Consider the following 113368-nt stretch of genomic DNA (forward strand, 5'->3'; position numbering starts at 1 on the left):
CACCGAGGGTGGCATCCGGGCTGTTTATCTGAGTCTTGTCGGGGGGTAGCCAAGGCGCTGGGACTGAGTTTCAATGGATGCATGAGAGCCATTTGGACCGGATCGATTGCGTTTGGTCTCGTCAACGTGCCGGTGAAGCTCTACTCGGCCACCGAGAACCACGATGTCAGCATGCACCAGGTGCATGAGAAGGACGGCGGACGCATCCGCAATCAACACCGTTGTCAGGAGTGTGGGAAAGTCGTTGAGTTCGACGACATAGTCAAGGCCTACGACGACGGCGACAACCGCGTGATTCTCACAAAAGACGATTTCGAGGCCCTGCCCGCCGATGAGAACGACGATCTTGAGGTCCTCCAGTTCGTACCCAACGATCAGATCGACCCGATCATGCTGGAGAAATCGTACTTCCTGGAGCCGACGTCGAAGACACCGAAGGCCTATCTGCTTCTGCGGCAGACGCTCGAAGACACCGACCGCACGGCCATCGTGAAGATCACTCTGCGCACCCGCACCCGACTGGCGATCCTGCGAGTGTGCGGAAAGGTGCTCATGATCCAGACATTGCGCTGGGCCGATGAGATCCGCGACGTCGATTTCAAGGGAGTGAACTCCCAGGCGAAGATCTCCAAAAAGGAACTGGAGATGTCAGCCAAACTCGTCGAATCGTACTCGGAGGACTTCACACCGGAGGAGTTCAACGACGACTACCAGGATGAACTGCGCAAGCTCATCGACGCGAAGATCGACAAGGGAGAGACCCTCGACCTGGAGAAGGCCTTCCCTGACGAGGACGAGAATGAGGAGCCCAGCGGCGATGTCATCGATCTGATGGAGGCGCTGCGCAAATCCGTCGACACCTCACGCTCCTCGAAGAAGGGCTCGAACAGATCCGGCGCGAAGAAGACGTCCGGAAAAACGTCGTCTGGAAAGTCCTCGTCTTCGAAATCAGGCGCCAAGAAGAAGACCGGATGACGCGAAGAAAGAACCCTCAGATGAGTTCGCACGGTACTCCGTGCGTACTGACGAATCGTCAGCGCTTTGGCAGCACGACTGTGATCAGTTCGGCTGACCGATCACCAACAGGAGCTTTCCATTGGCGAGCTTCGCCTCGAGGCCATCGCACTCTTCTGAACCGAAGCCGAATCCGCTGAAAACGGTTCTGAGCTCAGAGTCTTCTTCGTTGTAGCGATCGGCAGCGAGGTCCGCGATATCGACAGGCTGGAATGTGGCATCGCCGACGATGCAGTCGATGCGTTCGTCATCGTGGGCGAACACATGGAGACATTCCTTCGGAACACCCTTCGATGCTTGCTTCTTCAGCTCGTTCAGCAGCCCGATATCGTCCTGAAATGCCTTCACCATTGCTTTCATTCCAGTTCAGCTCCTCGTTCGAACCAGTGACTACCCGCAGTATCTCATCACGGTGCCGGCGACGTCACTGCTCGGCCAGATCTCCCTGCGGCTCGTCGGCCTTGGCCAGCGCTGTGAGAAACCGGACGACGACCTCGCGATCATCACTGCTCATGGAGGCTGCGACATCAAAGCGGCGCGCGTGTTGGCGACCGATCGTCTCACGTGCCGCCTTGGCGGTCTGAGGAGTCACATTGATGCAGATCGTCCGCTGATCTTTGGGATGCGGTGCACGAATCAGGTGACCTGCTGCGACGAGGCGATCGATGAGCTTCGTCGTCGATGCGCTGGAGATCCCCACTTCATGGGCAATGTCCCTCGGGGTGATGATCTGGCCCTGCCTCTGCGCTTGCATGAGCATTCGAATGGCGCGCATATCACTCTCGTTGAGGCGCATATACCGTCTGGACGCCTCCGACAATGCCCGGTCTGCTTCCCGCCAGCGGCGCAGCGCCTCCATGACGGACATGCATTGCGTGATTTCGGACTGCGTCAGCTGCGAACGATCGGAGAACTCGGGGTCGTTCGAAAAGTACTTCAATTCTGACTCCGGGTGGATTCTCCGCTCTGTACTCGACACGATGACAGCATACCGTTGCTATGCTAGATTAAACCTCTCGCCTGGCTAACGAAAGTGGGTTCGAACTGTGGAAATGGTTGTTCTCGTCGACCGCACCGGAGACCCCATCGGCGTGGAAGACAAAGCCGCAGTCCATGGAGTCTCCACTCCACGGCACTTGGCATTCTCATGCCATGTCGTGGACCGACGCGGCCGTCTCCTCGTCACACGGCGCGCACTGTCGAAGAGGACGTGGCCGGGAGTATGGACGAATTCCTTCTGCGGCCATCCCGCACCCGGGGAATCGTTTGAGGAGGCCCTCAGCCGCCGCTCCCGGTTCGAGCTCGGGCTGAGCATTGATCGCATCACCTGCGCCGTCCCCGACTTTGCCTACGTCGCCCGTGACGCCTCCGGAATCGAAGAGAACGAACTCTGCCCCGTCTTCATCGCCCGGGCCACATCGTCGATGGCACCCAATCCCGCCGAGGTGGCCCAGACTCAGTGGACGACGGTCGCGGAGCTGACAACGGCGATCGACTCGGCTCCATGGGCGTTCAGCCCGTGGTTGGTCGAGCACTTCCCCGAACTTGCACCACATATCGCCGAGCACATTGCCGAGGCAGGATTCTATGACTGATTCCATCACCCCGCTCGATGACATCGCGTTCTCGTTCCAGGACCGGCTCGCGCAGGTGCTCGCGGAGGGACGGCAACGGTCTCGCGGCGGCTCTCCACAGTACGGGCAGCTCTGGGAGTCGCTGACGCGTATGGCCACGGGCGGTAAGTTGATCCGGCCGCGACTGCTCATGGATGCCCATCGCAGTCTGGGCGGAGGCGACCAGGCAGCCGCCGTCGATGCGGCCTGTGCAATGCAGCTGCTGCACATCGCCCTCGTCATCCATGACGATGTCATCGACAACGACACCGTCCGCCGTGGTGAGGCGAACATCTCCGGAGAGTTCGCCTCCGACGCGATGCGCCGCAGTGCCGGCCGACGTGAGGCTCAGGCGTGGGGAAACGCAACAGCACTGCTGGGCGGTGACCTGATGCTCACCCTCGCCCATTCTCTGCTGGCTCGGCTCGATGTCGACGACGCCAAGCGCCGGGCCATCCTCGACATCTTCGATGACACTGTGTTCCAGAGCGCGGCGGGAGAACACTCCGATGTATGGCTGAGCCTGCATCTGGAAGAGGCGCGTTCACAGGAAGTCCTTGAGATGGCCGGACAGAAGACCGCCGTGTACTCGTTTCAGGCGCCTCTGCTCATCGCGGCCGTTCTGGCTGGGGCCAACACCGCACTCGCTGAGGAACTGGCCGCCATCGCTGTGCAGATCGGCGTGGTCTACCAGCTGCGCGATGACGTCCTCGGCCTGTTCGGGGACGAGCAGGTGACGGGAAAGTCCAACTTCAGCGACCTCCGCGAGGGCAAAGAGACATTGCTCATCGCCTTCGCCCGGTCTGATCCCTCGTGGGCAGACGTCCAGCACCTCTTCGGGGACAGGATGCTGAGCACCGCCGATGGCCATCGGCTGCGCAAAGTCGTCGAGGAATCCGGTGCGCTCGTCTTCGTCGAGTCCATCATCTCCGAACGCTGTGAGGGCCTGTACCGATTCATTCGAGAATCGACTCTGCCACCCGCGTTGCGTCATCAGCTCATCGAACTGACCTCCGAGTGCAATCGCCGCACCGCATGAACTCGCTGCCCATGCGCAAGGCTCTCAGGGACGATGAGAGGACAGAGCCCCGAATCGACCATGAGCAAGACATGTGGAGGATCCGGTCGTTCGAGGCGGCTCGGCAGGTGCTGCGTGCCCGCCGACAGACCACGCAGGCCGGATTCACCGCGGAGAAGATTCCGCGGGGCTACTTTCGCCATCATCCGATCCTGATCTCCGATGGTGATGATCACGATGCGCAACGCAGAGAAGTCGCGCGGTTCTTCGCCCCTTCCGTGGTCTCGGCCAAGTACGGAGATTTCATCAACGACCGCGCTCAGGCCATCATCGACGATGCCGTCGCGGAGGGCACATGCCGCCTTGACGACCTCGCTCTGGACTACTCGGTCGAGGTCACCGCCACGGTAGTGGGGCTGACCGAATCGTCGGTTGCCGGAATGTCCAAGCGCCTCGTCGGATTCTTCAAACAGCCCCCGGTCGACCTCTCCGCTCCATCGATGGGACGCACACCTCGGCAGTGGATGCAGGCGGCCATCAACGGACTCGTCCCGATCGCGCGGTTCTACTCCGCCGATGTGCGACCGGCGATCCGCGCCCGTCGCGCACGGCGACGTGACGATGTCCTCTCCCATCTGCTTGACGCCGGATACGGCACTGCCGACATCCTCGTCGAATGCATGACCTATGGCACTGCGGGCATGGTCACTACTCGTGAATTCATCTCTATGGCGTGTTGGCACCTGCTGTCTGACGACGAGTTGGGCCGCACATATCGTCAGGCGCCACAACCGGCCAGGTTGGCGATGCTGGAAGAGATCATCCGCCTCGACCCGGTGGTCGGCCACCTCTACCGGCGGGCACAGACCGATATCGACATCACCGACGACGGTCGCGTCCACACCATCTCCCAAGGCGATCTGATCGACGTGTGCGTCCAGCAGACGAACGCCGATCCGCAGGTGATGGGGGCGAGCCCGGATGCTCTCTGCCCGAGACGGGAGCGGAAGCAGGGAACGCCTGCAGCGGGATTGAGCTTCAGCGACGGAGCACACAGCTGCCCCGGTCAAGCATTGGCGCTGTTCGAAACCGATGCCCTCCTGCACCCGCTGCTGGCCCGTCGACCCCGCATTCTCCGTGAACCCTCGATCAGCTGGGACAACCTCATCGAGGGGTATCGCCTGCGCGGCTTGGATCTGAGCCTGATGGACAGGTCGCGCCCAGCAGCCACGAGAGAGCCGATATGAGCTCATTCCAATATCTGGCGCTGATGGGTGCCTGCCTGCTGATCACACTTCCTCTGGAACTGGTGTTCTCCGCCAGGGTGTATCGACGCTGGAAGATCCTGGTCGGATCTCTTGTTCCGATCGTCCTCATCTTCTCACTCTGGGACATCGTCGCCATTTCCCGCGATCACTGGACCTACAACCCGAAGTACGTCACCGGCATCCACCTCGGCGACCTTCCGTTGGAAGAGATCGTCTTCTTCATCGTCATCCCGATCTGCGCTCTGCTCAGTTACGAAGCTGTGGGCACCGTGCTCGAATTCTTCGCCAAGAAGGCCAAGAGCAGAAGGGGAGGCAATGATGGTGCCTGAATACACGCTGATGACGATCCTCGGAATGGTGGTCGTCATCGGGCTCGAGGTCTTCGTCTTCCGCAGCGGGATCTTCCGACGCGCGAAGTACTGGGTCGCGCTCGCCATCTGTCTGGGATTCCAATGCCTGGTCGACGGATGGCTGACCAAACTGACCGACCCCATCGTCATCTACAACCCGTCTCAGTTCCTGAATCTGCGCTTCCCCTGGGACATCCCGATCGAAGACTTCGGATTCGGATTCGCCATGATCACCTCTGTGCTCATGATGTGGCAGTGGCAGCTCAACCGTCTGCAGAAGGGCACCGAATGACACCTGGACCACGACCCAGAGATCGACGTGCTGAGAACATCCCAGCACCGCAGGGACGTCCTCGCCCTCTCAGACCCAAACGGGTCACGGTCATCGGCGGGGGCATCGCGGGATTGTCCGCGGCCACGATCCTCGCCGAACACGGCGTCAAGGTCACTGTGATCGAGGCCGAGGACCACCTCGGCGGACGTGTGGGGGCGTGGCCGGTCGAGGCCGATCGGACCATGAGCCGAGGATTCCACGCCTTCTTTCGGCAGTACTACAACCTTCGCGATCTGCTCAGTCGGGCAGATCCCGAGCTCCACCGGCTGGAGCCCGTCGACGACTACCCTCTCACCCATCGCCGAGGCCTCACGGACACCTTCGCCTCGATCCCCCGAACTCCACCGTTCAATCTCCTCGGCTTCGTCTGGCGGAGTCCGACGTTCCCTCTGCATCGGCTCCTCGACGTCGACATCCCGGCTGCGGTGGAACTCATCGACGTCGAGTTTCCCGCCACCTACCGACAATACGACGGTGAGTCCGCGGCAGACTTCCTCGACCGGCTGCGCTTCCCCGAGGAGGCCCGCCATCTGGCTCTTGAGGTGTTCGCACGCTCATTCTTCGCCGATCCGGCCGATTTCTCCGCCGGAGAGCTCATCGCCATGTTCCACACCTACTTCGCGGGATCGGCCGAGGGGCTGCTCTTCGACGTCCCCGTCGATGACTACGACACCGCGCTCTGGGCTCCGCTGGCCGACTATCTCACCGAGCTGGGGGTGCAGATCCGCACCGGTGAGATGGTGACCTCCCTTGAAGCCACGTCCTCCGGCTGGATGGTGTCGACCGGTGACCACGAGGTCCACGGGGACGCTGTGGTTCTCGCCGCCGACCCCGCGCGAGCCCGCGAGCTGCTGAGAGCCAGCCACGACTCGATCGTGCCCACCGCTGTCACCGCACAGGAGTGGCTTGAAAACATCGATTCACTGACCAACGCACCCGCCTTCGCGGTGCTTCGTCTCTGGCTCGGTGCACCCGTGGCTGACCACCGATCGGCGTTCCTCGGCACCAGCGGATACGACGTCCTCGACAATGTCTCGGTGCTCGAACGCTTCGAGGACGGTGCCAGCCGGTGGGCGCAATCTCACCACGGCTCGGTCCTGGAACTCCACGCCTACGCGCTCGACATCGACGCCGATCCATCCGAGCAGGACAGGGCGAGCATCGTGGCCCGCCTGCTCTCCGACCTGCATCAGGTCTACCCCGAAACCGCCCATCTGCCCATCGTCGACCAGGAGCTGCTCATCACAGCAGACTGCCCGTTGACGGACACGCGCCCCTGGGATGAGCGCCCCGAAGCCGTCACCCCGGTTCCGGGACTGGTCGTCGCCGGTGACTATGTGCGATGCAATCTCCCGGTGGCGCTGATGGAACGCGCTGCGACGACCGGTTATATGGCGGCCAACCACCTGCTCTCCTCGTGGAGGGTCGAGGGGACCCCGCTGTGGTCACCACCGACTCGCGGACTGCTGAGACGCGGGGTGCTCGGGCGCCTGGGGCGCGGGGTGTTGGGGCGCCTGGGGCGTGGGGTGTTGGGGCAGGCTAGGTAGATGAGACGCCGCCTGCCAGAGTTCACGCGACGACACCGCCGACCGCCTGCTTCCGAACGAGCATCACTGCAAATCACAGAGAGGAACTCATGAGCACTGACTGGAAACGCTTCATCCTTCCGTCGGCTCTGTGTGCCGGAGCAGCCACACTCGGTGCACTCGGCACGAAGGTCGATACTGCTTGGTACTCGAATCTGAAGAAGCCTGCATGGCAACCACCGGGCCAGGTCTTCGGTCCCGCGTGGACAACCTTGTATTCGTTGACAGCATTCGCATCGGGCCGCGTTCTGAATCGCTTGCCGAACAAGCGGGACCGACGAGCGTACCTGGAAGAGTTGGGCGCGAACATGGCAGTCAATGTGGCATGGAGTTGGCTGTTCTTCTCCGCTCGGCGACCGGATGCTTCTCTCCTCACCTCGGCCGTGTTGGAAGCATCGACGCTGAGACTGCTGACGAAGGCCGCAAAGGTCGATCGGGTGTCGGCTGCAGCACTCGCACCGTACGCGGCGTGGGTGGGATTCGCGACCGTTCTCAACGCGGAGATCCTGCGTCTCAATCCGAGCGGTCGCTGATGGGCACGACCGAGGAGGACCTCACTCTGGTGTGGTTTCGTGATGACCTGCGCGTGAGTGACCACGCAGCACTCACGGCGGCGCGTGCCGATGGCCGCGTCATCGCCGTGTGGATTCGTGAGACTCGCGACGGTCAGGGGCTGGGGCCAAGACCATTGGGCGGGGCCAGCCGATGGTGGGCGCACGAATCGTTGGCAGTTCTCCACCAAGAACTCTCTGATCTGGGAATTCCTCTGCTCTTCGCCGCAGGAGAGGCGGCTGCGATCGTTCCGCGGCTGGCCAACAGCCTCGGCGTCGGTGCGGTCCGGTGGTCACGCCGCTATGCCCCTGCCTCCCGGGCGCTCGACAGCCAGATCAAGTCCGTACTCCGCGAGCGGGGCTTCGCTGTCCATTCCCACATCGGGTCTCTCCTCGTCGAACCGTGGACGGTCGCACCTCAGGGTGGTGACCACTACAAGGTCTTCACCCCGTTCTGGAAGGCCGTGTCAGGACGCGAGGTCGGTGACGTGCTGCCCACTCCCGAACCACAGTCACCAATCGACCCGTCTCTGGTGGAATCCACGCGAGACTGCGCAGCCGTGACCGACCTCGACGGACTGGGGCTCCTCGACGGCACAGGGACCGGTTCAGGACATTTCGCAGCAGTCCGCGGTCCCCGATGGTGGCAGGACACCATCGCCTGCCACTGGCTGCCGGGAACCCGGGCCGCTGCCGACCAGCTCGACGATCTGGCGGTGGGCATCGACGGCTACAGCTCCACCAGGGATGTTCCCTCGGATGCCAACAGCACCTCTCGACTCTCGCCGAGGCTGCGGTTCGGAGAACTGTCACCGCGGCAGCTCCTCCACGCCGCCCAGACGACGAGGTCCGTCACCTCAGACGACCGCGCAGCATGGGTTCGTCAGCTCTACTGGCGCGAATTCTCCTGGCATCTGACTTATCACTACCCCGACATCGACTACACACCGATCAGGAGCGAGTTCAGGAACTTCCCCTACGAAGACGACGATGAGGCTCTGGCGCACTGGAGGTCGGGGGCCACAGGCTATCCACTCGTCGACGCTGGCATGGCACAGCTGTGGGAGACCGGGTGGATGCACAACAGAGTTCGGATGGTCACGGCGAGCTTTCTCACCAAGAACCTCCTCCAACATTGGTGGTGCGGTGAGCAGTGGTTCTGGGACACCCTCGTCGACGCAGATGAAGCCAACAACCCGGTCTCCTGGCAGTGGGTCGCGGGAAGCGGAGCCGATGCCGCTCCCTATTTCCGAGTCTTCAATCCCGAACGCCAACGCGAACGCTTCGATCCCGACGGCACCTACGTCGACGGCTGGCTTCCATATCCCCCAGCTGCGGCGCCTGCTCCCATCGTCGACCTCGCGGATTCGCGACAGGCCGCATTGAGTGCCTACGATCGGATGAAGAATTTCTCCGCAGGCGATGCGTCCGCAGGCGATGTGTCCGCGGGCGATGACGATACGAAAGCGGTCCGATCATGAAGGTGCTTCTAGCAGGATGTGGTGGTCTCGGAACCCGTCTGGGCCTGCGGCTGGTGCGAAGCGGCCATGAAGTCGTCGGTGCACGCCGGCGTCCCGAGCAGCTTCCCGACTCGTTCGAGACGCTTGCTGTGGACCTCGGCAACCCCGGTGACACCACCATCGACGGCATCGATGCAGTGGTCATCACGCTGACTCCCGATGACTATTCCGATGCGAGTTATGAGCAGACGTATCGCCGTGGAGTCGAGGGCCTGATCAGCATCCTGAGATCCCGACCCAAACGGGTGATCCTCGTGTCCTCGACTCGGGTCCTCGGCAGTGCGTCGCCTGGCGAGACTGCAGATGAGGACACTGAGCCCCTGCCTGAGTCGGCTCCTGCACGCACTCTCTGGGAGACCGAGAATCTGATTCGCAGTGCGTTCCCTTCCGCCTCGATCGTTCGGGCCGCCGGGATCTATGGTCGCGAGGATTCTCGTCTCGTCGACGGAGTTCTCTCCGGCCGAGCAGTGAACTACCGACGGTGGACGAATCGCATTCACTACAGAGATCTCATTCGTACCGTGGAAGCTCTCCTGTTCACTTCTGACCCGCCGCAGCTGTTGCATGCCGCGGACTCGTGTCCAGTTCAGTTGGGCGAGGTCGTCGAGTTCCTGGCTTCCGCGCTGAACGTCTCGCCTCCGCCAGACCTGAGGAAAGAGCCCGAGGCGGGAAGACGAATCGAGAACACTCGGCTCCATGACTTCATCGGAGCATTGGAGTTTCCAACGTTCAGAGACGGATACCGGCACCAGTTGCGCGATCTTGCGCCGGCAGCGGACCCGGGCTTGAGTCCCCACGGATGTGTTTGAGAACCAGTTCAGCGCTGATCAGGCACATCGGCACACCGACACCGGGTGCCGTCGTTGCACCGGCGTAGAAGAGTCCCTCTACCTTCTTGGAGGCATTCTGCTGGCGGAACATAGCGCTCTGCCGCAGCGTATGGGCAGGCCCGAGCATCCCGCCCAGCCACGAATTGAAGTTGCTGGAGAAATCCGTCGGACCCTGTGTCTGCCGAAATCTGATCCGAGCTCTCAGGTCAGGAACGCCCGCCCATTGCGCAATCTGATCGATGGCTCGATCCGCCGCACGCTCGATGCGCGGATCTCCCTGCCCATCGCTGCCGCCTGCACCCAGGCCTGCATCAGCAGGCACGGGTATGAGGATGAAGAGATTCTCGTGATCGGGTGGTGCCACGCTGGGATCGGTGTGGCTGGGTTTGCACACATAGGCCGATGCTGGGGAGGAGATCTTCGGTCGAGGGCCGAAGATGTCGTCGAAGTTGGTCGACCAGTCGTCGGTGAAGAACAGTGAGTGATGGGGAAGCTGCGGGACTTCTCCCTCAATTCCGAGGAAGACCAGAATGGCACCCGGCCCGCTCGTCACCCTCTCCCACCAGCTTTCAGGGAAGCTCCGATCGACAGGATCGAGGAGTCGAGTCTCCGTGTGGTGGAGATCAGCGGCGGAGACCACGATGTCACAGCGGTGTTCGTGCTTTCGGCCCTCGTGATCCGTCCAGACGAGACCGGTGGCTTTCCGGCGTCGACGGCTGTGCGTGACGGCAGATATGTGCTCCACCGCAGCGTTGGTGTGCACGCGGACTCCGGATTCTTCGACGATGCGGGTCACCGCGTCGACGATGGATCTGAATCCTCCCATCGGGTATCGGACCCCGTCGTCGAGATCCAAGGCACTCATCAGGTGGTAGATCGCAGGTGCCGTTCGCGGGTCCGTGCCGAGGAAGATTGCCGGATATTGGAGGATCTGTCTCAGCACGGGATGTCTCACCGCGGCGGAGGAGAAGCGTTCAAGAGATGTGCCGAGCAGACGAATCAAGGTGGGGAGCGCGGTCATGATCTCTGTCCGAAGCATCGATATCGGTGAAGTGAAGGGATTGTAGAGGAAGTAGTCGATCGCCATGTTCTTGGCGCGGTCGGCCGATGCCAGGTATCGGCTCAGAGAACGGCCGCTGCCCCTCTCGACGCGTTCGAATACCTCGAGCACTCGAGCTCTGCCCTGCGGAATCGTGATCGTCTGCCCTGGCGCGGATGTCGAGCCGGGACTGAATACGGCGTAGGCCGGGTCAAGACTGCGCAGATCCAATTCGGCACTCGCAGAGGTCCCGACGAGGTTGAAGAAGTGTTCGTAGACGTCTGGCATGAGGTACCAGGAAGGCCCGGTGTCGAATCGATAGCCGTCCCGCTCGATCGAACCGATACGACCGCCGAGCGTGGAATTCTGTTCGAAGAGGTCGACGGTATGTCCTTCGCGTGCCAACAGTGCTGCGGTGGCGAGGCCCGCCGCACCTCCACCGATGACACCGATGCGCTGCGTCATGGCCGTCCTTCCCTCGCTGTCGACAGGATGGCTCGCGATGCAAGACCCGCCTTCACCACGTTGGGGATGCGCACACGCTCCAGATAGAGGCGATCTACGGGAGTGAGAGCGATCCTGTCGTTGAGAGCGGCGAAGAGTGCAGCAGCACTTCGCACGGCTGCTCTGGCGTCCTTCGGCAGCAGGGAGAACGTGGCCTGAGCATGCGCGAGCTGCTGTCGGATGATGATCACCCACGCGGTCTTGTCAGAATCTGAGAGTCGAGTCTCAGTGGTGAGGTAGCTGCGATGAAGGCGCGCACTGTCGTCGGCCAGATCGCGGAGGAAGTTGATGTTCTGAAACGCCGCCCCGAGCTGCCGCGCACCGAATTCCAGCGTCTCGACCTCGGCGGGGGTGCGGATCTGATCGCTGAGGAAGACCTTGAGGCACATCAGGCCGACCACCTCGGCGGAACCGTAGACGTAATCCCGATGCTCGTCCGCAGGGAGACTGCGGACGGGCGCACTCGGGGCGCTCAGATCTGCCCGCATTGAGGCGAAGAACGGCTCGATGAGATCAAACGTGATTCCGGTGGTCCTGGCCGTCTGCGCAAACGCGTGGATGATGAGGTTGTCACTGATGCCGAAGTGCAGTGCACTGCGGGTTGCGGCAGAGAAGTTGTCCAGCAGCTGCCGCTGCTCGCCTGCATCGAGTCCAGCATCAGCGGCAAGACCATCAACGATCTCATCGGCGATCCGGACAAGGGCGTAGATATTGCGGATGTGGTGCCGATAGGTGGGCCCGAGGAATCTGGTGGCCAGACCGAAGGACGTCGAATAGTTCGAGATGACGGCCGCGGCCGCCTGCTGGGCCGTGTGGCTGAACACTTCGTGCGTCTGCGGGAACATATTCGCTAGCTTAGCTAACGAATATGTTCCTGGCGTCGCCCGGGGTGAGATTTCTTCGCAGCTGCGGCAATGTTCTTCGCCATGGCAGGAAAGATGAGTCGGTGAAAGGGAGAGACGAAGGCCCAGTAGATCCGACCGGGAACTCCCTTGGGGATGAAGATCGCCCGCTGCCTGAAGTCGCAGCCTTGACCGGCATCGGTCGTGGTGAATTCGAGCCAGGCGCCGCCTGATACCCGCATCTCCGCCCGCAGGAGCAGCCGACGCTCGGGCTCGAGCTCTTCGACTCGCCACCAGTCGACCGGGTCACCGACCCGAAGCCGATCGGGAAGTCTCCGCCCGCGGTTGAGGCCCGCGCCGCCGACGATCTTGTCCCACACTCCCCGAACCCGCCACGCCAACGGCCACGAATACCAGCCGTTCTTCCCACCGATGCCTTCGATGACCGGCCAGAGCTGCCTGGGAGTCAGATCAGGGAAGTGCAGTGTTCGATCATCGGTGAAGACGCGCTCTCCTGCCCATTCGGGGTCATTGGGCAGCGGCTTCGCCGCCTGGGCAAGCCCTCCGGCGTCAGCATCCCAATTGGTGTCGACGGCTCCTTCGGCTTCGCGCAGCAGAGCCAGACGCACGGACTGCTCGAAGTCGAGCAGCTCCTCGGGCGGTGGAGGGATGACCTCATCGACGTCGCGGTCCTTGGTCACCGCGTCTTCCTGCAGCGACTGAACGAGCGGCAGCGTCAGTGCGAATGGCAGCGGGGTGACGAGTCCGACCCAGATGCCGGACAGCGTGGGCGCAGGCAGCGGAAGCGTGATGACTCGCCGGGGTTTGAGTCCGGCGATCGCAGCGAATCTTCTCATGATCTCGGCGTACTTGAGAACATCGTGGGATCCGATGTCGAAGGCACGATTGACGTCACCGTCGATATCGACGGCCTTGAGGAGGTAGTAGAGCACATCACGGACCGCCAGCGGTTCGACGTGATTGCCGACCCACCTCGGCGCCGGCATCAGCCTCAATGTCAGGGCGAGGTGACGAACCATCTCAAACGAAGCCGAGCCTGATCCGATGATGATGCCTGCCTGGAACGCAACGGTGGGCACAGGCGAATCGATGAGAATCCGGCCGACCTCTGCTCGCGAGCGCATGTGCATAGACAGGTCCGTCTTGTCGGGGTGGAGTCCGCCGAGGTAGACGATACGTCGAACACCGGCGGCTTCTGCCGCTTCGGCTACCCGCCTGGCCGTTGCGGCCTCCTTTTCTTCAAAGTCACGCCCCGATCCCATCGAGTGGACGAGATGATGGATGACCTGCGCTCCGGCTGCGGCCTCGATGAGGCCGTCTCCATCGTCGAGATCGACGCGATGGATGTCGACCTCATCGGCCCAGGGCACCTGTTCGAGCTTGTGCGGCGATCTCACGGCGACACGAACGTGGTGGCCGGCCTGCAGAAGGCGAGGAACGAGCCTCCCCCCGATATAGCCGGTGGCCCCGAGCACAAGAACGGTTCGCGGGAGAGGTGAGGGGTCGATGGTTTCGAGTCGAGATTGCGCCATTTAGTCACCATAGGCAATATTCACTAGCTTGGCTAGTAATAGCCGGAACTGCCTTGGCTGGCAATGGACAGAAGCGGCTTCACGACCACGCGACGCCTCAGCATGCGTGCACCGAGAAATCAGATCGCCTCACCGGCTCACCAGGGATTCGCCAGCTGCCACTGCTCGAACCAATACCTGTCGCCCTGATAGTGGGACTTGGAAGGCTTGCAGCCCTTGAGATCCGTATGCTCTCGCAGCCAGATGCGCACCAGGCCAGGCACCTCTTCCATCCGGTGGCGCCAGTCCTCGAGCGGCAGCAGCAGCACCCTACCGTCCTCTGCCGTGAGACGGCACGAGTAGTTCGGCAGCCCCTCGGTGTTCTGGGAATGTGTATAGCTGATCTGCTCACAACCTGTGGTGAGGTAGAAGCGGATGTACTCCCCCGAAACGTCTGAGCACAGCGACTTGAAGTCCTGGTACCGACTGAGCCATTCCGGTCGCTGATATTCGTTCATACGTTCTATTATGCCTCAGCGATGAGTGGCTTCTCCTGCGGGCCACCGTCCTCGCCAATTCAGCCGGGACGATTCAGCGTGCTCAATACGGAGTGCCGGTGAGCATACCGGCGATCAATCCGAGCACCGCAATGACGGCCAGGACGATGATGAGCACACGTTTACGCATAGTCCTGATTCTACGCAGGACGCCTGGACAGCAGCTCCGCGAGGAACGAATCATTCGCTTCTCCTCGACGCACGCATGAGCAGAACTGCCAGCAGAACGCAGAGCAGGTAGACCAATCCGACAACGGCCCAGCCCAGCGAGAAGCCACCGGGTGAGCTGACCAACAGCCCCATGGCCACCGGCCCCAGGGCGAACCCGGTGAACATCCCGGCGGTGACCATTCCACTTGCCGACGCCATCGCGGTCGCGGGGATCGATCGAATGAGAGCGCTCATGAGAACCACAGAGACGCCGAGTGCCGAGGTGCCGTGCAGGGCCGCCGCGAGCCACAGCAGCCACGGCCAGCCGGTCACACCAGCGGCAGAGAACATGGCGGCACCGGTGACGGCGATGAGCGCAAGAAGCAGCAGCACGCGGGGCCCAGAAGCACCGCGAGCCATCTGCCTGGCCCAACCGACTCGGGCAGCCACACCGATCGCACCGGCCACTGCGGCGGTGGCACCGCCGAGCACGAGCGGAAAGTCCAACTCGCGCACTGAGAACAGCGGCATGTAGACGTTGGTTGCTTGGACTCCGATGCCGTTGAGCAGGCCGAAGGCCGCCAGTGCCCACATCATGCCCGGATACTGCTGCGAGGCGGCTGGCGTGGGTGTCACCGGCGCAACAGGATCAGCGGCAGCGTCGACGCCTCCCTCGAGATCGGGTTCACCGGGATCAGGTTCGACAACCGAGGCCGAAGTCTCGGTCAACAGTGGTGCGGCGCCCAGCGAACGCCAGGCCATCACCATCAGGACGAGCGGGACGAGTGCGATGACCAGTGCCGCGCCCCGCCACCCTGCAGCCGCTGCCAGAAGAGGGAAGACCGCGCTGGCGACCAGCTGGCTGACCTGCACCCCCGACTGCTTGATCCCCACCCAGCCGATCCGCTTCTGCACCGGAACACGTTCGAGGAGGATCCGATTGGTGACCCCGTTGGGGAAAGACTGAGCAAGGCCCGACAGTGCTGCGGCGATGATCAGCATCACGAATCCGGCAGGGACTGCCACCAGTGCCAATGCCGCGGCGGCGAGTGCGAACACAATGATCATGAGGGACATGTCCGAATGCCTGTCGGCGACACGTGCCAGTGTGGCGTTGCCGATGGCCGCACACGCGAAGCAGGCGGTGGCCAGGAGACCGAATTGTGCCTCCGAGATGCCGAGGTCGACGATGATCGAGTCGCTGACAGCACTGAGTCCGTAGAGCAGCAGCGGTCCGGCACCGACAGCGCCCAGCAGGACCGTCAGCAGACTTCGGCTCGGTGCCTGCTGCTCTCGTCTCACCAAACCCCGCTCCCTTCATGCTCCCTTTCCGCATGGTAGGCAAACTGAGGGGCCGCAGTGGTTTGAGTCCGAGTGGTGACCACTTCACTGAGGTCGATCAGGGGATGACGCATCCGCTAGCCAGCACCGTGGCGTAGGAGTAGAAGACTGAAGAGAACACGGTGACGAATGCCGCGAGCACACTGACCAGAGCCAACACCGGCAGTATCCCGGACGTCATCGTGGCCGGTGAGACCAACTGCCGAATGCGATCAGCTCCGGCGATGTTGAGGGCATGGAGACCGCCGAGGTGGTCGCCCTGGCTCGTCGGCTGCCCGATCTTGAGGAGAGCGCTGGCCAGAGCCGCCGTGCCGGCGACCTGCCTCGCTCGGTTATCGGCAGCGATCTCGAGATAGCGGGGAATGGAAGCGGCCACCTCGGCGAACAAGGGAATGAACGACAGCGGTCGCACGAACGTGTCGACGATTGCCATCACCCGATGATGCCCGCCCTCGATGTGGGCTCGTTCATGCTCGAGCACGGCGGTGAGCTCATTCTTCTCCAAGCTCGCGCACAGCGCTTCGGAAACGATCACACCACCGTATTTCTGTGGCAGTGAGAACGCGAACGGGGCCCGGCCCTCGAGGACGTTCAGTGAATGCCCGTTGACATCAGCGACTGCCGAGTCCCGGCGCAGACGCCGGGCTGCAGCCGAGTTCGCCTGTTTGCGACGAGTCCGCTGATGCAGCGCCCAGACGACGGAGACCACCGAGAGCACAAGCGGGAAGATGAGGAAGAGGACCACCGGGACCAATGTGTCGACCTGCGCCAGCCCGGGGAACGGGCTGGCTGCGATGAGGCACCGCTGGCACACATCGGCAAGGGGAACGGGGAGAACATCCGGCCCCTTGAACAGCGTGGCGGCCATGAGGCTCAACGCTGCCACGACGGCCCACCACATCAGGGACACCAACAGGAGCCCATACACAGCCAGTTGCGGTACTCGCATGAGAACCGGCGCGGCCGTTCTCACGAGAAAGGGACCGATGAAGGTGATGAGGGCGAACAGAGCGATTGCGCCGGCGCCGATGAGCAGCAGACTCATCCGCGTTCGTCCTTGGAACTGAGATAGCCACGAAGGAGCTCGACGTCCTCGGCTCCGATGCCATCGACGAAGTGCAGGATCGATGCCGCCCGGTCTCCCCCGTTGAGAAGCGCGTTCTGCATGAGCGTCGCCGCATGCTCTTCGCGGCTGATGATCGGACGGTGCAGCACCGATCTGCCCTGTCGCTCACGCCGTACGAGGCCCTTCCGTTCAAGGTTCGTCAGCACAGTCGCGATCGTCGTGTAGGCGGGAACATTGTCTAAGTCTTCGATGATCTGCCTGACAGTCAACGACCCGTCGTCCCACAACAGGTCCATGACCTGCTGCTCGAGAGCCCCGAGGCGAATCGGCGATGACTTCTCAGTCGAACCCGACTTTGATGTCATGGCAGACGGCTCCTTTCACGAGTGGGCACCGGACAGGAGAACTGCCCCTTGAGGCGGACGACCACCGCGACCAGCAGGAGGAGGACCGACAACACCGCCAGCACAGGCTGCAGCGGCGCAAAGTATGTGAGAGCCCCAGTGTAGCCGAGCACCAGAAGTGCGATCTTGTTACAGACAGGGCACCCGACCGCGAACCACCCGAGCATGCCGCCCACGGTGCCGAAGGTACCGCCGTTGGTCCTCATCACGCCAGCCCCGGACTCCCCGACATAGGTGGCGATGAGCAGGCCGATGAGAACGGACATGAGGATCCAGATCGGATAGTCCCACCACACGGGTGGAATGTCTCTGGAGAACAGGGAGTTGGGGATGAGCACCGTCGACACACCGATGACGAGCACAGAGACACAGGCCGCCGCGATGGCGACGAGGATTCGGCGGGCGCCCCACATTCGAAGCGCCTGGGTCGCGTCTGAGAGATACGAGATCAATACATAACCCCTTCTTTGCACAGTGCCAGGCAATCTGATTACTATGGTCGTTAGTATACTATGTGCCATAGTAAAGTGCCATGGCACGCCGTCTCGGGCGCTCGGCGGCCCGGCGTTCCCGACTCGACCCCCTCAGCTCTCGACCCGACTTCCTCAGGAGGATTCCATGTTCCGTTCGGATCGCGGCCCCATGGTGTGGCTCGTCCCCTTGGCCGTAATCGTCCTCGCTGCGGTTCTCATCGGCGTGGTCATCGTCAATCAGGGCTCGCCCGAGGGCGGCACGAGCGTTCAGGGCACAGATTCGCAGAGCGAGTCGGGAGCCCGCGGCGAGTCCGATTCCGGCGGGGAAGAAGTCGACCTGTCATTCGTTGAGCACAGGGTCGACGGCGACAGCCGTGCAGCTGGCGATGTGGATGCCCCCGTGACCCTCGTCATGTTCTCCGACTACCAGTGCCCATACTGTGCGTCCTGGAACGAGGAGACATTGCCGACCATGATGGAATACGTCGCCGAGGGCGATCTGCGAATAGAGATGCGTGACCTCGCGGTCTTCGGTGAAGAGTCGGAAAGGGCGGCCCGCGCAGCCTATGCCGCCGGACTCCAGGACAAGTACTGGGAGTTCCACGATGCCATGTTCGAGGGCGGCGAGCATCCTGCGAAATCCGAACTCGATGACGACTCGCTGGTGGCTGCGGCAAAGGATCTCGGGCTCGATCCCGTGAAGTTCAAGGGAGACTTGAATTCGGTCGATGCCCACGAAGAGTTCGAGGCCAACGCCCAAGAGGGCTCTTCCCTGGGTGTGGCCAGCACCCCGACGTTCGTCATCGGCGGCAAACCCCTCGTGGGCGCCCAACCGACCAAGGAATTCGTCAGCGCCGTCGACGACGCCCTCGCCGAGGCGGAAGGGTAAGGAATCGTGCGACCATGGTCCACCACCTCGGCGGCACTGCCACTCGTTCTTGCCATCGTCCTGCCGCTCAGCGCCTGTTCTGTCCTCGACCAGGAATCCCCGTCCTCCGAGCCGAGCACGGCTGGCTCACGAGCCCCGAGCTTCGGACCTTCGGGGGCCGGGGGCCGACTTCGAGACGCAGGGCGCGGGGAACGATTCCGCAGCGGCGCGGACCGTCGACCCCGGCTGGGATGCCCCGGCCCAGGAAGCGAAGGGTACGTTCCTGTCTATGCATGAAAAGGATGCCCGCCTGGAATACCGCGCCGTCGACTCAAACGGCGTGATTCTGTGGACGGCGCAGCGTCCACGCGTCTGCTCCGCCTACCTCGTCACGACCACCGATTCCGGCCCCATCGCAGTACTCATGGACCAAGGCCCCACGACAGGGGGCTCACTCACATCGACGGCGAGCGGCTATGACCTCGAGACCGGTCAGAAGCGGTGGGGGCCAGTCGAAACGCCCGGGGCCATGCTGGGCAATGGACTCGTCTTCGCGAGCGCACCGAAGGACTTCATCGGAACCGGCGGTCCCCGCACCGCACTCGACCCGGCCACCGGCGATGTGGTCGCCGCCGAGAACGACGACACCTCAACTCGGGTGGTCGCACTGTTCAGCGAGCATCTCGTTCGCAGCCGGGACGATAACCTCATCGGGGAGAATCTCGATGGGGACAGGCTCTGGACTCGGACCGCTGGAGACTTCGACGTGTCCGCAGCCGAGGCCAGGGAGATTCCCTGGGAGCCGATCGGCGCAACTCACGCACTGCTGGGCGACGCCGGCAGCGAGGAACGAACCCTCATCGATTTGAACTCGGGGGCGAGCGTCGACTCTGATATCTCTGGGGCCTGGTTCGATTCATCGACCGACACCCTGGTCACGGCAGGTGCTGATCTGCAGGGTTTCGATAGTGACGGCAGCGAACGCTGGGAGTCACCCCTGCCCGAGAACGCCGAGGTAGCCGCCGTAGGTGCCGGCCTCATCGCCTTCGATACGGAGAGCACGGGCGGCCCCGATCAGACAGATCGGTCAGTCGCGGCCCGATCGGCTCGGAACGGGAGCCTTGCCGAAGGTGACACTCCCCTGCTGAGGACGCTCAAGAGTCTGGGATCGCCCCACCACATCGCCGAGTCTGGGGCCGCACTCGTCGGCGATCCGCAATCGCCGCTGCTGATCACAGGTCGGAGATGAACTTTGGCGAGGACGAACAGTCATGTCCAAAACTTTTCTCAGCAGGGAAGAAATGCAGGAGTGGTGATATGCCGAGACACGAAGCAGCCAGGCCCCGATATCGTTGGTGGGTGCCCCTCGTGGTCATCGCCGTGGCGGTTGCCCTCGTGCTCATGATCCTCTTCATGGATCGAGAGCACGGCGACAATTCCGCCCAGAAGGCGACCGGCGAGCACACGGAGCCGGATGTCGTCGTCACCGAGGTCGAGGATCCTCAGCAGAAGGATGTCAGCGACTTCGACACCGACGATGAGAACCCACTGGCCGAGGGTCCAGTCGATGCTCCGGTCACACTCGTCGTCTTCTCCGACTATCAATGTCCGTACTGTGCGGCCTGGTCCCAGGACACCCTGCCGGAGATGCTCGACTACGTCGACTCCGGTGATCTGCGCATCGAATGGCGCGAGGTCAATGTCTTCGGCTCCGCGTCCGAACAGGCGGCCAAGGCAGCCTATGCAGCGGCTCTGCAGGACAAGCACTGGGAGTTTCACGACAAGCTGTTCGCCGGAGGCACACCACGGCCGCCGGCGGATCTCTCTCCCGAGGCGCTGACTTCCGTGGCCTCCGACATCGGCCTCGACATGGACCGGTTCACCAAGGACATGAATTCGCCTGAGACGGCCAAGGCCGTAGACAAGAACGCCAAGATGGGCACCGAGCTCGGCGCATTCTCGACGCCGACGTTCATCCTTGACGACGAACCCTATGTCGGGGCTCAGCCCACCATCGTCTTCGTCGACGCCATAGAACAGAGACTGGAAGAAGGATACTGATGGACATCGGATTGCTCAGTGCCTTCATCGGCGGAGTGCTCGCACTGCTCAGCCCATGTGCGGCACTGCTGCTGCCCGCCTTCTTCGGCTCCACCGTCGGCGTCGGCTCACGGCTGGTGCTCCACGCAGCCATCTTCTACGTGGGCATGCTGCTCGTGCTCATTCCGCTGGGAATGGGAGCCGGAACACTCGGTGCACTCTTCACCGCATATCGTGGCACGATCGTCCTCGTCGCCTCGGTCATCCTCATCATCCTCGGCATCGTCCAGTTCTTCGGATTCGGATTCGACCCCGCTAAGGCACTGCCCGGCGCCGAGGCCATGAGATCCAAATCCGCGACTGCGACGGGAGCGACGAAGACATTCCTCCTCGGCGCCACGAGTGGGATCGCCGGTGTCTGCTCCGGCCCCATCCTCGGCGCGGTCCTCACTCTGGCGGCGACCCGAGGCAGCGTGTTCCTCGGCGGCGTGATGCTCGCGATCTACGGTGCCGGCATGGTCGTGCCGCTGTTCATCATCGCGGCTCTATGGTCGCGAATGGGTCCGCGAGCCCGATCGGTCATGCGCGGGGGCTCGGTGAAGCTGTTCGGCCTTCGCCTGCCCGTCATCTCGATGCTCACCGGGGCGCTGATGATCATCATCGGCATCGTCTTCTGGATGACGAACGGCCTGGTCTCGGCGCCGTCCCTGGTCTCGACATCCACCCTTGCCCATGCTCAGGAATGGACGAGCAACTGGACGTCGACGACGATCGACATCCTCGTCATCTGCCTGCTGGCGGTCGTCGCGATCATCCTGTGGTTCCGTCATGAACGCCGACGCGCTCAGGACATGCGCGGCACGGACACGAGAGGGAAGAGCAATGAGAGCTCGGCCAGAGACGAGCCGAGGCACTGATGGCCCGACGAAAACTCTTCGCATTGGCCGCCACCCTGCCCATGGCACTGGCGCTTATCGGCTGCACTCCGGTCGAGGAGCCGCCCGAGTTCGAACGCGGAACAAGTCCGGTCGACACGAAGCTCGATGCAGTCGATGCCTCCGACCTGCAGATGCCACTGATCGTCGAACCGCTCGAACTCGTGGAACCGGACTGGGACCTCGACGTCAAGCACCTCGACGATGTGTTCCTGTCCGCAGGCAGCAGCGAGGATCGGCTGGACTTCAGTGCCGTCGACAGCAGCGGCACCACCCTGTGGCAGGCCAATCGGCCCGTGGGGTGCACCGGGTTCGCCGTGACCGCTGACAGTGAGGGGACACCACTGGCGGTGCTCACCGACTCGGCTACTGACGAAAGCTGCAGCACCGAGGTGACGGCAAGCGCCTATGACCTCGAATCGGGTGAGCAGCGGTGGGGCCCGACAGACGTTCCCGGTCCGCTGCAAGGCCCGGGAACGGTCTTCTCGCCCGCCGACGATGGCGGCGACACAGATGACGGAGAAGCTGTGGCACTCGACTCTGACACCGGTGAAGTCGCAGATGAGGATTCCTCGACCTCGCGAGTCCTCGGCGAATTTCAGGGGACGTTCCTCAGCGTTGGTCAGGACACTCTCTCCGCCTCGGACGGAGGAGACACCAGTTGGGAGATTTCGCTGGCGGATCACGGCTGGAGCGTCGAGGGGCTTACAGCCTTCCCCGAACAGGTCGACGGTCTCATTCATCTCGATGCCGACGATGGGTCCGGGCCCGTCATCGATGCAGAGACTGGTGATGTCCTCGACGAGTCCGCCAGCGAGATCGCTCAAGATGCGAACTCGGAGACGATCATCACGAGGGACGAGCAGGGCCTGACGGTCATCGATGCGACGGGCACGAACGAACTGCCGGTCTCTCTGCCCGAGCCTGTGATGTTAGAGGCTGCCGTCGGCGGGCTCATCTACCTGCGCGAGGGCGCGAGTCTGCGGGTCCACAACGCAGCCACCGGCAGCGTCGCCAGGGGCTACCCGGCCGAGGGCTCGGGCATCGTCGCAGTTCCTGACCTCTTCACGTCACAAGGTCTGGGAACCTTGCGGGCCGGTGATCGAACCCTGCTGGCCACGGACAGGGTGGTCAAGAAATCCGCGGAAGGTTAGGGCTGCCGCCGACCGCGGACGAGCAAGGTCAGTCCTGAAGCGCTGCGTTCACCTCGTCGGCGTTCGGAGTGGAGATGAGCAGTTCATCGAATCCCCAGCCATTGGAGCCGTCGGTCAGGCGGATGCGCAGCACCGGTTCACCGGCCTTCATCGCCACGAGACGACGTGTGCCGTTCGGGTGCCGATAGGTGCCGAGCTTTCGGTAGCCGGAGATGTTCAGACCAGATCGCAGACCCAGAAACTCCGACGGCCACCCGGTGACTTCGGAGGTGCGGATCGCATCAAGTGGTACGGAATGGAAACGACGCCCGGCCATCAGTCGCTCCCACCCGGGAAAGACGATCGTCAGATGATTGTTGTTGACGGTGACCTCGGTCATGGCGAGTCCTTTACCTCAGTTGGGCGGGGTAGCCCATGAAGTCAGCGTATGCACCCACCTGCCGGGCCACTTCCCCCTGAAGACTGAATCGCCGCTCCTTCCCGCGGTGGATTCAGGCCCGACGCACCCTCCACAGAGCTGACAAAAGCCCCGCGCCGCGCCCACCATATCGATGACGTCTCGTGACTAAGAGATGACCGCTGATGCCTGTCCCCCGTCGCCCGGGCGGCGTATTCTGATGGTGAGTCTCTGACCATCCGTCGGGTATGGCTGACCCACGAGGCGCTCGCCCACGGTCTGACTCACAGCATCTAGGACGATGCCCTGCAACGGTGCAGCGGCCTCACCCTGGCAGTCGGACAGGAGAAGCGTCATGTTACTCGAACGAATCTACGATGAGGACCTCTCTCACGCGAGCTACTTCATCGGCTGTCAGGCCACCGGCGACGCCATCGTCATCGACCCCAGTCGGGACATCAGCGCCTACCTGGAGTTGGCCGAAGCCAAGGGACTGCGCATCACCCACGTCACCGAGACGCACATTCACGCCGATTTCCTCTCCGGCACCAGAGAATTGGCCGATTCCACCGGCGCCATTGCCCATCTGTCCGGTGAGGGCGGAGCTGACTGGCAATACGGCTACGAGGGCGAACGCTTGGCTGACGGTGACACCATCACCGTCGGCAAGTTAATGCTGAGGGTGGTGCACACGCCGGGGCATACCCCCGAACATCTCTCCTTCCTGCTGACCGACACCGCCACAGCGGAGGAGCCCGGGTTCATGTTCACCGGCGACTTCGTCTTCGTCGGCGATCTGGGTCGACCGGATCTGCTCGACGAGGCCGCCGGCGGGGTCGACACCCGCTTTGACGGTGCCCGGCAGCTCTACGAGAGCTTGAGAGGAAAGCTGCTGCCGCTGCCCGACTACGTTCAGCTCCTCCCCGCCCACGGTGCCGGAAGCGCCTGTGGCAAGGCTTTGGGCTCCGTGCCCACCACCACAGTCGGCTACGAACGCAGCTTCTCCTGGTGGGGCCACCATCTTGCCGCCGGCGATGAGCAGGGTTTCATCGACGAGCTCTTGGACGGACAGCCGGATGCCCCCTCCTATTTCGGTCGCATGAAACGACAGAACCTGGAAGGGCCCGCGATTCTCGGTCCACAGTCGGTGCTGCCAGAACTGAGTGTCACCGCAGTCCGCGAGGGCCTGGCGAACGCCAGTGTGACCGTCATCGACACCAGGGATCAGCACGATGTCCACGCGGGAACGGTTCGGGATGCCATCAACATTCCGGCCTGGAACAAGCCTGCCGTCCATGCGGGCTGGGTACTGGATCCGGAGTCCGATCCCAGGCCTCTCGTACTACTGGCCGACGGCTCGGATACCGCTCACCACTTGCGGAATCACCTCATTCGGGTCGGCATCGACACAGCGGAAGGCTATGTCACCGCCACCGACGGACTCCCCGCAGCTGTCCCCGATCTGGTAGGGCCGGAGGACCTCGACTCGACTGATTACGAGATGCTCCTCGATGTACGCAATACATCGGAATTCGCGCAGGGCACGATCCCCGGCGCACAGCAGCTGAGTGCAGGCCGAGTCCTCTGGCATCAGGATCGACTGCCAGTTTCGGGCACGATCGTCAGCTTCTGCCAGAGCGGGGTGCGCAACTCGGTGGCGTCCAGCGCTCTGCGGCGAGCCGGGCACCGCGTCATCGAACTCGAAGGCAGCTATCTTCGCTGGCAGGCGGCTCAGCAGAAGCAGGGGCTCCAGATGCAGTGACCCGATAGGCCACATTCAGCATGCCGGGGCTCCGGCCGGAGCTCAGGCCACCCGCTCCGGATACGAATAGGCATTGAAACGACCCCTGCGATTGAAGCCGATGACACTCACGCCCACGCTCTTGCCATGATCGACGGCCAGCGCCGAGGGGGCGCTGACAGCCGACATCATAGGGATGCCTGCCATTGCCGACTTCTGCACCAATTCGAATGAGGCACGCGCTGAGACCTGCAGGACCGTTCGGCTCAGCGGCAGACCACTTCCCTGGTGTGACATCGCCCAGCCGATGACCTTGTCGACGGCGTTGTGACGACCCACATCTTCACGTCCGATAAGGAGTTCCGGCTCGTCGTTCGGATCCTCGCCGACGGCGAAGAGTGCAGCGGCATGGACTCCCCCGGTCTTGTCGAAGACGTCCTGCTGAGTACGCAGACGCTCGGGCAATTCACCGATGCGCGCTGCCGAAAGCAGGGGCGGGAACCGGTACTCCTCATCGTCATCCTCGTCGAGGTGACAGGAAGCTGGGATCAGGGGGTAAGCGGAGGTCTTCGTCACCGCGTCGATGGCCGCGGTGCCGCAGATTCCACACGAGGAGGAGGTGTAGACGGATCGGGCAGGGGCCGCCTCGGCGCTCCAGATTCCGGTTCGCAACCGCACCTGTGCCACGTTGTGATTCCGGGTCCCGTCGGGAGCAAGTCCTGTGGAGAAGTCGATCTCCTCGATGTCGGCCATGGTCGTGATGATCGCTTCGGAGAGGAGATAGCCGGCCACGAGTTCGATGTCATTGCCGGGTGTGCGCATGGTGACGGAGAACTGTTCCCCGTTGAGGCGGACCTCCAGCGGCTCCTCCCCAGCCAGGGAGTCGGGCCCGGCGGAGATCTCTCCGGTGGCGTCGAATCTGTGGACTCGGGCACGAACGGCCCTGCGTTGAGCCATGGTGATCAGACCCTTGGTCCGTGGTCGGTGGTGTCCTCGATGGAGGTTTGGATGTGCTCGAGGAGATCGTCGATGACGGTGATGCCGTCCTTGACGCCGCCCTTCGACCCGGGGAAGTTGATGACGAAGCTGCGGCCGCGAACGCCGGCGACGCCGCGACTCATCACCGCCGAGGAAGTCGTCTCCAGGCCTTTGCGCCACATTGCGTAGATGAGTCCAGGAGACTGTCGTTCAAGGAGTTCGGCGGTGTATTCCGGGGTCCGATCATCGGGTGCCAAACCGGTGCCGCCGCTGGTGACGATGATGCGCGGGCGTTCGTGTTCGGGAGTGTCGACGAGGAGCGTGCGCAGCGCCTGACCGACAGGCTCACCGTCACGGACGACGATGGCATCGGGAGTGTCATATCCGCAGGTGCGCAGCCAGTCGACGAGGATCGGCCCGGTGGTGTCGGCCGCCTCTCCCCTGGCCGCCGAGGTGGAGGCGATGATGACCGCGGCTGACCGGCCCTCACCGAGGAGGTCGTCAGTCTCTCCGACTGCTGAGTTCTGGCTATTCACGAATCAATCCTTCTTCCCAGCGCACACACAAGCTCTGCCACCCATTGTTCCACGAAGAGCTAGAGACCGAACCAGAATGTCAGTGCTTCGTTCAGCCCCTCCGTGCTGGACTGCCCGACCCATGCCACATAACCGTCAGGACGGATGAGCACGGCGGTGGGAGCGGCTACCTTACCGATCACCGGAAGGTCCCACTCACCGTAGTAACGCGCGTCGACGCGGTCGACCTGGTCCACCCATGCCGTGATGTCGATGCCGCTGGGATCGCCGAGGTTGAGCAGAACCGGGCGGCCCCCGTGGAGAAGCGTGTACGCCCGAAATGCCCCTGCCGGGCTGTGGAGATCCAAGTCGGGTACGCGGCGTCCCACCAGCGGGTGCGCCTCGTCATTGGAGATGTCCGTTCGGCTTGTGTAGTGGATGGCGAGGCCGGAGAGGTCACCGGCAAGTGATTTGCGGGGTCCGTCCATGTGAAGCCAGCCATCGATGACTTCATTGAGGGCTTTGACGCGGTCGTCCATCCGCATCAAGGACGTCTGCGCCAGGTTATGGTGAATGACCTGAGCCCCGACGGCGTGACGCTCCCGGTGATAGGTATTGAGGAGATTCTCTGACGACGTCCCCTTGACCACCCGCGCCAGCTTCCACCCTAGGTTCACCGCGTCTTGGACGCCGGTGTTGAGGCCTTGGCCACCGACCGGCGAGTGGACGTGTGCCGAGTCTCCGGCCAACAGCACCCGTCCGGAACGATAGCTCGCGGCCTGGCGAGCCATGTCGGTGAAGCGACTGATCGAGCCGGGATTGCGGACGCCGAAGTCAGTCCCCCACGCATCGATGAGCCCGGCGCGCAGATCCTCAAGGCTGGGTTCCGTGTTCTCCTGCGGTTCCCTCTCGGAGACGACGAGGCTCACCCGACCGTGCGGGAGCTGGCTGAATGCCTGCGTGCCGAATTCATGATGGTGGACACCCCATTCGGGGTCCTCGGTCAGTTCGACGTCGGCGATGAGGCTGCTCATGGTCGGCTCCCAGCCGGGGAAGTCGATTCCCGCAGTCTTTCGGATCAGACTGCGTCCGCCGTCGCAGCCGACGATGTAGTCGGTTCTCAGAGTCCGGCCATCGGAGAGCCGGACATCGACTCCGTCGCGATCCTGGTCGAATCCGGTGACTTCGACGCCGTAGTCGATTCGCACCCCGAGTTCTCCGACCCACTCGGCCAAGATGCGTTCGGTGTGCTGCTGGCCCAGCCCCAAGCCGTAGGGGTGCCGGGACGGAAAATCGATGATGCCAAGTCGAGTGTTGCCGAATCCCAGCACCTGCGAAATCTGGCCCGCGTCCAGGAACCGATCGACGATGCCTCGCTGATCGAGCATCTCAAGGGTCCGCGACTGCAGACCCATCGCACGCGTTCCGACCAGGTCCTGGTTTGCTCGTCTCTCGACAAGAACGCTGTCCACCCCTGCCAGAGCCAGCTCTGCGGCCAGCATCAACCCGGTCGGCCCGGCACCGACGATGATCACTTCAGTCACAACTGCTCCACTCTCTCAACGCGAGGTACCAGTCTGCCCCGCAGACGGGGCCTTGCCGCAAGTCCCCATCTGCACTATAAGGTAAATAGAGGCAAGGAACTTTGACTTCCCTGCCTTCGTCATCTGTCGCTATCTGCTGTCGCTTCGCCACGATGTAGATTGACCATCAGGCAGCACCGTCGACACACTCGGCCCGACAGCACAGGAGGCACCATGGAAGATCTGTCACTGAGCACGTTGATCTGGCTGCGCATGGTCCGCTTCGTCCAGAACAGCAATCAGATGTCGAATACCCACCTGCGCCGCTTCGACCTCACCATCGCCCAGTTCGAGATGCTCAGCCATATCCGCGCCTACGAACCGGTCACCCAGTCAGATCTCGCAAAGGGGCTGACTGTCACCGGCGGCGGTGTCTCCCGAATGGTCTCTCGCCTCGAAGGCGAGGGCCTGATCTCACGTGAGCAGGATTGGAAGACGAAGTTCATCTCGCTCACCGACGCCGGTCGGCAGCGGCTCGAAGCGGCATACCCCGCCCAAGTGGCCTTCCAATCCGCGCTCTTCGACGAAGCCCTCGACGAGGATGAGAAGAAGCAGCTGCATGCGCTGATGAAGAAACTCTACGAACACAGCGTCACACGTCGTGAGGCGGAGGAAGCGCTCTAGGGAATATTTCTCCAGAAACATCAGTTGACATGGCAAACGATACTTTTCGGAGTCGACGACTGCACCGACTCCCCTGTCACTGAGGAGAAGACATGACCGCACCTACCTCCCGCACGGAACCCGTCACCAGCACCGAACCCGTCGCCCACACCGAGTCGGTCAACATGATGGATCACCTGGGTTTCAGCTCCGGCCAGGGACTGCAGTTCGGGATGTACAGCCTCGGCGACCATCTGCCGAACCCGGCCGACGGATCCAGAGTCAGTGCGGGCGAGCGCATCCGCGAGTTCATCGGCTATGCACAGGCGGCCGAGGATGCCGGCCTCGACTTCATCAGCGTCGGTGAGAGTCACCAGGAGTACTTCGCCTCGCAGGCCCACGCCGTCATCCTCGGCGCGATCGCCCAGGCGACGAACACCATCCGCATCGGCAGCACCTCGACGATCCTGAGCACCTCGGACCCGGTTCGCGTGTTCGAGAACTTCTCCACGATCGACCACATCTCCGGCGGCCGCGCCGAACTCGTCGCCGGTCGCGCCTCACGCGTCGGGCTCTTCGAACTGCTTGGCTATGATCTGCGTGACTACGAGGAGCTGTTCGAAGAGAAGTTCGAGCTGCTCAACCGAATCAATCGAGAGCAGAAGCTCAGCTGGAGGGGCAAGTTCCGTGCGCCGCTGAACGACGCCGAGGTGCTCCCCCGCCCAGCACAGGATCCGCTGCCGATCTGGCGAGCCGTGGGTGGTGCCCCGACGAGCGCGATCAAGGCCGGTCTGGCAGGAGTACCCATGGTCATGGCACACCTGGGCGGCACCACCTCCTCGTTCAGACCCACGGTCAATGCCTACCGGGAGGCGGCACGCCACCAAGGGTTCGATCCAGCTGCCCTGCCGATCGCGACTGCGGGATTCTTCCATGTTGCCGAGACCTCGCAGGAGGCGCTTCGCGGTCTCTACCCTCATATCAATGAGGGGATGAAGCGCACGAACGGTCAGGGCATGCCCAAGCAGCTCTTCGCCCAGGCGGTAGACCCGCACAGCATCGTCAACCTCGGCAGCCCCCAGCAGATCGTCGAGAAGATGCTGCACCAGCATGAGGTGTTCGGCCATCAGCGATACCTGGGTCAGATGGATTTCGGCGGCATGCCCTATGACCAGGTGATGAAGCAGATCGAGATCATCGGCTCGGAGATTATCCCGGCCCTGAAGAAGTACACGGCCTCACCGACGCCCACTTCTGCCACGACTGCCCCGGCAGCGAACCGCCATGCCGCCGAGGAGGCCGCCCGATGAAGCTCGTCGCGATCTCGGGTTCGAACGTCGGCACCAAGACGCGGACCGTCATGGAGTATGTCACTCAGACCGTGATGGTCCAGGACCCGGACGTCGAGGCCACGCTCATCGACCTCGCCGAGGTCGACATGGTCTTCAGTGACGGACGGAACTTCACCGAGTACACCGGAGATACCGGTCGTGTCACCCGGGCCCTCATAGATGCCGATGCCATCATCATCGGCACGCCGATCTTCCAGGCCTCGATTCCGGCGACGCTGAAGAACATCTTCGACCTGTTGCCGGTCAATGCCTTCCGCGACAAGGTCGTGGCCATGATCGCGACCGCGGGGTCAGCCAAGCACTATCTCATCCCCCAGCAGCAGCTGCAGCCGATTCTCACGTATATGAAGGCCCAGGTTGTGCAGCCCTACGTGTTCGTCGAGGAGAAGGACCTGCTGCGCAAGCAGATCGTCAACACCGATGTCATCGCCCGCCTCGACCGGCTCGTCGAGGACACCCTTGTACTCGCACAGACCTACGCCTCGATCAGGGAAGCGAAGGACGCCGCCTACGGGTTCTGAGCATCAGACTCCGACGGCAAGCGTCGTCAGGACGGCCAGCGTCGTCAGCGAGGGTAGGCGTTGTCAGCGAGGGCCGTCCGCGATCATCTCAGATAACAAGCGAAACTGCTGTCAGCGTCTTGCCAAGCGCAGCATATACCCTAGTAGTTGCAATTTCAATCAACCCTGGAGCTCGCTGTGTACGCCACGACTGGATTCCCGACCATCGCCCGCGACATCATCACCGTCATCGCTCGGATCGCCCTCGGCGCCATCTTCATCGCCCACGGCTGGCAGAAGTTCAACGAGTGGACCGTTTCGGGAACCACGCAGTCCTTCGCACAGATGGGCGTGCCGCTGCCAGACATCGCGGCTCCGTTCGCCACGTTCGTCGAACTCATCGGCGGCGCGCTCCTCATCCTCGGCGCCCTGACTCCGATCGTCGGAGTCCTGTTGGCAGCCAACCCCATCGGGGCACTGGTCATCGTCCACCTCACCCCAGTTCCCTTCGTCGATCAGGGCGGCTGGGAACTCGTCGCAGCCCTGGCCGCCGGCGCCTTGCTGTTGGCTGCCATGGGACCAGGTCGCTTCAGTGTCGACAGGTTCCTGCTCAAAGGGAAGAAGGGGCAGAAGCAGTCGCGGAGTGCCGCAGCAACGAGCGCAGACTCTGTTCCGGCCGAATAGGCGCCGGCTATATAACCGCGGGCTGATCAGACGTCGAATCAGCTGAGGTCGGCCCCGGCTGGGGTTGGCCCAGCTGGGGTTTGCCCAGTTGAAGTGGGTCGCGCTTCGAACTGGCGACGATATTCCGAAGGAGTCGTCTTGAACGCGGCAGCGAAGTTCTGCCGCAGAGTCACCACACTGCCGAATCCGCAGTTCACGGCGATCTGATCGATCGACAGGCTCGTGGTCTCCAGCGCCCGACGGGCCTCATCGAGGCGACGCATGCGCACCCACGAAGCAGGCGTCGCCCCAGTCGATGCCCGAAAGGTGCGGATGAAGGTCCGCACACTCATGTGTGCGACCTCGGCCAACCTCTCTACCGGCAGTGATTCGTCGAGGTGATCGACTGCCCAATCGAGAACCCGAGAGATGGGGTCGTCATCGGCATGTTCCGGCAGCGGTCGCTGAATGTACTGCGCCTGCCCACCGTCGCGGTGCGGTGCGATGACGAGGGAACGTGCCACCTGGTTCGCAGCGTCGGCCCCCAATCTCGTACGCACCATGTGAAGACAGGCATCCAACGCCGAGGCTGTGCCAGCCGAGGTGATGACATCGCCGTAGTCGATGTAGAGAACTGAATCGTCGATCTCCAGATCCGGGTGTCGAGCGGTGAGTTGGTCGAATCCCTGCCAGTGCGTCACCGCCCTGCGGCCGGCGAGCAGACCGGCGTCTGCGATGGGGAACGTGCCCAGACAGAGTCCGGCAATGGAAGCACCCCGGTGATGACTGTCAACGAGCAGCTGTCGCAGGGGCTGCCCAGCCGGACGACCATCGTCGTACCAGGACGGGACAACGATCACCTCGGAGCCGTATGCCGCGTCCGGCCCACTCACCCCAGTGATCTGATACCCCTCCGCCGTCGTGATCGGCGCAACGTCGTCGGAGAACAGGACGGTTTCCCACGCTGCCAAGCCCTGGCGGGCAACCTCGTTGAAGACCATCTGCGGCACAGACAGGTGGAACATGGTGATGCCTGTGAAGGCATAGATGGCAATGCGCACGTCGGTGCCCTCCTGTTCGGCTGGTGGCAGGCTCGTGAAGTTTGGCGTGATTCCATCGTAGATGAGCATTTGTGCTACTGGTAGTGCCCGACCGGCTCTCGCACACTGGAGGTGTGCCGCAGTTGCGCGCTACGTCCTCACTGACCACAACTTTGGAGTTCGCTATGACTACCGCCCGCCGTGCCCTTGTCCTCGTCGATGTGCAGCAGCAGTACTTCGATGGCCCCTTGGAGATTCAATACCCGAGCCATGACCAGTCACTGCCGATGATCACTGCGGCCATCGACGCTGCGGTTGCCGCCGACATCCCGGTCGCCGTCATTCAGCACACGATGGGCACCGAAGCCCCGGTCTTCAATCCCAACGAGCCCGGGTTCGCACTCCACCCCGAGGTCGCTCAGCGCCAGGTCGATTCCTGGAAGTCAGTGGTCAAGGAGTACGGCTCCGTCTACGCCGACACCGATCTCGAAGCATGGCTGCGCGAGAAAGGCGTCGACACAGTCACCCTCCTGGGCTATATGACCAATAACTGCATCCTCGCTTCGGCAGCAGGCGCCGAGGTTCTCGGCTTCACCACGGAGGTGCTCTCCGATGCGACCGGCGCCATCAACATCGCCAATGATGCCGGCTTCGCCGATGCCAAGACCGTGCACACGACGCTGATGGCGCTCCTGCATTCGAACTGGGCCTCCGTCGCGACCACCGAGGCTTGGACCCAGGCACTGGCTTCTCAGGAGCCGCTGCCGAAGGGAGACCTGGGCAGTTCGGCCGTCACGGGTGCGCAGAAGGCAGGGCAGAACTGATTGTTCAGTAACCCGTGCGCAACCGCTCCAGAAGGTCGGTGACTCGGTTGCTGATGTCGTTGCGAACCAGACGCATGCGCTCGATTCCTTCGATGCCGCGCGCGGAGGGCTCGTCGGTGTCCCAGTTTTCAACCTTGGTGCCCTCGGGCGCATGCACGGTCGCCTCGCGGCCCAACGTGACGACGACATCAGCGGCTTCCAGATCCGCCGGCGTGACCGGTTTGGGAGTACCTTCGCTGATGTCGATGTTCCATTCGGCCAGCGACGCAACCGAGAGCTGGTTGAGCGAGGTGCCGGGCTTGGTCCCGCCGGAGACGACGTCGATCGAGTCTCCGGCGATGTCGCCCATGAGCCCCGCAGCCATCTGTGACTTTCCGCCGTTCTTCACACAGACGAAGAGGACGCGAGGTGGGGTGCTCACTGCGCCTCCTGGTGTGCGCTGCGGCCGTGTTCCAGCCCTGTGGGGATGCCAATCGAGACCGGCTGTCCGGCTTCGCCACAACACGACTCCGGCTCGGCAGCTTCGACAGCAGGCGCTGGCTCGCAGCACCCACTGCTGTCTGCAGTCACCGCACCAACCGATGGCGCATCGCATGACGAACCGATGTCGGCCGAGCACACTCCGGTCTCCGGGAGCACGAGCTCGACTCTCTCTGCCGCTTCCTGATCGCCGGCGATCGCGGCGACGATCGAGCGAACCTGCTCGTAGCCGGTGGCCATGAGGAACGTCGGCGCGCGACCGTAGGACTTCATACCCGCAATGTAGAAGTCCTTCTCCGGATGGGCCAGCAGGCGGGCTCCGTGTGGCGCGACGGTTCCACAGCTGTGGAATTCCGGATCGATGAGTGGGCCCAGGCCTGTGGGCGCCTCGGCGATCGGGTCGAGGTCGACTCGGATCTCGCGGAGGAAGCTGAGGTCAGGCCGGAACCCTGTGGTCGGAACGACCCGGTCAACGTCAAGAGTGACTGCGCCTGCGCGGGTGGTTCCGGTGACCGTGAGTTCGCTTGTGGACTCGGTCGCCGAGGTGGAAGTCGGGTTGGCGTTGGAGACGTTCGTGATGGTCACCGATGTGTGAACCTCGATGACTCCGGCTTCGACGAGATTGCGCAGTCGGGTGCCCAAAGCTCCGCGGGCTGGGAGTCCGTCCTGGTCGCCACCGCCGTAGACACTGGCAGGATCAGTTCCTCGTATGGCCCAGCTGATGCGGGTGCTCGGTTCGGCCTCGCGGAGCTCTCCCAGAGCCAGCAGAGTGTTGGCCGCCGAGTGACCGGCTCCGACGACCAGCGTGTGACGGCCAGCGAACTGTGCCCGGTCCCGGCCGAGGACGTCGGGCAGCGGTGAGGTCACGAGCCCGGCCGCCCGGGCCTCGGGTTCACCGATGGCCGGCAGCCCCGCCTGGCCAAGCGGGTTCGGGGTCTCCCAGGTGCCTGAGGCGTCGATGACGGCACGAACGACATGATCCTCGATTGAACCGCGCTCGTTTTGGGTGCGAACGAGGAATGGCGTGTCACCACGGCCCAGGGTGCGGGTGCGGTCTTTGCCGACACGGCTGACTGCAATGACTCGTGTCTGCGTGCGAATCGCGTTGCTCAGCTGTGGGGTCGCAGCCAATGGAGTGAGGTACTCGGCGACGAGTTCAGCCCCGGTGGGCAAGTAGTCGCCATTGGGCTCCACCCATTGTGCCTGCTCGAGCAGTGTTCGTGCAGCCTGGTCGATGTTGTACTTCCACGGCGAGAAGAGGCCGATGTGGCCCCACGCACTGACAGCGGCCGCAGGTGTCGCGCCCGCCTCAAAGACGAGCGGTTCCATGTCGCGAGCGATGACGTGGGCTGCGGCGGCAAGACCAACCGGGCCGGAACCGATGATGGCGACAGGGAGTTTGGATATTGGTGTGGACTCAGTCATGAGGCGTCCTGTCTGGGAGTGGGTCGTCTGCAGAAGCGCCGGATACTGACAGGCTGGTGAGCAGATCGTGAATGCGGGCGCGAATGTCATCGCGGATGGTGCGCACGGTCTCGATACCCTGACCTGCCGGGTCATCGAGGTCCCAATCTTCGTAACGTTTGCCGGGGAAGATGGGGCAGGCGTCGCCGCAGCCCATGGTGATCACCACATCCGAGTTCTTCACCGTGTCCAGGGTGAGAATCTTCGGGTGCTGGTCGGTGATGTCGATGCCGACCTCAGCCATCGCCTCGGCGGCGGTGGGGTTGAGCATTTTCCCCGGTTCACTGCCGGCGGAGCGGACCTCGACTCGGTCACCTCCGAGCTCGCGGAGGAATCCTGCGGCCATCTGCGATCGGCCGGCGTTGTGCACGCAGACGAAGAGGACGCTGGGCTTCTGTTCGACTGTCGTCATTTCTGTGCCTCCTGGCGCTCCGAGCGCATCTGGTGTCCGGTGTGTTCGGGGAAGAAGCGTTGACGTGACCATAGTGCTACGTAGACGAGGGCGACGAGGATGGGTACTTCGATGAGCGGACCGACAACTCCCGCCAGGGCCTGTCCGGAAGCAACTCCGTAGGTGCCGATGGCCACTGCGATGGCGAGTTCGAAATTGTTGCCCGCAGCGGTAAATGCCAGAGTGGCCGTCTTCTCATAGCCCAGCTTCAGGCCACGGCCCACAACCATGCCGAAGCCGAAGACGACGGTGAAGTAGAGGAGCAGCGGCAGCGCGATGCGCACGACATCCAAGGGGTTCGAGGTGATCTCGTCACCCTGGAACGCGAAGAGCAAGACGATGGTGAACAGCAGCCCATAGAGCGCGAAAGGGCCGATCTTCGGCAGGAACCGGTCTTCGTACCATGTCCGACCCTTGGCTTTCTCGCCGATGAGGCGGGTGAGGAACCCGGCCAACAGTGGAATACCGAGGAAGACGAGCACGCTGAGCATGATCGCCCAGAACGAGAATTCGCCACTCGTCGTCGGCAATCCGAGGAGGTTCGGCAGCCACTGCAGGTAGAACCAGCCGAGGAGACCGAAGGCGAGGACCTGGAAGACCGAGTTGATTGCAACGAGGACGGCAGCGGCTTCACGGTCCCCGCAGGCAAGGTCGTTCCAGATGAAGACCATCGCAATGCAGCGGGCGAGACCGACGATGATCAATCCCGTCCGATATTCCGGAAGGTCTGGCAGGAAGAGCCACGCGAGGGCGAACATGAAGGCGGGGGCGGCCAACCAGTTGATCAGAAGGGACGTGATCATCAGTCTTTTGTCGGTGAGCACGCGCCCGGTTTCGTTGTAGCGGACCTTGGCCAGCACCGGATACATCATCACCAGCAGCCCCAGAGCAATCGGCAGTGACACATCGGCAACCTTGACCGAATCCAGGGCCGCAGCGAGGCCGGGGACAAGCCGACCGAGCAGCAGCCCGAGGATCATCGCTGCGATGATCCACACCGGCAGGAAACGATCGAGGGTCGACAGTTTGGTCTGCGCCGGTTCACTGGTGGGGGCTGTCACTGAGGTGCTCATCGGACTCCTGGGGCGAATCTGCTCATGGCCGAGGTTCCTCAGCCACAAACATCGAAGGTTATCGATATGAATCTAAGCACTGCATATCGACAACTGTCAATGTATGGGCATAATAGAGAAGTGACCCTTGAACAGACATTGCCCGCACCCGCCTCGGCGGCGTGCTGCACGACACTGACCGGCGAACCTCTGGACGAGCATCGGGCACGCGAGTTCGCCCGGATCTTCAAAGCCTTGGCCGACCCGACACGTCTGCGCCTGGTTTCCCTGGTCGCCGCCCACGAAGGCAATGAAGCCTGCGCATGTGACCTCATCGATCCGGTCGGGCTGGGCCAACCCACGGTCTCACACCACCTGAAGATCCTCGTCGACGCGGGAGTCCTGCGCCGTGAGAAGCGAGGCATCTGGTCGTATTATTCACTGGCGGCAGAGACTCTGGAGCGCATCGCTGCATTCCTCTCCCCTGCATGAAGCTGTGACCGTACGTCGGGAGGACGCTGTGACCGGACGTCGGGCGACCTCGCCGCGCCGGACTGGATCGGGGTACGCTCCGAAATGAGACCACCCCACTCCCCGGACGAAAGCAGAGAGGTCAATGACCAAGACTGTCCTTCAGGCAAGCCTGGATGTCTTCCGCGCCCACGGAATGACGACGATATTCGGCAACCCCGGATCGAACGAATTGCCATTCCTCGCGGGACTCGGCGATGATTTCCGCTTCGTCCTCGGCCTGCATGAACAGGTCGTCGTCGGCATGGCCGAAGGCTTCTCACGCGCCACCGGGCGTCCGGTCCTGGTGAACCTGCATGCCGCATCCGGCTCCGGCAACGGTATGGGAGCGCTGACCAACGCTCATTACGGACACGTTCCGCTGGTCATCCTCGCCGGCCAGCAGGTCCGCCGGACAGTCGGTCAGGAAGCGATGCTGGCCAGCGCGGATGCCGCCGCACTGCCGACGCCGCTGGTCAAGTACTCCCACGAGCCGTTGTCTGCCACCGACGTCCCCCGGACCCTGTCCCAGGCCGCCTTCGAGGCAACCACTCAGCCAAATGGTCCTGTCTATGTGTCGGTGCCCTTGGACGATTGGGACGAACCGGCACTCGACGATGATGATCTGCTGCCGGCACGATCAGTGTCGACCGGTCGTGGCCTCGATCCGGAACTCGAACAGGAGCTGCTCGCCTCCCTCAATGGTGCGAAGCGTCCGGCTCTCGTCGTCGGGCCCCAGGTGGATGCCGCCGCTGTTGCTGACCCGAGCGTCACGGAAGCAGTGACGTCGCTGGCGGAGAGGCTCGATGCCTCCGTCTATGTCGCCCCATCTCCCACCCGCTGTCCTTTTCCGACGACCCATCCGAACTTCGAGGGCGTCTTGGTCCCCGGGATCCAGTCCGTGCGAGACCAGCTGGCCGACCATGACCTCGTGCTGGTGCTGGGTGCGGCCGTGTTCAGATATCACCGCTGGGAGCCCTCGAATTATCTGACTCCCGGCACCGAGGTCATCCAGATCACCCAGGACCCGCGCGAAGCCACCCGTGCACCGTTCGGCAAAGCCGTCATCACCGATGTCGCCAGCACCGCTGAGACTCTCGCCGCAGGGGTCACCGATCGCGGTGCCCGGCGCGGCGATCGCGGTTCACGGATCATGAGCCCAGCGGCCACCTCGGCGGAGGGAATGACTGGTGGGGAGATACTCGAAGTGCTCAACGAGCACGTCAACGACTCAGTGTCCTACGTCAACGAGACCACCACCTTGGACCTCGACTACCTCGAACGGGTCGCCATCGACAGACCAGGAATGTACAGCTTCCCAGCCTCCGGCGGTCTGGGCTTCGGGCTTCCTGTTGCCGTCGGAATGTCGATCGGAGCACCGGAGAAGACGATCGTCGCGACCGTCGGTGACGGCTCCGCGAACTACGGCATCACCGCGCTGTACACGGCCGCCCAACTGCAGACGCGAACCGTGTTCGTCATCATCAACAACTCCGGCTACGGCGCCTTGGCCGGCTTTGCCCAGCGCATGGGCGTGCCCAAGGTTCCCGGGCTAGCCTTGGGCGGCATCGACTTCGTCTCCCTGGCCCAGGGCTACGGGGTCCCGGCCAAGCAGACGTCGACCCGCGCCGAGTTCGCCGCTGCCTATCGGGAGGCGCTCGAAGCTTCGGGCCCGGTGCTCATCGACGCCTCGATCGTCTCGTAACTAAGGGGTGAGCGGCTTCAGTCCGAGACGCGTAGCTTCCAATCGTTGAAGTACGTGCGGAGTGGGCCAGAGAGTCAGCACGATGTAGCCGCTGATCCCTCCGAGGCCAGACAGTCCCTGCACCGACCGGAATTCCGCCGCCGTCCACGAGCAGAGATGTCTTGAGACCAGATTTGTTGCGGTCGACAGGGCTGCGTCCAGTGTTTTCTCCGCCGCACGGTGCTTTGACGATTCATCCGTCGACCACGAGGTTGTGCAGGTCGAGGCCGACGGCCTGGTCGTAGGCTTCGAGGGCCAGGCGGTGGAGTTGTTCGAAGGCGCCGGTGCGGCGGCCTGCTCTGCTACCCGGCCTGCGGCTGCCCCACGGCGGTGTCCGGCGAGCGGGAAATGACCACGACTCCGACGATCAGCCCGATGATGGCGAGCACCGCCGCGATCACGAACGGGTCTCCGGCGTGCAGGGCGGGGGCGAACCCGAGCCCTACATAGATGGCCACGCCGGTTGCCCCGCCGAGCTGGTCTGCTGCTCGCTGGACGCCGGAGGCGATCCCTGCGTCCTCGTCAGTGGCCCCGCTGACCGCGATGTACTGCAGACCCACGAGTCCGAAGCCCATGCCCGCTGCGATTAACAGCATCGCCGGGAGAAGCCATGCCACCCCGCCGCCCAGGACGGCCACGAGTGCGACGACGCCCATTGCGCCCGCAGCGGCCGCGAGCCCGACCACCACGCACACGCGTGCACCCCAGCGTCCCAGCAACCGGGGAACGAGCACCGATGCCGCAATCAGCGCCGCGGCCAAGGGCAGCATCGTGAAGCCTGCCCCCAGAGGCCCGACACCGAGCCTTTCCTGCAGGTAGAAGGTGAATAGCAGGAACGAGGTCGAGAGTGCACCGCTGAGCAGCATCGTCGTCAAGTTCGCCCGCAGTCGAGTGCGGTCAGCGAAGAAGGTCAGTGGGACCAGCGGGTTCGGCGACCTCGACTCGACGCGCACGAACCCGGCACCGGCCAGCACCGCACCAACCAGCGCGGCCACGCTCACCCAGAGGCTGGTGGCAGGCTCACCCGCCTCCACAGCGGCGTAGACGAAAAGCAACGGGCATGCGGTCAGCAAGAACGAGCCCGGGAGGTCCAGGCGGACCCGCTCACGAGACACGGACCGGTCCGCAGGGACCAGGAGGAGCGCGGCCACGATCACGACCAGGATGAACGGCACCGAGACCAGGAAGATCCAGCGCCAGCCCAGATGTGCGGTGAGGATCCCCGACAGAGCGAACCCAAGAACGAGGCCGCAGCTGGCCACGGCGGCCCACACGCTCAGGGCGCGCGACCGGCGCGGGCCTTCGGGGAAGAGCAGCACGATAGTGGCCATTGCCGCGGGCAGCGCTACGGCCTCGCCGGTTCCCTGGAGCAGGCGTGCGGCGACCAGGACTGGGAAGGACGGGGCCAGACCGGCCAGCAGAGAAGCCGCGCCGAAGAGAGTCGTACCGACCAGGAGAGTGCGACGACGGCCGAGAAGGTCACCGACCCGGCCGCCGAGCATCAGCAGCCCACCGCCGGTGATAGTGTAGCCGACCACGACCCAGGTCAAGGAGTGGCCCTCGACGCCGAAGTCCGCGCCGATCGAGGGCAGCGCGATATTGACCACGGTCACATCGACCGCGATGAAGAACTGCAACATGGACATCGCGCACAGCACGAGCCATGCGCGCACACGTGCGGGACTGTGCACGCGGGTAGAAGAGAAAAAAATTGAACGCATCTGTTGCTCCGTCGCTCTGAAGAGTTAAGAGCGGCACAAAGTGCCGCTCCGGATCGATCTCGAAGCGACTGGACGTTCCAGGTGAAATGTTGCTGAGAACCAGACGTCCCGCCGCTAGCGGGACGCCCTGTTCACTGCCGCGCAAGCGGCCGAGCATGAAGAGGCAGACATGCTGCAAATTCTAACAGCGGAACCCTGTGACTCCTGGCCTGTTTTCCCATCCGCGCAAGCTCTAAGCTGATCCGCATGGGATTCAGTGCTTTGGAACACTACGCGCAAACAATGGGCCTGACCCCGACAGAGGTGGTCGCTGAGGAGCAGAACAGCGAATATGAGTCTGGCCGTGCCATGCTCGACGCAACCTGGTGGCGGATCCGGACTGCCCGCGTCACTCCTGCCAAACCGGGCGCTTTCGTTGCCGTTTGGGGTCGCACATCGGAGGGAGTCACCGCACCGTTCTCCGGCGGGGAGGACAGCGTCGATGACTGCGCAGGCCTTCTCGTGTTCGTCTCCGAGGAAGAACACTTCGGAGTCTTCACTTTCACCGCCGCCAGCCTGGTCGAACTGGGAATCTACTCTTCCCGACGCTCACCAGGGAAACGAGGTTTCCGCCTCTACCCACCGTGGTCCGCCTCGCTGAATCCCCAAGCGACTCGAACTCAACGCAGACAAGCTCCATTCTTCGAACGGATCTGTTGATTCGTTCAGATGACCCGACTGACTCATTCATCGACGGACAGATTGATCGGCTGCAATATTGATCGACTGACTTGTCACTCGACAGTCTTTCGAAGAACGGTGTTGCAGTTTGTCCCCCATAGACTCGACTGGATATCCTGGGCATCAGCACCATGGGAAAGAAGCGGTCGGGACGACCCGAACGCAATCAGTCACGATGAGGACGGCCTCGAAGAACAGGAATGCCCGTCATGACTGCCGCCATTCGCAGCATCCTCACTCCCTCTGCCATCGTTCGACTGATCCTCGGCTGGGGCGCCTTCGCCGCTCTCCTCTTCGCAGGCCCACTGCTGGCTCCGCCCGTTGCAGGCCCGCTCCTCGTCAGTGCCCTGATCGTCATCGTCGGCGTCATCCTCATCTGCGCCTTCGGCGTCGTCCACGAGGCCGAACATCTGGCCCGCCTCCTCGGCGATCCCTATGGTTCGCTGGTGCTCACGCTCTCGATCGTGCTCATCGAGGTGGTGCTCATCGCCGCCGTCCTCCTCGGCCCCGGAGACCACGCCACGATCGCTCGTGACTCAGTCATGGCTGTGTCCATGATCATTCTCAATGCCGTCATCGGCCTGTGTCTGCTCGTCGCGGGGCTGCGCCACGGCAGTCTCGCCCATAACCGCACGGGCGTCTCGACGTATCTGTCACTCATCATCGTCCTCGCCGCTCTCGCCTTCGCCCTGCCGGCGCTCATCGGCGCAAACGGCAGCTACGAGGAATGGCAGGAGGTCCCGATCATCGTACTCACGATCGGCATCTATGCCTTCTTCCTCTACCGTCAGATGGGTGCCCAGGCCGCGGACTTCCACGAGGTCGATCCGCGACTGCCCCAGATCCCCGCCGAGGTGGGTACGGGCGACTCCGTGCCACCGAAACTGAGCATCCGCGAGATCATCTCCACCCACCGCATCGAGATCATCGTGCGTCTGGCGCTGCTCGTCGCCACGGTCACTCCGATCGTGCTGCTCTCCCACGATATGGCGTCGCTGCTCGATGACGGCTTGGGCCGCCTCGGCGCTCCTGTGGCTCTGTCGGGTGTCGTCATCGCGCTCATCGTCTTCCTCCCGGAGACGATCACATCGATCAGGGCCGCATGGCAGGGCGAGATCCAGCGGGTGAGCAACCTGTGCCATGGGGCGCAGGTGTCGACCGTGGGGCTGACGATTCCGACGGTGCTGCTCATCGGGCTGCTCACCGATCAGCCGATCGTGCTTGCGGAGTCCCCGGCGAACCTGCTTCTGCTCGCGGTCACGCTGCTGCTGTCGGTGACGACCTTTGCGGCGAAGAAGGTCACAGCCATCCACGGTGCGGCCCACCTCGTCGTGTTCGCGATCTTCGGGATCACGCTCTTCTCCTGAGCCACCCCGCCGCCGGCAATGCGCTCGACTTCAGCTCGCGCGGGGCCGTTCGGCGTCGCGCATGCGGGTCACGGACTCCCGGGGTGAGGATATGGGATGACCCGCGGCGCACTCGACGACAGCTTTCACTGGTTCGCCGCAGTCGCGATGCAGCACTTCGAGCGGCGGACCGCCCGATCCGTCATCCTGGCCACCACCGTGCCTATCTCCCCAGCGCAGCAGAGAGATCATCACCGGATAGAGGTCGAGGCCCTTGTCCGTCAGCCGGTATTCCTTGCGGGCGCGCTGACCTACTTCGCGATAGGGCTTCGCCGTCAGGACTCCCGCAGTGACAAGCTTGCGCAGCCGGTCGGAGAGCACCGGGTCCGAGACGCCGACATGGTCACGGATCTGGTCGAACCGGCGCACTCCATTGAATGCTTCGCGGAGGATGAGCACGGTCCATTTCTCCCCGATGACGTCCAAGGTCTTCTGGATCGAGCAGTCTGCAGTATCGAAATCCAGCCAGTCCACATGCCCTCCTTCGTTTGACCGCCTGATCCATTGTAGGCTAACTTCAAATTATTCAGCCAGCTCGAAGGGGATCTCATGAATCCGCAGTCAGACTCACTTCCAGACGTCTCACTTGAGACAGCCAGCAACTTCGTCGCCGCCTCGGGACTCATCATCGACAAGGTCACGAATACAACTGTCCGCGGCCATGCCGACCTGGGCTCCGACCATCACACACCCTGGGGCGTCGTCCACGGCGGCGTGTACACAACGCTCGTGGAGAGCACGGGAAGCATCGGCGCCAGCCACGCCGTGGGCGAGCGCGGCGAGTTCGCCGTCGGCATCCACAACGCCACCGACTTCCTGCGCCCGACCACCGGCGCCAGTGTCGCAGTCGAGGGCACTGCCCTGCACCAGGGCCGGACCCAACAGCTGTGGGAGGTCATCATCACCGACACCTCCTCCGACAAGGTTCTTGCCCGCGGCCAGCTGCGCCTGCAGAACGTCCCCATGCCGAAGGAAGCCAACTGAGATGAGCAGGGAATCACGCACTCGCGAAGCCAAGGTGACGTGGAGCGACCCCTCTGAGGGGCTGGCACTTCTGCCGACGCTGGACGGCATCGACTACCTGCGCAAGATGGCTGCCGGTGAAATCCCCGGGGCACCCATCGGCTCCCATATGGGCATGGAGATCGCCGAGGTGGGCGAAGGCAAGGTCACATTCCACTGCCGTCCCGATCAGTCCCATTACAATCCGATCGGCATGGTTCACGGAGGATTGGTCTGCACCCTGCTCGACTCGGTACTCGGGTGCGCGGCGCACACCACTTTGCCGAAGGGCACCGGATACACCTCGATCGAGATCAAGGTCAACTACCTGCGCCCGGTCACAGCCAGCAGCGGGCCGCTTGTCGCCACAGGTCGAGTCGTCAAGCCCGGTCGCCGAGTGATCTTCTCAGAAGGCGAAGTCGTCGACAACAAGGGCAAGACCGTCGCCACAGCTTCCGGCAGTCTGCTCGTCTTCCCGATGGAAGCCTAGCAGCGCGCGGCTCTGCAGCCGTGGTCGACTAAGCGGCCGGTGCCCGCCTGACAACAGCCTCGGCGGCCAATCGCGGTCTACTCCTCCGGTGAGGCGGTCTCTGTTTCATCGGTCGAGCCATCCGCGCGGCCGTCGGTCGAGTCTGAGTCGCCGTCATTCGGGTTCGTGTTGTCACCGGTCGGACTCGTTGAGGATTCTGTTGAGTTCGCCTCCGAAGACTCCTCCGGGGTCTCCTCAGCGGCTGATTCGGCACTGACGCTCTCACCTTCGCCCGGTTCCGGCCAGGCCACTTCTTTGTTGAAGGCGGGCTGATCCGCACACGTGTCGAGCACGGCCTCCATCGCGTCCTTCTCAGCAGAGGCCACCCACAGTCCGTACTTGTGCTTGATCGCGATCTGCCGGGATACATATTCGCATTGGAAATCCTCGTTCGGCGGCAGCCATGCGGCTGCGTCGCCGCCGCCCTTCTGCCGGATGACATTCGCGCTCACGGTCAGCAGGTTGAGCGGGTCGTTTCCGAACTCCCGCAGTTCGTCGACGGACATGCCCGAAGCCCCGGTCTGCCAGGCGTTGGAGCCGGAGACGATGTAGTCGACGTCGACATTGGCAGATCCGCGCTCGAAGGCGTATGACTCACCAAGGTATTTGTCATCGAGATCACCGGCGATGGCAACACAGCCGCTGGTCTCCGCCTCGATCTTAAGATCCTTGAGGTCGCGCCTGAGCGCATCGTTGCGTGTATCGCAGCCGTTGTCATCGACATCCGCAGTCCAGTCGAAGAGTTCCGGGTCGTAACCGGTCCTGCGCTCTTTGACCTTCACCTCAAGCTCGTCGAGCATCGAACGTGCCGGGCTCAACCCGGCGGTGCCTGCGCTGTCCTGTGGAGAACCGCTGCCGTCCTCACCGTCGGCTGCAGGCTTCGACTCGGTCTGCGCGGAGACATCGGGACCTGAATTGGCGGGCACTTCCTGGTCATTGTGCGGTCGAATTCCCTGGGCGGGTGCCGCCGAGGCTGAAGGTCGTGAGGGAACCGGGTCTGAATCCGCTGTGCCGCCTCCGCCGGTCGACCAGGCAACTTCGCTTCCGTTGACCTGGCTTGAGCCGCTGCCGCCGCACCCGGAGAGCAAGGCAAGAACAGATACGGCAAGAAGGGACATTGCCCGAATCCGAGCGCTGCGAGTCGCGACTGCGGAGTTCATCGAATTGGACACGCTTGAAATGTTAGGGCAGGTTGTCACTATAGGGAACGACCCTGAGCATTCGGTAACCGATTCGTTATCTGTTGAAATCGAAACTGTCATAAAACTGTCACGCTCGGCCGCCTCGACAACTATTCGCAGCCGATTCCATCACCGTCACGGTCAAGGTGAGAGGCATACCCCGGGTCACCTCGGCGAACGGGTGCGGCACCGGCGTCACGAACCGCGGTGCAGTTCTTGTAGAAGACCGAGCCCGACGATCCCGAGCCGGATGACGTCGAGCTCTCACCCGATTCTCTCTTCGAACCGGAGCTCGACTTCGAACCGGACGATGCTGGCTTCTTCGTCATCGGGGTGTCTTGTACGGTCTTCACATTGTCACCCGCGCCGGGTTCTGGCCATGCGACATCCTTCGTGAACGCGGGCTGATCATCACACGCGCTGAGGACTCGTTCCATCGCGGACTTCTCGGCCTTGACGACCCACAGCTCGTACTTGTGTTTGATCGCGATCTGGCGGGAGACGTATTCGCAGCGGTAGCTCTTGGCCGGCGGCAGCCAGGTCGCTGCATCCCCGTCGCCCTTCTGCCTGTTGAGGCTCGAGTCCACGGCCAGCAGGTTGAGCGGGTCATTGCCGAATTCCTTGAGTGTGCCCTCGTCGAACTTCGCGGCACCGGTCTGCCACGCGTTGGAGCGGGCAACGATGTGGTCGATGTCGATGTTGTTCGGGTCCCGGTCGAAGGCGTAGGTCTCACCCTTGTACTTGTCGTTCAGATCGCCGGCGATGACGACACAGCCCTTCGTCCCGGCCTTGAGGGTGATGTCGTTCAGGTCCCGGCGCAGCACGTCATTGCGGGTGTCGCAGCCATTGTGGTCGGCATCCGATCGCCACTTGAACAGGTCCCCGTCGTAGCCGGTCTTCGGAGCCCGGCCCTTGACCTCCAGTTCCTGAAGCACCGCTAGAGCTGCACCGGCAGTCGTTCCGCCGGCTCGGCCCTGTTCCGTCTCCTCTGGCTTGTCCTGACCTTCGCTGTCCGCGGCGTCTTCGTTCGGCGCCGTGGCCTCGGGCTCGGTTTCCTGCCCGGTGGCCTCTTCAGTCGCGGGGCCAGCTTCCGAGGTCCAGGATGCATCATCGGCGCTGGTCTCGACGTCGCCGCCATCGGCACAGGCGGAGAGGAGGACGAGGCTGAGAATTGTGATGAAGGAGAAGACCATGCCAGCGCGCAGACGTGTCGAGGCATGGTTGAGGAAGGCGGAAAAGGGCATGGGTGTCCAGTCGTACACAAGGGTGGGGAACGTGGTCGTGGACCGTGATCGGCGATGCCGCCGACCCCCGATCCACTACAGATATGATATGACTGAACCGTGTCCGCTGCACGACCTGCGGACACATAGAGACGCATTCGTTATCGACGTCACGCAGGTCACTCCCCCAACCCCTTCAGTCGCTGAGGTGGATGGCAAGGTCCGTGCGTCCGGGATTCACGCCGTCAACCAAGGCCCGGGTCCGGCGGTCATAATCTCCGCCCAGCATCTTCCGATACGGGCGGACCCGCTCGCAGGGAAGGCCCGATAGCCGATCGGCCAGTCGCTGTCGCTCTTCCTCGCGCCCGGCTTCGCCGATAGCTTCCACGTCATAGACCACGTGGAGGTCAAGCGCTTCGATCCCCACATACCACAAGGCACCATGCGTCAAAGGGAAGAGCAGGGATTCCAGGTCGCCGCTGATGCCGCGCGGACTCAGCGTGCGCTGATCGTCCCCAGCGGTGACAATGATCAGAGCCTTCCTCCCCATCAGCCGACCGTCGCCATACCGGCGCGGCAGCCCCGTGTCCTCGTCGAGGTCTCCCTGTGCGAATCCGGTCTGCAGCACCCGGTCAAGCCACCCCTTCAGCATCGCGGGAGGCCCGTACCACCAGAGGGGAAACTGCAGCACCAGCAGCTCGGAGGCTGCCAGGGCCTCCTGCTCTCGCCTGACCTCGGGTTCAACTTCGCCACGTGCATACGCCTCACCTGCCAGGTCCGAGACGTTGCCGGGAACCGTGGACAGGCTTCCCAGATCACGCTCACTCAGTGCCGGGTCGAATCCGTCGGCGTAGAGGTCGGACACAGTCACGTCATAATGTTCGGATAGTGCAGAGCAACCTGTCCGGAACAGGTGCTGGTTGAAGGAATCCGCCCGTGGGTGCGTGTAGACCCAGTGGGCGCGGCCTGGCGTAGGTTCATGAAATGAGTTCATATGCCAATCTCACCGCACATGAGTGAGACGTAGAATCGCCCACAGTCTCATAAAGATCATTCAGCGTCTAAACTGGGGGTGTGGACACGCTTTCCGATGTACTCACATACATCCGTTCCTCCGGCGCGCTGGTGGGCCGGACTCTCGCGAACCCGCCCTGGTGCGCCACCTTTGCAGAGGACGCTTCTCTGTCCCTGGTCACAATGCTGCGCGGGGAAGCATGGATCGTCGACGGCGAAGAATCCCATCAGCTCTTCGCCCACGACATCGCCATTGTCGTCGGACCAGCACCCTTCGACGTGACCAGCGACCCCGCAGCGAACCCCATCCCCATGTACGTTCAGACCCAGACCGGAGTCTGCTTCGCTGAGGGCGGCGCGCAGTCCGAGAACATCGCGCTGGGCGCTCGAACGTGCGGGGTGCAGTTGGATGCAGATGACGCCATGCTGACCGGCTCATTCACCGTCACGGGGCGCATCGCCGATCGCCTGCTGAATACTCTGCCACGGGTCCTCGTCGTGCCGCGGGCCGTGCAGCGCACAGCGGCGCTGCAGCTGATGGAGGCAGAGATCCTGCGTGAAGAACCGGGCCAGCAGGCCATCCTCGACCGATTGCTCGATCTGGTTCTCGCAGGTGCCCTGCGTGACTGGTTCGCCCTGCCTGAGGCGAAGGCACCGGGCTGGTATCGGGCGAGTTCAGATCCGATCGTGGGCACCGCGTTGACAGCCATGCACGAGGCCCCACACCGAGGTTGGACCGTCGAGACGTTGGCGCGTCAGGCACTCGTCTCGCGTGCCACCTTGGCGCGCCGCTTCACCGATCTGCTGGGCGAGCCTCCGATGTCGTATCTGAACGGGTGGCGACTGTGCCTGGCCGCCGACCTCCTCGAGCGCACCGATGCCACGGTCGAGTCCGTGGCCCACGAGGTCGGCTATTCCAGCGGCTACTCTCTGAGCACCGCCTTCCACCGCGAATACGGCGTCCGGCCCAGTCAGCACCGTCAAGCGACAGGGAAACAGGCAACGAGGTGAGGCAGGCCACCGATTCGTGCCATGGTGGAGGAGAACGCATTCGTCGGTGTCGAAGGAGAAGGGAGGCGATCATGCGAGACGATGCACAACGACCGCAGACCACTGGCCTGATCACTGACGCCCCGGTTCCTGACCACTGGATGCAGGTGCTCGCGACGATGCGCGCGAACCCCTTCACCCACTTGCGCCGAGAGGAGATCGCCTCTGAGGCGCCCCACATTCTCATCGTCTCCCCCACCGCTGAGGTGGCCCGCACCTGCTTCGCTGAACTTCTGGGCAGCGCTGGTTCAGACACCGACACCCGCGCCACGGACGAGTTCATCGCGGTCATGACCGCGAAGGAGGTTGTGCCCGCCGACGTCCCCGCTGGGACGTGGATCTTCCTTCCCCACCGACAGGACGGGTGGACGGAGCTCGAAACCACCTCGGCGAGGGTGCGTGCGGCACTGGCCAAAGAGAACACCGTCCGGGACCAGGAAGAGAAGCTCACCTTCATCGAGTACGGGATCAACCTGTGGCATTGGGCCGAACCGCCCTACGGCGGAGGCGATCCCGTCTGCCACGCCGGCGAGCTCATCAGCTGGGAGAGCGCGTGGGCACTGGGCGGGGCAAGCGACACAGGACCTGCTGGCGCAGGATCCGGCGGCACCGGACCCAATAGCACGGGAACTGCTGGCACCGGATTCTCCGCCCGTGCGCCGGGAGTCTCCTTGCGGCCGCCCATCTGTTTCGGCCTGCCCACCGTGCTGCGTGAGCGCCGCCGGAACGGGTAGCGCGAGGCCGGCCAGCTGGGGACAGACTGTCTCACAGTCTCTTGGTCCAGGCCTCACACAACGACGCTGCGGCCCAGATTTCAGGCGGCGTCGGGACGGATAGGACGAGGTCCGATCACGACACAGCAACGACGACTCCGGCTGTGATCAGCAGGATGACGTAACCCCAGGCATGGACGATCTCCGGGATCTCGGGCACGCGACGGCGCAGCAGAATTATCAGCGGAATCGCACCGATGAGGAGAGCAAGTGCCGAGCGCAGATCCACAGAGCCGACCATTCCCGGGACCTCGGTGGAGGCATGAGTGGTGATTGTGACGAGGACCGCTGGAAGCATGATCACCAGCGTCAGCGGATTGGCCAGCGTGGTCGCCACAGTCATCGTCGCCCCGGACCGGCGCATCATCGGCACCGTCATCACACTGCCGCCGACGCCAAGGAAAGACGCCAAGCCGCCGATCGGGAAACCGAACAGGGCGGCGATGCCTCGACCACCGTCACCCAGATCATCAGCGTCGCTGACTGCTCCGGCTCCACCATTCCGACCATCGCCGCCATTCCCATCTTTCCTGCGAGCCTTCGCACCACCTCGGCGGAAGAAGCCGGGGCGGACCAGCAGGTCGATGGCGGTCACGGCGATGTAGATGACGAAGCCCCACTTCAGGAGCGTTTCGGGGGCGAATTCGGCACAAAATGCACCGAATGCTCCGCCGGCAGCGAGGAGGATGAACAACCGCCACTCCCCTTTGAGGTGGGCCAGGGCCTCGCGTTTGGTCGAGATCGTGGAGATCACGGCGTTGACCAGCATCACCAGCGCCGAGGTGGCTGCGGCCACCCGTGCCGTGTCACTGCCGAGGTCGGCGTGGATGAGGGTGATGATCGGGACGGTGACGAAGCCGCCGCCGAATCCGAACAGCACAGTGGTCAGTCCGACCAGAGCGCCGACCAATACCAAAACCAGAAAGTCCACTCGCCCATCTCACCCCACAGTCACCTCGGCGGGCAAACCGTGACAGCTTCGTCGGTCAGTCGTTCTTCCGTGCGAACGCGAGCGCGAACTCTTTCCGGCTGTCGGCCAGCGCCTCGCGTTCGAAGCTGTTCTTCCACGTGCGGTGCAGTCGTTTCTGTTGAGCGATGACTTCGCGCGAGGCCTTCATCGTGTCGTAGAGGTAGCTCAGCGCCCGGTCCTCGACCGTGGAATCATCGACGACCGTGTTGAGGAAGCCGCATCTGTCCATATCAGCTGCGGTGAAACGGCTGCCGGTGAGGATGAGTTCTGTGGCCTTCGTCCACCCCATGAGGCGGTGCAGGTTGACGGATTCGAGGACCGATGGGATGCCGATGCGCACCTCGGGCATCGAGTACCAGGAGTTGGTGCCGCCGACCCGGAAGTCGGCGGCCGCAGCGATCTCCGCCGCTCCCCCGATGCAGTAGCCTCGAACGGCGACGGCCACAGGCAGGTCGCAGTTCTTGATCGCTTCGCACACCTGCCCCAATCGAGTGATCGTGACGTGGGCAAGTGATGCATTCGCATGCTTGAACTGCGAGGTGTCCATTCCTGCGGAGAAGCCTTTGTCACCCGCCGAGGTGAGCAGGATACCGCGCAGCTCGTGATTGTCCGATGCCGCTTCGAAGGCGTAGATGAGAGCGTCGAGCATGCCCGGGCGCAGCGCGTTGGCACTGGTGGTGTTGTCGATCGTGATCGTGAGGATCCCATCGTCGCTGCTGGTGCGTCGGATCATCACGGTCTCACTTTCGGTGGGTGCGCAACGGCTGATTGCGGGTGCGAGTCGGCCCCACTATCGTCCCACGCCGAGGTGACGCGAAGGACATCACGAGCGGTATGCAGCCAACTCGGCAGTCCTGAGATCATCTTGTATCCAAGATGGATCCAAGATACGTTGTGTGGGTATCTTTCAGGAAGAAGGAAGGCGTCGATGAAGACCCGCACGCGCGCACAGGCCAAACTGATCTCCGCACAGCTGCTCTCCGGAGCCGGAATCGCCTCCGGCTACGCCGTCGGCGGGCTGCTGGCCGAGGAGATCACGGGCAAGACGTCGATGGCGGGCATCGCGCAGATGAGCGTCATCCTCGGCGCCGGCCTCATCGCCTATCCTCTTGCCGTGTTGGCAGGCAAGACCGGACGTCGGACCGCCCTGACCCTGGGATTCGGCATCGGCGCGCTGGGCGCGACGGTCGTCCTGCTCGGTGTCGCCTTCCAGTTCCTTCCGCTGTTCATGCTGGGCATGATGTTGTGCAGGTCCGCGACGGCCTCTGGCCTGCAGGCCCGCTACGCCGCGGTCGACCTCGTCGATCCCGCGAATGCCGGGCGGGCCATGTCACTGGTCGTGTGGGCGACGACGGTCGGCTCCGTGCTCGGACCCAGCTTCACTGCACCGGGCGCGCACCTCGGCGCGGCACTGGGAATGAACGAACTCGCCGGACCGTACCTGATCTCGATGACCGCCTTCGGATTGGCGACCCTGGTCGCGTCGACGCTGACCAAGAAGATCGAGCCGGGTGCCTCCGAGGCGGTCCCCGAATCTACCGAACACAGCGACCCCACCGACCAGCCGCCGACGATGAAGCTGGGTCCGGCATTGCGCTTCGCACTTGCCCGCCCGGTGCCGCTGTTTGCCATGGTCACGATCATCGCCGGTCAGATGATGATGACCAACGTCATGGTCATGACGCCCGTGCACATGGACCACCAGGAGTTCTCCCTCGGGGCGATCGGCATTGTCGTCAGCGTACACATCGCCGGCATGTACGCCCTTTCCCCCGTCTTCGGGTGGATGGCCGACCGATGGGGGCCTGGAACCGTGATCGCCGGTGGCGTCCTCGTCTTCGCCACGGCGATCACCCTCGGCGTGATCGATGCCACGGCCGAGGTCTCTTCCATGATCCTGCTCAGCACCGCGCTGATCTTCCTCGGAATCGGCTGGTCGATGTTCCTCATCGGAGGATCGGCGCTGCTGACGGCCTCGGTTCCACGACATGCGAAGGTCACTCTGCAGGGAGCATCGGATGCGGCGATGAACCTCGGCGGTGCGCTCATGGCCGCGATGGCCGGACCTGTGCTCGAGGCCGGAGGGTTCCTGTGGATCAATATGATGGCCACCGTCGTCCTCCTCATCACCCTGAGCTTCTCGATCCGGGCGGTGCCGTTCATGCGCTGGCCGGGCCGACACCGCGCACCATCGGCCGCCGAGGATGACGCTTCGGAGACCTCCCATGCGCATTGAGTGAGATGATCGACGTGGCAGATCATGAGTCCGCCAATCGACCAGGAGAGGAGCGTGCGATCGTGACGAGCAGTGGCGAGACCCGCAGCGCAGCCGAGCGCGCCTATCAGCTCATCCGCACTCAGATCCTCAACGGCACCCATCAGCCGGGAACCATGCTGGGCGAAGCGGGCCTGGCATCTGATCTCGCGGTCAGCCGCACTCCGGTGCGAGTGGCTCTTGCCAGACTGCAGGACGAGGGGTGGATCGTCATCTACCCTAAGCGCGGAGCCATCGTCCAAGGAGTCGATGAGCGCACCGTCGCCGAGCTCGCCGACGCCCGCTTCGTGCTGGAGACCACGGCGGTCGACCGGGCCCCGGATCCGCTGCGGCAGAAGCTGGCCGACGCCCTCGACGCCTCGATTCGAGCTCAGCGCGAGGCTTTCGACGCCGGTGACATCGCCGCATTCATCGACCTGACACTCGAGTTCCATCGTGGTTTCGTCGAGGCCGGGGACAACGCCGTGATGCTGGAACTGTACTCACGGCTCTCCGACCGGCACCGCTTCATCCTCTTCGCCTCCGGAGACCGCCTCCTCGACCGGTGCGAGGAGATCATCGCCGAGCACGTCTCCCTCGTCGAACACCTGCGCGAGGGCGACTCCACCGGGTTCGCGAACATCCTGCGCGGACACCTCGCGGAGAACGCACCGCCCACGGCCACCTCGGCGAGGACGTCAGCGGCATTCGAATCGACGATGCTCCGAGGGCACTGACAAGCTTGCCTTCCAGCAGTAGGCTGAGTCCATGGAGCACAGATATCTTGGAAACAGCGGCCTGAAGATCTCGGAAATCACCTACGGAAACTGGCTCACCCACGGCTCCCAAGTGGAGAACGACACGGCAACGAAGTGTGTCCATGCAGCCCTCGACGCAGGCATCTCCACCTTCGACACCGCGGACGTGTATGCGAACACCGTGGCCGAACAGGTCCTCGGCGATGCACTCAAGGGCCAGCGTCGCGAATCCCTGGAGATCTTCACCAAGGTGTACTTTCCCACCGGCCCCAAGGGCCACAATGACACCGGACTCTCCCGCAAACACATCATGGAGTCGATCAACGGTTCTCTGTCCCGCCTGGGCACCGACTACGTCGACCTCTATCAGGCACACCGGTATGACTACGAGACCCCCCTGGAAGAGACCATGCAGGCGTTCGCAGATCTCGTCCGCGCGGGCAAGGCCCTCTACATCGGCGTGAGCGAGTGGAACGCCGATCAGCTGCGTGCCGCGCACTATCTGGCCCGAGACCTGGGCATCCAGCTCGTGTCGAACCAGCCGCAGTACAACATGCTCTGGCGCGTCATCGAGTCCGAGGTGATCCCAGCCTCGAAGGAGCTCGGGATCTCTCAGGTCGTGTGGTCACCGATCGCCCAGGGTGTGCTCACCGGCAAATACAAGGCTGGCCAGCCTGCCCCTGCCGGGTCACGTGCCACCGATGAGAAGGGCGGCAAGGACATGATCACCAACCGCTATCTCAACGATGAGACGCTCAATGCGGTAGCCAAGCTTGAGCCGATCGCGGCCGACCTCGAGTTGACCATGGCACAGCTCGCCATCGCCTGGGTGCTCGCCAACGATAATGTTGCAACCGCGCTTGTCGGCGCATCACGTCCCGAGCAGGTGGAGTCGAACGTCGCCGCAGCTGGTGTGAAGCTCGACGCCGAGGCGCTCTCCCGCATCGATGACGCCCTCGGTGATCTGCCCGAAACGGATCCGTCGAAGACCAAGTCTCCGCCGACCCGGATCGTGTGAGCAGGTAGTCGCCTGCCGATCGTGCCCCTGTCGCCCCTCAGCCGGGTGGCTGGGGCGGCGATCAGCTCGAACACATGTTTCCTGATCCGGTGTCATCTGTGCCTTGACCTCCGCCGAAACCCTGTCCCCAAAGTCTGATCCGACGGGGAGTAGACTCGCACGGCGCGGTTGAGCACCGACGCGGTGCGGATGGTCGGATCTGCACTGCTGCCGACTGCGCGGGCAAAGTCAGACGTTGAGGGGAAAGAGGGAATTTCGGTGACAAAAGAGGACGACGGGCAGTACACAGCAGCCGATGGCAAGCCGATCAATCGGAATGTGGTCCTGGCAGTCCTCGTCTCCGGTGCCTTCGTCATCATCCTCAACCAGACGCTGCTCAACACCGCACTTCCCGCGTTCATGCAGTCCTTCGACATCACGGCCAGCGCTGCGCAGTGGGTGACGACGAGCTTCATGCTGGTCAACGGCATCATGATTCCGATCACGGCCTTCCTGATCCAGAAATTCACCACCCGCGGGCTCTTCCTCACCGCAATGCTCCTCTTCATCGTCGGCACACTCGTCTGTGCGCTGGCGCCCACCTATCCCGTCCTTCTCCTCGGACGTGTCATTCAGGCCTCGAGCGGCGGCATCATCATGCCGCTGATGCAGACCATCCTGTTCGCAATCTTCCCGGTGGAGAAGCGCGGTACCGCCATGGGCACGTTCGGCCTCGTCATCGCCTTCGCTCCGGCAATCGGGCCCAGCCTCTCGGGCTGGATCGTTGATCACCTGCCCTGGGAAGTTCTCTTCTACATGATGCTGCCGATTGCGATCATCGACATCATCGTCGCCTATTTCATCCTCAAGAACGTCACCGAACGCACCTACCCCAGGCTCGACGTCGCCTCGGTCATCCTCTCGACCTTCGGCTTCGGCGGGCTGCTCTTCGGCTTCGGAACCGCCGGTGACGCAGGCTGGCTGAGCCTCGAGGTCATCATCCCCCTCGCCATAGGCGTGATCTCCTTGGCCATCTTCATCCCACGCCAGCTCAAGCTGGACCAGCCGATGCTCGAGTTCCGAGTGCTCCGCTACCGTATGTTCACCCTCAACACCGCACTGGGCATGTGCGTCTTCATCGTCATGATCGGCGGCATGATGATCCTGCCGCTCTACATGCAGAACATGAACGACTTCTCCGCCATGGAATCAGGCCTGGTGCTTCTGCCGGGTGCGGCAGTTATGGGGCTGATGTCGCCGGTCACCGGGCGCATCTTCGACGCCATCGGCGCCAGGTGGTTAGCCGTGGCCGGGTTCACCCTGCTCACCGTCACAACATTCCTGTTCGCCGACCTCGAGGCAGACACCTCGTTCGCCTTCCTTGCCGTGGTCAACACGATCCGTATGCTCGGCGTCGCCATGGTGATGATGCCGGTGACCACGGCAGCACTCAACCAGCTGCCGCAGAGCCTCATCCCACACGGGACGGCGCTGAACAACACCTTCCGCCAGATTGCCGCCTCGGTGGGTACCGCTGTTCTGGTCACCATCATGGTCTCCACAACACGCGACCCCGAAGTCTACGGAGTCGAGGGGCTGGTTCACGGCGCGGACGTCGCCTTCTTCGTTGCCGCGGTCATCGGCATATTCGGTATCATCGGGTCCCTCTTCATCAAGAACTCGCACGGGCAGAATACGCCTGGCTGACTACTTGTAGAAGCCTTCGCGCAGGTCGATACCGTATTCGACCCAGGCCTTCAAAGCGGCGAGCATGCCGGTCCAGCCCATGCAGTTGCCGAAGGCACCCTCTGCGCCCCCGACGGTCATCTTCCACGACTTCTCGGTCACCGTGACAAGAGTCCGAGCTCCGTCATCGACAGGAGAGAACTCGAAGGTCGTCGTCGTGGACTTCTCCGTGGCATGCTCCGTACCTTCCCACGCGATGACGATCTTCTCGTCCTGAACGGACTCGAGGACCTCAACCGGGAACCGACCGGGGAAATCCGCGAAGTCCCAGGTCACCTCGGCGCCGGACTCCAAACGTCCGCGTGCACCGCCTGTGGTGAAGTACTTCGAGAGCTGCGCTGGGTCGGCCACGGCTTCGAAGGTCTCATGCGGGGTCTTCGAGATGTAGCCCATGACTGTGAAAGAGAGTTCTTCCAGTTGTGCATCTTTGGTGCTCTGTTCATCATTCATGTGATATTTTTATCACATGTCGTCTGCAAATGGAATGGCTTCGCCCGTCGACGAAGACGAACGCGACGATACCGTGTTCAAAGCGCTGGCGAATTCCACCCGTCGCCGGATCCTCGACATGCTGCGAGACGAGCCCCGAACAACAGGAGAGGTGTGCGCTGCCTTCTCCGATCTCGATCGCACGACGGTCCTCCAGCACATCCGTGTCCTGGAGAGAGCGGAGCTGATCGGAGGGCGTCGCGTCGGCAGGACCCGCCAGTTGGCACTGGCTCCTTTGCCGATCAAGCGCATCCACGACCGCTGGATCGGCGAATACACGCGGGCCGCTGTGGGACTGCTGGCTGATCTGGATGTCCAAGCTGGCTCCACAATGAAGTCATAGTGAGTGGCGCAGGCAACTAGTCTGAGCGGCGCAGCGTTCGCAGGATCCAGGACACCACGCCGCTGAGAAGCAGCAGCAATGCGCAGAGAAGGAACGTCGCTGCATCGCCGAGGTAGGTGAAACCGAGCCCTCCGAGAACTCCGGCAATGGCCAATCCGATATCGAAATTCATGTTCCAGGCGACGCTGGCCTTCGCCGGGGTGCTGACGTTGGAAAACGCCATCACCAGGCTCGCCGATTGCAGTGTGCCCAAACCCAGGCCGATGATCATCATCGCTAGGAAAAGCATCCCGCCGAACACGATGACGGCGACGACCAGTCCGATGACAGCCATGGCAAGGCCCAGCAGATTGAGCGCGAACGGGGAGAAGCGGTCTGCGATGGCACCGGCGGCGAACCGTCCGACCACGGCCGACACCTGCATTGCGCCGATGTACAGAGCAGCTCCAGCGACGTCCTCGCCCGGGCCGAACCCGATGATCAGACCGAAGACGACCATACCGACGAGGAACGGAGAGAGCATGATGACCAGGTACAGGATTTCACCGAGGCTTCGACCTGCCCTGTGCGAAGACGTGCGGCCTCTCATTGCGCTGCGAGCCGTGGCCGCGGAATCGTTCATCGAAGCCTTCGCGGGTCTGGGTTCTCGGCCCGGCAGGAATTTCACGACGGTCGGCACCGCCAGGAGCAGCGACAAGCACACAATCATTCTGAAGGTCCAGACGGGGACCGAGCCGACCAGCCACAGTCCGAATGGAGCTCCGACGGCAGAGGCCAATGAAGTGATTCCGCCGAAGAAGCCAAGCGCCTTGCCGATGCGGCCAGGAGACGTCGTGGACGGCACCGCGGCATTGGCCAGAACCACGAAGAGTCCGAAGCCCACTCCCCCGCACAGCCCGGCCAGCACCAAACCGAGCAGAGGTGCGGGCACGGTCAGACCGAGGACCTGTCCCAGCAGCTGCAGACCCAGCGCGAAGAACAATGCGCCCTTGAGACCAAGCACTCTGCCTGCCCACGGCGCGAAGGGCTGAGCGACGATGACGCCGACCATCATCGTCGTCAGAACCGAACCGCCGGTGACTGTCGAGAGTCCGTTGACGGCCGCGATCGAGACCATCGTCGAATAGCTGAAGAAGAACGCCGAGAATCCGAACATCGCAGTCCATACAAGGCCCAGCAGTGCTGGGGTGAACGTCGAACCGTCAGACTTCTCGGAGCTCATGATTTGACCATACGGCACCGGGTGGCCGGGGCCGAAGTCCGGGCATCTCCGGCCCATCTCCGGCCCAAGCCCAAGCCCGGGCGCCGCGGTCCGGAGTCAGGTGTCTCAATCCGAAGAGTGCGTCCTTTCGATCTCAGCATCGAGTTCCGCGCCGAAGATCAAAGCCAGATTCACCATCCATAGCCACACGAACCCGACGATCACACCACCGATGGCCCCGTAGGCGGCGTTGTAGTTGTCGAAATTATTGATATAGAGGACGAATCCCAGTGAGACGACGGTCAGGGTGATGAGCGCGATGAATGCCCCGATGCTCGACCAGCGGAACTTCGACTTCTTCACATTCGGAGTCGCAAAGTAGAGAAGAGCAATTGCGAGCATGACGAAGAAGATCACCACCGGCCACCTGACGATGCTCCAGATCATCACCGCCACCGGGCCCAAACCGACAAGCTTGCCGATGGATTCCGCGATGGGTCCCGACACCACTAGCAGCAGGCCGAGTCCGGCCATGAGCAGCAACAGAAGCAGGGTGATGAACAGCATCATCGGTTTGAGCTTCCAGAGCGGCCGGGTCTCCTCAACCGCATAGGCTCTGTTCGCCGCGCGGCCGAAGGCACCGACGTATTTCGATGATGACCAGATCGCGACGGCGACACTGACGATAAGAGTGAGACCGGCAGCCGGTGTCGACACCAGTTCGGTGACGATCGGACGGATCGCCTCGGCTGCCTCGGTCGACAGATCAGAGGCCAGGCCCAGAACCGCCTCGGTGGTGGACTTCGCCTCCCCGACGACGCCGAGCATCGACACGAGCGCCAGGGTGGCCGGGGCCATCGACAGCAGCGCGTAGAACGCCAAGCCCGCCGCCAGATCAAGTCCCTGATCACTGAACATGTGCCGGATCGTGTTAGTGAAGACGCCCTTCCTGCCTCGCTCCAGCGTCTGCGCTCGACCTCGCACTCGATCTCTCAATGCTCGATCGTCGCCGGCGGAGGCATCCGTTTCAGTCAACGGCTGCCTCGCCTTGGGTGCCGCGACGCGAGTTGCGGGTGGCTCGGAAAGAGGGGGAGTCTTTTCGGCCATGACTTTCTCCTGCCGCCGGGACGGACTACTGGATACTCTGCGATACGTTGACATCGTAGTCGTACTCAGCGTCTGCTCAGTCCCGCCATGCCGTTCCAGATCCCCCCCTCCCCACTGACAACCCACGCCAGGTCGATGACTTCAGAACCGTGGACAAGGTCGCCGCGAGGTCCGCGAATTCGGGTGAAGATACACCGTCAGAAGTTCATCTTCCGGCCAGTGCCCCTCTGTACAATCACGGAATGGACTCCTCTACCGAAACCCATTCCAGCGGCGTCATTGACACAGCATTCGTACTGCGGTTCGAACCTCAGTACATCGTCACGGATGCCGAGGCCGAGATCTTCGATTCCATTGGACCCAAGGTCGTCAAGCGCGAGTCGTACAAGCGCAAGCATTTCCTCAAGGTCGCCGAGTGGAAGGCCGTCGCCGCTCAGGCGACATTTGAGGGCCTCGACTCCGATGACATCGAGTATGTGACCGCAGTGGCCCTCGACGAGGACACACCCAACCACCTTCGGCTGCCGTTCCTCAAGGTTCTGCCCGGTGTCGGCGGACCGCTCGCGAGCACTCTGCTCACCGCGTATGACCCGAAGAAATTCACCATCATGGACTCGCGCGCCACGGGTGTCCTCCACGAATACGGTCTGCTCGAATCGCCCAACCCGAATCACACTGACTACCAGACCTATCGGAAACTGGTGAAGTCACTGGCCAAGGGCGCCAACTGCGCACCGCTCGATCTGTATCGGGCACTCATCGCTTACTCGCGACAGCCCAACGACTGAGTCGAAGCAACGACTGAGCCCAAGCACAGACTGGCACAAGGTGGGCTGCAGTGCGCTTGCCCATCTGATCATGTGAACATCCGACGTCAGCGTGACCGAAGTCAGCACCCTGATGTCAGTCACGCTGTTGTCAGCGCCCCCGACAATCGGAGGCACCATCGTCAGCGCGCCTGACCCCAATCGGCCATGTGCCACATGCGCGATACCGCGCGGTAGATCAGGTATGCCACCAACAGCGGCCAGACAGGGACGAAGAACCCCATCCGCGCCGCATCTCTGCGATCGCGCCACGATCGTCCATAATCGGCTTTAGACAACAGCAAGATGATGATGAACACGGCCACTCCCGCATAGGCGATCATGGCGATGGCGACGGCTTGGATCATGAGTTCTCCCGTATGCTGCGCCGTGCCAGGCTCCCGCTCGCCCTCACCAGTCGTCCTCTTCCATCAGTGCACGCAACTCCATAGCCATCTCCCAAGACGCTCTTCTGACAACCGGTTCGCCCGGTGCTCGAGGATGGCCGGGCTGCACACCGACATCCTCAGCGAAGGTGGTCCGTCTCCACCCTCGGTCAGCCCCTGCTGAAAGACCGCATCCCGGTCATACGGGTGCGATTCAAACTCGGGTTGGCACGTAACCTTGTGCCGAGTTTCGAAGGTTCGTCAGATCACAATCGATCTTTACTGTACCCGGAAGTTACGCGATTGTAATCCCCCAATAACGACTTGTCTCAAAGTCGCCCTAGGGGTGGTTTCCTGGCAGGGTCGCCTGCTAAGATTGAAGTTTTTATTATCGGAGCGCCCGACACCTGCGACAGCCCACTCACCCCGCCAGCTCGGTGATCTCACTGAGTTCGTTCTGCCACCGCCTGATATCTGCAGCGAGCTTCGCAGGGTTGAGACTATTGCGGTAGGTGATCAGCTCGGCCTCCTGAACAGGCGACATGATGCCCGCTGCGCTCAAACGGTGCAGCGGCGTCGCAGGATCGTCGTAGATCCGTTTGCGGTGACCGTTCGAGTCCTTCACCCAGACGACTGGCTTCCGGATCGGTGTAAAGAAATTCAGCCGATCGTTGACCGCCCTCCACAGATGGTTGAGCGCCCATCTGGCCTCCTCGGTGTCATAGCGATTGACGAACCCGTACTCGTGGACCAGGTGCTGATGCTTCGAAGCCTCCGGCAGCCGATCTCGCCGATGATCCTTCTGCACTGGGCTGTAGTGGATATCCAGTGCCTGCGCCCACGAGGCGACCGCTTCGTGGACCCTCTCACATGCGTTGCTCAATTCGACGGCGTTGACCCAGAAGGGAATGCCCGTGATCTCGTCGAGCGACCACTGCAGAGTATCGGCGACGAGGTCTGGAGCGTTGTCTGCAAGGCTGCGAGTGAACACCCACCCGGTGTGCAGGCACGTAGCGTTGAGGGTGAATACGGAGCCCTCACTGAGGGCTGAACCCGTGTGGGCAACGGTATCGGCCATGAAGAAGCCAGGCTCATTCTCATTCTCCCCGCCGGCGAAGTCGAGGAATTCGGCACTAGGAGCGTGAGAGCGCCTCGTTGACACATTGCGAGTCGCAAAGTCACAGGTTCGGGCACACTGCAGGTAACGGTCGATCGAGGCCGGGCTGACGGACAGCAGCTCCTCCCGCACTCCCCGGCTGTATCCATCCTCACCGTCTGTCAGGGAACCGTGACGCTCCAAAGCATCGAGGAGCACAGGCATGGCGGCGGCCAGATACTTTCCACTCTGCCGACCGGACCAATCCCAGACTTGCTCCAATGCAGCCCTGGCCTCGTCGGAATATTTGCCCTCCCTGCGACGCGGCTGATCAGCTTCGCCCAGCAGCGGCTTCCGCCCTCGTGCCACCTGGCCCAAAAGCCTGCGGACATGGTCCCGAGACCACCCAGTCATGACGACGATCTCATCGAGAATCCAGCCTTTGTCCTGCTTCCGAGCTGATCTGTAGCGATCCAGATAATCGTTGATAATCATCCCGCGCTGTCTCCTCGAACCAGAATGAGGAGCTAATTGCGTATGCATGAATCCCTCTGTTCCTCCATTTTCGTCACGGCTTCGATGCCGCATGCAGCTCATTACGAATTCAGAACTCTGATGCTATTGTTTGATTAGGCAGGAGGTCTTCCTAAATCGAGGGAGACAACAGGAAATGTCACAAACTGCAGCTCGGCTACTCGGATTACTGTCATTGCTGATGGTTCCTCGCACTTGGTCCGGCACGGAGTTGGCGGAGCGCCTCAACGTCAGCTCACGCACGGTACGCAACGACATCGGCACATTGCGCGACCTCGGCTACCCTGTCGAGGGAACCCGCGGCGGGGAGGGCGGTTACCGTCTGGGGTCCGGCGGATCGGCTGTGCCGCCGCTGTTGCTCAACCCTGACGAAGCCGTCGCCGTTGCTGTGGGACTCCACTCCGGCCTGAGCTGCATCATCGGCGGAATGGAAGAGACTTCGGCACAGGCCCTGGCGAAGCTCGAGCAGATACTGCCTGCCAGCGTGCGCAACCGCGTGAAGAACCTAGCCCATTTCACAGTCCCGCTGGCCGGCAACCACCCGATGCCGATCGTCGACCCGAATCTGCTGACCCTGATCATCGAGTACTGCCACAGCCACGAGAGGTTCAGATTCACCTACACCTCCGAGACTGACGCCTCTTCGGATCCAGGCGGCACACCGTCGAACAGGGAGCGCAGCGGGGAGTTCGAGGTGGAGCCCTACCGGCTGGTGAACCATCAGCATCGCTGGTTTCTCCTGACCTTCGACCCTGTGGAAGAGGCTTGGACGATTTTCCGGGTCGAACACATCGTGCCCAAACTGCCTGGGGGTCGACGCTTCGAGCCCCGGGCTCTCCCGGCCGAAGACATCGGCGCCTACGTTGAGCGCAACGTCTCGGCTAGCAGGTGGAGACACTCTGCAACAGTCACCGTAGACGCTGCGGCATCCGAGGTCATGACCATGCTGATGCCGGCCGAAGGCACTGTGAAGGCCCTCGACGAACAACGCTCGACGGTGATGATCGGGGCGGAGACTGTCAGCACCATGGCGCTGACTCTGGCCAGGCTGGACGTCGAGTTCGTCGTCGAGGACTCACCGGAGCTCAATGTGGAGCTCCGCGCACTCTCGGATCGACTGCTGCGTGCGACGACGCAGGCAGGACCAGCTGCTGGGCACCGTCCCACCTCGACATAACCCGCCGCTCGCGGCTGTGTCCAACACCGAACGATCCTCACCCGACATGTCCGTGAAATCCATATTGTCACGCGGCTTTTCGCGGGCATGACTCGTGAGTCTTGTCCTTTCCTTGTCTCCTGCAATCGTCGAACTGTAGCTTTCTTAGCAATCGCCGAAGCAGCACCGCGACTATTCCGAGAAATCATTGTGGTCAAATTCCACCACGGTTCTCTTTTCCCGAGGCAATGATCCATTTCAATGCCTGCGGACGAATTCAATCAGAATCCAATCACATCTGAACAATCGCATTCGACATTCGTTTGGAGAATACACATGCGCCCACCGAAATGGCGGACCCCCTTGGCCATCACGGCCACCGGCTGCATTCTTGGAACTGCCCTGCAACCTTGCCCTGCTGCGGCCGACGAATACGCAGACGGAGAGCCGACGATCGTCGACGTCAGTCCACGGGCCCTGGCCACCACCGACTTCATCACCGACAACGAAGCGGTGACCATCACGGCCACCGGCTTCCTTCCGGGTGAGGAGGTGCGGCTCGACATCGCATCCACGCCAAGAGGCATCGAAGCCATCCACGACAGAAGACGAGCTCGAGCCGATGGAACGGTGATGTTTCCAATCGGCGGCCCACCCGGCCGACCGCTCAACACCTACGCGGGCGGCTACCAGGCTGAGATCACGTCGGAGCAGAGCATGGACGAAGAGCACTTGAGCGAATCGTTCTCGGTTCTGCCCGTCATCCCCACCAGCGATACAGACACCGGTGCCGGCAGCGCCGGGGCCACGACACCGGTGGGAAGCATCGGACCTCAGGCGAGGAACGGTCTTCAGGTCCCACCGAGTCCGGGATCCTCGGTCTTCGGCATCGGCCTGAGCATGCTCGCCCTTGTCTTCGCCTCAGCAGCGACCGCAGTCGTGGCTCGAAGGTCACCGAATTCGACGAGCGATGACTGAGGGTAAGGACAGACAGCACATGACTCTGCCCGAGCAGATGATCCGAGCCGAACTCCTCAACTCACGGATCACGCGAACCAACGCCATCTACGCCCGCTTCTACGGACCGCTGTGCCTGCTGGTCATCTCGCTGACGTTCTTCCCCTACTACGAGTCGGAACCAGGCAGCTCGATCATTTACGGAAACCTGTGGCAGGAGGTGGTGCGTCTCGGACCTGGCTACGACCTGATGGCGCTGCTCGTCCTGCTTCTGACAGCACTGCTGCTGGCCTTCGCAGCAATGGGAAAACTGTCGACGAGCGGTCTGATCGCAATCCTGGTGGGATCAACCGTCATCGGATCCACATTGCTGCAGTCCCCCGGGTATATTGACCCTCCGGCTTACACGGATTTCGGTGTCTTCGACATCGTCCTCAGCTTCCTCACCGCCGGCTTGGTGCTGGGGCACGCCGTCCACCTGTTCGTCCTCGAACTGGCGTTCCAACGCGGGGGCGTCTGAACCTCACTGCGTGAGCAGGCCTCGTGCTTCCAACGCAGGAATGACCTGCAGACGGGTCAGTGGAGCGAACTGACGCTCAACGGTGTCGACTGGCATCGGAGAGTAGGGAAACCACGCGGCCTCAGCGATTTCGGCCTGATGGTTGATGCGATCGACGTCGAGTTCAGCAGGCAGTCCCTCATAGCAGAACACGTCCCCGATCACTCTGTGGTCGGCTTCGTTGGCCGCGTCCGCGGCGAAGGTGCCCAGCGGGGAGAGGCGGCTGGCCTCCAGCGTCAGGCCCAGTTCTTCGCTGATCTCCCTGATGATCGTCGCCTCGGCACTCTCACCGGTTTCGGGTTTGCCGCCGGGGAGCATGAACGACGTCGTGCCCTCTTTGCGAACCATGAGCAGAAGAGGTTCGAGCGGGTGCAGCAGGACGAGTGCGCTGACTCGGATATCGTTCATTCCAGCCTTTCGTCAGTCATTCGTCAGACCTTCAGTCAGTCATTCCAAACTCCGGAGACACCTCGGCGATGGGATCCGAGGACGTGCGTGTCAACCATACCGACCGCTTCCATGAGCGCATACATGGTGGTCGGTCCTACGAACCGGAACCCCTTCTTCTTCAGCGCCTTCGACAGTGCCAGAGACTCGGGACTCGTGGTGGGGACCTCGCTCAGTGCGCGGGGACGCGGGGTGGTCTCCGGTTGGAAGCTCCAGATGAAATCGCCGAGGCCACCTTCCTCGCGCAACGCCAATGTTGCTTTGGCGTTGCCGATGCAGGCGTCGATCTTGCCGCGATGCCGGATGATTCCTGCATCGGCGAGCAGGGATTCGATCTCGGGCTCACCGAACTCGGCGACCACCTCGGCGTCGAAGTCCTTGAATACCTGTCGGAAGCGTTCACGCTTCTTCAGAATCGTCAGCCACGACAATCCGGCTTGGAATCCTTCGAGGCTCAATCGTTCGAACATCCCGGATTCGTCCCGAACGGGCATACCCCATTCGGTGTCGTAGTACGTACGCAGCAGCGGGTCACCATAGGCCCACGGCGTTCGGGCGAGCCCGTCCTCGCCCGCCACCGCGCCGTCGGCGGCTGTTCCATCGCCGGCATTCGTCTCTGTCATCGGTCCCTCTCCACTGCCTCGCCCGTCCACACCGTTACGGTACCCCGGCGCACTGACATTGCGTGTCCGTGGAGATGTGTACCCTGATCTCATGAGTCCAGAGCGGGAAGTGGCAACGGTGGCGATGATCGGGTTCGGGGCGATCGGGCGACATGTCGCGCGGCTGCTGCATCCGGAGATTTCGAGTGGGCGGCTGAGGCTGACAGCCCTGGTCCGCGACCTCGACAAGCACGCCGAGCATCGTGGCCTGGGAGCCGATCTCATTGAGGTCGAGCATCATGAGGAACCGCGCTGGGCCGAACTCACGGCCGATGCCGTGGTCGAATGTGCGGGAGTTCCAGCTGCCAAAGCCTATGGTCCGGCCGTGGTGGCCGCTGGCACTCCGATCGTTCTCACCAGCGTCGGAGCCCTCGCGCATCGGCCGACCAGACAGGCACTTCTGGACGGCCCAGGCGAGCTGTATGTGACGAATGGGGCGATCGGCGGGCTCGACGTCCTCGAGGCCGCTGCTCAGGCACGGGCCCTCGACGACGTGTCGATCAGGACGGCCAAGGCCCCGGCCGGTCTCATCCAACCGTGGATGGACGCCGAGGAGGTTCGCCGGCTCAATGAGCTGACCCCGGCAGATGGAGCGCAGACCATCTTCACCGGCTCCCCCGCCGAGGCGATCGAGAGGTTCCCGGCCAACGTCAACATCACCGTCGCACTTGCCTGGGCGACGCGTGGGCTCGGATTCGACGCAGCTGAGGATGATGAGCTGATGGAGGAGGCTCTGCACCGGACGCGGGTGGAGATCCGGGCTGATCCCAGCCAGGTGGACTCACACCATGAGATCACCGCGAGCGGATCGGCAGGTGACTTCGCATTCTCGATCTCATCGACGCCGAGCCCGGAGAACCCGGCAACCAGCGGTCTCACCGCGCTCTCGGTCGCTCGCACCCTGCGGACATGTGTGGAGGGCCTCGCCCGACGCTGACCGTGGTTGCCAGGTCACAGACAACTGCCCCGAGACAGACAGCTGTCCCCGGCACGGCCGTCTACCTCGAGGGCAGATGGCAGGACCGGGGACAGGGTGCAGACGATGTCAGTCGTCGGGGTGAGCGATGTTCTCCTGCATCTGCAGGAACTCCACGTGACGACCGTACTTATCGAGGATGTCGTCGATGAGCTGTTCCTTCGAGTAGCCCATGACGTCATATCCCTGACCGGCCCCACCGTCGAGGTAGACCTCCATCCGGAAGTAATCCTCGGTTCCGCGCGGGATGTGTCCGCCGAACGAAGGAACACTGACCTTGTGCGGCCAGATCTGGTAGCGGAACGGGTATTCTCCCTTGCCGTCGACTTCGAGTTGGATGAGCTCACCGTCTTCGACGAACACGCCTTCTGTGTCGACTCGACCGCAGTGGGCGTCGACACCGCGCTCGACCATCTCTGCCACGACCTCTTCGAAGGTGGGCAGCAGGACGTCGCGTTCGAAGTCGCGTGCCTTCTTCCCGCTGGGGAAAGACAGGACTCGACCGAGCTGACGCTGCCAAGGCTCATGACCGTCGACTGTGCGCGAGCGTCTTGCCAGGGAACCGGGCAGACTCTGAGACGCGCTGTCGACTCGGTGTGCCTCGACTCGCAGCGCCTTGTACAGACCGACCATCACGAGGATGACGACGAAGGCGAACGGCAGACCCATCACGACGGTTGCATTCTGCAAGGCCCCGACACCGCCCACGATGAGCATGGCAATCGTCAGCGCACCGGTGGCCAGAGCCCAGAAGATGCGCAGCCCCGGCCGGCCGTCGTCCTGCGGGGTCGGCAGGCGCGATGAGAGGTTGGCCATGACGAGTGCAGCGGAGTCGGCCGTTGTGACGTAGAACAGCAGCGCGGTGATCGTCGCGAGTGCGGCGATGACAACGAATCCCGGGTAGTTCGAGAGCAGCTCATAGAACCCGCCCTCGGGGTTGAGCATCGTCTTCTCACCGAACTCCTTGTCGCCGTTGCGGATGAGGTCGAGTGCGGAGTTTCCGTAGATCGAGATCCACATGAAGATGTAGATGAACGGGATCGTCAGGGTGCCGACGACGAACTGACGGATCGTGCGTCCCCGCGAGATGCGGGCAAGGAACAGACCGACGAAAGAGGCGAAGGCGATCCACCAAGCCCAGAAGAACAGAGTCCAGTCGGTCATCCACGTTCCGGTGTCTTCGAAGGCGAAGGTCTGTCCCGCCATGTTCGGGAACATCCGCACAAAGTCGAAGACGTTGAGGACGAAGGCGTTGAGCAGGAATTTGGTGTTGCCTGCGACCAGGACCCAGAGGCTGAGTGCCACTGCCAGGAAGACATTGAGGATCGAGAGGAACTTGATGCCTTTGTCGACACCGGAGACGGCCGAGAGCGTCGCCACGGCGACGCCGACGACGACGATGCCGATCTGAGAGCCCACACCGATGGGAAGGCCGAAGACTGTGTTGAGACCGACGTTGACCATGACCACGCCGATGCCCAGGGAGGTGGCCACACCGAAGACGGTGCCCAGAAGCGCTGCAAAGTCGACGGTGTCGCCCAGTCCGCCATTGACGCGCTTGCCGAAGAGCGGAGCGAGCGCGGAGCGGATCGCCAATGGCATATTCATCCGGTAGGCGAAATAGGCCAGGGCGATGCCCATAAGGGCATAGAGTCCCCAACCGCTGATGCCGTAGTGGAACAGGGTCCAGACGGTGGCCTCACGGGCGGCCTCGACTGTTTCGGGTTCCGTGCTCGGCGGCGCCAGATATTGGGTGACGGGTTCAGCCACGGCGAAGAACATGAGGTCGGTGCTGATGCCTGCTGCGAAGAGCATCGAGGCCCAAGCCAGCAGCCCGTATTCGGGTTTGGAATGTTCGGGGCCGAGCTTCGTGTTTCCGTATTTGGACGCGGCGAGGTAGATGACGAAGACGAGGACGGCGGCCACCAGAAGGACATAGAACCATCCGAACCAGTCCGAAGTCCAGCCGACGACGGCACCGAGAACAGCCTCGGCGTTGGATGGCGAGATCAATGCCCAAATGGTGATGGCCAGAGTGCCGAGGGCTGCAGCGATGAAGACAGGCTTGTTCACCGGTGGGAGAACCTTCTTCGCACCGCCCTTCGGCGACTTGGCGGTTTTGTCCACTGTGGCTGTCATCGACTCACTCCTTCAGCGGACGACTTCGCGTCCACATCGATTTCCCTGTTTCTGCACACCGGACTCCCGGTGAAGACCAACCATGCAGGCTACCATATCGTAACCGTCGGTAACCGGATAGAGGTCAAACTGTGACCTCACCAGGCACCTTGTGGCCATCACGGCGCGCCGGGTCGCCCCTTCGCTCATTCCCTTTCGAATCAGCCTCAGTTCACAAGGAGACGAGGATCAGAGCCAGGGCCATGACGACTCCAGATCCGAGGAAGGCCACCGAGGTGTAGCCGAGGATGTCACGCATCTTCAGTCCCGCGATGGCCAGCACCGGCAGAGCCCAGAAGGGCTGCAGCATGTTCGTCCACTGATCGCCGTAGGAGACTGCCATGATCGCGATCGACGGATCGACACCCAACTGGTTGGCCGCGTCGAGCATGATCGGCCCCTGGACTGCGAACTGTCCGCCACCCGAGGGAACGAAGAAGTTGACCAGTCCTGCCGAGAGCAGTGCAAGGACACCGAAGGTCGTCGGGTTCGCGATCGAGACGAGAGCGTCGGAGAACACGGCAATGAGGCCGGTGCCGGACATGATGCCCAGGATTCCTGCGTAGAGGGGGAACTGGAGCAGGATCTCGCCGACGTTCGAGGCGGCTTCCTTTGTCAGATGGATGAGTTCGAAAGGGTTCTTCACGAGCAGGAAGATGAGCGCGAGGAAGGACCAGTTGACGATGTCGAGCGTGAGTCCACCGCCCTGGGCGAAGTGGATGATCAGGTAGATCACGAGTGCCAGGCCGACGATGAGAGTGAGGATCCGCGAGGCGTCGATGCGGTCGGCCGGGGTCACGACCTCCTCGTCGAGGGTGGATCTCGATTCGGAGGTGATCGACTCGGGCAGTTCGTAGACCGGGGCATCCTTCTTCGGCGCGATGAGGTAGAAGAGGACGGCGCAGACGACGATGACGCCGAGGATGGCGAGCAGATTCCAGGTGGAGAAGATGGTCTCGCTGACGGGGATGACTTCACCGCCCAGCGACTTCGCCAAAAAGGAATCGGGTGTTGCTGCGGTCAGCGGGCCCGAACCGGAGTAGCCCATGTGCCAGACCACGAAGCCCGAGTACCCGGCGGCGACGAGCAGCGGGAAGTGGACCTTGAGGCCACGGCTGCGCGCCTGAACGGCGATCTCACGCGCCAGCAGGGCACCAACGACGAGGCCGAGGCCCCACGTGATGAGACTGGCGATCGCGGCGACGACGAATACGAATACGTAGGCGAAGGCCGGGCTGCCGGGAACTCGGGCCAGCCATGTCAGCAGCCTCTGCACCGGTCCGGTGTTCGCGAGAATATGGCCCAGCAGCAGGATGAGGCACATCTGGGTCATGAACTCGAGGAGTCCTGCCAGTCCCTCACCCCAGCCGGTGACAACATCGACCGGACTGGCCCCGGTGAGGATGAACGCCAGGACGGCGACGATGAGAGTGAGAACGATAGCAAACGTCAGCGCTGACGGAATCCACTGTTCGAGGAAGCGGTTGATCGGACGCATGAACCCTTTTGAGGCCGCGGCGTTGACCTGGGGCGACGGCTTCGGTGCCGACATGAGATCCTCCTGCTGAGAAAAGTATGTGTGTCCTCAGCTTACAATCAGAGCGCTGACCGACTATGCGATCAGCGCTCTGAGAGTGGCAGGCGACTCCGCCTCAGTTCTTCTTGAACACCAGCTGCTTGTTGACGAACTCGTCCATGGCCAGCGGGCCCAGCTCACGTCCGACGCCAGAGCGCTTCACACCGCCGAAGGGCAGGTATTCACGGCTCCCCTCTGGTGTGTTGAGGAAGATCATGCCGGAGTCGATCTGGGAACCGACGCGCTCTGCCCGCTCCAAGTCGTTGGAGAACACGGCGGCACCGAGTCCGAACGGAGTGTCATTGGCCATCTCGACGGCCTCTTCCTCGCTGCTGACTCGGTAGACGATGACGGCGGGACCGAAGAGCTCTTCATAATAGCCGCGCATGCCCTTCTCAACATCGGCGAGGACGACAGGTTCGACGAAGGCGCCGCCGCCGTCGTAGCGCTTGCCGCCGGCGAGCAGAGTGGCGCCGTCCTTGACCGTGTCCTGAACCTGCTCGATGAAGCGATCGGCAGCCGCAGTCGAAGACAGCGGGGACAGGCGAGAACCTTCAGCACCGGGGGTTTCGGGGGTGAACTTCTTGGCCGCCTCGGTGATCGACGACAGGAACTCGTCGTAGACGTCATCCATGACGATCATGCGCTTGGGCGAATTGCAGGCCTGCCCGGTGTTGCCCATGCGGGTCTTGAAGAAGGTGTTCGCGCTCTTCTCCACATCGGCGGTGTCGAGGAGGATGTAGGGGTCGGATCCGCCGAGCTCGAGGACGACCTTCTTGAGGTTCTTACCGGCTTCAGCGGCCACGGCCGAACCTGCGCGCTCGGAACCGGTCAGGGACACACCATGGTTGCGTGGGTCGGGCAGGATGATGTCTGCGACCTGTTCGTTGCTCGCATAGATGTTGATGTAGGCACCCTCGGGCAGTCCGGCTTCAATGAAGATCTCTTCCATGATCTGAGCCGAGCGGGGGCACTGCGGGGCGTGCTTGAGCAGAATCGTGTTGCCCAGGGCCAGGTTGGGCGCTGCGAAGCGTGCGACCTGGTAGTAGGGGAAGTTCCAGGGCATGATGCCCAGCAGGGACCCGACCGGCTTGCGGCGGATCATCGCGGTTCCGTCATCGGGTCCGCGCAGGGGCTCATCGGCCATGAAGGCTTCTGCGTTGTCGGCGAAGTAGCGGTAGATGGCGGAGCTCAGTCCGACCTCTCCCTTGCCTTCGGGGACTGCCTTGCCCATCTCCAATTGGATGACCTTCGCCAGCTCTTCGGCCCGCTCCGCGTAGATTTCGGAGACGCGGACGAGGATCGCGGCGCGGTCGGCCACGGAAGTCTGACTCCATTCGGTGAAGGTGGTCGCGGATCGATCGAGTGCGGCCAGGATCTCTGAATCGGTTGCGGTGGCGAATTCTTCGGCCACTTCGCCGGTTGCCGGGTTGGTCACGCGATACATGGTGGACATGTCGAGCCTCATTTCTGCGGGGGTTGTTGACCTCGATCCAGCGGCGTGGAACCGAGTCTCCGGCACCGATCGACGAATGGATCCATCTCCCACGCTATGGCCCAATCACCTCGGCGGCAATTCCCCGTCCCATCCTGTGAGCGCAGGCTCGAGTGTGATCGCTGTTACTGTGTTGCCATGGACAGTGTGACTGAACTCGTGAAGCGCTATTACTCCACCGTCGATGCCGGAGACGCGGGTGCCACCTCGGCGCTCTTCGCGGCCGAGGGTCACTACGATCGGCCCGGATATCCGACCATGATCGGAACACAGATCACCGAGTTCTACCACGGTGAGCGCGTCATCGAATCGGGTGCGCATTCACTGACTGAGATCCTCATCGACGGCGACCGCGCATCCAGCCGCGGGGTCTTCACCGGTCGACTCAAGGACGGCACGGAAACGTCCGTGGGCTTCGCCGACTTCTTCCTCTTCGACACCGAGGGCCTCATCGCCGAACGCACCACCTACTTCTACCAAGCCGCGGTCTGAGGTGGCCCTGCCGGCCGAGGTGTAACTTCTACCAAGCCGCGGTCAGAGCGTCCCGGCGCAGGCGGACTGACCGTCCGGCCCCAGCCGTGTCCAAACCGACTGAACCTGCGCCCTGTTCGGCGCCCGGACTTCCTGCCGACGGCCCATTACCCCTGGAAAACCTGCGGCGCAGTCAAAAACTCAGGGCAGCTGTGAACCCACGAGGAAAAGAAACGGATCGCGACATCTAATTGATGGCGAGATGACTTCTACCTGCTGGTCTCGACTCCAGCGTTAACGTCCTCCAGTGGACTCCCCTGGACTACCTCGACTCACAGGCTCGGAGAAGTGTCCTGACTTCCCACCTATGGCGTCATCTGCCCAATTGGTCAATACGCCTAGCCGCGCACTACGGCTGTGACGGCGGCATGCAACTCTTCGAAGGCGGCATCGACTCTCTCCTCGTCTCCCGTGGCGAGAAGGTCGACGAGCAGCCCGCGCAGGGACCCCAGCACCAGGGTCGCCAGCGACATCGCCCTGGACGTCGGGCATCCTGCGCGGATCAACCCCGCTGCCAAGAGGTCGATCCGATCGTCCACCGATTGACGAACAGCACGACTCACGGTTGTGCCTTCCCGGTACCCGAAGATCGTGATCTCAAGGAACGTAGCGGCGTGACGCAGGCCGCTGCTTGAACGCGCCCGTTCCCATAGGGAGCGCAGAGGGTCGGGATCGTCATTTGGGATGTCCGGGTCGGCAAGTGCGACTCCGAGGATCGTCTCGAGGACTTCGGTGACGAGCTTCTCCTTCGTCCCGAAGTGGTGCAGGAGCGTGGCGTGGCTTATGCCGGCGACTTCCGCAGCCCGTCTCAGGGACAGGTCTGCGATGCCATGGTCTAGGACGTACTTCGTGACTGCCTGCAGCACCTCGCTGCGTCGGTGCTCGAATCGTCGCTTCCGTCCATCTGTTTCTGCCATACCTCAAAGACTAGACACTGACGGGGCCAACAGCTAGATTGATCTACCGTGTGGTAGAGAAACCTGACTTGTCGTTTGCCGAAGGAGAACTCGTGAAATCATTAGCCAGTCGGACCACATCCGCCCTGCTGCTGGTGGCGCTGACCCTGAGCATCGTGCTCACGGGTGCACCCGCTGGTGCAGCAGAGACGTCCTACGAGAATGGGCCGGACCCCACTTCCAGCAGCATCGAAGCAGTGAAAGGTCCGTTCGAAGTGTCAACGCAGACTGTTTCCTCCTATTCGGTCAGGGATTTCGGCGGGGGCACGATCTACTATCCGGCCAGCAGTGTCGAGGGCGGCTACGGCGCAGTGGCGATCTCGCCCGGGTACACGGCACGGAAGTCCAGTATCGCCTGGCTCGGATCGCGATTGGCGTCCCAGGGTTTCGTGGTCTTCACGATCGACACCAAAACCACCAGCGACAGGCCCGCTTCCCGCGGAGATCAGCTGCTCGCATCCCTCGATTACCTCACCGAGAACAGCAGAATCAAGGACCAGGTGGATCCCAACCGACTCGCAGTCATGGGGCACTCCATGGGTGGCGGCGGCGTCTTCGAAGCAGCAAAAGACCGACCCGAGCTTCAGGGAGCCATCGCCATGACCCCGTGGAACACGAATAAGACCTTCTCAGAGGTCAGCACCCCGACGCTCATCTTCGGGGCACAGGACGACACCGTCGCTCCAGTTTCCAGGCATTCGATTCCTCTGTACAGCGGACTGCCCAGCACCACTCCGCGGACCTACCTCGAGCTGCGCGGCGCCAGCCATTTCGCCCCGAACAGATCCAACACCACCATCGCTGCGCAGTCGATCGCCTGGCTCAAGGCATTCCTCGACGAGGATCGGCGCTACGACCAGTTCCTCTGCCCGGGTCCGACGACCGGCATCGACCTGAGTGATGTCCGTACCAGCTGCCCGTTCTGATCGCGCAGTCGCCAGGTGACGATGCACCGGCGGCGGCGAATTTCCCCACCGCCATCGCCATCGCCGGTGCGCCGGCGCCGGCGCACCGGCGCACCGGCGGGCCGGCAGACCCAGTATCCAGTCGGCGATCAGGGCGTCTCATTCCTCTTCGCGCGTTCCGCCCTTGTCGCGAGCATCGAGCACCGCACGTTGGGTGTTGTCTCTCGCCTCGGCTGCGGCCCGGCTCGGCGTCTGACCGTAGGCCCGCTCCACCTGGGCGTAGACATCAGTCATCCCCTCATCGCTGAGGTCGAGTGGAAGCTCGCCGATCTGAGCGAACGAGGCTCCGATGTGGTGCATGAAACCGCGGATCCCAGAGTCTCCCCCGCCGAGGTGCATCGCCTCGAACTGCCCCACCGCGGACCAGCGCAGGCCCAGGGAATTCTTCATCACCGCGTCGAGCTCGGGTGCCGAGATGACACCGTTGGACACCAGTGCGATCGCTTCCTTCATCAGCGCGTTCTGCAGGCGGTTGCCGACGAATCCGCGAACCTCCCGGTTCAGTGCCACCGGTTCGCGACCGCAGCTGCGGTAGAACTCAAGGGCGGCTTCGACCGTGTCGAGACTCGTCGCCGGGGCCGGCACCACCTCGACGAGCGGCATCAGGTGAGGTGGGTTGAACGGATGACCGACGATGACGCGGGCCGCGACTTCCGCCGGCAGGTGTCGAGCGATCAAAGATGCAGGGATGGTCGATGAAGAGGTCGCAAAGATCGCGTCGCTCGGGGCCGCGGCGGCGATCTGGGCGAACAGCTTCGGCTTGGCCTGAGGATCCTCGGGCCCCGATTCCTGCACGAACGAGGCCTCAGTCACCGCGGCCTCGACGGATTCGGCGAGGCCGATGGACCCGAGTTCGGAGGCGAGAATTTCGTGGGCGGCAGCATCGGCACTGACGTCGGCCTGCAACTCGGCGACCACCTCGGCGAGGTCGGGTCTGGGGTCGAAGACCTGGACCTGGTAACCCGACCGGGCGAACAGCCAAGCGAATGAACGGCCGATCGTCCCGGCCCCTATGACAGCTACGCAGAAGCTCATATTGTCAAGGCTATACCTGCCGATTGCTCTTCGACGCCACCCGCCGACACCAGCGCAGATGCTTCAGATATCGGTGTTCGGGCGCGTCAAGACGGGCGGTTCGGTGGCACAATGTCACCATGACACCGCGCGAAGGATTGACCACAGTGGACTCGGAGATCATTGCCCTGGCCGAGGATGAGTATGCGGCCGCAGCTGACGCCGCCCGGATCGAGGTGCGCGAGATCCACACCGCCGCCGAGGCCGCCGAAGCCGCCCTCCTGCTCGACGAGGTGTGGAGCGTCGACGAGACGGGCACCAATGTGCTCGAGCCCGGACTCATCGTCGCCTTCGCCCATGCGGGAAACTATGTCTCGGCCGCCTACAGCCTCGACGAACCCGACGAGATGATCGGGGTGACGATCGGCTTCTTCGGCCAACCGCTGGGAACGCTCATGCACTCACACATCGCCGGTGTGCGGCACCAGATCATCGGCCGCGGCGCCGGATCGGCGATGAAGCTGCATCAGCGCTTATGGTGTCTCAACCTCGGCATCACGGAGATGACCTGGACCTTCGATCCACTGGTGGCACGCAACGCCTACTTCAACTTCCAGCGCCTGGGGGTAAGAATGGTCGAATACCTCGAGGACTTCTACGGGCAGATGCGCGACGGCGTCAATGCCGGTCAGGCCAGCGACCGCATGGTCGTATCGTGGCCGCTCGACAAGCCGGCCAGGGCCACGCTCGCCGAGGCGGACGATGCCTTCGAATGTCTGCGCAGTGACGACAACGGTGAGCCGCTGGTTGCCGAGGTGCCCAAGGAAGCCAGTCTGGTCTCCCTCGACATTCCCTCCGACATCGAGACGCTGCGCGGCCAGGATGCCGAGCTCGCCTCACGGTGGCGGAAGGCATTGCGCGATTCGCTGACCGCGCTCGTCGCCGACGGCTGGGTCCTCGATACCTGCCTCAAGGGCGGAACGTACCTGCTCCACCACCCGTAGAACCGCTCGTGCTTCGAGACAACGGCGGAGCGCCGCGGCACCTGCGTCCGCAAGGTAGTCTCGGCCCTCCACCGTTGTCTCGGCAGAGCCAGCTGGGGCTGGGTTGGGCTGGGACTTGCTGGGGCTGGGCTGGTTGGTTTGGGCTGGTTGGTTTGGGCTGGTTGGTTTGGGCTTGAAATGCTTCCTTGATGTCATTTGATGCGATTTGATTGCGTTTGATGGTTGAGGTGGGCATAATCGTAATATGTTCCGGATTGCGACGCGCAATGACCTCGCCGAACTCGATATGCCTCGCCCCGACCTTGCTGCGGCATTGAATTGCTGTCTGCGCAGAGTACGTCGCGGCTACTACATCCTCATATCCGATTGCCCCCGCTCGCACTTCGAGACCATCCGGGGGCTTGCGCAGGAGCCCGGAACCACGTTTCCCCAATTCCACGGCGACATCAGGGACGAAGCCGAGGAGCTGCGGATTCGCATTGCATCTCGACGAGCCTCGGTGCTGCCAGGCGATGTCTTCTCTCATGTCTCCGCGGCACTGATCCATGGTCTGGATCCTGTTCTCACCGGGACGAAAAGGGTCGAGATCTCGAGAAGCGCATACTCTCGCAACTACCCGGATCTGGCGTTCTATGCTCGTGCCATTGCCGCCGAGGATGTCGATCGAAGCCTCGGCTACACCGTGACCAGCCTGCCCAGAACACTGGCCGACATCGCGCTTGATCACCCGCTGGAAGTATCGGTGCCGCTGATCTCGGAGGCGTTGCGAGCGAAACGAATTGCCAAAGAGGAACTCAAGTCATTCTTCTCCGCGGGAGCTCGGGGCCTCAGACGAGCCAGGTTGGCGCTCTGTCTGTCCCATGCCGCCTATGAATCCAATGCGGAGGCCTTCTGCGCGGTCAAATTCCACCGTCATGGCATCACTGGAATGACCCCTCAGGTCAATACCTATTCGCCGACTGGCAAGTTCATCGGCAGGAACGACTTTCGACACGAGAGGGCATCGGTCATCGTCGAAGTCCATGGAGTGGGCAAGTACTACATGCACCCAAGTGGCCCAGACGACGCCGCCCGTGAGAACCACCAACGCAATATGAACCTCGTCAACGCCGGATTCCGCGTCTTCAACCTGACATTCGGCGATCTCTTCCGACCCAACGTCTTTGCTCAGATCAGCTGGGCCATCACCTCGGCGCTCGACAACCCCTAGAACTCTCGACGCTCCCCCCGGAGCAACCTCTCGTAACAACGGCGGAGCGCCGAGGCGCCGGTGCGTACACAGGTGCCTCGGCGCTCCGCCGTTGTATCGAGCTCTCAGCCCATAAGTTGGCCTTCATGTCACAGGTCTGAGAGCCCTACTTCTCTTCCCAGTTCTTGCGCAGCAGCTTCTTGTCGAGCTTGCCGACCGAGGTGCGAGGCATCTCCTCAACGACGTTGACTTCGTCTGGCATCTGCCACTTGGCGAAGCGCTCGCTCAGCGTTTCGATAATGGACTCACGGGTCACCTCGGCGCCGTCATCGGCCACGACATAGGCCACTGGACGCTCATCCCACTTCTCATCAGGGACGCCGATGACGGCTGCTTCCTTGACGTTGGGGCTGTCGAGGATCGCGTTTTCCATATCGATCGAGGAGATCCACTCGCCGCCGGACTTGATGACGTCTTTGAGCCGGTCGGTGATCTTGAGGTAGCCGTGGGCATCGATGACACCGACGTCTCCTGAGCGCCACCAGCCGTCGATGAACCGGTCCGCATTGTCGGGCAGCTGGTAGTAGGACTCAGTGATCCATGGGCCGCGCATGACGATCTCGCCCACGGATTTCCCGTCGCGAGGCATCTCCTGACCCGTCGGGTCGACGATCTTGAGATCGACGCCGATGATCGGCAGACCCTGGTAGCGCTTGAGGTCCCACTTCTCCTCTTCGCTGAGGTTCATGCCGGACTTGATACGCCAGTTCGTGGTGGCCAGCGGAGTGGTTTCGGTGGCACCGTACCCGTGGATCACCTCGGCGCCGGTGATCTCCTTGAACCCGCGCATCATCGACAGCGGCGGTTCGGAGGATCCGGAGACGAGGCGGACCCCGCTCAGGTCAGGCGGCTGGGGCATGTTCTTCATCATCGCCAGCATCGGGGTGAAGATCGCCGGCGCACCGTTGGCCAGGGTCACCTTCTCTTCGATGAAGGCCTGGCCGATGGCGCCGAATTCTTCGGCCGCGAACTTGCCGGGCAGGACGAGCTTGGCGCCTGCCGCCACTGCGTTCTGCGGGAAGCCCCAGGAGAGGACGTGGAACATAGGGGTGATCGGCATGACGCAGTCGTCGAAGGTCGCCTGCAGCGCTGCCAGTCCGCCCATCGTGTGCAGGTAGATCGAGCGGTGGGAGTAGTAGACGCCCTTGGGTCGACCTGTGGTTCCGGTCGTATAGCCGGCGTAAGCAGCGGTCTTCTCGTCGACGACGGGCCAGTCGTAGGTCTCAGGCTTGTCGGCGATGAGGTCTTCGTAGAAGACGACATTGTCCAGGGTAGTCTCGATCTCGGATGCCGGCTTGTCGGTCATGACGACCCAGCCCTTGACGTCGAGCTTCGGGGCGAGTGCCTCGGCGACGTGGAGGAGTGATTCGTCAACGAAGATCCAGTCGGACTTCGAGTGGCTGACCACGTAGGCGAGGTCCTCGGGGGCCAGTCGCAGATTGAGCTGGAGCATCGTTGCGGCCACGCCGGGGACCGAGAAGTACAGCTCGAGGTGACGGCGGGAGTTCCAGTCGATGACGCCGACCATGGAGCCTGCGCCCACGCCGAGTTCATCCAGACCATGTGCCAGCTGGGCCATCCGCTTGTACTCATCGGCGTAGTCGGAGCGGCCCCAGGACCCGTCCGAGCGGCGGTAGACAACCTCTGATTCGCCGAAGAAGGTCGCTGCATGGCGGATCAGTGTGGTGGTATTGAGCTGGTAACTGTCACCGAGAGTGGATGGAATGCCTGTAAGCATGAGACTCCTTTGGTCATGGTGGTCGTGCTGGGGTGGAGGTGCCGTGCAGATATCCGGACTATTTTCATCGTCAGACTATCCTGGCAAGTGATTCCGCTCACAACTTTCGCCGCAACGTTACCAATTAGAAACGTGTGGGCGTCGAGTTTCGGGCCCGTCGGCTATTCCCCGCTGAAGTTCGGCCCGCGCTTCTCAATGAATGCGGCGACACCTTCGGCGAAGTCCTTACTTGCCCGCAGGTCCGTCTGCCCCTTGAGCTCCCGATCGAATGAATCGTCGAGTTCGGTCAGTGTCGCTGCGTTGATGGCTTCTTTCGAGGCCGCGAAGGCCAGGGGTGCGCCCTGAGCCCACTGCGCCGCAATCTCCTGCGCCCGGCTCACGTGCTCGCCTGCCGGAGTGACCAGGCTGGCCAGGCCCCAATCCGCGGCCTCCTTCGCCCACACCTTCTGAGCCGTCAGGGCCATCTTCATGGCTCGATGCCGGCCCGCCGAGGCTGCCACGAGTGCTGTTGCCCCGCCGTCGGGCATGAGCCCGATTTTGGTGAAGGCCAGCATCAGATAGGACTCTTCGCTCATCACGGTGTAATCGCAGGCCAGGGCCAGGGAGCAGCCGATTCCCGCGGCCGGGCCCGAGACCGCGGCGATGGTCGGAATCGGCAGATCGATAAGCGATCGGATGATGGCATTGGCCCGATCAAGTCCGAGCCCTCCCCCTTGCACGGACCCCTGCAGGTCGGCACCTGAGCTGAAGGACCGGTCATTGCCGGTGATGATGAGCGCGCGGGCCGTGGTGGCCGCCTTGGCGACGGATTCCCCGACCCCCTCAAGGGTCTCCCTGGTCAGCGCGTTGAGGCTTTCGGGACGATTGATCGTGACAGTCACGACCCCATCTCGCAGGTCGGTGAGAACACTCGAGGTCAAAGCGACTCCTCTTGGTTGGCGCTGGATGTCTGATCTTTCACCCCAACTTTAACGCACGATAAGTTGATCTGGGTCACACGTCTCAGCCGCCGACCCCCAGCGCAATCAGACCCCTTGAGCCACGGCCCCCTCAGATCAGCGCAGCCGCCAGCTGGGTCCCGGTCAGGGGCCGGTCTGCGTAGACCAGGCGCATCGCCTGCGGATCGGGATTGCCCGCGTCGGGAGCTCGATGCTGCAGACTCAGACCGACCTTCTCGACCACTTTCCGTGAGGCCGCATTGTGCTCGAGGAGGTAGGCGATGACAGGCAGTTCAGGCTTGAGCTCCTGGGCCCGAGCAACGGCCAGACGAGAGATCTCACTGGCATAGCCGCGGCCCTGGGCCTCGGGGCGGAAGCGGTACCCCAGGTTCCAATAGGCCTCGATCCGATCCGGGTTCCACTCATCAGCCAAGGGCATGCGCCTGACGCCGCAGCCGCACATCCCCAGCACCGGGCCGTCCTCCGACTCACGGACGATCCATGATCCGAGCCCGTCGATCTCCCAATCAGCGATGCGGGTCAGCAGGTACGCCTCGGCCTCCTCCCGCTTGATCATCCGACCGCTGGGAAAATGTGCCCACACGCGGGGGTCGCTGTAGATCTCGAACACCTCGTCCAGGTCCTGAAGCCCCGGGCGGTCAAGCACGAACGGCTCTGTCATCAGGCGCCGTGGGCAGCACAGATGGCCGCGTCGAGGTCGTTCCACAAGTCGTCGGCGTGCTCAATGCCCACGCTCAGACGCAGCAGCCCCTCGGGGACCGACTCCGGTTCCGAGGCATTGCGCCGACGGCGTTCGATGAGGGATTCCACTCCACCCAGGGAGGTGGCCGGCGTCCACACCCGGACTGCCTCGGCGACGGCGGTGGCCTGCTGCGCAGTCTCCGTGCAGAAGGCGACCACCGCACCGAATCCCGACATCTGCGCTGATGCACGCTCATGCCCGGGGTCGCCGGGCAGACCCGGGTAGCGGGTCTCGACGACGTTGGGGTGCGAGCTCAGCCGTTCGGCGATCAGCGCCGCATTGGCCTGGGCTCGTTCCATGCGCACCGACAGTGTCCGCAGGCCCCGCAGCGCCAGCCAGACCTCGAATGGTCCGGCGATGGCTCCGCGCAGTGAGCGTTCACTATGAAGCCGCTTGTGGAGGTCTTCGTTACTGGTCAGCGCCGCACCGAGGACGACATCCGAGTGCCCGGCGAGGTACTTTGTGACGGAGTGGACGACGATGTCCGCGCCCAGATCAAGCGGCGTCTGCAGGAGCGGAGTCGCGAAGGTGTTGTCGACAACGGTCAGGATGCCGCGATCGCACGCAGCGGAGATGAGTGCGGGCGTGTCAGCGACTTCGAGCATCGGATTGGTCGGAGATTCGATCCACAGCACCGCCGAGGCGGCAGCAACGTCATCGAGTGCGGTGACGACGGCCGCGGTGTCGGCGATGTCGACGGTGACGAAGTCGAATCCGCTGCGCTCGGCGACCTCGCCCGCGGACTCAAGTGACCCCTGGTAGCAGTGCTGGGGCATGATCAGAGTACCGCCACGTGGGACCAGGCTGAGCGCAGCGGCGATCGCCGCCAGACCCGATCCGAAGACCAGTCCGGGCAGTTCGGCATGTTCGAGTTCGGCCAGTGCCTCTTCGAACGGGGTCCAGGCCGGAGTCGAGAATCGCCCGTAGACATGGTCGGAATGGTCGATCTCTCCGCTGCCGACGAAGGTCGAGGACAGTTCGATGGGAGGGTTCACCGACGAACCGTTCGAACGGTGCGGACGACCCGCTTCAACGAGGACGGTTTCTGGTGCGTGGGAGAAATCTCGTGAGGTCATCGTCCCAATATATGCCGAGTGCCGACCGCTCCGCACCGATGTCTCAGTCGTGGCAGTGACGCCTCAGTCTTAGCAGTGACGCCTCAGCCGTGCACGCGCATCATGTGCTCGAGCAGTGCTCTGGCTCCGGCGGAAAGTCGTCGCCTGGGTGACCACACCGCGTGCAGCTCGCGTTCGAGGGCGACTTCGGCCCGCACCGGCAGCGGCACTAGGCGTTGGGCACGGAAATCATCGCGCAGGGCCAGCTCAGAGAGCACGACCGGTGCGATGCCGGTGGCCGCTGCGATCTTCAGCGCCGAGTTCGACCCGTACTCCCCCGCCACATGTGCCCCGCCGAACTGCGCCAACGCGGCGTCGAGAACTTCTCTCGTTCCCGAACCGACCTCCCTGACCAGCAGCGGAACTTCGGCCAGCGCCTCGGCGGCGATCGGAGCAGTCCAGGCATCGGCGAAGGCGGGTGCGGCGGCGATCATGAGGCGGTCATGGCCGACCACCTCGGCGGGGAAATCCTGGGGCAGGGATACGGACTCGATGAGGCCGAGGTCGCAGCGCTGCTCTCGCACGGAGGCGATGACTGCGGAGGAGTTCTCGACCGCCAGGCCCACATCGATGTCGGGGTGAGTCGACGTGAACGTCGTCAAGTACCGGGGCAGCAGGTATTCGGCCACGGTCAGCGAGGCGGACACGCGCACAGTACCGGCCCGCGCGTCCTGGATGGCTCGAGTGCCAGCGTTGAGATCGGCATAGGCGTCGATGACCTTCGAGGCCCACTGGGCAACGGCGTGGCCTTCGGCGGTGAGCTGGGTGCCCTGTGGCGAGCGCCTCAGCAGCGGCACCTTGAGGTCCCGTTCGAGGTTGCGCAGACTGCGCGAGGCATTCGGCTGGGCAAGGCCCATCGCCGCGGCGGCCTGCCCGATGGACTGGGCGCTGGCGCTCAGCGTCACCAGCAGCCCCAGAGCCGGAAGCTCGGGCCAGTCCTGCATTCTGCTGAGGTCTCGCATGCCCCAATTCTGCCATATCAGCGCCATATGGGTCGGTCGAACAATGCCGTCTACCGAAAACCCAAACCGATTGACAGACTGAACTCATGAACCGCATCGTCCGCCTCCTCCCAGGCTTGGGAGTCGCCGCAGCAGCCACAGCCATCGCGTGGCCCGTCTCGATGGTGGCTCCCGTCCTCTCCCCGCTGCTCATCGCCATCGTCTTGGGAATCATCGTCGGAAATGTGCTCCCCGAATTGCCGCAGATCTTCCGTCCCGGTCTCGACTTCGCGGCCAAACCCCTCCTGCGTCTGGGCATTGTGGCCCTCGGTGCGCAGGTCGTGCTCGGCGATATCCTCGATCTCGGCTGGCTGGTCCTCGTCCTCGCCGCGGTCGTCGTCGCAGTCGGCATCGTCTCCGGTCTTCTGCTGGCGCGTCCGTTCCGCGTCGATTCGAATCTCGCGCTGCTCATCGGCTGCGGGTTCGGCATATGCGGAGCCGCCGCGGTCGCCGGGATCGAGTCGACGCTGAAGGCGAAGAAGGAGGATGTGGTCGCGGCGATCGGTCTCGTGGTCCTCTTCGGCACGTTGATGATCGCCGTGATCCCCTCGCTGAGTGTCGCCATCGGGTTGGCCCAGGACACCGCCGGCATGTGGGGTGGGGCGTCCACGCACGAGGTCGCGCAGGTCGTCGCGATCGGCGGCATCATCGGTCCCGCGGCCCTGCAGGTTGCGGTCCTCGTCAAGCTCTCCCGCGTCATCATGCTCGCCCCGACCGTCGCCGTGCTCAGCATGGTGATGCGCCGCAAGGAGAGTCGCGAGCGGGCAGCGATGGCTTCCCCCGCCGCGATGTCACGGAACGAGGCATCGTCTCATTCCCCCGCCGAGGTGGCCCCTCAGTCTTCGTCGACATCTTCGTCGACCGCCGGATCCTCGGCACCTGCGACGAAGCGTCCGCCCATCGTGCCGCTGTTCGTCCTCGGATTCCTCCTCATGGCTGGCCTGCGCACCTTCGGCCTGTTGCCGAACTTCGCGGTCTCCGGTCTGGGCTGGATCCAGACCGTGTGCCTGGCCATGGCGATGTTCGCCCTCGGCCGCGGGGTCCAATGGCGTTCGCTGCGCAACCTCGGCGCCGGTCCGATCGGCCTGGCAGCGACGACGACTCTCATCGTCGCCGTGATCGGGCTCGGCGGTGCCCTGCTGCTGACCTGAGCTCCGGGCTGTTCACTGAGCCGAGCCGAGCTCTTGATGCCGATCTGAACGACGAACGCCACCTTGAGTACCGGGCTCAGTGCACACATGCTGGAAGCTCCTTCTGCGGACGACCCGTTCTGGTTACGATGATTGCGAAGTCGAACCATGATTCAGGCAAAGGGTGCTGCAATGAGTGAGAACGCGATAGTCGTCGGCAGTGGCGTGATGGGAGCATCGATCGCGTTCGCCTTGGCCAGACGCGGATACGCGGTCACCGTCGTCGACAAGAAATCCGGCCCGGCGCAGGGCTCTACCGGGGCCACCAGCGCGATCGTTCGCTTCACCTATTCGCTGCGGGACTCCATTGCCATGGCCTGGGAGTCGAAGCACCTCTGGGAGAACCTGCGCGACCATGTTCAGGCACCGGAATCAGAGCCAGTCGCGGACTTCATCCGCACCGGCATGGCCGTCATCGACATACCCGGGCTGCTCCCGAGCACCATCCGCACAGACTTCGTGGATCTCTCGATCCCCTACGCAGATTGGGACGCGGCCGACCTCGCCCGGGAGCTGCCCGGCGTCGATACCTCGAATCACTATCCACCCGTGCGCCCCGATGATCCGGCGTTCCTCGACGACAGCGACGAGGCAGCGACGGCACTGTACACGCCGGATGGTGGGTACATCTCCGATCCTGTACTGGCAACGGAGAACTTCGCTCGCGCTGCGAAACGACACGGCGCCCAGTTCCTCTATAACGCCGAAGTCATCGGCGTGCACCACAGTGACTCCGGCATCCGCCCCAAAGACAGCGTCACCGGTCAGCCAAGCGCGGCGTGGACGCTCAACCTCTCCGACGGTCGGGTTCTCGACTCCGACGTCGTGGTCAATGCGGCCGGGCCCTGGTCATCGCGGTTCAACGAGCTCGCCGGTGTCGGATCCGACCACGGAGTCACACTGACTCCCCTGCGCCAAGAAGTCCATACTCTGCCGGCGGAATCGACCGTCATCCGCAGCGACGGCACTCCGATTCCTGCACTCCTCGATGCCGGCATCGGCACCTATATGCGCGCCGAGGTGGGCGGTCAGCTGCTCATCGGAGGCTCGGAACCAGAGTGCGATGAGCTGGAGTGGGTCGAGGACCCCGACACTGTTTCGATGAGTGTTCGTCCCGAGCAGTTCGAGACGCAGGCTCTGCGAGCGGCCAAACGCTTCAACGACATCACGATCCCGAACCGGGCCCGTGGAGTTGTCGGCGTCTACGATGCGTCCGCCGATTGGACTCCCATCTACGACCGTTCCGAGGCGGACGGCTTCTATCAGGCGATCGGGACCAGCGGCAACCAGTTCAAGAATGCTCCGATGGTCGGCGAGGCCATGGCAGAACTCATCGACGCCGTCGAGCGCGGTCATGACCACGACCGTGACCCGGTCCGGATTGCTCTTCAGCACACAGGAGGAGAACTGAACCTGGGTACCTTCTCTCGCCTGAGGTCTCCGGCTGGGACAAGCGGAAACGTCATGGGCTGATCTCAGCACTCCACGTTCACGTTCCGATATTTGGGAAATTGCCGCCTTCCCCCTGGTGGTAACCGCGACTGTCGCGACTGAGCTGGTAGTGTCGCTCAGCGAGTCATTCAGTTTCGCTCAGCGAAATTTCAGCCTAAATGGGGAAATCATGCTCCTTCAAATCATTGCGTTGTCGATCTTCATCGCTCTGTTCGCAATCGGCGCGATCCGCGGTGTGCAGATCGGCGTGCTCATGCTCGTCGGCGCCGCCGGAACCGGCCTGTTCCTGACAGACATGACCGTCGACGACATCATCGCCGAGTTCCCGCTCTCCATCATGATCCTGCTGGCCGGGGTCACCTACTTCTTCGCCATTGCGCAGGAGAACGGGACCGTCGACAAGATCATCGACTGGGCGCTGGAGAAGGTCGGGTCCTCTGCCGTCCTCCTCCCGATCGTCTTCTTCGTCATCACAGCCGGCATCGCTTCAATGGGTGCACCCCTGGCCGGTCTCGTGATGATGCCGGTGGGTATGCAGGTAGCCCGCAAGTACGGGGTCGACTATGCGCTGATGGGCTTGGCGATCTGCTTCGCCATCGGCGCCGGCGGATTCGCTCCGACCAGCCTCTACGGCATCGTCACCTACAGCACCGCCCACGATGCGGGAATCGATCTGTCGCCGTTCCTGCTCTTCGGTATCGCCGTCGTCGTCTACCTCGTGATGCTCGCAGTCGCCTACTTCATGTTCGGTCGCACGCTCTTCGGGCGTAAATCCGCCATGGCAGCAGCCGGCTCCGCGCACTCCGGTTCGACGATCTCCCGCGGATCTGCCTCCGCGACGAAGGTGGCCTTCGGTGAGGACGAGGAGGACGAAGCGCTCTTCGACTCATCCAGCACCTCGGCGAGTTCCGAATCGGGTCCCTTCTCCTTCGTGCAGATCCTCACCGTCGTCCTCATGGTCGGACTCATCGGTTCGGTCGTCGTCCTGGCCGCCTTCGGCAAGGAACCCGATATCGGTCTGCTGTGCTTCTTCTTCGGTGCGATCCTCTCGCTCGCCGATCCCAAGACCGGTAAGGCCGCGCTGCCCAAGATCGACTGGTCGACCGTTCTCCTCGTCGGCGGCATCATCACCTTCGTCGGCGTACTGGAGACGATGGGTGCTGTGGACCTGCTCGGTGAGGGCGCCGAGGCCATCGGTTCGCCGCTCATCGCAGCCTTCGTCCTCTGCATCGTCGGCGGTCTGGTCTCAGCGTTCGCATCGACGACCGGCATCCTCGCTGCACTCGTGCCGCTGGCGCTGCCCCTCATCGCCGCCGGCGGAGTCCCCGGCTGGGCGCTCATCGCGGCCCTGGGCGTGTGTTCGGCCGTCGTCGACGTCTCACCGTTCTCGACGCTGGGTGCCACGGTCGTGGCCACGGCTCCACAGGATCACAAGGCACGACTCACGCGCATCCTTGTGAAGTTCGGCATGTCGATGGTCATCATCGGCCCCATCGTCCTCGTCGGCGGTCTCGTCGTCCCGGCAATGTTCTTCTGAGGCTGTGGTCCGGGCCGCTGAGTCGCCCGGACCACAGTGACTGTTCTCAGCACGGTTCCCACGATGCAGATGGTGTCTCTCAGCTCAGCGGCTTGACCAGAACGACGAATTCGAGGTCGTCGACGAGCGGCACACCGAACCGGTCGTCTCCGTAGGGGAAGGGTTCGACCTCTCCGGTTCGTTCGTAGCCGCGGCGCTCGTAGTAGGCGATGAGCTCGGCGCGCTTGTTGATGACGCTCATTCGCAGGGAGTGAGCGTTCCAGCGTTCGATCACCCATGCCTCGGCGAGGTTCATCAGTGCCGATCCCACGCCTTGCCCCTGCCCCAGCGGGGAGACCGCGAGCACGCCGAGGTAGGCGATTCCGTCGACGGGTTCGCGCAGGTAGACGCTGCCGACGGCCTGCCCTTCGGCAGACCGGACGAGGATCATCGACGCATCGGGCTCGGCGAGCATCTCGCGGGCCATATCGGCGTCGAGTCGCTGACCGCTGAGCAGATCCGCCTCGGTCGTCCACCCCTGTTTCGAAGGCTCTCCACGGTAGGCGGAGGCGACGAGTTCAACGTAGTCGTCGATGTCATCGAGGCTGAGTTCGCTGACTTCGAAGCCTGTTTCGTGCAGGATCAGCTTGTGAGCATCGACCATGGTGGCGGGTGCGTAAGAGGACATAGGTCGGCTCCTTGAGGATGTCTGACCGTCGCCGTGTACGGCCGAAAGAACGGGTTGCTCAATAGGTTAGTCGCTCGGTGGGGAACCCAACTATAGTTTCATTTATCAGGACTGACTCATCCACGTGCTGGCATGGGGATGACCGACGCCTTCACCTTAAGGAGTGTTCATGGACCTCGAGATCTCGGACGAGACGTACACCTTTGCCCAGGACATCGCGGCGTCTCGCTTCACGGTGAGCCACGACGACAAGGTCATCGGACACCTCGACTACATCGACCGCGCGGCCAGTCCGGATGACTCGTCCGAATCTGGCGTGCGGACGTTCACCCACACCGAGGTGTCCCCTGCATATGGTGGCCGCGGCATCGCCGCACATCTGGTCCGCTTCGCCCTCGAGACCAGCGCCGAGGCGGACCTGAAGTTCCGTACGACATGCTCCTATGTCATGGAGTTCTTTCGCAAGAATCCCGAATTCGACGAGCTGCGTGCCTGAGCTGGCACACATTTGAGAACGTAGCCGACCCAGACCGTAGCGGCGATGACGATTGCTGCAACGGCGCCCCACAGCAGACCTGGATCGTCTACCGCCAGCTGCGGTATCTCCCTGCCCGGAATGATCGCAGCGAAGGCGCCCGCCGTCAGCGCGCCGAGCCATGATCCGACCATCATCCCGATGTGCCTGCGGATGTCTCCTCGCCGGATCGCAATGACTCCTAGGGTCGTGGTCCCGAAGGTGAAGATCGCGAGCGCGTGGAAGATCGTGAACCTTCCGCTGAGGGTGTAGATGAACATTCCGCTCACGCACACGAGGTACATGAGGATGACCCATGATCGCCCGATCCATCTGTGCCGACGGTCCTTGGTCCGCCGGATGATCTGGACAGGGGCCAAGAGCACAACGCCAGAGGCGGCAAGAGCGTGGATTGCTATGAACATCGTCGTCATAGACCTAAGATAGTTTCACTAACCAAGGGCGGCAACGTAGATAGCGGAACCCGAATTGCTATCCAAGCCAGGTGCCGCCACGCTGCCGCTTCTGCCGATTGGGGACCCGTATGAAACTCAGTGCCCTGGCCCGAGAATCCGGAGTGTCGACCGCCAGCATCAAGTACTACATCCACGTCGGCGTCCTTCTTCCCGGCCTCAAGCGCAACGCGACCACGGCCGACTACTCCCAAGCTCACGTCGACCGCCTCGGCCTCATCACCTGCCTGCGCCGGGAGCTCGGCTCCCCCATCGAGTCCATCGCCGCACTGACTCGGGCCATCGATGACGAGTCCTTGGAGAACATCGAACTGATGGGCATCTGCCAGAGGCTTGCCCTGGAGGCGAGCAATGTCCTGAAGTCCACAGCCGGCTCATCCTCGCATTCCGAGCCTGAACCTGAGCCTGAACCTCAACCTGCAACGGCAGTGGAACCGGCGCCGAAAACTATCGAGAACGATATCCGTGACATTCTGCGAGAACTTGGCTGGCCGGACATTTCGCCAACCGCCGTGGAATCGATGGCAGGCGTGCTCGAGGAATTGAGCGCCTCAGGTTATCCCGTCGGGCGCGACACGATCCTCCGCCACATTCAGGCATTGACAGAGATCGCGGCCAGGAACACCACACCGATCACCGACAGTCTGAGCAGAGATCTGATCTGCGTCGAGGTGGTTCGCGGGATCACGATGCACAACAGACTCCTGGTGGCGACCAGTGCTCTCGTCCATGCTTCGCTGTCGGCTGTGCCTCGAAGCTCGCAATCCTGAGAGTCTCTGACAACGAATTCCGTATAGCCCGCATCGAATATCACCACTACACTGATCACGACTGCTCCCTACCGTGGCTACCGGCGAGCGGCGGCCATGCTTCATCGACAACCGAAGGAGGATCTGTCGTGGACATCACGCCGATCATCGACAAGCTCAACACCGGACTGTTCATCAATGGTCAGTGGCGCGATGCCGAGGGTGGAAAGACCATCGACGTTGCGAACCCCGCGACCGGTGACCTCATCACCACGGTCGCAGACGGCTCGGCAGCCGATGCCGAAGAGGCCATCAAGGTCGCCGGTGACACCCAGGAATCATGGGCCGCCACCCCGCCGCGCGAACGCGCTGAGATCCTCCGCCGTGCCTTCGAACTCCTCATCGAACGTGCCGACGACATCGCGGCGGTCATGACCGCCGAGATGGGCAAGCCCTTCGCCGAGTCCAAGGGCGAGGTCACCTATGGAGCAGAATTCTTCCGCTGGTTCTCCGAGGAAGCCGTGCGCGTCGGCGGCCAATACACTCAGTCCACCGATGGCAAGACCCGCGTCATGGTCTCCCGCGAGCCCGTCGGGCCCTGCATCCTCATCACCCCGTGGAACTTCCCGCTGGCCATGGGCACCCGCAAGATCGGCCCAGCCATCGCCGCCGGCTGCACCATGGTGTTCAAGCCTGCGAAGCTGACCCCGCTGACCTCCCTCATGCTCGTCGACGTGCTCATCGAGGCTGGCCTGCCCGCCGGTGTACTCAACGTCGTCACCTCCGAATCCGCTCGTCGCGTGGTCACCCCGTGGATGGAGTCCGGAATCGCCCGCAAGGTCACCTTCACCGGCTCCACCGAGGTGGGCGTGGGCCTGCTCAAACAGGCCGCCGACAATGTCATGAAGACGTCGATGGAGCTCGGCGGCAACGCTCCGTTCGTCGTCTGCGAGGACGCCGACATCGATAAGGCCGTCACCGGTGCGGTCCAGGCGAAGATGCGCAACGGCGGCGAGGCCTGCACCTCGGCGAACCGTCTGTTCGTCCACTCCTCCGTCGCTGAGGAGTTCTCGACGAAGCTGACCGAGCGCATCGGTTCGATGAAGGTCGGCAACGGCCTCTCCGAAGGCACCGAGGTGGGCCCGCTTGTCGATCAGGATTCCCTGGATAAGGTCGCCGGCCTCGTCGATGATGCTGTGTCCAAGGGCGCGAAGGTCCTCACCGGCGGGTCGAAGATCGAAGGCAAGGGCTTCTTCTACAGCCCGACCGTCATGACCGAAGTGCCGCTGGACTCCGAGATCCGCACCACCGAGATCTTCGGACCCGTCGCACCCATCGTCACCTTCGAAACCGATGAGGAGGGCATCGCTCTGGCCAACGAGACCGAGTTCGGTCTTGCCGGCTACCTGTTCAGTGAGAACGTCGAGCGCGCTCTGAACCTGGCCGACAAGATGCAGGTCGGCATGGTCGGTCTCAACACCGGCTTGGTCTCCAACCCGGCCGCACCATTCGGCGGTGTGAAGAAGTCGGGCCTCGGCCGTGAGGGCGGAAGCGTGGGCATCGAGGAGTTCCTCGAGATCAAGTACGTAGCCCTGCCTCGCGCCTGATCCCGCGCAATACCCGCGCACAGACAACGCGCATGTCGTGCATCAGTGCATGGCATGCGCATTGTGTGTGCGCAGGCGCATGTCCACCCACTGCTTGACCTCGGGTCTCGAGGTGACCTCGGGCCGCGGGGTGACACCCGACTGGGGGTTCTCACCCTTGCGCGGCTCCTTCCCGGCGAACACCGCAGGCACATCGTCGAGTGCCAGCGCCGGACCCATGATCTTCTCTGCGGGTATCTCGTCGAGCAGGTCCACGGCCTCTGCCATGTCCCGAGGATGCTCGTAGATGAATGACCCTTTGATGCGCAGCTGCTTCTGCACGATGTTGAAGCTGGAGGCGCCGAGGTGGTGGTGGTCTTCTCCGACCAGTGTGATCGCTGCGAACGGTGCAAGGTGGTCTACGACGGCACCGAGGGCCTCAGGCACTCCGGCGGCGTCAATGATGACGTCTGGAGCGGGGCACTGTCCCGGTGTGAATACCCGGGCTCCGAGTTCGACCGCCAGCGCGCGACGTCCGCCGTTGGGCTCACTGACGAATGGGCGATACCCCTGCGCGACGAGGGTGAAGATCGAGAGCAGCCCCTGGGCGCCGGCACCGAGCACGAGGACGCTCTCTGTCCCGTCGAGTCCCGTTCGTCGGATCGCCGAGGCAGCGACGGCGAGAGGCTCGACGCACACTGCTCGTTCGAGCGCCATCTCCGGGGGCAGTCGATGACAGAACTCGCTGGGGTGGTCGACCACCTCGGCGAGGAAGCCCGGCTGGGTGAGGACTCCCGCGCTCAGCCGCGAGGTGCAGGCGGAGGTGATACCGAGTTTGCAGTACGCGCACCGGCCGCAAGTGATGTTCGGCTCGAGAGCCACCCGATCCCCGACGGCGAATCCGTGGGTACCAGAGCCAACCTCGGCAACTTCACCGATGCCTTCGTGGCCCAGCCGCCACGGAAGCTCGGGTGGTGTGCGCAGGCCGGTGGCCAGGCCCTGGTCGGTTCCACAGATTCCAACGGCGAGCATCCGGACTCGGAGATCACTGCTGCCCACAGGCCCCTTGGGCAGTGGACGGTCGAGGATCTCGACGCGGTCCGGTGCTGTGATCTCCGCTGTGCGCATCAGAGCTGGATTGCCTTTGCGTCAGTCTTCGAAGCGCGCTCATCGTTGCGTTCGACTCGCCACTGGTGGACGAGGTACATAGCGATGGCGATCGAGATAAGGCATCCGCCTGCCAGGTACGCGGCGACGAGATACCACGAGCCGTTGCCGACGCCGACGAGGAAGGTCGCGATGAACGGGGTGAAGCCACCGGCGATGGCACTGGCCAGCTGGTAGCCGACGCCGGCTCCGCTGTAGCGGAATTCCGGGCTGAACATTTCGGCGAACAGGGGCTGCTGGACGCTGACGACGGCGTCGTGGGCAAAGTTGATCAGCAGCACGGCGAAGATGACGATCGCAACGATGTTGCCGCTCTCGAGGGCGAAGAAGAATGGGATCGCGCAGACGAGGCCGACGGTGCCGCCTGTGAGGTAGACACGGAGTCGCCCGTACTTGTCGGAGAGGTAGGCGAATGCGGGGATCGTGATGATACCGAGTCCGCCGACCAGCAGGGTGATGTTGAGCATCACAGCCCTGTCGAGTCCGAGTTCATCCGTCGAGTACGACAGTGCGAATGTGGTCACGATGTACATGGTCAGCAGCTCGATGAAGCGCAGGCCGATGATCTGGAAGATCTGGGCCGGGTAGCGTTTGAAGGCCTCGAAGATCGGCAGCTTCGCGACCTTGTCCTCTTTGGCGTTCTTCACACGCTCGACGTATTCTTCGGACTCCTGGACGCCGGAGCGGATCCAGAGGCCGATGAGGACGAGCACGGCACTGAAGAAGAAGGGAATGCGCCAGCCCCAGGCGAGGAAGGCTTCCTGCGAGAAGTTGGCACTCAAGAGCGCGACAAGGCCAGTGGCCATCAGGAGCCCGAAGGAGTATCCGATCTGGACGCCGCTGGAGAAGAAGGCGCGCAACTTCGAGGGAGCGCTTTCGACGGCCATGAGTGCCGCGCCGCCCCACTCTCCGCCGACCGCGACGCCCTGGACGCAGCGCAGCAGAACGAGCAGCGCCGGTGCCAACCAGCCGACGGCGTCGTAGGTGGGGAGAAATCCGATGAGAGCCGTGGCGATGCCCATGATCGTCATCGTCCAGATGAGCATGGATTTGCGGCCGAGCTTGTCACCGAAGTGGCCGAAGATGATGCCGCCGAGAGGACGGAAGATGAAGCCGACGCCGAAGGTCGCAAATGCTGCCAAGGTTCCCGCATGGGCACTGTAGCCGGGGAAGAAGAGTTCACCGAAGACCAGTGCTGCAACGATGCCGTAGAGGAGGAAGTCGTACCACTCGACCACTGCGCCGATGAAGGAGCCGACGGCCGCGCGTCTGGCGCGCTTGAGTTCCTCGGTGTTCGCAGCAGTCTGATTCTGTGCTGTGGACATGGCATTCTCCTTCGAATGGTGGAGCCGTAGGACGATGGCAGTACTGTCGGTTCGAGTTAACGCAGATCACATTATCACGATGTACGCTTTACGTACATATGTGCACTATACGCACACTCGTAAGTTCGTGTGACCATAGTCCAGGTCGTTGCTTCCGTCAACCGCGGAGGACGTGCGTCGCTGCGACAGATACCCTGGAGAGGTGAAGTCAGAGTTGAGTCCCACCGAGGAACCGTCGCAGAGCCCTCACTACGTCAAGTCCGCCGAGAAGACCTTGGCCGTGCTCCTCGCCTTCAACGCCGATACCCCCTATCGCACCGTCACCGAGGTGGCCGCCGCCACCAATCTGACGCGGGCCGCAGCCCGGCGCTTCCTCCTCACTCTCGTCGACCTCGGCTACCTGTCGACGGAGGGCTCGCACTTCGCGCTGACTCCTCGAGTCCTCGACGTCGGAGCCGGCTTCCTCGCCGGCTTGGATCTGCCGAAGATCGCCCAACCGCATCTCAATGAGCTGGCCCTCGACCTCGACGAGTCCGCGACGTTGAGCATCCTCGATGCAGATGACGTCGTCTACATCGCCCGGGCTGCAGCCCCGCGACTCCATGCAGTCACCGTCAACCTGGGGAACAGGCTTCCCGCCTGGGCCACATCCATGGGCCGGATGCTCATCGCGGAACTGCCAGAGTCGTTCCAGGAGCAGTTCCTCGAACGAGTTGAGATCTCACCGTTCACCGACCACACCGTGTCATCGGCCGCCGAGCTCGGTGACGAACTCAGCCGGATTCGCAGGCAGGGCTGGTGCCTTGTGTCGCAGGAGCTCGATGACGGTCTCCGCGGGCTGGCTGTTCCGATTCGCCGAGGCGACAACACTCTCGCCGCGCTCAACGTGTCCCTGCATACGTCTCATCTGCGCGGGCTCTCCATCGAAGACGACCTCGTACCCCGCCTGCAGCAGGTGGCGGCATCGATTGCAGCGGACTTCGGTGGACGCTCAGCCTGAGGCGGCCCCGGTGACGGGGTCCACCTCGTTCAGGACAGCCATCCGCATGACGGAGCATCCATGATTCTGCCCGAGGTCCGCGACCCGACGATGGTGACGATTCGACGCGGCGGCACATTGACCGATGCTGATCATCGACTTCTGGCTCTGTGGGCAGCCGACTGCGCCGAACATGTCCTGCACCTCTTCGAGCGCGAGGCTCCGGAGGACACACGAGTCCGTGATGCCGTGGCTGCGGCCCGCGCTTGGGCTGACGGCACCGTGAAGATGATGCAGGCGCGCGCCTCAGGAGGACACGCCATGGGAGCTGCCCGTCCCCTGCGCGGCGCAGCTCGGTTCGCAGCCTATTCGGCAGGACAGGAAGCCTGCGTCGGTCATGTCGCCGAACACGATCTTGGTGCTGCCGCCTATGCCATCAAAGCCGCACGCAGCGCGAATCCCGAGGATCCAGGCGCGGGACAGGCTGAACGCGACTGGCAGAGGGAACGACTGCCCAGGCAGATACGCCAACTCGTCCTTGCAGATCAGAGGCGACGCAACTCCATCTGCTGGTTCCTTTTCGACACCGACTGAATCTGCGAAGTACGGTTATCTGCGCAGCGCAGTTGCCTGCGAAGTCAGGCGCAGTTGCCTGCGAAGTCAGGCGCGGCGTCGGGCGAGCACGTCGTCGACGGCGCCCATCTCGGGAGCTTTGTTCGTCCTGATCGCCTTGCGACCGTGCTCCAGCGGACTGTCGTCACGAGCCGAGTCGCTGAGCTCGGGACGGTAGCCGAGTTCGGCGGCGAACTGAGCCGCGATGTCCTCACGGCTGCGGGCCTTGGTCTCATACGACGAGTAGGACGACGCATCCGCTGCCTTCGCTTCGGGGACCGGATGCTCAATCTGTGGGGCATCGACGTAGCTGGGGACCGGCAGCGGCGTCGGTGACCATGCAGCACGTGCCTGCAGTCGCTGCATGAACGGATCGCTGACCTCGACGGTGTCGACGCTCGACGCGGTCGCGACGACTTCGGATTCCTGGGCGGAATCGCTCTCGGCAACAGACTCATTGTGCGGCGAGGACTCAGCTTCTGCAGCCGATTCCGCTTCGCGGGTCGAGGCCGCGGTCGGTACGGAATCGTCTGCCTTGATCACGGATGCCGACTCGGGTGCAGCCGGCTTCGACACAGAGTCAGAACCTGCGGCAGCTGCCCCTTCACCCTGTGCTTCTGCGGCGTCGGGCGCTGCTTCTTCGACGATTGGGATCGGTCCGGTGAGCAGCACCTGACGGGTGGTGTGTCCTTCTGCAGCTTCGTTGCGAATGCGCACGAGCGGAATCTCGCCGGTGTCGGCCTCTTCTTTGCTCTGCTTTGCGCTCACGTTGCGCTGCATGACGGCACGCGCCTGAGCAGCCTTCGTCGATCCTGCCGACCGGGCCTCACTTGGCTTGGTGTTCGGTGCCTTCGATGCGGCTGAATTCGGTGCCTTCGATGCGGCTGAGTTCGGGGCAGCAGGCGTTGAGGTGGCGGCTGGTTTCGCAGCCGCGCTTGTCGACTGCGTCGTGCTCTTCTTCGGGGCGGTGCGCTTGGTCTTGGGATTCCGGCTTTCGAGCTCCCGGAGGCGAGTCTTGATCTCCCGTTTGCGCAGGTTGAGTGTGCGCACGATGGCCAGGGAGACGATCACGAGTCCGAGGAACACTCCGGTCAGTGCGACATGGACGACCGAGAACATCGCAAGCACGCCCGTCACCAGAATCCCCAGGGTGGAGGCGAGGAAGAGCAGTCCGAATCCCCGCGTCATGGTGCCCAGCGATTTCATCGACTCGCGCAGTGTCGTTGCTTTCTCAGTCATCGAATGGTCCTCATCGGCTCCGAAAGTCGGATTGGGAATCTGTGTACCTCGTCTGCTTGTCTCTGTTCTGTCTGTGGTGACAGCTTCATCGGATCGGCTCTGCGGCGATCGCGGCTGGATCCGCCCCGGCCGGATCGGAACCGTCCCGGAACGCTCGCCGAGGTGGCTGGCGGTTTCGGAGCCTCTGCTCGCCGTCGAAGCCTGCCCGTTCGTGCTGGGGCCGTTCGAACCCTGCTGCGACTGATTGAACACGGCGTGCACTGCCGGGTGCAACATCCGAACGTTATCGGTCGTCGCCGAGGCGGATGCCTCGTAGCCGCGGTGGCTGTCGAGGTAGGTGGAGCTGGTTTCACCGACGGCCACGGGAAGGAGGCTGCGCTGGTGCTGCTCGTCCGCCTCGGCGGTGGTGGATTCTGTGTCTATGGTCGAACTCGAGTCTGCGTGTCCGTCGATGACGGCGAACTCCGGCGCCTGTGCGGAGAGGCTGAGCTTCGGTGTGCCCGCCAGCTCGTCGACGTCGGGTCGTGGGACGGTTGGTTCGATGGTGGCCGAGGAGTGGAAGACTCTTGCGCGTTCGGTGTGGTCGTGGCCAGGGATCTGGGGGTCGGCGTCGATGACCTGGGCCTGATCAGGGACGGTGTCGATCTCGACGCGGGACAGCTCCGTCGCTGACTTGCGGATCATTGTGGGCACGACAACGACGAATACCACGATGATGGCGATAACGACGATGATGCTGGTGTCCACACTGCAACCCTAGAGTGCCCGGTTCGGCAACGACGTGAAGGGATGTGGTGTGTCGGTCAAACAGGTGCTAAGTTCACAGCTTTCTCAGGCTGTGACGGTAGGCGGCGAGAATTCCCTGCGGAACCTCCTCGGCGACCAGGGCGAACGTCCGGTGGTCACACCATCGGCCGTCGATGTGCATGTACTTCTCACGCAGCCCCTCATCGCGGAAGCCGAGCTTCTCGACCACACGCAGGCTGGCCGTATTCTCGGGTCGGATGTTGATCTCAATCCGGTGCAGCCCCAACGCGAAGAGGCAGTGGTCGGCAGCCATGGCAACGGCGATGGGAGTGATGCCGCGGCCGGCAACTCTCGAATCGATCCAGTAGCCGATCTGGCCGCTGAGGATGGATCCCCAGCTGATGCTCGACACGGTGAGTTGGCCGCGGAATTCACCGCCGACTTCGATCGCCAGCGGCACCGACTGTCCCCGTTTGGCCTGCTTGTCGTACATGCGGACCATGCTTCGAAACCCCGGAAGCTGCTGGCCGGGGATCGGCAGCGTCGCATCCCAGGGACGCAGCCAATTCCGGTTGTGCCGACGGACCTCTCGCCACTGACTTTCGTCGCGCCGATTCAACGGGCGCAGCACGATGTCGGACTGCTGATCAGTCAGGATGACTGGCCACAAACGGCTGCCTCCGCTCTCGGGTGCTCAATCAGTAATGTCCGCTGTTGCATCGGTGCAGCGATGCTGGGGCGCGGTGATGCTGGGGTGCAGTGACGCTGAAGACGGTCAGGGAAGTGTTGCCACGTATTCCTTGAGCCAACTGTTGAGGTCAGCACCCAGGTCCTCGCGGGCGCTGGCGATCTGCACGACGGCCTTGAGGTAGTCCAGCTTGTCACCGGTGTCGTAGCGAGCGCCCTTGAAGACGACTCCGTAGACCCCGTTGCCGCCCTCCTGTCGAGCGAGGACCTGGAGGGCGTCGGTGAGCTGGATTTCATTGCCGCGGCCCGGTTCAGTGGTCTCGAGGACGTCGAATATCTCCGGTGCGAGGACGTAGCGGCCGATGATCGCAAGATTCGAAGGGGCTTCACTCCGCTCTGGCTTCTCGACCAGGCCGGTGACCTTGACGACTTCGTCATCGGAGGTGGGTTCGACTGCGGCGCAGCCGTAGAGGTGGATCGCCTCAGGAGGAACTTCCATGAGCGCGACGACGCTGCCGCCGGTCTTCTCGGCAACGTCGATCATCTTCGGCAGAATCGGGCTGCGTTCGTCGATGAGGTCATCGCCGAGCAGAACCGCGAACGGTTCCTGGCCCACGTGCTGGCGGCCCTTGAGCACGGCGTGGCCAAGGCCCTTCGGGTCACCCTGGCGGACGTAATGGATGTCGGCGAGTTCGGACGCGTGACGAACAGCGGCGAGCTTCTTTGTGTCGCCCTTCTTCGCCAGTGCGGCTTCGAGTCCGTCGACGCGGTCGAAGTGGTCCTCCAGAGGTCGCTTGTTGCGACCCGTGATCATGAGGAGGTCCTGCAGGCCGGCATCGGCTGCCTCTTCGACGACGTATTGGATGGCCGGTTTATCGACGACGGGCAGCATCTCCTTGGGAGTCGCCTTTGTGGCGGGGAGGAAGCGGGTACCAAGTCCGGCCACAGGGATCACGGCCTTGCGCACAGTGCGTTGCGGTTCATCACTCATGTCGCTCATCTTAACCAAAGGATGTGGCAGCGCTTAGGCTTATCAGTGTGGATGCAGAAACTTCAAAGGCGCAATTGCGTGCACACATCCGTTCCGAACGCGCGGCTCAAGTTGCGGCGGGCGTTGAATCGTCGATGACAGAGGCGAAATCGTCGGTAGTCGAGGGTGAGTCGTCGGTCGCTGAGTCTGCCTGGCAGATCATCGAAAGCCTGTGGCCGAACCTGGACCTGACAGGCCATTCGGTGCTCGCCTATGCCGCCTTGACCGGCGAGCCCAATTTGGACCCGGTAATCGATCGCTTCCTCGCCCGCGGTGGAACCGTCTACCTCCCTGTCGTCACCGCTGTCGGTCATGCCCTCATGTTCGGTACCGTCACCGAGTCCATGGCCACGCTCCACGCTCGCGGAAGGTGGGGCATTCGTGAACCCTCACCTGTGTTGACCGCCGCAGATCTCATGTCCGCCGAGGTGGCCCCTGACCTCGTGTTCGTGCCTGCCCTCGGGTTCGGGACCGGCGGTGCCCGCTTGGGAAACGGCGGCGGTTTCTATGACCGCACGTTCGGCCCGCGCGGCGAAGTGCCCCTGATAGGCAGGGAACACGCAAGCTTGGTCTACGGAGTCTGCTTCTCGAGCGAACTCGGTCTCCCAGAGCTCACCGTGGAACCCTGGGACCTGCAGATCACTCGTGCCGTGACCGATCACGGTGTTCACTCCTTCGACTGATTCGGTCCTTCGACGAAACCGAGACAGGGCCGGATGCAAGCATCGATTGCGATGCGACCACGCCCGCTCTCAAGCTTTGGGCCGTTCTCAGATCGGGTCCACAGCAGCCGACTCGCGCGTACGGTCCTGTGGATGAGACGGCGACTACTCGAGCCTCTCACCCCATGCGTTACTCACGGGCGAGTCCGGTGGACTATAATCTTCTCGTCGAAGAAAGGTCTCGAATGCCCGTTTACTCCTACGCCTGCAAGAGCTGTGGTCACGCTTTTGATATTCATCAAGATTTCAGCGATGACTCGCTCACAGTCTGCCCCGAGTGCCAGGGACGCCTGAAGAAGGTCTTCGGCACCGTGGGGATCAGCTTCAAGGGGTCGGGCTTCTACGCCACTGACTCCCGCGCAAGCAATTCGAGCACAGTCCCCTCTACCTCGAACTCCGACTCTTCGAGTTCGTCCAACACATCGGGCTCGTCGAAGGAATCGTCGAGCTCCTCGGACTCGTCCTCCTCGACATCCAGCTCACCGGCTAAGAGCGTTCCGGCGGCGAGCAGCACTTCCGCCAGCTGACCCCGTCGGCCTTCCTCACCGCATCCGCGCTCTGTCGACCCGTGCGCGCCATCGCTGTGGAATGACCGATGACTCATGTGCGATTCACCTGTGGACACACAACGGCTGTCCACAGGCCTTGCCTGTCCCCTTGATCTGAGCCTCTGCGCACAACCAGGCTCCGGGTATGGGAATCTTGCGGCGCCTCAGAGCCAGAGCATCGACCTGGTCGAAGTCCTCACGGATCAAACCACAGCGGATAGTCGCCGCCGTCTGCATCGCCTGTGCGTGTGCGCTTGCGGTCTGGATCCTCACTCCGGATCAGGGCGGAACGTCCATCGTCGTTGCCACCAGAAATCTGCCGCCGGGATCTGAACTGCGATCGCAAGATCTGACAATTGTCGAATTTCCCTCGCAACTCGTCCCGGACAAGGCTTTCACCTCTATCTCGGACGCCGATCACAAGCGCACCTCGGCGGGCCTGTCCAAGGGTTCGCCATTGACGCAGTCGGCGGTCCTCGATCAGCAGGCACTGCCGGAGGGCAGCACTGACCTCCTCATGCCTGTGCGCTTGGCCGATGATTCTTCGGCGGCACTTCTGCAGCCAGGGCAGCGCATCCGCCTATTCAGCTCACTCCCCGACGGAGGCTCTGATGTCGTCGTGAAGGAAGTGACGATTGCCCGATTGGTTGACAAGGCTGACGGCATTTCCGCTGAATCAGGGCAGCTTGTCTCAGTGATTCTGTCCTCGGATGATGCCGAACGCATCGCAGAATTTGCCGGGATGCCGATCAGCTTCGCGATCCTTCCGCACTGACCCACCGCTGACGTCGCTATGACCTCCGGCTGATTTCACCGGGACCCTCCGGCCCGGCCAGCCGGGATATCCCCAGCTCAGCCAATTGGATTGTCCCGAGTCGGGCTAACTGGGATTTGCCGCGAGCCGGGCTAACTGGGATTTGTCCCTAGTCGAGCTAACTGGATTGTCCCCAGCCGGACTAACTGGATTGTCCCGAGCCGGGCTAACTGGGATTTGCAGCGACAGATGGCGCGCATGTCCTCGGGGTGTAGTTGAGTTACCTGTGTGTATCATGTACTCGTAGTAGAAGTATTTCACTCCCCATTATTGTTTACATACACTCCGAAAGGGTGCCCCTCCAATGCTTAAAGGCTTCAGAGACTTCATTCTCCAAGGGAATGTCGTCGAACTCGCAACCGCGGTGATCATCGGCGGCGCATTCACTGGAATCGTGACGGCTTTCTCCGATAAGGTCATCAACCCGCTGATCGCTGCCGTCGGCGGCGCGGAAGGCCCTGCGCTGGCCTTCCGCATCAAGGAAGGCGTTCCGGAGACGACCATTGACCTGGGCGCTGTGATCACTGCAGCGATCAACTTCCTGATCGTCGCCGCCGTCGTCTACTTCATCATCATCGTCCCGATGAACAAGCTCAACGAGCTGCGCAAGCGCGGAGCTCCTGAGGAAGACGTTCCTCCGACCACCGAGGATCTGCTCGGCGACATTCGCGAAATCCTCCGGACCCAGGCGGCCACAACCGTCGGTGGCCCTGCGGAAGGTCCTGCCAGCACGGCCGGTCCGTTCGACGATACCGAATCGACAGAGCCCCCGCGCCACTGATTGACGCGAGCGCCACGAGGGCCCGTTTCTCCATTGGGGAAGCGGGCCCTCGTCTTGATGAATCCCAACTGTTCGCTGCTTCTCAGATTCGGCACCTCACAACGAGGCACCTCTCAAGGAGACATCTCACTGCCGCCCATCACCAGTGTGGGGGTTTCTGTGACCGGTAATAGTCTGCGCTGAAGCCTCCGTTGTCGGCCTCTGCCTCATTGCGCAGCGTGGCACGATACTTCCGCACTGCTGCCTCGAGTCGCACCCTCTTCTGATGCTCCGTTTCGTGCACCTCACCGGAAGCAAGTTCAGCGCAGTGATCAGCAGGATCTGAGTCTTGTGCATGCTCACCCTCGGGAGGTTGTGACCCGAGGCTTTCGTCAGTCATCTCAGCGCAAATCATCCGTGCGCGGCTCGATATCGGCTGCGCTCGGACGCTCCTTCTCAGCACTCAGCTCACTCGAAGCAGCCTCCTGCACACCACCGGTGGGCTCGGAGAACTCAGGCGGATTCTCCTGCGTGCCATCCGGGGCACTCTGCCCGTCAGAGCTGGGCACCTGATCAGAGCTGGGCACCTGGTCATTGCTCGCGGTCTCGATCAATCCCGCCTGACGCAGTTCATCGGCCCTGATCTTGCCCGTGTCGAAGGTGGGAACAACCTCGTCTTCCATCGGACTGTGCTGTGCTGATTCGGGAACCACCACCTCGGCGCCGGTGACCCGTTTGGCCTGTGCATGCCGTTGCCGGTAGCGGTCCACGGCCGCCTGCAGCTGGGAGTCTCCACGACCGGAATTGCCCTTCTGTGCCAACGCCGTTCGGAGCAGATCCTTGATCTCGCCGTCACCACGGACGACGGCATCAGACTGGACCCAGTCGATCATTGCATCGAGGCCCGAATCCGAGTACTTGTGCATGGGCAGGCCCGGCACCAGTTTGGGCCGGCTGCCGGTGCGACCCACGACGACCGAGGCCGCACGAGCCGCATTGAGGACAGCCTGCGGACTCATCTTTTCGACCGTAGACTTCCAAGCTTCGAAGATCTTCTCCGTCTCGGACTGCGGATCGACGAAGGCGTCGGTGGACCACATGCGCACGAACTTCCATCCGCGGCGGGCCAACTGCTCGGGGACGACCCGCTCACGCTGGCGCAGACTGCGTACCGATGCGTATTCGGGTCCGTCTCCGGCGACGGCGATGATCATTCCATGCTCGTCCTCAGTCGAGTTGGCCACGGCCAGATCGATGCCGTTGTAATGTTCGTGAGCGACCACGCCAAGCTGCAGCAGGCGATCGGCGATGTCGTTGAAGAGCGGGTCGTAGATCTCGCCGTGTGGGCCCGGCTGCTTGACGCCGCCGCCTGCGAGTTCGTCGAGCAGTCGTGGCAGCAGCGCCGCTCCCCCGCTGAGCCTGTTCGTGTCGAAGTCATCGGATTCGATGCTGGAGACCACGGTGAGACGTTTGCGTGCTCGGGTCATTGTGGCCGCGAGGATCCGCTCGCCGTCGGGACCGGACAGCGCACCGAAGTCGTGGATGACACGACCGTGAACTGTCCGACCGAGGCCGAGGGTGAAGATCACGGCATCGCGGGACATGCCCTGGACGCGTTCGGCATCGGTGACCACAAAGGGCTCCTTGCTCGAATCGCTGAAGAACGCTGCAACATAGGGCAGGTCCTTCATCGCCCGAGAGATCGCGGTGGCAACGCGCTGAGCGTGATGAGCGGTGAGCGCGACGACGGCCAGGGACTCACGCGAACGATTCCGAGCGTGCCTGAGCACGAGCTCGACAACCCGCTTGACCTCGGCGTCAGGACTCTCGACACGACCGGTGCCGATGTCCGTCGGCCCTCTTCCGTCGGCGACGTAGGAGAACTCGAGCCCGGTGCCCTCCCCTGTGTGCGCGGTCGGCATCGTCGTGATCGTCGAATCGTAGAAGTGCCGGTTCGCCAGATCGATGAGTCCGACCGGTGACTGTCGGTAGGAATTCGACAGTTCCATTCGAGGCAGGAATTCGCCGAGGCGCTCCTGCACTGAGCTCAGATGGTTCCCATCGTCCATTCCCCAGCGATCAACCGCGATCGTGAAGGGACGGGGACCAAGCAGTCTGGAGTCGCCCAGTGAGATGACCTGACGGGCCCGGGTGATGGCGGGGACCACGTCAGGGACAGAGAGACGTCCCGCATCGGCGATGACCACAGCATCGAAGAGCGGCAGTGCTGAGAAGAATTCGGGCACCGTGTACGGGCTGGCCATCCAGACCGGAGCAAGAGTCGTCAGGAGCTCGGGAGCCCTCGTCGACATGGTCTGCACGGAGGTGTGCGGGGAGAGCAGCTCCTGCTTGATGACGCCAGCGGAGATCGGGTCGTTGTCGATGCCCCGCTTCCACGCCTGAGCATGGTTGTAGCGCAATCGGCTCGCACCTGCTGCGACGAAGGCACGGTCGTTTTCGCGGAAGCCTTCGGCCACCTGATGCAGTGCGGCACCGTCGTGACGACCCACTTGGGGATCTTCGCTGGCCATCCTCTGCAGAACCGACGCCCAGTAGGCCAGATCGAACTCCGGTCCGACAAGCGTGGTGTCGACCTTGCGGCGACGCAGGTCAGTGAGCAGATCAGACAGGCCTTCATCGGTCAGTTCGCGCTGGATGCGGGACCGTTCCGGAAGTTCACCGAGGTGCTCAGAGTCACGGCCCATGGCTTCGGTCCGCGCCTGCAGCTCTTCGATGAGCATCGATCCCAGATCGCCGCCATCTGGAGTGGTCTCCAGAATAGGTGCGATCTTGGCAACGTCGGCCTCAACGCCTTGGAGGATCTCATCAGCATCGAGGACGCCGCGAGGAATCTGTGGACGACCGTCATGCCCTGCGAGGTCCTGGAGCACGATGCGCTGGGACCGGACGTCGATCAGCGCCGAATGCAGGTCAGTGACCACGGCGCCGGGACGGAGGAATTCGTTCGCGGACTTCTTCTGGCGCTTGCGCTGAAGCATGCCCATCTCTACGCCGACCTCGGAACGGTATTCTGCGGTTCCGGTCGCGGCGATGAGATCGTCGAGTCGATGATCGTAGATGTCAGGGGCGAAGCTGTCGAGGGTCGCGCGCACCCGCAGCAGCACCTTGATCGCGCGTGACCAGTCATTGAGGTTGCGACGGGGATTCAGTTTGGCTTTGGACAGGACCGGCTCGACGGCCTTGACCAGATCAGGGATGGTTCGGCCCAGTCGCTCGGCGACGGTCCGTGCCGCTTCGGCTTCGTCGACCGATTTCAGGTCCGCGCCGAACCACACGGTGTCCTCGACGTCGAGAGTGAAGGCGCCCAATGATGCCAACTCGCTGAGCTTTTCGCGCAGAGCGTTGCGACGGTCATCACTGGCTTCGAGGAGATCTTCACCGAACCGGACAGGAGTCTGGGGAGAATCGTCGCCGGATGTCAGCTCCGCCAGGTGCTGCATGGTCTCGTAGACGGATACGTCCCAGGGCTCACGTCGACGATGCAGTGACGAGACATGCTCGTTCAGTGTCTCGCGCTGTTCGTTGAGTTCGTTGAGCAGCCCGCTCAGATCAGGGCGCTCGGCCTTCTCAGCCGATCCGATGAGGCCGACGAGCTGGTTTCTGATCGCACCGGAGCCCTGGCGGGTGTCCACGGCGAATTCTGAGAGTCCGACCTCACCGAGGCGGGAGGAGAAGTCGTCGAGTGCGTCGGCGGTCTGCGCCAGGAAAAGAACGCTTTTTCCGGTGTGGGCAAGTGTTGTGGCCACCGCGACTGCGACCTGAGTGGCCCCGGTCCCTGGTGGGGTGTCGACGACGACCGACTGCCCGGAGACTGCGGCGTCGACGACGGCCTGCTGGTCGCCATCGACGTCGATGACGAGGAACTCTTCCTGTGGTTTGCGATCAGGGAGAGGGGTGACAGGTTCCTTGAGTGCGGCCGGAATGACATCATCATCGGTCTCGACAGCGTCCGAGTCTGCGAAGCTGTCTGCGTCCGTCTCAGATTCCGTGCTCCGGGGTTCGGCAGCCTGGGGTTCGGCGGTGGCTGCCGCTGAGTCAACTGCCTTCGAGCCCACCGACTTTGAGACGGTCGGCTCCGAGTCCGCCGACTTCGAGCCCGTCGACGCTGAGGCGGTCGCGGTGGGTTCGCCGATGCTCTGGTCCGGCTGTACGGGCGCATCACGCTCAGTGCCATCTGCTTCGGCGACCTTGGCAGAGGCGTCCTTGGCAGAGACTCCCTTAGCTGAGGTGTCCTTAGCTGCAGCGGTCCGACTTGCGGTGCCGGCCGAAGTGGAATCCCTTGGACCTTCGACGGGGGCCTTCCCACCCCCGGGCAGAGACCCGTCTGTGATCGGCACCGTCGGCTGTGAGAACTCATCCTCGTCGCCAACGGCTGCGTCCGGGGCAGAAGTCTGCTGTTCGTCGGCGCTCGGTGTGGCCTCCTGACGCGGCTCTGGCTGCACTTCCTGCCGAGGAGCCGGAACGTAGGACGGGCCGCCGAGCGCCCCTCGCACGTCCTCGTCGCCGGCGAGGGCACGGAGAATCGGGTGCTGTGTGGGCAGGTAGTCCGTGGTGAACGGGCTCGCAATGTTCGCGAATGTCGACACCACGAAACGGTGGTTGATTCGCAGCCCTGGCACTGACTGTGCGAGGTCGCGGAGGCGATCGAGGGCCGGCCCTGGGTCGAAGCCGTGCGGACCTCCGGTGGCGTCGACCCATTCGTCGACGGGAACGTTCAGGTCGTAGGCCTCGGCCAGGTGCTGAACCAAGGCCGGGTTGATCTTGATTCCGTCGCCCAGCACGATCTCGAAGTCCTCGACGCGGGAGCCGCGGGGAACGAGAGTGACATGGCGCATCACTACGGGGGCGTTGAACTTGTACTTGGAATCCTTTTCGGTCCACGAGGCAAAGCCGATCGCCAGGTGTGCCGCCTGAATTCCGCGTTCGTTATCGAGCTGCTCGGCCTTCGACCGGATCGACTTCGCTCGACGGCGTGCGTCAGCGAGGACCTCATGATCGCGGACCAGGCTGGAGAGTCGGGTGGCCCGACCGGCCAGCAGCTGGGCTAGGCCAGACGGGTGCGCTCCGGAGAGATCGATGCTGCCATCACGCGAATCCCGGAAATGGAGCATGGTGTCGCGACCGCCCAGATGGGCAGCCTGCTGTTTCCACTCGGCGTAGACATCGTCGAGTTCCGGGAACTGATCGTCAACTACGGAATCTGGCACAATTCGACCCTAACGAGAAATTTCACATAATAGGTGCTGGCACACCGTGAAACATCCAGGTTTCTTCTACGCTACACTGGGTGGTCGTGGTCGAAGAAGGCCACATCGCCCCCGTAGCTCAGGGGATAGAGCACCGCTCTCCTAAAGCGGGTGCCGGCAGTTCGAATCTGCCCGGGGGCGCCATCACAACTGCGGATCAGATCCATTCTCGGGTCCTCATCTCCTGACGACCGCCGCACATTGCGCACCCGCGCTCAGCTCATCGCCCAGCTTGCCTGGAGCCGACGCAACAGTCGCCCGGGCGTCACCTGCGCCCGGAATCCGACGATGCAGCGATGCCCGCCGCGTGCGCCGTCGCACCTCGAAGTGCACCCCAGAGGCTCGGCGACGAGGGGCACCAGCACCCGAATGGCGAGAGCAACAGCAACCCAACACGACAATTGTCCTTGCTGGCTCTATACTATCCAGGTGGGAGCGCGCGCCGGCAACTTGCCTTGCGCCCAACCATGCGGAGTCGAAGGCCGACACCTCGTGGCGCACCCCAGGAAGGACCAGAACATGCGGCACCTCCGCAGACGACTCCCCGTAGTCGGCACAACGATTGCACTGATCGCTGGGAGCACCCTCCTATCGTCCCCGGCAATGGCCGCGCCCGAACTCGGCCCCCAGCTCAGCGCGTACGAGGGCGAACCTGATTTCACCGGAGTCACCACAAACCCTGAGACGGACAACCAGGGCGGCGTCGACAACGCCACCATGTACGGTGCCTACATTCCCTCGTCAGGTGTCCTCTCCGGCAGTCGTGTCTGGTGCATCGACCGGGGCCTGACCCAACCTATGGGCAATGGTTACGACGAAGGCGGCAAATCATCCGTCGAAGCCCCCGAGCTGGCCTATATCCTCGCGAAATGGGACGAGCCCCGCGACGATCAGGCCGATCAGATGGCTCATGACATGGCCATCGGCGAGCACGTCCACAGCTCTGATGAAATCGACCACCGCGACATTCTCGACGACCGCAGCCTGCAAGAGGTCACCGATGGAATCGGGTGGAACGAGGACTCTCAGAACCTCAAGGCAATCGGTGCAGACGCGTTCTACGATGACGTACTTCCCGACGCCTACGACCTCTCGGCACTCATGGGCGACGAAGCCGCGAAGTATGCCGGAGACGGCACCTATAAGGCCGAGGTCACCATTGACGAGGACTCATCGACGGCGGTTGTCTCGCTGGTCAACTCCGAGGGTGTCAGCGTTCCCGGATTCGACGGTGAGCTCACTGTCGACGGTGCCGAGCCTGAGACGACGGAGATCACGTCCGGCGAATCGTCAGTCGAAGTGCCCCTCGAGTTCACCGACGAAGTTCCCGATGTCTCTGTATCAGTGACCTTCTCGGGCCTGCCGACTGGTTCGGTGACCCAGTGGAATCCCAAGGATTTCGACGCCGATGACTATGATCGCGCGAGCCTGCAAGCTGTCATTGAGGGGCAGGAGACAACAGCTCAGGCGTCGGATTCCTACCAGGGCCTCTACACCCCGAAGGTGTCTTCGCAGGTCTCGGTCACCGAGATCACTGAGCTCCCGGCCAAGGTCACCGACAAGGTTCGCCTTGACCACTGCGCACCGGGTGAAACCATCGAAGATGTCAAGGTCGAGGCATACGTCGAAGACGGAACCATCACTCAGTCCGAGACCGTCCCCGAGGACGCGGAGCTGCTTGAAACCTTCACTCCCGATGTCACCTGTGATGAAGGCGGCACCGTCGACTTCGAGACGGACGAACTCGCACTCGATGCCGACTTCGCCAAACCAGGCGAAGAGAAGTCGGTGACGTTCGTGGCCTCGGCTCCTGCCTCCGGATCAAACGAAGCCTTCTCGCATGAATACGGTGTGCCCTCGGAGACCGTGGAGATCGCCATTCCCGAGGCTGATAAGCCAGACGACAACCCGGTCGTGAAGACCGGTGCGTACGTTGACTCGGCCGACGGTGGACCCAACTGGAACCTCGTCGGCGGCCTCGGGCTGCTGACCGTGGCCGGAGGGCTCATCTTCGGAGCACTTCGCCGTCACAAGACGGGCAACTGACGATTCAGTCATGACACGGTGGCGGCCACTGCCTCGGTGGCCGCCACCGACATATGAAAGGAAACCATGTCGGCACGAATTTTTCGTGACTGGTGGTCAATCCCCGTCGCAGTCGTCATCATTGCGCTCATCTGCGCAGGTGCATGGATGCTCACTCAGGGCCTCACCGATGAGCAGAACACCGCCGAGGATCAGACCGATGTTCAGCTGGAAGAGCCACCAAGCGAAGCTGACGTCGCGGATATGCAGATCGAAGCCCTCGACGGAGAATTCCAGATCCCATCGGTAGGGCTTGATACCGGGCTGGAGTCCATGTCCGAGGTCAACGGCGCAATCAATCCCCCCGGGCTGCACAATGGCTATGTTGTGCGTAACCACGGCACCCCTGACCACCCCGAACGCGGCACGACCTACGTCGCCATCCACTCCGTGCAAGGAGCCGAGCTGCCCGGGAACACGCTCATCGATGTCGATGCGGGAGAGCCGACTGTTGAAAAGGGTGAATCGATCACTCTCCAAGACCGGGACTACACGGTGACCGACTCCTACACTGTGCCCAAAACCGACATCTCCGGTGATGATCGCGTGTGGGCCGATGAACCCGGCCGCCTGGTCATCCTCACATGTCTGCAGCGCAGCTCTGGCCGATCAGCCGACAACGTCGTCATCGAGGCAATCGCCGACGAGCAATGACCGGCAGAGTTCCAGAGCCAGTGCAGTGGGGCCAAGCATCACAGCCCGGGCTCAGGGATCTCTCCATCGTGTCGCCGCTTGTTGAGATCGCGGGTGACGCGTACGACCATGGTCGGGCACTGTGAGTACGGCAGCACTGACTGTGAGGTCGAACCAAGGAGCAGTCCGGCGAAGCCTCCACGACCGCGAGAACCGATGACAAGCACCTCGGCGGTGTCAGAAGCTCGAACGAGCACCTCGGCGGGCTGACCGTCGAACAGGGTCCAGGTGACGTCGAGGTTCGGGAACTCGGCCTGCAGGCGCTGTTTGGCCACGACGAGCTTGTCAGCTCCTTCATTGACCAGTCGCTCGAGATCCGCGGTGCTGGGCAGCCATTCCGGGCCGATGACCGTCGTCGTGATGACGGCGACGATGTGCAGCGGCGATCCCCGGCGCACGGCCAGTCGAGCGGCCTTCCACAGTGCCGGAGACTCGGCGCCGAGGGAGTCGACGCCGACGACGACCTTGCCGTCGAAACGCAGGCCCTCGATGGCTTCGACATTGGGGTCGGGCTCTTCGACGACGATGCCGTCCTGTCGGATGGGCCGTGAGGATGTGGGATGTGCGGTCTTCTCCGCGTCGGACTGCCACGCAGAGGGAACGACGACTGTCGGGCAGGCAGAGTGGGCCGGCAGTGCACTGGAGACGGTGCCGAGCAGGCGCCCGGCGAATCCACCGCGACCGCGGGAGCCGACGACCGCCAGGCTTCCCGACTTCGATTCGTCGATGAGGACACCGGCTGCGTCACCGATCTCAATGACTGCTTCGACTGGCACTCCGGCGGACTTCACCTCGGCGGCGGCTTCCTTGAGTGTGTTCGTCACCGCCGCGCGGATCGAAGTGTCGTCGATCGGAACATAGGAGACATCGATCGCGGCCGCAGCTACGCTCGGGATCGTGTAGGCACCGACCAGGCGGATCGGCTTCCCCAGGGACTTCGCTTCCTGGATTGCCCACGCCAGTGCATTGCGGCTGGGCGGTGAACCGTCGATGCCGACGACAACGGCTTCGGGCTCCCCCGCGGGTGATGCATCGTCGTTCTGGGGTCGGTCTTGCTCATTCATCGCAAGCTCCTCATCTTGAAGCGAACTTCTCTCGCCTCCACCCTAAATCAGAATCGATCGGAGACCGGTGCCTATGTCACATCGTTATCCGAATCGGGCCACAGTTCGGACGTAGCGGCGACGAGCAGGGACGATATCCCTATCAGGCGGCTCTGGAGAGCTCCAGAAACGGACGCCACTGTTCGACCGGCTTGTCGATCCCGCGCATCCAGAATTGACCGGTTCGCGGCTCCTGAGGGTGGAAGCTGAGCTTCCACCCGATCTCGGCCAACGACCTGTTGCCCTTGCGGTTGTTGCACTCACGGCAGCAGGCCACGAGGTTCTCCCAACTGTTGACCCCGCCGCGTGAGCGTGGAACGACATGATCAACCGTCGTCGCAGGCTTTGCGCAGTAGGCACAGCGGTGGTTGTCGCGGCGCAGCACACCCCGCCGGGAAAGGGAGACCCTGCGGTCATGAGGAGGCCTCACATAACGTGTCAGCAGAATGACCGATGGCTGGTCCAGATTCAGATGTTCTGACCTCACCGGAACATCCTCGGCGGCCAGGACTGTCGCTTTGCCCGTGAGCACCAGGACCACTGCTCTGGTGAACGGAACAATCGACAGTGGCTCATATCCGGCATTCAGCACGAGAGTCTTCATATCCCGCCCCTCATCTTCGTGTCAGTGTGGACCCCGCCGATCGACACGGGCCCGGGAAACGCAAAAGGCGTCGTGCCGCAGCACAACGCCTTGAAAGAAGGGGCAGACACAGATATGTACTCCGCGCCAGAAACTGGAGCGGCTATTCGCACTATCCGACTGTGGCCCATCTGATTTCCCATCACTTACGCCAACTCAATCCTAATAAGACTAACTCCGACCATCTCCTGTGACCGAATTCATATCGCTCGCGTCACGGATTCTTTCATTGGCGTTCACCTTGCGGCGTGGCCGGCAGCTCAAGCACATGGTTGGCATGGCACGGATCTCTGGCAATCAGGTATGCAGAAACTCCCCGTCTGACTCGAGGACCATCGAGTCAGACGGGGAGTTTCTGTGTGAACTGGATCAGAGAACGCGGATGAAGGTGACGTCACCCATCCAGCTGTAGCTGCGCTTCGAGGTGCCTGACCCTGGTGAGCCGGCATCATACATCTGTCCGTCACCGGCGTAGATGCCGATGTGACCTGGGTGCCAGATGAGGTCACCGGGCTTGGCCTCCGACTGGGAGACGACCTGGCCGGCGGCCTTCTGTGCACCGGAGCTGCGAGGCAGGTTGACGCCGACCTTGCTGTAGACCCAGGAGGTGTAACCGGAGCAGTCCCAGCCGCTCTGCGAGGTTCCACCGTAAACATATGGAGTGCCGACGCCCTTGCTTGCCCAGCCGATGACCTGCTCGGCTTTGGAGCCGTCGATCGAACCGGCATCGGAGCCGGAATCTTTGCTCTCGCCTTTGTCACCGGAATCTGAGGTGCCGGCGTTTGCAGAATCGGAGTCGCCTGAGGTGTCTTCGGCGGTCTCAACGGGTTCTTGCTTCGGCTCAGGCTTCGGAGCAGCCTTGGCGGTGACGGTCTGGACGTCGGCGCTGAAGGAGGAGTCCTGCTTCTTGTCCTTGGAATCGTCGTCAGCGTTGACGGTAGCAGTCTGGTTCTTGAACTCGACCTGCGTCTGAGCTTCTGACTCGGCGGAGACTGCGACGTTGTCGTCGGCTCCCTGTCCTGCTGCCGGAAGGACTGCTGCGGTGAGCAGACCACCGCTGGCAGCGACAACGGCTGCACGGCGTCCGAAGACGGCGGAGTTGGCGTTCAGGATTTCTGTCAGTTCGGTCAATGGAGTCTTGACCTTGGCTTCAGCGGCGCGGCGGCCATGCTGCTTAATTGCCACGTTTCCCTCTCGTCACCTATTGGAAATAATCCCAACCGCCACTCTCGGTCCTTAGAAATTTCGCATCGAGCGTGGCGCGCGGCTCTCGAGGCGAAGTCGTCACTTTCGTGAACAACCTCCAC

Annotated in this window: 112 protein-coding genes, 1 tRNA gene and 2 pseudogenes; 58 read left to right on the forward strand and 57 right to left on the reverse strand. The window is 62.9% G+C overall.

Going from position 1 to position 113368, the window contains the following annotated elements; translation table 11 throughout:
* Positions 1-81: 81 nt before the first annotated feature.
* Positions 82-975 carry a non-homologous end joining protein Ku gene (gene ku, locus FO013_RS00005; protein ID WP_143920451.1) on the forward strand — a complete coding sequence of 298 codons (894 nt, stop codon included), beginning with the start codon at positions 82-84 and terminating at the stop codon, positions 973-975.
* Positions 976-1059: 84 nt separating this feature from the next.
* On the opposite strand, the gene FO013_RS00010 is transcribed toward ku, so the two are convergent.
* Positions 1060-1365: a general stress protein gene (locus FO013_RS00010; RefSeq protein ID WP_186292938.1), complete on the reverse strand. Its 306-nt coding sequence runs from the start codon at positions 1363-1365 to the stop codon at positions 1060-1062.
* A 73-nt stretch (positions 1366-1438) separates the two neighbouring features.
* The gene (locus FO013_RS00015; protein WP_260847874.1) at positions 1439-1993 is read right to left on the reverse strand and encodes a MarR family winged helix-turn-helix transcriptional regulator; all 555 of its coding nucleotides are present in this window, start codon (positions 1991-1993) and stop codon (positions 1439-1441) included.
* A gap of 73 nt (positions 1994-2066) precedes the next feature.
* Between FO013_RS00015 and idi the strand changes: the two genes are divergently transcribed.
* The 9 genes from idi to FO013_RS00060 all read left to right on the forward strand — a co-directional run bounded on the left by idi (position 2067) and on the right by FO013_RS00060 (position 10063).
* A complete protein-coding gene (idi, locus tag FO013_RS00020) occupies positions 2067-2609 on the forward strand; it encodes an isopentenyl-diphosphate Delta-isomerase (RefSeq protein WP_143920453.1) in 543 nt (180 codons plus the stop codon).
* Complete coding sequence (locus FO013_RS00025; protein WP_143920454.1) at positions 2602-3666, forward strand: polyprenyl synthetase family protein; 1065 nt, start codon at positions 2602-2604, stop codon at positions 3664-3666. Before idi ends, FO013_RS00025 begins: the two co-directional genes overlap by 8 nt.
* The gene (locus FO013_RS00030; RefSeq protein ID WP_260847875.1) at positions 3663-4892 is read left to right on the forward strand and encodes a cytochrome P450; all 1230 of its coding nucleotides are present in this window, start codon (positions 3663-3665) and stop codon (positions 4890-4892) included. The genes FO013_RS00025 and FO013_RS00030 overlap by 4 nt, the downstream gene beginning before the upstream one ends.
* Complete coding sequence (locus FO013_RS00035) at positions 4889-5242, forward strand: lycopene cyclase domain-containing protein (protein WP_143920456.1); 354 nt, start codon at positions 4889-4891, stop codon at positions 5240-5242. The genes FO013_RS00030 and FO013_RS00035 overlap by 4 nt, the downstream gene beginning before the upstream one ends.
* Positions 5229-5555, forward strand: a complete 327-nt coding sequence (locus FO013_RS00040) for a lycopene cyclase domain-containing protein (protein WP_313900558.1) — start codon at positions 5229-5231, stop codon at positions 5553-5555. The genes FO013_RS00035 and FO013_RS00040 overlap by 14 nt, the downstream gene beginning before the upstream one ends.
* Entirely contained in the window at positions 5552-7144 is a 1593-nt protein-coding gene (locus FO013_RS00045; protein WP_143920457.1) for a hydroxysqualene dehydroxylase, read from the forward strand. Before FO013_RS00040 ends, FO013_RS00045 begins: the two co-directional genes overlap by 4 nt.
* 89 nt (positions 7145-7233) lie before the next feature.
* Positions 7234-7716 (forward strand): TspO/MBR family protein, encoded by a 483-nt coding sequence (locus FO013_RS00050; RefSeq protein WP_143920458.1) that lies wholly within the window; start codon positions 7234-7236, stop codon positions 7714-7716.
* Complete coding sequence (locus tag FO013_RS00055; protein WP_143920459.1) at positions 7716-9215, forward strand: cryptochrome/photolyase family protein; 1500 nt, start codon at positions 7716-7718, stop codon at positions 9213-9215. Before FO013_RS00050 ends, FO013_RS00055 begins: the two co-directional genes overlap by 1 nt.
* A complete protein-coding gene (locus tag FO013_RS00060; protein WP_143920460.1) occupies positions 9212-10063 on the forward strand; it encodes a sugar nucleotide-binding protein in 852 nt (283 codons plus the stop codon). Before FO013_RS00055 ends, FO013_RS00060 begins: the two co-directional genes overlap by 4 nt.
* Here the strand turns inward: FO013_RS00060 and crtI are convergent.
* The 9 genes from crtI to FO013_RS00100 form a co-directional block, all read right to left on the reverse strand.
* The gene (gene crtI / locus FO013_RS00065; RefSeq protein WP_143920461.1) at positions 9984-11588 is read right to left on the reverse strand and encodes a phytoene desaturase family protein; all 1605 of its coding nucleotides are present in this window, start codon (positions 11586-11588) and stop codon (positions 9984-9986) included. The two genes, FO013_RS00060 and crtI, sit on opposite strands and share 80 nt — an antisense overlap.
* Positions 11585-12472 carry a phytoene/squalene synthase family protein gene (locus tag FO013_RS00070; protein ID WP_143920462.1) on the reverse strand — a complete coding sequence of 296 codons (888 nt, stop codon included), beginning with the start codon at positions 12470-12472 and terminating at the stop codon, positions 11585-11587. Before FO013_RS00070 ends, crtI begins: the two co-directional genes overlap by 4 nt.
* A 14-nt stretch (positions 12473-12486) precedes the next feature.
* Positions 12487-14022: an SDR family oxidoreductase gene (locus FO013_RS00075; RefSeq protein WP_143920463.1), complete on the reverse strand. Its 1536-nt coding sequence runs from the start codon at positions 14020-14022 to the stop codon at positions 12487-12489.
* A gap of 137 nt (positions 14023-14159) precedes the next feature.
* A complete protein-coding gene (locus FO013_RS00080; RefSeq protein ID WP_143920464.1) occupies positions 14160-14519 on the reverse strand; it encodes a hypothetical protein in 360 nt (119 codons plus the stop codon).
* 82 nt (positions 14520-14601) lie between these two features.
* Positions 14602-14742 (reverse strand): hypothetical protein, encoded by a 141-nt coding sequence (locus FO013_RS22265; RefSeq protein WP_186292939.1) that lies wholly within the window; start codon positions 14740-14742, stop codon positions 14602-14604.
* A complete protein-coding gene (locus FO013_RS00085; protein WP_260847876.1) occupies positions 14739-16010 on the reverse strand; it encodes an MFS transporter in 1272 nt (423 codons plus the stop codon). The genes FO013_RS22265 and FO013_RS00085 overlap by 4 nt, the downstream gene beginning before the upstream one ends.
* 97 nt (positions 16011-16107) lie before the next feature.
* Positions 16108-17094, reverse strand: coding sequence for a M56 family metallopeptidase (locus tag FO013_RS00090; protein ID WP_143920466.1), 987 nt, complete (start codon positions 17092-17094; stop codon positions 16108-16110).
* Positions 17091-17480 carry a BlaI/MecI/CopY family transcriptional regulator gene (locus tag FO013_RS00095; RefSeq protein WP_143920467.1) on the reverse strand — a complete coding sequence of 130 codons (390 nt, stop codon included), beginning with the start codon at positions 17478-17480 and terminating at the stop codon, positions 17091-17093. Before FO013_RS00095 ends, FO013_RS00090 begins: the two co-directional genes overlap by 4 nt.
* Positions 17477-17971: a hypothetical protein gene (locus FO013_RS00100; RefSeq protein ID WP_260847877.1), complete on the reverse strand. Its 495-nt coding sequence runs from the start codon at positions 17969-17971 to the stop codon at positions 17477-17479. The genes FO013_RS00095 and FO013_RS00100 overlap by 4 nt, the downstream gene beginning before the upstream one ends.
* Before the next feature lie 166 nt (positions 17972-18137).
* On the opposite strand from FO013_RS00100, the gene FO013_RS00105 reads away from it, so the two are divergent.
* The 5 genes from FO013_RS00105 (at position 18138) to FO013_RS00125 (ending at position 22989) form a co-directional block, all read left to right on the forward strand.
* Positions 18138-18881, forward strand: coding sequence for a DsbA family protein (locus tag FO013_RS00105; RefSeq protein ID WP_222103554.1), 744 nt, complete (start codon positions 18138-18140; stop codon positions 18879-18881).
* Positions 18882-19149: 268 nt separating this feature from the next.
* Positions 19150-20109, forward strand: a complete 960-nt coding sequence (locus FO013_RS00110) for a PQQ-binding-like beta-propeller repeat protein (RefSeq protein WP_143920469.1) — start codon at positions 19150-19152, stop codon at positions 20107-20109.
* 68 nt (positions 20110-20177) lie between these two features.
* On the forward strand, positions 20178-20921 hold the full coding sequence (locus FO013_RS00115) for a DsbA family protein (protein ID WP_143920470.1): 744 nt from the start codon (positions 20178-20180) through the stop codon (positions 20919-20921).
* On the forward strand, positions 20921-21817 hold the full coding sequence (locus FO013_RS00120; protein ID WP_260847878.1) for a cytochrome c biogenesis CcdA family protein: 897 nt from the start codon (positions 20921-20923) through the stop codon (positions 21815-21817). Before FO013_RS00115 ends, FO013_RS00120 begins: the two co-directional genes overlap by 1 nt.
* A complete protein-coding gene (locus tag FO013_RS00125) occupies positions 21817-22989 on the forward strand; it encodes a hypothetical protein (RefSeq protein WP_143920471.1) in 1173 nt (390 codons plus the stop codon). The genes FO013_RS00120 and FO013_RS00125 overlap by 1 nt, the downstream gene beginning before the upstream one ends.
* A 28-nt stretch (positions 22990-23017) precedes the next feature.
* Here the strand turns inward: FO013_RS00125 and FO013_RS00130 are convergent, their stop codons facing one another.
* Entirely contained in the window at positions 23018-23368 is a 351-nt protein-coding gene (locus tag FO013_RS00130) for a hypothetical protein (RefSeq protein ID WP_143920472.1), read from the reverse strand.
* A 373-nt stretch (positions 23369-23741) separates the two neighbouring features.
* On the opposite strand from FO013_RS00130, the gene FO013_RS00135 reads away from it, so the two are divergent.
* Positions 23742-25148 (forward strand): MBL fold metallo-hydrolase, encoded by a 1407-nt coding sequence (locus FO013_RS00135; RefSeq protein WP_143920473.1) that lies wholly within the window; start codon positions 23742-23744, stop codon positions 25146-25148.
* Positions 25149-25190: 42 nt separating this feature from the next.
* On the opposite strand, the gene fdhD is transcribed toward FO013_RS00135, so the two are convergent.
* The 3 genes from fdhD to FO013_RS00150 are packed head-to-tail and all read right to left on the reverse strand — an operon-like array spanning position 25191 to position 28164.
* On the reverse strand, positions 25191-26084 hold the full coding sequence (fdhD, locus tag FO013_RS00140) for a formate dehydrogenase accessory sulfurtransferase FdhD (protein WP_143920474.1): 894 nt from the start codon (positions 26082-26084) through the stop codon (positions 25191-25193).
* 5 nt (positions 26085-26089) lie between these two features.
* On the reverse strand, positions 26090-26641 hold the full coding sequence (locus FO013_RS00145) for a MogA/MoaB family molybdenum cofactor biosynthesis protein (protein ID WP_143920475.1): 552 nt from the start codon (positions 26639-26641) through the stop codon (positions 26090-26092).
* A gap of 59 nt (positions 26642-26700) precedes the next feature.
* On the reverse strand, positions 26701-28164 hold the full coding sequence (locus FO013_RS00150; RefSeq protein WP_143920476.1) for an FAD-dependent monooxygenase: 1464 nt from the start codon (positions 28162-28164) through the stop codon (positions 26701-26703).
* 213 nt (positions 28165-28377) lie between these two features.
* Between FO013_RS00150 and FO013_RS00155 the strand changes: the two genes are divergently transcribed.
* The 4 genes from FO013_RS00155 (at position 28378) to FO013_RS00170 (ending at position 31342) form a co-directional block, all read left to right on the forward strand.
* On the forward strand, positions 28378-28827 hold the full coding sequence (locus tag FO013_RS00155) for a MarR family winged helix-turn-helix transcriptional regulator (protein WP_143920477.1): 450 nt from the start codon (positions 28378-28380) through the stop codon (positions 28825-28827).
* A gap of 92 nt (positions 28828-28919) precedes the next feature.
* A complete protein-coding gene (locus FO013_RS00160; protein ID WP_222103555.1) occupies positions 28920-30116 on the forward strand; it encodes an LLM class flavin-dependent oxidoreductase in 1197 nt (398 codons plus the stop codon).
* On the forward strand, positions 30113-30679 hold the full coding sequence (locus FO013_RS00165; RefSeq protein ID WP_143920478.1) for an NADPH-dependent FMN reductase: 567 nt from the start codon (positions 30113-30115) through the stop codon (positions 30677-30679). Before FO013_RS00160 ends, FO013_RS00165 begins: the two co-directional genes overlap by 4 nt.
* Positions 30680-30856: 177 nt before the next feature.
* Complete coding sequence (locus FO013_RS00170; protein ID WP_143920479.1) at positions 30857-31342, forward strand: DoxX family protein; 486 nt, start codon at positions 30857-30859, stop codon at positions 31340-31342.
* Positions 31343-31380: 38 nt separating this feature from the next.
* On the opposite strand, the gene FO013_RS00175 is transcribed toward FO013_RS00170, so the two are convergent.
* Positions 31381-32451 carry a GlxA family transcriptional regulator gene (locus FO013_RS00175; protein ID WP_260847879.1) on the reverse strand — a complete coding sequence of 357 codons (1071 nt, stop codon included), beginning with the start codon at positions 32449-32451 and terminating at the stop codon, positions 31381-31383.
* Between the two features lie 95 nt (positions 32452-32546).
* On the opposite strand from FO013_RS00175, the gene FO013_RS00180 reads away from it, so the two are divergent.
* Complete coding sequence (locus FO013_RS00180) at positions 32547-33185, forward strand: isochorismatase family protein (RefSeq protein ID WP_143920480.1); 639 nt, start codon at positions 32547-32549, stop codon at positions 33183-33185.
* A 4-nt stretch (positions 33186-33189) separates the two neighbouring features.
* Here FO013_RS00180 and FO013_RS22595 read toward each other — a convergent pair whose 3' ends face one another.
* Genes FO013_RS22595 through arsB form a run of 4 tightly spaced genes read right to left on the reverse strand, consistent with a single transcriptional unit; the run spans position 33190 to position 36653 of the window.
* Entirely contained in the window at positions 33190-33606 is a 417-nt protein-coding gene (locus FO013_RS22595; RefSeq protein ID WP_143920481.1) for an arsenate-mycothiol transferase ArsC, read from the reverse strand.
* On the reverse strand, positions 33603-35090 hold the full coding sequence (locus FO013_RS00190) for an NAD(P)/FAD-dependent oxidoreductase (RefSeq protein WP_143920482.1): 1488 nt from the start codon (positions 35088-35090) through the stop codon (positions 33603-33605). Before FO013_RS00190 ends, FO013_RS22595 begins: the two co-directional genes overlap by 4 nt.
* Entirely contained in the window at positions 35083-35541 is a 459-nt protein-coding gene (locus FO013_RS00195; protein WP_143920483.1) for an arsenate reductase ArsC, read from the reverse strand. Before FO013_RS00195 ends, FO013_RS00190 begins: the two co-directional genes overlap by 8 nt.
* A complete protein-coding gene (gene arsB / locus FO013_RS00200; RefSeq protein WP_143920484.1) occupies positions 35538-36653 on the reverse strand; it encodes an ACR3 family arsenite efflux transporter in 1116 nt (371 codons plus the stop codon). The genes FO013_RS00195 and arsB overlap by 4 nt, the downstream gene beginning before the upstream one ends.
* 120 nt (positions 36654-36773) lie before the next feature.
* On the opposite strand from arsB, the gene FO013_RS00205 reads away from it, so the two are divergent.
* Together FO013_RS00205 and mdlC are read left to right on the forward strand one after the other, a co-directional pair.
* Entirely contained in the window at positions 36774-37124 is a 351-nt protein-coding gene (locus FO013_RS00205; RefSeq protein ID WP_260847880.1) for an ArsR/SmtB family transcription factor, read from the forward strand.
* Between the two features lie 124 nt (positions 37125-37248).
* On the forward strand, positions 37249-38847 hold the full coding sequence (gene mdlC / locus FO013_RS00210; RefSeq protein WP_143920486.1) for a benzoylformate decarboxylase: 1599 nt from the start codon (positions 37249-37251) through the stop codon (positions 38845-38847).
* A 121-nt stretch (positions 38848-38968) separates the two neighbouring features.
* On the opposite strand, the pseudogene FO013_RS00220 reads toward mdlC, so the two are convergent.
* Together FO013_RS00220 and FO013_RS00225 are read right to left on the reverse strand one after the other, a co-directional pair.
* Positions 38969-39169 (reverse strand): annotated as a pseudogene (locus FO013_RS00220) (IS5/IS1182 family transposase); the annotation flags it as partial.
* 19 nt (positions 39170-39188) lie between these two features.
* A complete protein-coding gene (locus tag FO013_RS00225; RefSeq protein WP_260847881.1) occupies positions 39189-40607 on the reverse strand; it encodes an MFS transporter in 1419 nt (472 codons plus the stop codon).
* A gap of 246 nt (positions 40608-40853) precedes the next feature.
* Here FO013_RS00225 and FO013_RS00230 point away from each other — a divergent pair, with 246 nt between their 5' ends.
* Entirely contained in the window at positions 40854-41306 is a 453-nt protein-coding gene (locus tag FO013_RS00230) for a MepB family protein (protein ID WP_143920487.1), read from the forward strand.
* A 230-nt stretch (positions 41307-41536) separates the two neighbouring features.
* On the forward strand, positions 41537-42694 hold the full coding sequence (locus FO013_RS00235) for a calcium:cation antiporter (RefSeq protein ID WP_143920488.1): 1158 nt from the start codon (positions 41537-41539) through the stop codon (positions 42692-42694).
* Between the two features lie 30 nt (positions 42695-42724).
* Here FO013_RS00235 and FO013_RS00240 read toward each other — a convergent pair whose 3' ends face one another.
* A complete protein-coding gene (locus tag FO013_RS00240) occupies positions 42725-43207 on the reverse strand; it encodes a winged helix-turn-helix transcriptional regulator (RefSeq protein WP_143920489.1) in 483 nt (160 codons plus the stop codon).
* 75 nt (positions 43208-43282) lie between these two features.
* Here FO013_RS00240 and FO013_RS00245 point away from each other — a divergent pair, with 75 nt between their 5' ends.
* Both FO013_RS00245 and FO013_RS00250 read left to right on the forward strand, forming a co-directional pair.
* Complete coding sequence (locus FO013_RS00245; protein ID WP_143920490.1) at positions 43283-43717, forward strand: PaaI family thioesterase; 435 nt, start codon at positions 43283-43285, stop codon at positions 43715-43717.
* Between the two features lies 1 nt (position 43718).
* The gene (locus FO013_RS00250) at positions 43719-44225 is read left to right on the forward strand and encodes a PaaI family thioesterase (protein ID WP_143920491.1); all 507 of its coding nucleotides are present in this window, start codon (positions 43719-43721) and stop codon (positions 44223-44225) included.
* Between the two features lie 77 nt (positions 44226-44302).
* On the opposite strand, the gene FO013_RS00255 is transcribed toward FO013_RS00250, so the two are convergent.
* From FO013_RS00255 to FO013_RS00265, 3 genes are all read right to left on the reverse strand, one after another.
* Positions 44303-45436 carry an HNH endonuclease family protein gene (locus FO013_RS00255; protein WP_186292941.1) on the reverse strand — a complete coding sequence of 378 codons (1134 nt, stop codon included), beginning with the start codon at positions 45434-45436 and terminating at the stop codon, positions 44303-44305.
* A 119-nt stretch (positions 45437-45555) separates the two neighbouring features.
* On the reverse strand, positions 45556-46689 hold the full coding sequence (locus FO013_RS00260; protein ID WP_143920973.1) for a GmrSD restriction endonuclease domain-containing protein: 1134 nt from the start codon (positions 46687-46689) through the stop codon (positions 45556-45558).
* 175 nt (positions 46690-46864) lie between these two features.
* Positions 46865-47662, reverse strand: a complete 798-nt coding sequence (locus tag FO013_RS00265) for an NAD(P)H-dependent oxidoreductase (RefSeq protein WP_143920493.1) — start codon at positions 47660-47662, stop codon at positions 46865-46867.
* 80 nt (positions 47663-47742) lie between these two features.
* Between FO013_RS00265 and FO013_RS00270 the strand changes: the two genes are divergently transcribed.
* Complete coding sequence (locus FO013_RS00270) at positions 47743-48693, forward strand: AraC family transcriptional regulator (RefSeq protein ID WP_143920494.1); 951 nt, start codon at positions 47743-47745, stop codon at positions 48691-48693.
* 71 nt (positions 48694-48764) lie between these two features.
* Positions 48765-49466 carry a hypothetical protein gene (locus FO013_RS00275; protein ID WP_143920495.1) on the forward strand — a complete coding sequence of 234 codons (702 nt, stop codon included), beginning with the start codon at positions 48765-48767 and terminating at the stop codon, positions 49464-49466.
* A 115-nt stretch (positions 49467-49581) separates the two neighbouring features.
* Here FO013_RS00275 and FO013_RS00280 read toward each other — a convergent pair whose 3' ends face one another.
* Together FO013_RS00280 and FO013_RS00285 are read right to left on the reverse strand one after the other, a co-directional pair.
* Positions 49582-50436: a sulfite exporter TauE/SafE family protein gene (locus FO013_RS00280; RefSeq protein WP_143920496.1), complete on the reverse strand. Its 855-nt coding sequence runs from the start codon at positions 50434-50436 to the stop codon at positions 49582-49584.
* 55 nt (positions 50437-50491) lie between these two features.
* Complete coding sequence (locus FO013_RS00285) at positions 50492-51208, reverse strand: enoyl-CoA hydratase/isomerase family protein (RefSeq protein ID WP_143920497.1); 717 nt, start codon at positions 51206-51208, stop codon at positions 50492-50494.
* Positions 51209-51403: 195 nt separating this feature from the next.
* On the opposite strand from FO013_RS00285, the gene FO013_RS00290 reads away from it, so the two are divergent.
* From FO013_RS00290 to FO013_RS00305, 4 genes are all read left to right on the forward strand, one after another.
* Complete coding sequence (locus tag FO013_RS00290; RefSeq protein WP_143920498.1) at positions 51404-52711, forward strand: MFS transporter; 1308 nt, start codon at positions 51404-51406, stop codon at positions 52709-52711.
* 62 nt (positions 52712-52773) lie between these two features.
* Complete coding sequence (locus FO013_RS00295; RefSeq protein WP_143920499.1) at positions 52774-53466, forward strand: GntR family transcriptional regulator; 693 nt, start codon at positions 52774-52776, stop codon at positions 53464-53466.
* Positions 53467-53497: 31 nt separating this feature from the next.
* Positions 53498-54505, forward strand: a complete 1008-nt coding sequence (locus FO013_RS00300; RefSeq protein WP_143920500.1) for an aldo/keto reductase family protein — start codon at positions 53498-53500, stop codon at positions 54503-54505.
* Between the two features lie 168 nt (positions 54506-54673).
* The gene (locus tag FO013_RS00305; RefSeq protein WP_313900559.1) at positions 54674-56191 is read left to right on the forward strand and encodes an MDR family MFS transporter; all 1518 of its coding nucleotides are present in this window, start codon (positions 54674-54676) and stop codon (positions 56189-56191) included.
* Here the strand turns inward: FO013_RS00305 and FO013_RS00310 are convergent, their stop codons facing one another.
* Positions 56192-56680: an SRPBCC domain-containing protein gene (locus tag FO013_RS00310; protein ID WP_143920501.1), complete on the reverse strand. Its 489-nt coding sequence runs from the start codon at positions 56678-56680 to the stop codon at positions 56192-56194.
* 16 nt (positions 56681-56696) lie between these two features.
* Between FO013_RS00310 and FO013_RS00315 the strand changes: the two genes are divergently transcribed.
* Complete coding sequence (locus FO013_RS00315) at positions 56697-57062, forward strand: ArsR/SmtB family transcription factor (protein ID WP_260847882.1); 366 nt, start codon at positions 56697-56699, stop codon at positions 57060-57062.
* Between the two features lie 16 nt (positions 57063-57078).
* On the opposite strand, the gene FO013_RS00320 is transcribed toward FO013_RS00315, so the two are convergent.
* Positions 57079-58284 carry an MFS transporter gene (locus tag FO013_RS00320; protein ID WP_186292942.1) on the reverse strand — a complete coding sequence of 402 codons (1206 nt, stop codon included), beginning with the start codon at positions 58282-58284 and terminating at the stop codon, positions 57079-57081.
* 105 nt (positions 58285-58389) lie between these two features.
* Positions 58390-59181 carry a YihY/virulence factor BrkB family protein gene (locus FO013_RS00325; RefSeq protein WP_260847883.1) on the reverse strand — a complete coding sequence of 264 codons (792 nt, stop codon included), beginning with the start codon at positions 59179-59181 and terminating at the stop codon, positions 58390-58392.
* 431 nt (positions 59182-59612) lie between these two features.
* On the opposite strand from FO013_RS00325, the gene FO013_RS00330 reads away from it, so the two are divergent.
* A complete protein-coding gene (locus FO013_RS00330; protein ID WP_186292943.1) occupies positions 59613-60158 on the forward strand; it encodes a hypothetical protein in 546 nt (181 codons plus the stop codon).
* Positions 60159-60319: 161 nt separating this feature from the next.
* Here FO013_RS00330 and FO013_RS00335 read toward each other — a convergent pair whose 3' ends face one another.
* Both FO013_RS00335 and FO013_RS00340 read right to left on the reverse strand, forming a co-directional pair.
* Complete coding sequence (locus tag FO013_RS00335) at positions 60320-60544, reverse strand: hypothetical protein (protein ID WP_143920505.1); 225 nt, start codon at positions 60542-60544, stop codon at positions 60320-60322.
* A 439-nt stretch (positions 60545-60983) separates the two neighbouring features.
* Positions 60984-62153, reverse strand: a complete 1170-nt coding sequence (locus tag FO013_RS00340; protein ID WP_143920506.1) for an integrase — start codon at positions 62151-62153, stop codon at positions 60984-60986.
* Between the two features lie 175 nt (positions 62154-62328).
* Here FO013_RS00340 and FO013_RS00345 point away from each other — a divergent pair, with 175 nt between their 5' ends.
* The 3 genes from FO013_RS00345 to FO013_RS00355 all read left to right on the forward strand — a co-directional run bounded on the left by FO013_RS00345 (position 62329) and on the right by FO013_RS00355 (position 64825).
* Positions 62329-63369: a helix-turn-helix transcriptional regulator gene (locus FO013_RS00345; protein ID WP_143920507.1), complete on the forward strand. Its 1041-nt coding sequence runs from the start codon at positions 62329-62331 to the stop codon at positions 63367-63369.
* 315 nt (positions 63370-63684) lie between these two features.
* A complete protein-coding gene (locus FO013_RS00350; protein WP_143920508.1) occupies positions 63685-64326 on the forward strand; it encodes a hypothetical protein in 642 nt (213 codons plus the stop codon).
* A gap of 19 nt (positions 64327-64345) precedes the next feature.
* Positions 64346-64825: a hypothetical protein gene (locus FO013_RS00355; RefSeq protein WP_143920509.1), complete on the forward strand. Its 480-nt coding sequence runs from the start codon at positions 64346-64348 to the stop codon at positions 64823-64825.
* A 3-nt stretch (positions 64826-64828) separates the two neighbouring features.
* On the opposite strand, the gene FO013_RS00360 is transcribed toward FO013_RS00355, so the two are convergent.
* Positions 64829-65272 carry an NUDIX hydrolase gene (locus FO013_RS00360; RefSeq protein WP_143920510.1) on the reverse strand — a complete coding sequence of 148 codons (444 nt, stop codon included), beginning with the start codon at positions 65270-65272 and terminating at the stop codon, positions 64829-64831.
* Positions 65273-65307: 35 nt separating this feature from the next.
* Positions 65308-65934, reverse strand: a complete 627-nt coding sequence (locus FO013_RS00365) for a DNA-3-methyladenine glycosylase I (RefSeq protein WP_143920511.1) — start codon at positions 65932-65934, stop codon at positions 65308-65310.
* Between the two features lie 91 nt (positions 65935-66025).
* Between FO013_RS00365 and FO013_RS00370 the strand changes: the two genes are divergently transcribed.
* Positions 66026-66910, forward strand: coding sequence for an aspartate dehydrogenase domain-containing protein (locus FO013_RS00370; RefSeq protein WP_260847884.1), 885 nt, complete (start codon positions 66026-66028; stop codon positions 66908-66910).
* Between the two features lie 108 nt (positions 66911-67018).
* Here FO013_RS00370 and betT read toward each other — a convergent pair whose 3' ends face one another.
* The 3 genes from betT to FO013_RS00385 form a co-directional block, all read right to left on the reverse strand.
* Positions 67019-69088 (reverse strand): choline BCCT transporter BetT, encoded by a 2070-nt coding sequence (gene betT, locus FO013_RS00375; protein ID WP_143920512.1) that lies wholly within the window; start codon positions 69086-69088, stop codon positions 67019-67021.
* 211 nt (positions 69089-69299) lie between these two features.
* Positions 69300-70679, reverse strand: coding sequence for a short-chain fatty acid transporter (locus tag FO013_RS00380; protein WP_143920513.1), 1380 nt, complete (start codon positions 70677-70679; stop codon positions 69300-69302).
* A gap of 100 nt (positions 70680-70779) precedes the next feature.
* Positions 70780-72159, reverse strand: a complete 1380-nt coding sequence (locus tag FO013_RS00385) for an NAD-dependent succinate-semialdehyde dehydrogenase (RefSeq protein ID WP_143920514.1) — start codon at positions 72157-72159, stop codon at positions 70780-70782.
* 177 nt (positions 72160-72336) lie between these two features.
* On the opposite strand from FO013_RS00385, the gene FO013_RS00390 reads away from it, so the two are divergent.
* Complete coding sequence (locus tag FO013_RS00390; RefSeq protein WP_143920515.1) at positions 72337-72690, forward strand: nuclear transport factor 2 family protein; 354 nt, start codon at positions 72337-72339, stop codon at positions 72688-72690.
* 377 nt (positions 72691-73067) lie between these two features.
* Here the strand turns inward: FO013_RS00390 and FO013_RS00395 are convergent, their stop codons facing one another.
* Positions 73068-73646, reverse strand: coding sequence for a TetR/AcrR family transcriptional regulator (locus tag FO013_RS00395; protein WP_143920516.1), 579 nt, complete (start codon positions 73644-73646; stop codon positions 73068-73070).
* Positions 73647-73738: 92 nt separating this feature from the next.
* Between FO013_RS00395 and FO013_RS00400 the strand changes: the two genes are divergently transcribed.
* Positions 73739-74611, forward strand: a complete 873-nt coding sequence (locus tag FO013_RS00400) for an alpha/beta hydrolase family protein (RefSeq protein WP_222103557.1) — start codon at positions 73739-73741, stop codon at positions 74609-74611.
* 138 nt (positions 74612-74749) lie between these two features.
* Here FO013_RS00400 and FO013_RS00405 read toward each other — a convergent pair whose 3' ends face one another.
* Positions 74750-75685 (reverse strand): 3-hydroxyacyl-CoA dehydrogenase NAD-binding domain-containing protein, encoded by a 936-nt coding sequence (locus tag FO013_RS00405; protein ID WP_143920517.1) that lies wholly within the window; start codon positions 75683-75685, stop codon positions 74750-74752.
* Between the two features lie 119 nt (positions 75686-75804).
* Between FO013_RS00405 and FO013_RS00410 the strand changes: the two genes are divergently transcribed.
* Together FO013_RS00410 and FO013_RS00415 are read left to right on the forward strand one after the other, a co-directional pair.
* Positions 75805-76668 carry a hypothetical protein gene (locus FO013_RS00410; protein ID WP_143920518.1) on the forward strand — a complete coding sequence of 288 codons (864 nt, stop codon included), beginning with the start codon at positions 75805-75807 and terminating at the stop codon, positions 76666-76668.
* A gap of 244 nt (positions 76669-76912) precedes the next feature.
* Positions 76913-77878 (forward strand): hypothetical protein, encoded by a 966-nt coding sequence (locus FO013_RS00415; RefSeq protein ID WP_143920519.1) that lies wholly within the window; start codon positions 76913-76915, stop codon positions 77876-77878.
* Between the two features lie 145 nt (positions 77879-78023).
* On the opposite strand, the gene FO013_RS00420 is transcribed toward FO013_RS00415, so the two are convergent.
* The 5 genes from FO013_RS00420 to FO013_RS00440 all read right to left on the reverse strand — a co-directional run bounded on the left by FO013_RS00420 (position 78024) and on the right by FO013_RS00440 (position 83433).
* Positions 78024-79655 (reverse strand): long-chain-fatty-acid--CoA ligase, encoded by a 1632-nt coding sequence (locus FO013_RS00420; protein WP_143920520.1) that lies wholly within the window; start codon positions 79653-79655, stop codon positions 78024-78026.
* A gap of 161 nt (positions 79656-79816) precedes the next feature.
* Positions 79817-80575: an enoyl-CoA hydratase gene (locus tag FO013_RS00425; protein ID WP_143920521.1), complete on the reverse strand. Its 759-nt coding sequence runs from the start codon at positions 80573-80575 to the stop codon at positions 79817-79819.
* Between the two features lie 130 nt (positions 80576-80705).
* The gene (locus FO013_RS00430) at positions 80706-81275 is read right to left on the reverse strand and encodes a GNAT family N-acetyltransferase (RefSeq protein WP_143920522.1); all 570 of its coding nucleotides are present in this window, start codon (positions 81273-81275) and stop codon (positions 80706-80708) included.
* A complete protein-coding gene (locus tag FO013_RS00435; protein WP_143920523.1) occupies positions 81275-82432 on the reverse strand; it encodes a trans-sulfuration enzyme family protein in 1158 nt (385 codons plus the stop codon). Before FO013_RS00435 ends, FO013_RS00430 begins: the two co-directional genes overlap by 1 nt.
* Positions 82433-82515: 83 nt before the next feature.
* Positions 82516-83433 carry a LysR substrate-binding domain-containing protein gene (locus tag FO013_RS00440; RefSeq protein WP_143920524.1) on the reverse strand — a complete coding sequence of 306 codons (918 nt, stop codon included), beginning with the start codon at positions 83431-83433 and terminating at the stop codon, positions 82516-82518.
* A gap of 86 nt (positions 83434-83519) precedes the next feature.
* On the opposite strand from FO013_RS00440, the gene FO013_RS00445 reads away from it, so the two are divergent.
* The 3 genes from FO013_RS00445 (at position 83520) to FO013_RS00455 (ending at position 87651) form a co-directional block, all read left to right on the forward strand.
* Positions 83520-84623: a YeiH family protein gene (locus FO013_RS00445; RefSeq protein WP_143920525.1), complete on the forward strand. Its 1104-nt coding sequence runs from the start codon at positions 83520-83522 to the stop codon at positions 84621-84623.
* 171 nt (positions 84624-84794) lie between these two features.
* Positions 84795-86135 (forward strand): NAD(P)/FAD-dependent oxidoreductase, encoded by a 1341-nt coding sequence (locus tag FO013_RS00450; protein ID WP_143920526.1) that lies wholly within the window; start codon positions 84795-84797, stop codon positions 86133-86135.
* Between the two features lie 148 nt (positions 86136-86283).
* On the forward strand, positions 86284-87651 hold the full coding sequence (locus tag FO013_RS00455) for an SLC13 family permease (RefSeq protein ID WP_143920527.1): 1368 nt from the start codon (positions 86284-86286) through the stop codon (positions 87649-87651).
* Between the two features lie 79 nt (positions 87652-87730).
* On the opposite strand, the gene FO013_RS00460 is transcribed toward FO013_RS00455, so the two are convergent.
* On the reverse strand, positions 87731-88318 hold the full coding sequence (locus tag FO013_RS00460; RefSeq protein ID WP_143920528.1) for a GNAT family N-acetyltransferase: 588 nt from the start codon (positions 88316-88318) through the stop codon (positions 87731-87733).
* A gap of 169 nt (positions 88319-88487) precedes the next feature.
* Between FO013_RS00460 and FO013_RS00465 the strand changes: the two genes are divergently transcribed.
* Positions 88488-88814: a GNAT family N-acetyltransferase gene (locus FO013_RS00465; protein WP_143920529.1), complete on the forward strand. Its 327-nt coding sequence runs from the start codon at positions 88488-88490 to the stop codon at positions 88812-88814.
* Here FO013_RS00465 and FO013_RS00470 read toward each other — a convergent pair.
* Entirely contained in the window at positions 88760-89266 is a 507-nt protein-coding gene (locus FO013_RS00470) for a DUF2306 domain-containing protein (protein ID WP_143920530.1), read from the reverse strand. The two genes, FO013_RS00465 and FO013_RS00470, sit on opposite strands and share 55 nt — an antisense overlap.
* A gap of 110 nt (positions 89267-89376) precedes the next feature.
* Between FO013_RS00470 and FO013_RS00475 the strand changes: the two genes are divergently transcribed.
* Both FO013_RS00475 and FO013_RS00480 read left to right on the forward strand, forming a co-directional pair.
* Positions 89377-90075, forward strand: a complete 699-nt coding sequence (locus FO013_RS00475) for a MerR family transcriptional regulator (protein ID WP_143920531.1) — start codon at positions 89377-89379, stop codon at positions 90073-90075.
* A gap of 128 nt (positions 90076-90203) precedes the next feature.
* On the forward strand, positions 90204-91661 hold the full coding sequence (locus FO013_RS00480) for an NAD-dependent succinate-semialdehyde dehydrogenase (protein ID WP_143920532.1): 1458 nt from the start codon (positions 90204-90206) through the stop codon (positions 91659-91661).
* A gap of 42 nt (positions 91662-91703) precedes the next feature.
* Here the strand turns inward: FO013_RS00480 and FO013_RS00485 are convergent, their stop codons facing one another.
* Both FO013_RS00485 and shiA read right to left on the reverse strand, forming a co-directional pair.
* Positions 91704-92768 carry a zinc-dependent alcohol dehydrogenase gene (locus FO013_RS00485; protein WP_143920533.1) on the reverse strand — a complete coding sequence of 355 codons (1065 nt, stop codon included), beginning with the start codon at positions 92766-92768 and terminating at the stop codon, positions 91704-91706.
* Positions 92768-94132 (reverse strand): shikimate transporter, encoded by a 1365-nt coding sequence (gene shiA / locus FO013_RS00490; protein ID WP_143920534.1) that lies wholly within the window; start codon positions 94130-94132, stop codon positions 92768-92770. Before shiA ends, FO013_RS00485 begins: the two co-directional genes overlap by 1 nt.
* A 202-nt stretch (positions 94133-94334) precedes the next feature.
* On the opposite strand from shiA, the gene FO013_RS00495 reads away from it, so the two are divergent.
* Both FO013_RS00495 and FO013_RS00500 read left to right on the forward strand, forming a co-directional pair.
* Positions 94335-95132, forward strand: a complete 798-nt coding sequence (locus FO013_RS00495; RefSeq protein WP_260847886.1) for an IclR family transcriptional regulator domain-containing protein — start codon at positions 94335-94337, stop codon at positions 95130-95132.
* 60 nt (positions 95133-95192) lie between these two features.
* Positions 95193-95705, forward strand: a complete 513-nt coding sequence (locus FO013_RS00500) for a putative immunity protein (RefSeq protein WP_143920535.1) — start codon at positions 95193-95195, stop codon at positions 95703-95705.
* Positions 95706-95771: 66 nt separating this feature from the next.
* On the opposite strand, the gene FO013_RS00505 is transcribed toward FO013_RS00500, so the two are convergent.
* The 3 genes from FO013_RS00505 to galU form a co-directional block, all read right to left on the reverse strand.
* Positions 95772-97709 carry a hypothetical protein gene (locus FO013_RS00505; protein ID WP_143920536.1) on the reverse strand — a complete coding sequence of 646 codons (1938 nt, stop codon included), beginning with the start codon at positions 97707-97709 and terminating at the stop codon, positions 95772-95774.
* A gap of 73 nt (positions 97710-97782) precedes the next feature.
* Complete coding sequence (locus FO013_RS00510) at positions 97783-98379, reverse strand: GNAT family N-acetyltransferase (protein WP_143920537.1); 597 nt, start codon at positions 98377-98379, stop codon at positions 97783-97785.
* A 105-nt stretch (positions 98380-98484) separates the two neighbouring features.
* On the reverse strand, positions 98485-99387 hold the full coding sequence (galU, locus tag FO013_RS00515; protein ID WP_143920538.1) for a UTP--glucose-1-phosphate uridylyltransferase GalU: 903 nt from the start codon (positions 99385-99387) through the stop codon (positions 98485-98487).
* A 47-nt stretch (positions 99388-99434) separates the two neighbouring features.
* On the opposite strand from galU, the gene FO013_RS00520 reads away from it, so the two are divergent.
* Both FO013_RS00520 and FO013_RS23115 read left to right on the forward strand, forming a co-directional pair.
* Positions 99435-100109: a 5-formyltetrahydrofolate cyclo-ligase gene (locus FO013_RS00520; protein WP_260847887.1), complete on the forward strand. Its 675-nt coding sequence runs from the start codon at positions 99435-99437 to the stop codon at positions 100107-100109.
* A 224-nt stretch (positions 100110-100333) separates the two neighbouring features.
* Positions 100334-100474, forward strand: a pseudogene (locus FO013_RS23115) (FmdB family zinc ribbon protein); the annotation flags it as partial.
* A 14-nt stretch (positions 100475-100488) separates the two neighbouring features.
* Here the strand turns inward: FO013_RS23115 and FO013_RS23120 are convergent.
* Entirely contained in the window at positions 100489-100752 is a 264-nt protein-coding gene (locus FO013_RS23120) for a hypothetical protein (protein ID WP_313900564.1), read from the reverse strand.
* A gap of 89 nt (positions 100753-100841) precedes the next feature.
* On the opposite strand from FO013_RS23120, the gene FO013_RS00530 reads away from it, so the two are divergent.
* Both FO013_RS00530 and mscL read left to right on the forward strand, forming a co-directional pair.
* Positions 100842-101471, forward strand: coding sequence for an SAF domain-containing protein (locus FO013_RS00530; RefSeq protein ID WP_143920540.1), 630 nt, complete (start codon positions 100842-100844; stop codon positions 101469-101471).
* A gap of 343 nt (positions 101472-101814) precedes the next feature.
* The gene (gene mscL / locus FO013_RS00535; RefSeq protein ID WP_143920541.1) at positions 101815-102291 is read left to right on the forward strand and encodes a large conductance mechanosensitive channel protein MscL; all 477 of its coding nucleotides are present in this window, start codon (positions 101815-101817) and stop codon (positions 102289-102291) included.
* A gap of 380 nt (positions 102292-102671) precedes the next feature.
* Here mscL and FO013_RS00540 read toward each other — a convergent pair whose 3' ends face one another.
* Positions 102672-107498 (reverse strand): DUF4011 domain-containing protein, encoded by a 4827-nt coding sequence (locus FO013_RS00540; protein WP_143920542.1) that lies wholly within the window; start codon positions 107496-107498, stop codon positions 102672-102674.
* A gap of 107 nt (positions 107499-107605) precedes the next feature.
* Here FO013_RS00540 and FO013_RS00545 point away from each other — a divergent pair.
* The 3 genes from FO013_RS00545 (at position 107606) to FO013_RS00555 (ending at position 110276) form a co-directional block, all read left to right on the forward strand.
* Positions 107606-107681, forward strand: a tRNA-Arg gene (locus FO013_RS00545).
* 459 nt (positions 107682-108140) lie between these two features.
* Positions 108141-109583 (forward strand): hypothetical protein, encoded by a 1443-nt coding sequence (locus FO013_RS00550; RefSeq protein WP_143920543.1) that lies wholly within the window; start codon positions 108141-108143, stop codon positions 109581-109583.
* A 66-nt stretch (positions 109584-109649) separates the two neighbouring features.
* A complete protein-coding gene (locus FO013_RS00555; RefSeq protein WP_143920544.1) occupies positions 109650-110276 on the forward strand; it encodes a class F sortase in 627 nt (208 codons plus the stop codon).
* Between the two features lie 38 nt (positions 110277-110314).
* Here FO013_RS00555 and FO013_RS00560 read toward each other — a convergent pair whose 3' ends face one another.
* The 3 genes from FO013_RS00560 to FO013_RS00570 form a co-directional block, all read right to left on the reverse strand.
* Complete coding sequence (locus tag FO013_RS00560) at positions 110315-111379, reverse strand: universal stress protein (RefSeq protein WP_143920545.1); 1065 nt, start codon at positions 111377-111379, stop codon at positions 110315-110317.
* 142 nt (positions 111380-111521) lie between these two features.
* Positions 111522-112022 carry an HNH endonuclease gene (locus tag FO013_RS00565; protein WP_143920546.1) on the reverse strand — a complete coding sequence of 167 codons (501 nt, stop codon included), beginning with the start codon at positions 112020-112022 and terminating at the stop codon, positions 111522-111524.
* Between the two features lie 408 nt (positions 112023-112430).
* Positions 112431-113246, reverse strand: coding sequence for a C40 family peptidase (locus FO013_RS00570; RefSeq protein ID WP_143920547.1), 816 nt, complete (start codon positions 113244-113246; stop codon positions 112431-112433).
* Positions 113247-113368 lie beyond the last annotated feature (122 nt).

The sequence above is a fragment of the Brevibacterium aurantiacum genome (assembly GCF_007558825.1).
Lineage (GTDB): Bacteria > Actinomycetota > Actinomycetes > Actinomycetales > Brevibacteriaceae > Brevibacterium > Brevibacterium aurantiacum_A.

Excerpts from the sequence above, each read along its gene's own strand:
- FO013_RS00195 (WP_143920483.1), bottom strand. The coding sequence starts at position 35,541 with ATGACGACAGTCGAACAGAAGCCCAGCGTCCTCTTCGTCTGCGTGCAC.
- FO013_RS00035 (WP_143920456.1), top strand. The coding sequence starts at position 4,889 with ATGAGCTCATTCCAATATCTGGCGCTGATGGGTGCCTGCCTGCTGATC.
- FO013_RS00485 (WP_143920533.1), bottom strand. The coding sequence starts at position 92,768 with ATGCGCACAGCGGAGATCACAGCACCGGACCGCGTCGAGATCCTCGAC.
- FO013_RS00390 (WP_143920515.1), top strand. The coding sequence starts at position 72,337 with ATGGACAGTGTGACTGAACTCGTGAAGCGCTATTACTCCACCGTCGAT.
- FO013_RS00155 (WP_143920477.1), top strand. The coding sequence starts at position 28,378 with ATGGAAGATCTGTCACTGAGCACGTTGATCTGGCTGCGCATGGTCCGC.
- FO013_RS00420 (WP_143920520.1), bottom strand. The coding sequence starts at position 79,655 with ATGCTTACAGGCATTCCATCCACTCTCGGTGACAGTTACCAGCTCAAT.
- FO013_RS00440 (WP_143920524.1), bottom strand. The coding sequence starts at position 83,433 with ATGCGAGACCTCAGCAGAATGCAGGACTGGCCCGAGCTTCCGGCTCTG.
- FO013_RS00320 (WP_186292942.1), bottom strand. The coding sequence starts at position 58,284 with ATGAGCTCCGAGAAGTCTGACGGTTCGACGTTCACCCCAGCACTGCTG.
- FO013_RS00345 (WP_143920507.1), top strand. The coding sequence starts at position 62,329 with ATGTCACAAACTGCAGCTCGGCTACTCGGATTACTGTCATTGCTGATG.
- FO013_RS00290 (WP_143920498.1), top strand. The coding sequence starts at position 51,404 with ATGAAGACCCGCACGCGCGCACAGGCCAAACTGATCTCCGCACAGCTG.
- fdhD (WP_143920474.1), bottom strand. The coding sequence starts at position 26,084 with ATGGCTCAACGCAGGGCCGTTCGTGCCCGAGTCCACAGATTCGACGCC.
- FO013_RS00530 (WP_143920540.1), top strand. The coding sequence starts at position 100,842 with ATGGGAATCTTGCGGCGCCTCAGAGCCAGAGCATCGACCTGGTCGAAG.
- FO013_RS00285 (WP_143920497.1), bottom strand. The coding sequence starts at position 51,208 with ATGATCCGACGCACCAGCAGCGACGATGGGATCCTCACGATCACGATC.
- FO013_RS00470 (WP_143920530.1), bottom strand. The coding sequence starts at position 89,266 with ATGACGACGATGTTCATAGCAATCCACGCTCTTGCCGCCTCTGGCGTT.
- FO013_RS00370 (WP_260847884.1), top strand. The coding sequence starts at position 66,026 with ATGAGTCCAGAGCGGGAAGTGGCAACGGTGGCGATGATCGGGTTCGGG.
- betT (WP_143920512.1), bottom strand. The coding sequence starts at position 69,088 with ATGACAGCCACAGTGGACAAAACCGCCAAGTCGCCGAAGGGCGGTGCG.
- FO013_RS00475 (WP_143920531.1), top strand. The coding sequence starts at position 89,377 with ATGAAACTCAGTGCCCTGGCCCGAGAATCCGGAGTGTCGACCGCCAGC.
- FO013_RS22265 (WP_186292939.1), bottom strand. The coding sequence starts at position 14,742 with ATGATTCGTTCCTCGCGGAGCTGCTGTCCAGGCGTCCTGCGTAGAATC.
- FO013_RS00325 (WP_260847883.1), bottom strand. The coding sequence starts at position 59,181 with ATGTTCAGTGATCAGGGACTTGATCTGGCGGCGGGCTTGGCGTTCTAC.
- FO013_RS00435 (WP_143920523.1), bottom strand. The coding sequence starts at position 82,432 with ATGACCTCACGAGATTTCTCCCACGCACCAGAAACCGTCCTCGTTGAA.
- FO013_RS00355 (WP_143920509.1), top strand. The coding sequence starts at position 64,346 with ATGACTCTGCCCGAGCAGATGATCCGAGCCGAACTCCTCAACTCACGG.
- FO013_RS00230 (WP_143920487.1), top strand. The coding sequence starts at position 40,854 with ATGGGATTCAGTGCTTTGGAACACTACGCGCAAACAATGGGCCTGACC.
- idi (WP_143920453.1), top strand. The coding sequence starts at position 2,067 with ATGGTTGTTCTCGTCGACCGCACCGGAGACCCCATCGGCGTGGAAGAC.
- FO013_RS00245 (WP_143920490.1), top strand. The coding sequence starts at position 43,283 with ATGAATCCGCAGTCAGACTCACTTCCAGACGTCTCACTTGAGACAGCC.
- FO013_RS00135 (WP_143920473.1), top strand. The coding sequence starts at position 23,742 with ATGTTACTCGAACGAATCTACGATGAGGACCTCTCTCACGCGAGCTAC.
- FO013_RS00455 (WP_143920527.1), top strand. The coding sequence starts at position 86,284 with ATGCTCCTTCAAATCATTGCGTTGTCGATCTTCATCGCTCTGTTCGCA.
- FO013_RS00365 (WP_143920511.1), bottom strand. The coding sequence starts at position 65,934 with ATGACAGAGACGAATGCCGGCGATGGAACAGCCGCCGACGGCGCGGTG.
- FO013_RS00300 (WP_143920500.1), top strand. The coding sequence starts at position 53,498 with ATGGAGCACAGATATCTTGGAAACAGCGGCCTGAAGATCTCGGAAATC.
- FO013_RS00105 (WP_222103554.1), top strand. The coding sequence starts at position 18,138 with ATGTTCCGTTCGGATCGCGGCCCCATGGTGTGGCTCGTCCCCTTGGCC.
- FO013_RS00110 (WP_143920469.1), top strand. The coding sequence starts at position 19,150 with ATGCATGAAAAGGATGCCCGCCTGGAATACCGCGCCGTCGACTCAAAC.
- FO013_RS00565 (WP_143920546.1), bottom strand. The coding sequence starts at position 112,022 with ATGAAGACTCTCGTGCTGAATGCCGGATATGAGCCACTGTCGATTGTT.
- ku (WP_143920451.1), top strand. The coding sequence starts at position 82 with ATGAGAGCCATTTGGACCGGATCGATTGCGTTTGGTCTCGTCAACGTG.
- FO013_RS00190 (WP_143920482.1), bottom strand. The coding sequence starts at position 35,090 with ATGACTGAGTCCACACCAATATCCAAACTCCCTGTCGCCATCATCGGT.
- FO013_RS00335 (WP_143920505.1), bottom strand. The coding sequence starts at position 60,544 with ATGATCCAAGCCGTCGCCATCGCCATGATCGCCTATGCGGGAGTGGCC.
- FO013_RS00330 (WP_186292943.1), top strand. The coding sequence starts at position 59,613 with ATGGACTCCTCTACCGAAACCCATTCCAGCGGCGTCATTGACACAGCA.
- FO013_RS00055 (WP_143920459.1), top strand. The coding sequence starts at position 7,716 with ATGGGCACGACCGAGGAGGACCTCACTCTGGTGTGGTTTCGTGATGAC.
- FO013_RS00125 (WP_143920471.1), top strand. The coding sequence starts at position 21,817 with ATGGCCCGACGAAAACTCTTCGCATTGGCCGCCACCCTGCCCATGGCA.
- FO013_RS00360 (WP_143920510.1), bottom strand. The coding sequence starts at position 65,272 with ATGAACGATATCCGAGTCAGCGCACTCGTCCTGCTGCACCCGCTCGAA.
- FO013_RS00095 (WP_143920467.1), bottom strand. The coding sequence starts at position 17,480 with ATGACATCAAAGTCGGGTTCGACTGAGAAGTCATCGCCGATTCGCCTC.
- FO013_RS00315 (WP_260847882.1), top strand. The coding sequence starts at position 56,697 with ATGTCGTCTGCAAATGGAATGGCTTCGCCCGTCGACGAAGACGAACGC.
- FO013_RS00555 (WP_143920544.1), top strand. The coding sequence starts at position 109,650 with ATGTCGGCACGAATTTTTCGTGACTGGTGGTCAATCCCCGTCGCAGTC.
- FO013_RS00415 (WP_143920519.1), top strand. The coding sequence starts at position 76,913 with ATGTTCCGGATTGCGACGCGCAATGACCTCGCCGAACTCGATATGCCT.
- FO013_RS00250 (WP_143920491.1), top strand. The coding sequence starts at position 43,719 with ATGAGCAGGGAATCACGCACTCGCGAAGCCAAGGTGACGTGGAGCGAC.
- FO013_RS00090 (WP_143920466.1), bottom strand. The coding sequence starts at position 17,094 with ATGAGTCTGCTGCTCATCGGCGCCGGCGCAATCGCTCTGTTCGCCCTC.
- mdlC (WP_143920486.1), top strand. The coding sequence starts at position 37,249 with ATGACCAAGACTGTCCTTCAGGCAAGCCTGGATGTCTTCCGCGCCCAC.
- FO013_RS00430 (WP_143920522.1), bottom strand. The coding sequence starts at position 81,275 with ATGACAGAGCCGTTCGTGCTTGACCGCCCGGGGCTTCAGGACCTGGAC.
- FO013_RS00120 (WP_260847878.1), top strand. The coding sequence starts at position 20,921 with ATGGACATCGGATTGCTCAGTGCCTTCATCGGCGGAGTGCTCGCACTG.
- FO013_RS00025 (WP_143920454.1), top strand. The coding sequence starts at position 2,602 with ATGACTGATTCCATCACCCCGCTCGATGACATCGCGTTCTCGTTCCAG.
- FO013_RS00395 (WP_143920516.1), bottom strand. The coding sequence starts at position 73,646 with ATGGCAGAAACAGATGGACGGAAGCGACGATTCGAGCACCGACGCAGC.
- FO013_RS00175 (WP_260847879.1), bottom strand. The coding sequence starts at position 32,451 with ATGCTCATCTACGATGGAATCACGCCAAACTTCACGAGCCTGCCACCA.
- FO013_RS00075 (WP_143920463.1), bottom strand. The coding sequence starts at position 14,022 with ATGGCGCAATCTCGACTCGAAACCATCGACCCCTCACCTCTCCCGCGA.
- mscL (WP_143920541.1), top strand. The coding sequence starts at position 101,815 with ATGCTTAAAGGCTTCAGAGACTTCATTCTCCAAGGGAATGTCGTCGAA.
- FO013_RS00030 (WP_260847875.1), top strand. The coding sequence starts at position 3,663 with ATGAACTCGCTGCCCATGCGCAAGGCTCTCAGGGACGATGAGAGGACA.
- arsB (WP_143920484.1), bottom strand. The coding sequence starts at position 36,653 with ATGAGCACCTCAGTGACAGCCCCCACCAGTGAACCGGCGCAGACCAAA.
- shiA (WP_143920534.1), bottom strand. The coding sequence starts at position 94,132 with ATGTCCACAGCACAGAATCAGACTGCTGCGAACACCGAGGAACTCAAG.
- FO013_RS00340 (WP_143920506.1), bottom strand. The coding sequence starts at position 62,153 with ATGATTATCAACGATTATCTGGATCGCTACAGATCAGCTCGGAAGCAG.
- FO013_RS00500 (WP_143920535.1), top strand. The coding sequence starts at position 95,193 with ATGATTCTGCCCGAGGTCCGCGACCCGACGATGGTGACGATTCGACGC.
- FO013_RS00465 (WP_143920529.1), top strand. The coding sequence starts at position 88,488 with ATGGACCTCGAGATCTCGGACGAGACGTACACCTTTGCCCAGGACATC.
- crtI (WP_143920461.1), bottom strand. The coding sequence starts at position 11,588 with ATGACGCAGCGCATCGGTGTCATCGGTGGAGGTGCGGCGGGCCTCGCC.
- FO013_RS00310 (WP_143920501.1), bottom strand. The coding sequence starts at position 56,680 with ATGAATGATGAACAGAGCACCAAAGATGCACAACTGGAAGAACTCTCT.
- FO013_RS00115 (WP_143920470.1), top strand. The coding sequence starts at position 20,178 with ATGCCGAGACACGAAGCAGCCAGGCCCCGATATCGTTGGTGGGTGCCC.
- FO013_RS00060 (WP_143920460.1), top strand. The coding sequence starts at position 9,212 with ATGAAGGTGCTTCTAGCAGGATGTGGTGGTCTCGGAACCCGTCTGGGC.
- FO013_RS00460 (WP_143920528.1), bottom strand. The coding sequence starts at position 88,318 with ATGTCCTCTTACGCACCCGCCACCATGGTCGATGCTCACAAGCTGATC.
- FO013_RS00130 (WP_143920472.1), bottom strand. The coding sequence starts at position 23,368 with ATGACCGAGGTCACCGTCAACAACAATCATCTGACGATCGTCTTTCCC.
- FO013_RS23120 (WP_313900564.1), bottom strand. The coding sequence starts at position 100,752 with ATGAGTCATCGGTCATTCCACAGCGATGGCGCGCACGGGTCGACAGAG.
- FO013_RS00405 (WP_143920517.1), bottom strand. The coding sequence starts at position 75,685 with ATGAGCTTCTGCGTAGCTGTCATAGGGGCCGGGACGATCGGCCGTTCA.
- FO013_RS00050 (WP_143920458.1), top strand. The coding sequence starts at position 7,234 with ATGAGCACTGACTGGAAACGCTTCATCCTTCCGTCGGCTCTGTGTGCC.
- FO013_RS00265 (WP_143920493.1), bottom strand. The coding sequence starts at position 47,662 with ATGAACTCATTTCATGAACCTACGCCAGGCCGCGCCCACTGGGTCTAC.
- FO013_RS00180 (WP_143920480.1), top strand. The coding sequence starts at position 32,547 with ATGACTACCGCCCGCCGTGCCCTTGTCCTCGTCGATGTGCAGCAGCAG.
- FO013_RS00450 (WP_143920526.1), top strand. The coding sequence starts at position 84,795 with ATGAGTGAGAACGCGATAGTCGTCGGCAGTGGCGTGATGGGAGCATCG.
- FO013_RS00410 (WP_143920518.1), top strand. The coding sequence starts at position 75,805 with ATGACACCGCGCGAAGGATTGACCACAGTGGACTCGGAGATCATTGCC.
- FO013_RS00080 (WP_143920464.1), bottom strand. The coding sequence starts at position 14,519 with ATGAACGAATATCAGCGACCGGAATGGCTCAGTCGGTACCAGGACTTC.
- FO013_RS00160 (WP_222103555.1), top strand. The coding sequence starts at position 28,920 with ATGACCGCACCTACCTCCCGCACGGAACCCGTCACCAGCACCGAACCC.
- FO013_RS00070 (WP_143920462.1), bottom strand. The coding sequence starts at position 12,472 with ATGTTCCCGCAGACGCACGAAGTGTTCAGCCACACGGCCCAGCAGGCG.
- FO013_RS00165 (WP_143920478.1), top strand. The coding sequence starts at position 30,113 with ATGAAGCTCGTCGCGATCTCGGGTTCGAACGTCGGCACCAAGACGCGG.
- FO013_RS00445 (WP_143920525.1), top strand. The coding sequence starts at position 83,520 with ATGAACCGCATCGTCCGCCTCCTCCCAGGCTTGGGAGTCGCCGCAGCA.
- FO013_RS00385 (WP_143920514.1), bottom strand. The coding sequence starts at position 72,159 with ATGTCCACCATGTATCGCGTGACCAACCCGGCAACCGGCGAAGTGGCC.
- FO013_RS00350 (WP_143920508.1), top strand. The coding sequence starts at position 63,685 with ATGCGCCCACCGAAATGGCGGACCCCCTTGGCCATCACGGCCACCGGC.
- FO013_RS00225 (WP_260847881.1), bottom strand. The coding sequence starts at position 40,607 with ATGCGTTCAATTTTTTTCTCTTCTACCCGCGTGCACAGTCCCGCACGT.
- FO013_RS00260 (WP_143920973.1), bottom strand. The coding sequence starts at position 46,689 with ATGCCCTTTTCCGCCTTCCTCAACCATGCCTCGACACGTCTGCGCGCT.
- galU (WP_143920538.1), bottom strand. The coding sequence starts at position 99,387 with ATGAGTGATGAACCGCAACGCACTGTGCGCAAGGCCGTGATCCCTGTG.
- FO013_RS00040 (WP_313900558.1), top strand. The coding sequence starts at position 5,229 with ATGATGGTGCCTGAATACACGCTGATGACGATCCTCGGAATGGTGGTC.
- FO013_RS00010 (WP_186292938.1), bottom strand. The coding sequence starts at position 1,365 with ATGGTGAAGGCATTTCAGGACGATATCGGGCTGCTGAACGAGCTGAAG.
- FO013_RS00235 (WP_143920488.1), top strand. The coding sequence starts at position 41,537 with ATGACTGCCGCCATTCGCAGCATCCTCACTCCCTCTGCCATCGTTCGA.
- FO013_RS00550 (WP_143920543.1), top strand. The coding sequence starts at position 108,141 with ATGGCCGCGCCCGAACTCGGCCCCCAGCTCAGCGCGTACGAGGGCGAA.
- FO013_RS00275 (WP_143920495.1), top strand. The coding sequence starts at position 48,765 with ATGCGAGACGATGCACAACGACCGCAGACCACTGGCCTGATCACTGAC.
- FO013_RS00560 (WP_143920545.1), bottom strand. The coding sequence starts at position 111,379 with ATGAATGAGCAAGACCGACCCCAGAACGACGATGCATCACCCGCGGGG.
- FO013_RS00045 (WP_143920457.1), top strand. The coding sequence starts at position 5,552 with ATGACACCTGGACCACGACCCAGAGATCGACGTGCTGAGAACATCCCA.
- FO013_RS00380 (WP_143920513.1), bottom strand. The coding sequence starts at position 70,679 with ATGTCGGCACCGAAGCCGTCGCCCCAGGTCAACGCCGCGGCCTCAAAA.